Raw genomic sequence first — 102442 nt, 5'->3', positions numbered from 1 at the left:
GGAGCCTCGGCGGGGGCCTCGGCGGCGGCCGGGGCCGGGGCGGCGGCGGGGGCGCCGCTGCCGTCGTCGATCAGGGCCAGCTCGGCGCCGACCTCGACGGTCTCGTCCTCGGCGACCTTGATGGACGCCAGCACGCCGGAGACGGGCGAGGGGATCTCGGTGTCGACCTTGTCGGTCGAGACCTCGAGCAGCGGCTCGTCGGCCTCGACGCGTTCACCCTCGGCTTTCAGCCAGCGGGTGACGGTGCCCTCGGTGACGCTCTCACCGAGCGCCGGAAGGGTTACGGAAACCGCCATGGTTTCGGTTGCTCCTTACGAATTGCGGAAGTCTGTGTCGTCGCGCCCGTGACCGAGGGCTCAGTCGTGGGAGTGCAGCGGCTTGCCGGCCAGGGCCAGGTGGGCCTCGCCCATCGCCTCGTTCTGCGTCGGGTGGGCGTGGATGAGCTGGGCCACCTCGGCCGGCAGCGCCTCCCAGTTGTAGATCAGCTGGGCCTCGCCGACCTGCTCGCCCATGCGGTCGCCGACCATGTGGACGCCGACCACGGCACCGTCCTTCACCTGGACGAGCTTGATTTCGCCCGCGGTGTTCAGGATCTTGCTCTTGCCGTTGCCCGCCAGGTTGTACTTCAGAGCGACGACCTTGTCCGCACCGTAGATCTCCTTGGCCTTGGCCTCGGTGATGCCGACGGAGGCGACCTCGGGGTGGCAGTACGTCACCCGCGGGACACCGTCGTAGTCGATCGGGACGGTCTTCAGACCGGCCAGACGCTCCGCCACCAGGATGCCCTCGGCGAAGCCGACGTGCGCGAGCTGGAGAGTCGGGACCAGGTCGCCGACGGCGGAGATGGTCGGGACGTTGGTCCGCATGTACTCGTCGACCAGGACGTAGCCACGGTCCATGGCGACACCCTGCTCCTCGTAGCCGAGGCCCTGGGAGACCGGGCCGCGGCCGACGGCGACGAGGAGGACCTCGGCCTCGAACTCCTTGCCGTCGGCGAGGGTGACCTTGACGCCGTCCTGGGTGTACTCGGCCTTCTGGAAGAAGGTGCCGAGGTTGAACTTGATGCCGCGCTTGCGGAACGCGCGCTCAAGAAGCTTCGAGGAGTTCTCGTCCTCGACCGGCACGAGGTGCTTGAGGCCCTCGATCACGGTCACGTCGGAGCCGAAGGACTTCCACGCGGAGGCGAACTCGACGCCGATGACACCGCCGCCCAGGATGATCGCGGACTGGGGCACGCGGTCCAGGACGAGGGCGTGGTCGGAGGAGATGATCCGGTTGCCGTCGATCTCCAGGCCCGGCAGCGACTTCGGCACGGAGCCGGTCGCCAGCAGGACGTGGCGGCCCTGGACACGCTGGCCGTTCACATCGACGGAGGTGGGGGAGGACAGCCGGCCCTCGCCCTCGATGTACGTCACCTTGCGGGACGCGATCAGACCCTGGAGGCCCTTGTACAGACCGGCGATCACGCCGTCCTTGTACTTGTGGACGGCCGGGACGTCGATGCCCTCGAAGGTGGCCTTGACGCCGAACTGCTCGCTCTCGCGGGCCTGGTCGGCGATCTCGCCCGCGTGCAGCAGGGCCTTGGTGGGGATGCAGCCCCGGTGCAGGCAGGTGCCGCCGACCTTGTCCTTCTCGATCAGGGCGACGTCCAGGCCCAGCTGCGCCCCGCGCAGGGCCGCGGCGTAACCACCGCTACCACCGCCGAGGATCACTAGGTCGAAAACGGTGCTGGCGTCGTTCGCCACGTCACGTCCTCCATGCATGTGCGCCTTGCGCCGATCTCCGATGACCGGCGGGCGGCTGGTGTCCGGCCGCTTGATGCTTCGGCCCTTCGGTGGGGGCCCTGTCCTGCCGGGCTCCATCTTTGCACTTGTTGGAGGCGGACGAGACGCCGGGCTGGTGTGTGAGACGTCCCACTGCGAGCGCCGCGAGCGCGCCGCAGGGGCGTGCGGAACCGCGTGAGCGGCTCCCCACGCCCCTGCGGACGCGATACGGACCGTGCGGCCCGAGCTGTCGGGCGGGTGTCAGCCCAGCTCACCCGAGGCGGTCAGCTCGACGAGACGGACCAGCGTCCGCACCGCCGTGCCGGTGCCGCCCTTCGGCGTGTACCCGAAGGGCGCGCCCTCGTTGAAGGCCGGGCCCGCGATGTCGAGGTGTGCCCAGGTGATGCCGTCGCCCACGAACTCGCGCAGGAAGAGACCGGCCAGCAGCCCGCCGCCCCAGCGCTCGCCGACGTTGGTCATGTCGGCGACCTGGGACTCCAGGCCCTTGGTCAGGTGCTCCGGCATCGGCATCGGCCACGCCGGCTCGCCCATCTCCTCCGCCGCCTCGTACACCGAGGTGCGGAACGCGTCGTCGTTGGCGATGACGCCCATCGTCCGGCTGCCCAGCGCCACCATCATCGCGCCGGTCAGCGTCGCGACGTCCACGATCGCGTCCGGCTCCTCCAGCGACGCCGCCCACAGCGCGTCGCCGAGCACCAGCCGGCCCTCGGCGTCGGTGTTGAGCACCTCCACCGTCTTGCCGCTGTACATGCGCAGCACGTCACCCGGGCGCACCGCCGAGCCGGACGGCATGTTCTCGGCCAGCGCCAGCCAGCCGGTGACGTTCGCCTGGAGGCCGAGCCGGGCCGCGGCGACGACGGCCGCGAACACCGCCGCGGCACCCGCCATGTCGCACTTCATCGTCTCGTTGTGACCGGCCGGCTTCAGCGAGATGCCGCCCGAGTCGTAGGTGATGCCCTTGCCGACGAAGGCGAGGCTCCGCTCGGCCTTCGGATGCGTGTACGCGATCTTGACCAGGCGCGGGGCCGCCGCCGAGCCGCCGCCGACGCCGAGGATGCCGCCGTAGCCGCCCTTGGTCAGCGCCTTCTCGTCGAGCACCTGCACCTTGAGGCCGTGCTCCTTGGCCGCGGCCTGCACGATGCCCGCGAAGCTCTCCGGGGTGAGGTCGTTCGGCGGGAGGTTGACCAGGTCACGGGCGCGGTTCAGCTCCTCGCCGACCGCGAGGGCGCGGGCGAGGGCACCCTTGTGGGCGGCGTCGCGCGGCTTGCCGCCGAGCAGCACGGCCTCGCCCAGCGGGGCCTTGCCCTTCTTCGCGCGGGCGCCCTTCCCCTTGCCGTTGCCCTCCTTGTAGGAGTCGAAGGAGTACGCGCCGAGGAGCACGCCCTCGCCGATCGCCTCCAGGGCACCGGGGCCGTCCACGGGCAGCGCGAGCGCGGCCTTCTTGACGCCGGTGAGCGCCCGCGCCGCCGTACCCGCGGCCTTGCGCAGCGCCTCGGCGTCGAAACCGGCCTCGGCGTCCTTGGCGTCCGGCTCCGCGCCCAGGCCCACCGCCACCACGAGCGGGGCCTTGAAGCCCGCCGGGGCGGGCAGCTTCGTCAGCTCGCCCTCCGCGCCCGAGGCGCCGAGGGTCTCCAGGACGCCGGCCAGGCTGCCGTCGTACGCCTTGTCCACGGCCTCGGCGCCCGGCGCGACGACGGGTCCCTTGGCGCCCTTGGCGACACCGATCACGATCGCGTCGGCCCGCAGGCCGGGCGCCGCGGCGGTGCTGAGAGTCAGAGCAGTCACGGTGGTGAATTCTCGCTTCCGGTGTGAAGTTGCTTGGGGTGGGTCGACCGGGCCCGACAGCCGACCCTAGGTCCAGGTCCGGGGGCAGGTGGCAACCGGGGTCCCCGCCGTGTAGGCGAACACCCGGGACGAGAGTACGCGCGTGCCTCCCCGCGCTCACGCCCCCGGTGTTCACCCGCACGTGGCGCGGCGGTCTCCACCGCCCGCCGGGCCAGGCCCCGTGACCTTTCCTTTCATGGTCAAGTACCCCCTCGCGCGAGGAAGTTGCGGACCGCTCCGTCAGGGTCCAAAGGCCAGCACCACGAGGGACGCCGTCGCGGCCGTCTCCGCGAGCGCGCCGAACACGTCCCCGGTCACCCCGCCGAAGCGGCGCACACAGCGCCGCAGCAGGAGTTCGGCGGTGGCGAGCGCGAACAGCACGGCGGCCGCGGCGCGCAGGGCGCCGTACGGGCCGAACTCGGCTCCCCAGGCGGCCGCGCCCGCGGCGCCCAGCACGATGAGCGCGAGCGCGCCCGGCACCGGCACCACCCCGGCCACGGCCGCCCCGAGCCCAGTCACAATCTGGGGGGCGGCCGCGCGGCCGGCACCCCGGTGCGGGCGGCCAGGGTGAGCGCGAGCCGGGCGGTCACCGCGGAGGTCACCGCCGCCGCGGCGCCGCGCGCCCACGAGTCGTCGTACGACTGCGCCAGCACCGCCACCTGGGCCAGCAGCGCCAGGACCAGGGTGAGCACCCCGAACGGGCCGATGTCCGACCGCTTCATGACGCGCAGCGCCTCCTCGGCCGGTTTGCCGCTGCCCAGTCCGTCCGCGGTGTCGGCGAGCCCGTCCAGATGCAGTCCGCGGGTGAGGACGGCGGGTACGGCGACCGAGCCGACGGCGGCGAGCGGCGGCCCCGCGCCCAGCAGGAGCAGGAGCAGCGCGAGGGCGACCGAGAGGGCGCCGGCGACCAGGCCCACCAGGGCGGCGGCGAGCATGCCCCCGCGCGCGGCCCCGCGGTCCCAGCGGTGCACCCGTACGGGCAGCACGGTGAGCGTGCCGAAGGCGAACCGGAGACCGTCGAGGGGCGAGGACGCGCGCATCGGCGCAGGTTACCCGGCGGCCCGGGGCCCGCCGTCGGGCGGGCGCCGGGGATAAAGTGCGCACATGGGGCACTGGTGGGTGCGGAACATCGTCGAGCCGGGCAAGCTTCCGCTGCTGCTCGCCCTCACCGCCTTCGTGCTGACGTTCGCCGTCACCCGGGTGATCACCCGTCTGATCCGGGCGGGCAAGGGCCCGTTCCGCAATGTCAGCGCGGGCGGGCTGCACATCCACCATGTCGTCCCCGGGGTCGTGCTCACCGTCGTCGGCGGCTTCGGCGCGGTCGCCAGCGACCGGCACGGCACCGGCGGGGCACTGGCCGCCGTGGTGTTCGGGATCGGCGCGGGCCTGGTCCTGGACGAGTTCGCGCTGATCCTGCATCTGCAGGACGTCTACTGGACCGAGGAGGGCCGGCAGAGCGTCGAGGCCGTGGTGCTCACCGCCGCCCTGGTGGGGCTGCTGCTCGCCGGGTTCGCGCCGTTCGGCGTCAACGACCTGACCCAGGAGGAAGTCGCCGACCGCGGCACCGTCATCGCCAACATCGCCGCCAACTTCGTGCTCTCCCTGGTCGCCCTGAGCAAGGGCAAGACCCGCACCGCGGTGTTCGGCGCGATCGTGCCGCTGGTCGCGCTGGTCGGCGCGCTCCGCCTGGCCCGCCCCGACTCCTTCTGGGCCCGCCGCTTCTACGGCCGCCGCCCCCGCGCCCGCGCCCGGGCCACCCTGCGCGCCTACCGCCACGACCGCCGCTGGACCCCGCGCAGCCGCGCCGTTCAGGACTGGATCGGCGGCAGGCCCGACCCGGACCCGGCCCGGCTGCCCGGCGGCCGCCGCTGAAGCAGCCGGCAGGGGCGGTGCCGTACCGCCACCGCCAGACACAGCGAGCCCACCGCCATCAGTGCGGCCAGATGCTCCTTGCCCGCCAGGTTCTCCTTGAGGAGCACCTCCGCGACCATCGCCACGGTCACCGCGCCCGTCGTGGCGTACGCGCCGTGCCGCCAGGCCACGAACACCGCGAGACCCACCACGGCGGCCGACGGTCCGGTGTCCACCACCTGCGCGTCCGTCCACGGCAGCCCGAACGGGGCGTGCGCGCCGAGGGTGATGCCGAGGCGCGCGTACAGCGTCCCGGCGAGCGTGGCGAGATAGGCGATGACGAGCGTGCGCCACCAGCCCAGGCACCGCTCGGCGATCCCGAACACCAGCAGGATCTGTGCCAGCGCACCCCACACCGGCAGGTCGAGGGCGGGCACGAACAGCGACAGGGGGGTGCGCAGCAGGCTCAGCCACAGGGGGTCCTCGGCCCGGACCGCGCCGAGGCTCTGCACCAGCCGGAAGCCCCAGGGCCGGTTCTGCGCGAACTGGAGCAGCGCGGTCAGCAGCACCGCCGCGGTGGTCATCGGCATCGCCCAGGGGCGCGGTCCGAGCAGGGGCCCGCGCACGGTGCCGTACAGCGGTCCCCACTCGGCGCGGGCCCAGCGAGTGAGCGATCCCATGTGAAAATCCCTACCCCGGTACGGTCATCGGCGCGCCCCCAGCCGCCCCCGGTGCAGCCACTTGGGCAGCCCCGGGGCCTCCAGGAAGCCCTCCGCGCGGGCCGAGGCGAGGCCGATGCGCGGCAGGTCCGCGCTCTTCTCGAAGAGCAGGAACCGCGGCTCCCAGATGGGCCGGTACTTGGCGTTGGCGCGGTACAGCGACTCGATCTGCCACCAGCGGGAGAAGAAGCTGAGCAGCGAGCGCCACAGCCGCAGCACCGGTCCGGCACCGAGCCGCGCGCCACGTTCGAAGACCGAGCGGAACATCGCGAAGTTCAGCGACACCTGTGTGATCCCGATCTCCCCGGCGCGCCGCAGCAGTTCGATGACCATGAACTCCATCAGCCCGTTCTCACAGGCGCGGTCGCGCCGCATCAGGTCCAGCGACAGCCCGCTCGGGCCCCACGGCACGAAGGACAGCAGCGCCCGCGGCCGGCCCTCGGCGTCCATGCACTCCAGCATCACGCACCGGCCGTCCGCGGGGTCCCCGAGCCGCCCCAGCGCCATGCTGAACCCGCGCTCGGTCGCTCCGTCCCGCCAGTCGTCCGCGCGCTCGACCAGCAGCGCCATCTCGGCCGCCGGGATGTCCTCGTGACGCCGCACGCGCACCTCGTACCCGGCCCGCCGCACCCGGTTGTACGCCTGCCGCACGGTGCGCATCGCCCGCCCCTCCAGGGTGAAGTCGGCGACCTCGACGAGCGCCTCGTCCCCGAGCTCCAGGGCGTCCAGACCATGTCGGCGGTAGACGGTGCCCGCCTCCTCGCCCGCCCCCATCACCGCCGGGATCCAGCCGTGCGCCCGCGCCTCGTCCAGCCACGGCACGATCGCGCCCGGCCAGGCCTCGGGGTCGCCGAGCGGGTCCCCGGAGGCGAGGCTCACCCCGCCGACCACGCGGTAGGCGACGGCCGCCTTGCCGGTCGGCGACCACACCACGCTCTTCTCCCGGCGCAGCGCGAAGTAGCCGAGGGAGTCCCGCTCGCCGTGCCGCTCCAGCAGCGCCCGCAGCCGCGCCTCGTCGTCCGCGGTGAGCGGGTCGACGGCGCGCCGGGAGCGGAAGGCGGCGTAGAACACGGCGAGGACCAGGGCCGTACTGAGCACGTTGATGACGACGTTGGCCCAGGTGGGCGGGGCGATGCCGGGGAAGTGGTGCTCGTCGGCGGAGACCGAGACCAGGCGCAGGGTGCCGTAGTGCCAGCGCTCCCAGAACGTCGAACGGGCCGCGTCCGGCGCCTGGTTGGTGACCGTCACCAGCAGCCCGGCCAGCAGGCTGGCGGCCGGTCCGCCGCAGAGGGCGACGGTGGCTGCGAGCCGGGGGTTGGCGCGGTCGCCCTTCGCGTAGAACTCCCGCCGCCCCACCAGCAGCGCCCCGACGAACGCGGCCGTCAGCACCAGCGACACCCAGTTCTGCGCGTACCGGTGGATCTCCGGGAACGCCATGGCGAACGCGAACAGCGCGAGGAAGACGCCGCTGAGCACGAGGTTGAGGATCCACGCCGCGCGCTTGCGGCGCCGCATCGTGATCGCCAGGAACGCGGTGAACACACCGGAGGCGAAGCCGGCGGTCAGCAGGTACGGCGTGAAGAAGTCGTCCTGGTTGTGCCGCCGCACGTCCTGGTACAGCGAGACCCACACCGCGGTGAGGAAGTTGATGAACGCGACGACCCGCAGGTACCAGACGGCGAAAGCGGCGGCCTTGGGGGCCACCCCGCCCGACCGCTCCACTTCGACCGACCGCACCGCCTCGACACGCGGCGGGTCAGCAATTCGGGCATCTCCCATGGAGACGGATCATATGGGCGCCACCCTGGGCTACGGCTCTTATCCGGCCGAGGCGTACGGAGGTCTCACCACCACGGCACCGGCCGCTGGCACGGGCTGGGGCGGTGGTGCCGGGTGCCGTGGTGCCGTGCGCCGGGACGGGTTGCCGTGGGCCGGGACGATGGCGCTGCGGGCCGGGGCGGTGGTGGCGTGGGTCGGGTCCGGCGTCGGTGTGGGCCGGGACCGCGGTGGTGTGGGGCCGGGTTCGGCCGGGGGTAGGGGTCGACAGCGGTGGTGGCATGGGCCGGGACCGTGGTGGCAGGGGTCGGGAGTGGCGGTGGACGCCTGCCCCGGCCGCCGTGGTGCCGGGCTTCTACGGCGGCGGCGGACCGGCGGCGGCGTGGACCGGGTCCGGCGTCGGCGCGGACTGACCGCACCGCGCCGCTCGCGTTCTTCCCGCCGCGGCGGGACTTGGCCGGGACGGTGTGGTCCGGCGGTGCCGAACGGGTCGCCATCCGGTGGTGGCGCCTGGTCGGGACGGCATGGCCCGGCTGAGCCGAACCGGCCGTCACCCGGCGGGCGGTGCTCGGCCGGGACGGCGTGGCCTGGCGGTGTCGAACGGGTCGCCGTCCGGTGGTGGTGCCTGGCCGGGACGGCGTGGCCCGGCTGAGCCGAACCGGCCGCCGCCCGGCGACGGCGCTCGGCCGGGACGGCGTGGCGGTGCCGAACCGGCCGCCGCTCGACTACTCCGACTCCGACTCCGGCCCCGACTCCGGCCCCGACTCCGACTCCGGCCCCGATTCCGGTCCCGGCCCCGACTCCAGCTCCGGTTCCTTCTCGGGCTCCGGCTCAGGTTCAGGCTCCCGCTCCGGCATCTCCGCGGACAGGGCCGCCGCGGCCTGGACCAGGGGGAGGGCCAGCAGTGCGCCCGTGCCCTCGCCGACCTTCACGCCCTGCTGGAGCAGCGGCTCCAGGGCCATCCGGTCCAGTGCCTTCGCCTGTCCCGGCTCCCCGCTGTCGTGCGCGGCCAGCCACCAGTCCGGCGCCCGGAACGCGACCCGCTGCGCGACCAGCGCACACGCCGCGCTCACCACGCCGTCCAGGATCACCGGCAGCTTGCGCACCGCGCACTGGAGCAGGAACCCGGTCATCGCCGCGAGGTCCGCCCCGCCGACCGCGGCCAGCAGCTGCGCCTGGTCGCCGAGCACCGGCCGCGCCCGGCGCAACGCGTCCCGGATCGCCGCGCACTTGCGCATCCAGGTCAGGTCGTCGATCGCGACGCCGCCCCGCCCGGTCACCACCGACGCGTCGGTCCCGCACAGCGCCGCGATCAGCACCGCGGCCGCGGTGGTGCCGCCCACGCTGATGTCGCCGAGCACCACCAGGTCCGTACCGGAGTCGGCCTCCTCGTCGGCCACGGCGATACCGGCCCGCAGCGCGGCGTCCGTCTCCTCCTCGGTGAGCGCGTCCTCGATGTCGATACGACCGCTGCCGCGCCGCACCCGGTGCCGCCCGACGTCCTCGGGGAGGTCGCCCGGGTCGCAGTCCAGGGCCATGTCCACGACCCGGACCGGCACCTGGAGCCGGCGCGCCAGCACCGCGGCGGGGCTCGCGCCCTCCAGCACGTCCCGCACCAGCTCCCGCGCGCCGCCCGCGGGCCGCGCCGAGACATCCAGTTCGGCGATGCCGTGGTCGCCGGCGAAGAGGATCAGCCGCGGCCGTTCGACCGTCCGCACCGGTACGGCGCTCTGCGCGGCGGTCAGCCACTCGCCCAGCTCGTCCAGGCGCCCCAGCGCCCCGGGCGGCACGATCTGGCGCTCCCGCCGGGTCTCGGCGTCACGGCGCACGCCCCCGTCCGGGCGCTCGATCAGATCGGTGAAGTCGTCCAGATCAATCCTGCTCATTCGCCGAACAGTACCGCCAGCGGGCGAACGGCTCCGCGCCACATCGCCACCACGACCCGGCGATGTCATTGCGTCCAAGATCGGCATCCCATACGTTCCGTTTTGCAGCGAAATGTCGTACAGGGAGCCGCCGTCCATGCCGACCTCGCCCCGCGCGCTGGAGCCCCTCCTCCAACGCAGCTTCTACGAACACCACTTGGCCCGGATCCGACACCGGCTCACCGCCCGTGCGCTGTCCTCGCTCCCCGGGCTGCCCGAACCGGAGAGCTGGCTGGACGTGGGCACGGGGTACGGCCATTTCCCGGAGGCGGCGAAGCGGTACTTCCCCTACACGAGCTTCGACGGCGTCGACCCGACGGACCGAGTGGAACGGGCGCTCGCGAAGGAGCGGGTCGAGGAGGCGTACCGGGGGCGGCTGGCCGACGTGGCGCCGCGGCTGCGCGCCCGCTACGACGTGGTGAGCCTCTTCGGCCCGCCGGCCGACCCCGCCGAACTCCACCGCGCGCTCGCGGTCCTGCGCCCCGGCGGCCACCTCGTCCTGGGCGAGGGCTGGACAGCGGCCGATGCGGAGCTCCCGTCCTGCGCGATCCTGCCCGGCGTCCGCCGGATCCCCCTCCTGCACCAGCACCGGTTCGTGGCCCGCAAGGCCGTCGTCCGGCCGCGGGTCCCGCGCGGCTGAGCGCGCGGGACCCGCGTACCTCACGGGGCTACCCCCGCAGCACCGTCGCCTGTCCCGCCACGATCAGCAGCACCTGCTCGCACTCCGACGCGAACGCCGCGTTCAGGCGCCCCAGTTCGTCCCGGTACCGCCGTCCGGACACCGTCGCCGGGACGATCCCCGAGCCCACCTCGTTCGACACCGCCACCACCGTCCGCCGCGCGCCCCGCACCGCCTCCGTCAACTCCCGCACCCGCTCCCGCAGCGCCTTCTCACCCCCGCCCGCCCACTCCGCGTCGTCCCACGCCCCCACCTCGTCCATGACGTCCGTCAGCCACAGCGAAAGGCAGTCGATCAGCACCGGCGGCCCGTCCGCCGCGAGCACCGGCACCAGGTCCGTCGTCTCGGACGTCCGCCACGACCCCGGCCGCCGCTCCCGGTGCGCCGCCACCCGCACCGCCCACTCCGTGTCCCCGCCCCGCGTCCCGCCGGTCGCCACGTACAGCACCTCGGGGAAGGACTCCAGCCGCCGCTCCGCCTCGACCGACTTCCCCGAGCGCGCCCCGCCGAGCACCAGCGTGCGCCGGGGCACATCGGGCACGTCCTCGTACGCGCCGACCACCAGCGTCGTACCGTCAGGCACCGCCCGCGCCCCCGCCGCCGCGAGCCGTCGCCGCAGCTCACCGCCGGGCGGCACATCGTGGTCGAGATGGACCGCGAGCACATCCGTCGTCGGCCCCACCGAGCCGACCGCCCGCAGCCGGGCCAGCGCGTCCGGCCGGCCGACGACATCCGCGAGGACCATGTCGTACGACTCCGCCGTCGCCGTCTCCAGACCCGCGGGCGCCCCGCCCGGCGGCAGATACAGCAGCCGCCGCCCGTCCGGACCGGTCACCGCGTACCCGGTGCCGCCCGCGTCCATCGCCACCGCCCGCACCCGATGCCCCGTCAGCAGCGTCAGCTCCCGCCCGTCCGGCACCCGTACCGGCTGCGGCAGCCCGGCCGGCACCTCCACCGGCGGCCCGTCGTGCGGGTGGGACAGCAGCACCTGGCGCACCCCGCCCAGCGAGTGCCCGGCCCGTGCCGCCGCGAAGGCCGCGCCCGGGGTGAGGTCGAGCAGCAGCGCGCCGTCCACCAGCAGCGCGGTGGCCGCCCGCGCGTCCGGGCCCAGCGCCGTCGCGCAGGCGGCACAGGGGCAGTCGGGGCGGGGCAGGCCGGCGGGGGCACCGGTACCGAGCAGAGTCACTTCCACGGAACGATTTTCGCCTGTCCGATCGGGTATTGCGCTTCCGTCTACTCTTCCAGCAGGTGTCGGATCACTAGGAGGCCCACATGACGGCATGGACGTGGCGGTTCGAGAAGGCCGACGGGAGCGAGGTCCAGCCCGCGGTCCAGCCCGAGGAGTTCACCACCCAGGGGGACGCCGAGTCCTGGGTGGGGGAGCACTGGCGGGCGCTGATGGAGGGCGGCGCGGACCAGGTACGGCTGTTCGAGGAGACCACCGAGATCTACGGCCCGATGAGCCTGCACGCCGACGCCTCCTGACGCCGCGGTGAGGAGGGGCGCGCCCGGGGTCCGGGCACCCGGAAGGCCGCCCCCGCAAAGGCCGTACCCCTCCTCACCCGCACGGTCGTCCTCACTGCTCGCCCAGCGTCACCCGCGCCGTCCGCTCCGCCCCGTCGCGCTGGTACGTGACCGTCGTCCGCTGACCCGGCTCGTCCGCCGCCAGGGCCTCCTGGAGCGAGGTGATGGTGGTGATGGACTGGTCGCCGACCTTGGTGATGATGTCGCCGGTGCGCAGCCCCGCCTGTGCCGCGGGGCCCCCGCTGTGGACGGTCGCGACGGCGACCCCGGCGGGCTGGAGGCGGTCGTCGACCACGGTCCGCCCGGTGATGCCGAGCGCGGCCCGGCCCGAGTCCACGACCCGGCCCTCGCGCACGATCTGACCGGCGATGGTCCGCGCCATCGACGCGGGGATGGCGAAGCCGATCCCGGCCGCCGCGCTGCCCAGATTGGGGTCGGCCGCGGCCAGCGTCGGGATGCCGACGACCTGCCCGTCGAGGTTGACCAGGGCGCCGCCGCTGTTGCCCGGGTTGATGGCCGCCGAGGTCTGCACCATGTTCGCGATGGTGGCGCCGGTGCCCCCGTCGCTGCTGCCCTCGCTGACGGTCCGCCCGGTCGCCGAGACGATCCCCTGGGTCACACTGGAGGACAGCCCGAGCGGCGAGCCCATGGCCAGCACGATCTGGCCGACCTCCACCTTCTCGGAGTCCCCGAACACCGCGGGCTTCAGCCCGTCAGGCACCCGGTCCAGCTTGATCACGGCCAGGTCCTGCTGGGGGTAGGAGTAGACCAGGCTCGCGGTGAGCGGCTCCTCGTTGCCCGCCGTGGTCACCCGGAAGGTCTTCTCAGCGCCGACCACGTGCGCGTTGGTGACGATGTGCCCCCGGTCGTCGTACACGATCCCGGAGCCCAGATCACGGCTCGCCTCGATCTGCACGACCGAGGGCAGCGCCTGCCTGATCACCCGCTGGTAGGCGCTCTGGAGATCGTCCGCCGCCATCGGCACGGTCACCGGGCTCGCCGTCGCCGCGCCGGGCCGCCGCGCGCTCGCGGCGCCGGGACCCTCGCAGCCCGCGCCGCACACCGCGCAGCACAGCAGTACGACGGCGAGGAAGGCACGGCGGAAGGCACGGCACCGGACAGGGGTACGGGAAGCGGAGGCGTCCATGCACCGAGTCTGGCCGCGCGTCGATCAGCGGGCCCGCCGTGTTGCCCCGATCGGGCTCAGCCGCGTACTCCGCCCAGCCGCGGGCCGCGGGGGTTCAGCCCCGTACCCCGCACAGATGCAGCAGCGCCGCGACGCCCCGGTAGGGATCCGTGCGGCCCGCCCGCTCCTCGGCCGCGAGCAGCGTCGGAAGGTTCTCGGGCAGCGGCGCGTCGTCCCCCGCCAGATCCGTGAAGACCCGCACGCCGTACCAGGCGTGCAGCGGGGCGGCGATGCCCGCGAGGGTCGCGGTCAGCTCGGACAGCCGGTCGGCCCGCACCCGCAGACCGAGGCGGTTGGTGTACGCGGTGGTGTCGAAGGCGGCCAGCGCGCCCGCCGGGTCACCGGCGAGACCGGGCCGCATGGCGAGCGCGTCGCCGTTGCGCACCAGCAGGGAGAGCAGCCCGCCCGGCGCCAGCATCCGCGCCAGCCCCGCCACCAGCGGATCGGGCTCGGCGACGTACATCAGCACACCGTGGCAGAGCACCAGGTCGAAGCTGCCGGGCAGGAAGTGCACCCCGGTGTCCCGGCCGTCGCCCTGCACCAGCCGCACCCGCTCCCGGATGCCCTCCGGCTCCCGGGCCAGCGCCTCGCGCGCCGCCGCGACCATCACCGGATCCTGCTCGACCCCGGTCACCTGATGGCCGAGGCGGGCCAGGCGCAGGGCCTGGGTGCCCTGCCCGATCCCCACGTCGAGCACACGCAGCCGCCGCCCGACCGGGAACCGCCCGGCTATCTGCTCGTCCAGCTGCCGCGCCACCAGTTCCTGGCGTACGACATCCCGGAGCCCGCCCACCTTGTCCAGCCAGGAGTGCGCCGCACCCCCGGTGAAAGCGTCTGCGCTCAGGGCCGCTCTCCGCGCTTGACCTGCGGCTTCGGCAGCCGGAGCCGGCGCATCTGGAGCGAACGCATCAGGGCGTAGGGCACCGCGCCACGCGTGTTGCCGTCCGGGAAGCGCTCCTTGAGGCGCTTCTTCAGCCGGAAACCGCTGACGGCGGCGTCGACCACGATCAGGACGATCACCAGCGCCCACAGCAGCAGCGCGATGTTCTGGATCGCGGGCACCCGCACCACGCTGAGCACGAGGATCACGATGGCGAGCGGCAGGAAGAACTCCGCCACGTTGAACCGCGAGTCCACCCAGTCGCGGGCGAACCTGCGGACCGGGCCCTTGTCGCGGGCCGGCAGATAGCGCTCGTCACCGCCGGCCAGCGCCTCGCGCTGCTTCTGGAGCGCCTGGCGGCGATCCTCGCGCTGGCGCTTGGAGGCGTCCTTGCGCGTCGTCGGCGTATGGGCGACGCTGCGGCGCTGGGACTGGGCCTCACTGCGCTTGGGCGTGGGCCTGCCCTTCGGGGCCTGCGGGTCACGGGGCTGCTTGGAGAAGTTCACCGGCTTGTCGGCCTGGGACTTCTCTTCCTTGGCACGGCTACGGAACACAAAGACCAAGGGTAAGGGCATCCGAGGCATGGACCCCAGCCCGGCTGGGAACGATCCGGCAACACCGAGCGTCTGTACGACGCAGAGGGGGCGTTCCGGCGGCTCGGAGCGGGGTTCGAGTGGGGGTCCGTCTCCTCCCTGCGCCGGAGCGGTACCGTCCGCAGTCGTTCTTGGGGATGAGCGCATCACGCCCCGGACAGTGCGGTAATGGAGGCAAGGCCCGTACTGTGGGTCTTGTCGCAGGATCGGTGAGCTGGAGTCCGTCAGAAGGGGGCGCGCGAAGCCCATGAGCGGTGTCATGAAGCGTATGGGGATGATCTTCCGCGCGAAAGCGAACAAGGCCCTTGACCGGGCCGAGGACCCGCGCGAGACCCTCGATTACTCGTACCAGAAGCAGCTGGAGCTGCTCCAGAAGGTGCGCCGCGGGGTCGCCGACGTGGCGACCAGCCGCAAGCGCCTGGAGCTTCAGCTCAACCAGCTCCAGCAGCAGTCCGGGAAGCTGGAGGACCAGGGCCGCAAGGCGCTCGCGCTCGGCCGCGAGGACCTGGCCCGCGAGGCGCTGTCCCGGCGCGCCGCGCTCCAGCAGCAGGTGACCGACCTGGAGACCCAGCACGCCACCCTTCAGGGCGAGGAGGAGAAGCTCACCCTGGCGGCCCAGCGCCTTCAGGCCAAGGTGGACGCCTTCCGCACCAAGAAGGAGACCATCAAGGCCACCTACACCGCCGCCCAGGCCCAGACCCGGATCGGCGAGGCCTTCACCGGCATCTCCGAGGAGATGGGCGACGTCGGCCTCGCGATCCAGCGGGCCGAGGACAAGACGCAGCAGCTCCAGGCCCGCGCGGGCGCCATCGACGAACTGCTCGCCTCCGGTGCCCTGGACGACCCGACCGGCATGGCCAAGGACGACATCGCGGCCGAGCTGGACCGGCTCTCCGGTGGTAGTGATGTAGAGCTGGAGCTGCAGCGCATGAAGGCCGAACTGGCCGGCGGCAGCCAGCAGCAGGCCATCGAGGGCGGCGCCGGTCAGGGGCAGTCCGGGGCCCAGCAGCAGCCGCAGGACACCCCCCGCTTCGACAAGCAGTAGCGGGGCCGCAGCCGGGAGACGAGTCGAGGAGGCCGACGTGATCGTACGGATCATGGGGGAGGGCCAGGTCAGGCTGGACGACTCCCACTTCGCCGAGCTGAACAAGCTCGACGACGAGCTGCTGGCCGAGACGGAGAACGACGATGAGGAGGGCTTCCGGCGCACCCTGGGCGCCCTCCTCGACGCGGTCCGCCGGCTCGGCGCCCCCCTCGCGGACGACGAACTGGAACCCTCCGACCTGATCCTCCCGGCCCCGGACGCCTCCCTGGCGGAGGTCCGCCTGATGCTCAGCGAGGACGGCCTGATCCCGGACTGAGCGTCCACCCGGCCTGGTCCCGCCCGCTCGGTCCCGCCCGCCCGGCCCCCGTACCGCGAACGCCGCCCTCCGCCGGTGCCCGGACCGTACTGTTCCTTGTGTGACCACTCTCGAACGCGCCCGCTGCGAGCTGAAGGCCCACCCCCTCGCGCTCGACGCGGCCCTCGCCGCGGCCGTTCTCGTCTGCATGGTCGCCGGTTCCCTCGCCACCCCCAAGGACGGGCAGGGCGTCACCTGGGGCACCCACGTCCCCGCGCCCCTGAGCCTGCTGCTGATGCTGCTGGCCGCCCTCGCCCTGGTCTTCCGCCGCCGCGCCCCCCGTACCGTCCTCGCCGTCACCGGCACCCTCTCCGTCGTGGAGTGCGTCACCGGCGACCCCCGCGCGCCCGTCACGATGTCCGCCGTCATCGCCCTGTACACGGTCGCCGCCACCACCGACCGCACCACCACCTTCCGCGTCGGCCTGCTCACCATGACCGTGCTGACCGCCGCCGCGATGCTCGCCGGGCCCCTGCCCTGGTACGCGCAGGAGAACCTGGGCGTCCTCGCCTGGACCGGCATCGGCGCCACCGCGGGCGACGCGGTGCGCAGCCGCAGGGCCGTCGTCCAGGCCATCCGCGACCGCGCCGACCGCGCCGAGCGCACCCGGGAGGAGGAGGCCCGCCGCCGGGTCGCCGAGGAGCGCCTGCGCATCGCCCGCGACCTGCACGACGTGGTCGCCCACCACATCGCCCTGGTCAATGTGCAGGCGGGGGTCGCCGCCCATGTCATGGACAAGCGCCCCGACCAGGCCAAGGAGGCCCTCGCCCATGTCCGCGAGGCCAGCCGCAGCGCGCTCAACGAACTGCGCGCCACCGTCGGCCTGCTCCGCCAGTCCGGCGACCCGGAGGCCCCCACCGAACCGGCCCCCGGCCTCAGCCTCCTGGAGGAGCTGGCCGGCACCTTCCGCAGCGCGGGCCTGCCGGTGGAGGTCGCCCGCACCGACCAGGACACCCATCTGCCCGCGGCCGTGGACCTCGCGGCCTACCGGATCGTCCAGGAGGCCCTGACCAACGTCCGCAAGCACGCGGGCGCGGGCGCGCGGGCCGAGGTGAGCGTCGTACGCGTCGGACGGAACATCGAGATCACGGTCGTGGACGACGGCTCCGGCGAGACCCCCGGCAGCCACCCCGAGGGCGCCCCCGGCTCCGTCCCCGACAAGGGCGGCGGGCACGGCCTGCTCGGCATGCGCGAACGCGTCAGCGCCCTCGGCGGCACCCTCACCACCGGCCCCCGCTACGGCGGCGGTTTCCGCGTCCATGCGATCCTGCCGGTCAGCACCACCGACACCCGCATCGACGGCCGTACGACGGCACCGGGGGAGCCCGTATGACGATCCGTGTCCTGCTCGCCGACGATCAGGCCCTGCTGCGCAGCGCGTTCCGGGTGCTGGTCGACTCCGAGCCGGACATGGAGGTGGTGGGGGAGGCGTCCGACGGCGCGCAGGCGGTCCTGCTGGCCAGGGAGCGGCGCCCCGACGTCGTCCTCATGGACATCCGGATGCCCGGCACCGATGGCCTCGCCGCCACCCGCCTGATCAGCGAGGACGCCGAGCTCGCGGAGGTCCGCGTGGTCATCCTGACCACCTTCGAGGTGGACGACTACGTGGTGCAGTCGCTGCGCGCCGGCGCCTCCGGCTTCCTCGGCAAGGGCAGCGAACCGGAGGAACTGCTCAGCGCCATCCGGATCGCCGCGGGCGGCGACGCCCTGCTCTCCCCGGCCGCCACCAAGGGCCTGATCGCCCGCTTCCTCGCCCAGGGCGACGACGACGGCCGCGCCCCCCTTGGCGCCGAGCGGCTCGACGCGCTCACCGGACGCGAGCGCGAGGTGCTCGTCCAGGTCGCCGGCGGCCACTCCAACGACGAGATCGCCGAACGCCTCGCGGTCAGCCCGCTGACGGTGAAGACGCATGTCAACCGGGCCATGGCCAAACTCGGCGCGCGCGACCGGGCGCAGCTCGTGGTGATCGCCTACGAGTCCGGCCTCGTCCGGCCGCGGGTGGACTGACGGTGGACCGGTCTCCACCCGCCCGTACCCCGCCTTCTCCACCCGCGTGTACTGCGCGCGGAGTAGGAGACGGGTAAGGAAACGGGACCTGCGGCCTACGGTCCGGGCCTCCCGGATGGCCGAGGGTGGTGGGGTGTGGACGCTCCTGGGCGTCCGTCGCCGCTTTCCGCGCACCCCCTGGGTCCCTTGGGTCCCGTGTGTCCTCGGTGACCGGAAGCGCTTCTGCCGCTCACGGAAGAGAGACCCTCACTCATGTCCTGGCTGTCCAGATTCAGCCTCGCCCAACGGGCCCTCATCGGGCTGATCTCGATCGTCGCCCTGGTCTTCGGCGCGATCGCGATACCCCAGATCAAGCAGCAGCTGCTGCCCACCATCGACCTGCCCATGGTGTCGGTGATCGCGCCGTACCAGGGCGCCGCCCCCGATGCCGTCGAGAAGCAGGTGGTCGAGCCGATCGAGGACGGCCTCCAGGGCGTCGACGGCGTCACCTCGGTCACCTCCACCGCGGGCGAGGGCAACGCCGTGATCATGGCGTCCTTCGACTACGGCAACGACACCAAGCAGATCGTCGCCGATGTGCAGCAGGCCGTGAACCGGGCCCGCAACCAGCTGCCGTCCGAGGTCGACCCGCAGGTGATCTCCGGCTCCACCGACGACATGCCGACCGTCGTGCTCGCCGCCACCTCCGGCAAGGACCAGCAGGCGCTCGCCGACCAGCTCGACAAGACGGTCGTACCGGCCCTGAAGGACATCGACGGCGTCGGCCGCGTCCAGGTCACCGGCGTCCGCGACCTCCAGGTCGCCGTCACCCCCGCCGGCGCCGAGCTGGCGCGGGACGGCCTCACCCCCGCCGACCTCGCCCAGGCGCTCCAGGCGGGCGGCGCCAGTGTCCCGGCCGGCTCCTTCGACGAGAACGGCGCCAACCGCACCGTCCAGGTCGGCGGCGGCTTCACCACGCTGGACCAGATCAAGGACCTCACCGTCACCGGCGCGGGCGCCCACAAGGCCGTACGACTCGGCGATGTGGCCACCGTCAAGGAGCAGCCGGCCCCGGCCGACTCCCTCACCCGCACCGACGGCAGGCCCAGCCTCGCCGTCAACGTGACCATGGACCACGACGGCAGCGCGGTCACCATCTCCAACGCGGTCAAGGACAAGCTGCCCGGACTGCGCGCACAGCTCGGCGCCGACGCCAAGCTGACGGTCGTCAGCGATCAGGGCCCGGCCGTCTCCAAGTCCATCAAGGGCCTGACCACCGAGGGCGCGCTCGGCCTGCTCTTCGCGGTCCTGGTCATCCTGCTCTTCCTCGCCTCGCTGCGCTCCACGCTGGTCACCGCGGTCTCCATCCCGCTGTCCGTCGTCCTCGCGCTGATCGTGCTGTGGACCGACGGCCTGTCCCTGAACATGCTCACGCTCGGCGCGCTGACCATCGCCATCGGCCGGGTCGTGGACGACTCGATCGTGGTCCTGGAGAACATCAAGCGGCACCTCGGCTACGGCGAGGAGCGCCGCTCGGCGATCATCGAGGCGGTCCGTGAGGTGGCCGGCGCGGTCACCTCCTCCACCCTCACCACGGTCGCGGTGTTCCTGCCGATCGGCCTGGTCGGCGGCATGGTGGGCGCGCTGTTCGGCTCCTTCAGCATCACCGTCACGGCGGCCCTGCTGGCCTCCCTGCTGGTCTCGCTGACCGTCGTCCCGGTGCTCTCCTACTGGTTCCTGCGCGCCCCCAAGGGCACCCCCGAGGACGCGGCGGAGGCCCGCCGCAAGGCCGAGGAGAAGGAGGCGAACAGCCGCCTCCAGCGCGCCTACGTCCCGGTGCTGCGCTTCGCGACGCGCCGCCGCCTCACCAGCGTGCTGATCGCGATCGTCGTCCTGGTCGTCACGTTCGGCATGTCCGGACTGCTCAAGACCAACTTCTTCGACCAGGGCGAGCAGGAGGTCATCACGATCAAGCAGGAGCTGAAGCCCGGCACCAGCCTGGCCGCGACCGACGCGCAGGCGAAGAAGGTCGAGAAGCTCCTCGCCGCCACCGACGGCGTCAAGGACTACCAGGTCACCGTCGGCTCCTCCGGCTTCATGGCGGCCTTCGGCGGCGGCACGGACACCAACCAGGCGTCCTACCAGGTGATGCTGAAGGACTCGAAGTCGTACGACAGCGTGCAGAAGCACCTGGAGAGCGGCCTGAAGGACCTCAAGGGCATCGGTACGACCACGGTGTCGGCCGGTGACGGGTTCGGCAGCCAGAACCTCAGCGTCGTGGTGAAGTCCGCCGACCCCCAGGCGCTGCGGACGGCGGCCGAGCAGGTCCGCTCCACGGTGGCCGGTCTTGACGGCGTCACCGACGTCACCAGCGACCTGTCCACCAGCGTGCCGCGGATCTCGGTGACGGCCGACGCCAAGGCGGCCGCGGCCGGTTTCGACAACCAGAAGCTCGGCGCGGCGGTGGCCCAGGCGGTGCGCGGTACGACGGCGGCGAAGGCGACCCTCGACGACACCGAGCGCGATGTCGTCATCAAGTCGGCCGAGCCCGCGACGACCGTCGCCCAGCTGAAGAAGCTGCGCCTCGGCCCGGTCGAGCTCGGCGACATCGCCACGGTGAAGCTGGTGGACGGCCCGGTCTCGCTGACCCGGATCGACGGCCAGCGCGCCGCGACGATCACGGCCAAGCCGACCGGTGACAACACCGGCGCGGTCAGCACCCAGCTCCAGTCGAAGATCAAGGCCCTGAAGCTGCCCGCGGGCGCCGAGGCCCAGATCGGCGGTGTCACCTCCGATCAGAACGACGCCTTCAAGAACCTCGGCCTCGCCATGCTGGCCGCGATCGCGATCGTCTTCATGCTCCTGGTCGCGACCTTCCGCTCACTGGCCCAGCCGCTCATCCTGCTGGTCTCCATCCCGTTCGCGGCGACCGGCGCCCTCGGCCTGCTGATCATCACGGGCACCCCGATGGGCGTCCCCGCCATGATCGGCATGCTGATGCTGATCGGCATCGTGGTGACCAACGCGATCGTGCTGATCGATCTGATCAACCAGTACCGGGCGCAGGGCTACGGCGTGGTCGAGGCCGTGATCGAGGGCGGCCGGCACCGGCTGCGCCCCATCCTGATGACGGCCCTGGCCACGATCTTCGCCCTGCTCCCGATGGCCCTGGGCGTCACGGGCGAGGGCGGCTTCATCGCCCAGCCGCTCGCGGTCGTGGTGATCGGCGGCCTGATCACCTCCACCCTGCTGACCCTCCTCCTGGTCCCGACCCTCTACGCCATGCTGGAGCTCCGCAAGGAGCGCCGGGCGAGGAAGCGGGCGGCCGGCAAGGGTCTGCCGGGCGACCGGCCGACGCCCGCCGCGGAGGCACCGGAGCACGCAGGGGTGTAACCGGCGGCCCACGGACCGCTCCCCCCGGAGGTGGGGGGGGGGGGGGGGGGGGGGGGGGGGGGGGGGGGGGGGGGGGGGGGGGGGGGGGGGGGGGGGGGGGGGGGGGGGGGGGGGGGGGGGGGGGGGGGGGAAGAGGGGGGGGGGGGGGGGGGGGGGGGCGACCCCCCCCCCCCCCCACCTCCTCGTCTTTCGCCGGGCATACGGATCCTGGCCTCTCGGCGGAAGACACCCGCATTGCCGGTCGGTGATCCTTTAATCCGATCGTGCGGGCGAGATCCTGCCGCCTCCGGCGGTCGGCGACCGCCCGAAAACAGGAGGAAAGCGCTCCAGATGTCGCCCGACCCTTCCGCCGCGGAACTCTTCGACCCCATTTCTCCGGAATACACCGCGTGCCCTTACGCGGCATTCGCGCGTGCCCGAAAGGAACAGCCGGTCGCCCACCAGACCACGCTGGACGAATGGATCGTCACCGGACGCGCGGAAATCGAGGCCGTCCAGCGGGATCACGAGCATTTCACGAGCCGCTACAACCTTGACGGCTCCTACCCCTTCTGCCCGGAGGCGAAGGCGATCCTGGACGACTCCCTGTTCTTCCGGGTCGCCCTCTACAACGTGGACCCGCCCGCCCACACCCGGTTCCGGAATCTCATCAGCGAGTACTTCACCCCGCGCGCTCTGCGGCGCCGTGAGGCATCGATCCGAGCGATAGCCAAAAGACTCGCCACCGAGATCACGGCGAAGGACGGCTGCGACCTCCTCCAGGAATTCGCCTATCCGCTCCCGATGACGGTGATCTGCGACATCATCGGCATCCCGGAGGAGGACCGGGCCACGGTCAAGCAGTGGAACAACGAGTGGCTCGCCCTCCAGGTCGCCCCGCTGCCGCCGGAGCAGCAGGTGCACTGCGCCACCGACGTGGTGACGTACGAGAAGTACGTGCTCGGCCTGCTGGAGCGGCGCCGCCAGGAGCCCGCCGACGACCTGCTCACCGAACTGGTGCGGGCCGCCGACGCGGACGACCCGGTGTGCACGGTCGAGGACGCCGTCGTCGCCCTGCGCGTGATGATCGCCGCGGGCCACGAGACCACCACCAACCTGATCTCCAACGCGATGTACCAGCTGCTGCGCGACCGCGCGTTGTGGGAGCGGATCGTCAAGGACCCGGAGCTGGTCCCCGCCGCCGTGGAAGAGGCGCTGCGATATGACTCCTCGGTGCAGGGCGCGCCCCGCGTCGCCACCGAGGCGCTGCGGGTCGGCGACACCGAGATCCCCGAAGGGGCCCGGCTGCGCGTGATGTTCGCCGCCGCCGGACGCGACCCCGAGTGGGTCGAGGACCCCGAGACCTTCCGCCTCGACCGGCAGGGCCCGCCGCGCCACCTCGGCTTCGGCCACGGCATCCACTTCTGCGTGGGCGCCTCGCTCGCCCGCCTGGAGTCGCAGATCGCCCTGCGGACGCTGGTGGAGGCGCTGCCCGGACTGCGTCTCGCGGACGGCTTTGAACCCCGGTACCTGCCGGGCGGCTTCGTCTTCCGGGGCCTCGCCGAGCTGCCCGTCACCTGGTCGTGACCCGCGCCCGGCCGTCTGACATCCCCTCGCTGTAACCCCTTTTCCGTCCCACCCAAGGAGGCGAGAAGAACCATGGCCCTCGCGACCGCCGCACCGTCAGTTCCTCCGATGCCGGGGCGCATTCCGCTCGCGGGCCACGCCGTACAGATGTTCCGCAACCCGCTCAGGTTCTTCCAGAGCGTCAGCGAGCAGGGCGGCCTGGTACGTATCTGGCTCGGCACCAAGCAGGCATACGTGGTCAGCGACCACGACATGCTCTACGACATTCTCGTGCGCAAGTCCAAGTCCTTCGAAAAGGGGATGCAGTTCGACCAGGCGCGCCCGCTGCTCGGCAACGGAATCCTCTTGTCCGAGGGCGACTTCCATCGCCGGCAGCGCCTGCTCATGCAGCCGGCCTTCCACCACGAGAAGATCGCCACCTATGTCGACGTGATGCGTGAGTCGGCGACCGAGGTGTTCGACACCTGGCGGGACGGCCAACGCGTCGGCATGTACGACATGTTCTACGAACTCGCCGTACGCATCGTCATCAAGGCGCTGTTCTCCACCGAGATGGTGGAACAGGACGTGGCCGAGGTCCATAAGTCCATGCCGATCGTGATATCCGGTGTGGAGAAGCGCGCGGCCATTCCCCCGGGCCTGCTCGACCGCATTCCCAGCAAGTCCAGCAAGGAGTTCCACAGCGCGATCGGCCGGCTCTACTCGATGGGGCGGCGCATCATCGCCGACCACCGGGCCAAGGACAAGGGCCTCGGCGAGCGGCCGGACGACCTGATGAACCTCCTCTTCACCGCGCGTGACGAGGGCAACAAGTCCATGACGGACAAGCAGATCCAGGACGAGTTCATGACGCTCCTGACGGCGGGGTCCGAGACCACGCCGAGCGCCATGAGCTGGGCCTGCATGCTGCTCGGCCGCCACCCCGAGGTGCAGCGCCGGATGCAGGAGGAGGTCGACGAGGTCGTCGGCGACCGCCCGGTCGAGGCCGGCGACCTGCGCGCCCTGGACTACACCCGGCGCGTCATCCAGGAGGCGCTGCGGCTGTACCCGCCGGTGTGGGCGCTGGGCCGCAAGTGCGTGCAGGACACCGAACTCGGCGGTCACCTCATCCCGGCCGGCACCGAGGTCCTGTACTCCATCTACGCCGTCCACCACGATCCGAAGGTGTACGACAACCCGGAGGCGTTCGACCCCGACCGCTGGCTGCCCGAGCGGGCCAAGGCGGTGCCGCGCAGCGCGTTCATGCCGTTCGGCGCGGGGGTCCGCAACTGCATCGGCGAGTCCTTCTCCTGGTTCGAGACCCAGACCGTCCTCGCGACCCTGCTGCAGCGCTGGTCCGTGCAGCCCATCACCGGCGAGCCGGTGAAGCCGATCGCCATGGGCGCCCTCGTTCCCGGGGAACTGTCCATGAAGGTCGTCAGGCGCGACAAATGACCCTCACCGACGCGCTGACGGAGAGCGCGGCCGTCACGGCGCGGGTCGACCGGAGTCTCGACCACTTCCTCCAGCGGCGGATCGAAGGCGAGCCCGACCGGGCGGCCCGCCATCTGCTGGTGGTCCTGCGCGACTTCGTCCTGAACGGCGGCAAACGGATCCGCCCCCTGTTCTGCTACTGGGGGTGGCGGGGCGCCGGCGGTGCCGCGGACGACCCCGACCTCATCACGGTGGCCGCCGCGCTGGAGCTGTTCCACGCCGCGGCCCTGATCCACGACGACATCATCGACCACAGCGATCTGCGGCGCGGCAGGCCCACGGTCCATCTGTCGCTCGGCAAGTGGCACGCCGAACAGGACTGGCAGAGCGAGAGCGGGGCGTTCGGGCAGCACGCCGCGCTGCTCGCCGGGGACGCCTGCCTGGTCTGGTCGGAGGAGATGTACCACGACAGCCCCCTGGTGGCCCGGGACGAGCGCGCCCGGCGGCTGTTCGCCCGACTGCGCATCTCGGCGCTGTACGGCGAGTTCCTCGACCTCGTCGGGGAGGCACGGGGCGGCGAGCTCTCCGACGCGCTGAAGATCATCCGGCACAAGACGGCGAGCTACACCATCCGGTACCCCCTGCAGATCGGCGGGGCGCTGGCCGGCGCGGACGAGGCGCTGCTCGGGGCGTACGACACCTTCGGGCTGCTGCTGGGCGAGGCGTTCCAGCTGCGCGACGACGTGATCGGCCTGTTCGGCGCGCCCGAACTGACCGGCAAGGAGCCGCTGGACGACGCCCGCAAGGGCAAGCCGACCGCGCTCATCACGGTCGCCCGGAACATGGCGGCCCCCGCGCAGCGCGCCCGGCTCGACCTGCTCTACGGATCCGAGTGGCTCGGCGTCGACGACCTCGCCGAACTGCGGGACGTGGTCCGCGCGACCGGGGCGCCCGCCGTCATCGAGCGAATGATCGGCGAGCGGCACGCCGGAGCGGTCCAGGCCCTGCGCGGCGCCGGCCTCCGGCCCGTCGCGCTGGTCGAGCTGGAGTCGCTGGCGGCCGCCTGTGTCTATCGAGAAAGGTGAGTGACCGGATGTCGACCATACCGAAGCCGTTCTCGGACGGCACGGAGATCTATCTGCCAGAGTTCCCCTACCTCCTCCCCGCGTGCAGCCACCCGCAGACGCCGGACATCCGGCGGGAGTCGGACGCCTGGGTCCGCGACACCATGGGGTTCGCCCTGGACAGCGGCCGGGAGCTGGACCTCCTCCTGGAGGAGACCGCCTCCCTGTGGACCTGTCTGGTGCTGCCCACGGCCCGCGAGGACCGGCTGCGCCACCTGTGCAAGTACACCGAGTACCTCTCGGTGTTCGACAACGCGATGGTGGACCGGGACAAGCTCGGCAAGGACCCCGCCGCGGCCCAGGAACTCTTCGTCCTGCTGGCGGGCATCCTCGACGCGCAGGCCGACGGCACCGAGATGTGGGGCACGGTGCTCCAGGGGCTGTGGAAGGAGATGCGCGCGGGCATGCCGCCGGCCGTGTGGGACCGGTTCCTCGCGGAGGTGCGGCGCTTCCTCGCCGGATGCGTCCACGAGATCACCTCCCGCACCGAGGACCGGGTGTTCGACTACGACACCTACATCAAGGTCCGCAAGGACAGCGTCGGCATGGGCATGTACTTCGTGCTCGGCGAGTACGGGCTCGGCATCGACCTGACCGAGGACCTCGAACGGCACGCGGAACTGCGCGAGATCATCGACATCGCGCTGGTGCACATCATGCTGACGAACGACATGTTCTCCTTCCGGGCCGAGGCGATGATGGACGACTACGTCAACGCCCTCTCGGTGCTGCGGCTGAGCGAGGGGCTCGGCCTCCAGGAGGGCGTGGACCGCCTGTTCGCCCTCATCGACGGCAAGCGGGCCGAGTTCATGAAGGCCAGGGCGGCCATCGAGGCGAGCGAACTGGGCCGCCGCGACGACATCCGCGCCTACCTGGACGCGCTGTGGCACATGATGGCCGGCAACCTCCAGTGGTCGTACCTGACGTCCCGTTACAACGGGCCGGGGCACCGGTGGAACGGGGTCCGCTCCGGGATGCTCACCCTGCGTCTGAACCGCACCGTCTACAGCGACCGCGCCTACTGCCGGCTGGCCGCGCCGACCTCGGAGGCGCACACGTGAGCGTCACGTACACGACCGCCCCCGGCCGGGTGCCCGGACTCGGCCACGCGGTGGCGCTGATGCGCAGCCCGCTGGGCTTTCTGACCTCGTTGCGCGCCCACGGAGACCTGGTCCGGGTGGACCTGGGCACGATGCCCTCGCTGTTCGTGACCTCGCCGCCGCTGATCCACACCCTGCTCACGGACCGCAAGGACCTGCTGGACAAGGGCCGTTTCTACGACAAGGTCCGGCCGCTCACCGGCAACGGCGTGATCCACGCCTACGGTGCCGAGCACCGCCGCCAGCAGGCCATGATCAAGCCCTCGTTCCACCGCGACGAGATCACCCGGTACATCGAGGTGATGCGCGAGGTCACCGAGGAGAAGACCGCGCACTGGCGGGCCGGCGACGAGATCCCGGTGGACAAGGCCATGCGGGACATCACCTTCAACATCCTGGCCCGCACCATGTTCGGCTCGGTCGTGGACCGGGCCGCGCACGAGGAGCTGGCGGCGATCCTGCCCACCGTGCTCGAGGCCATCATGTGGCGCACGGTGTCGCCGGGCGATCTGCTGGAGAAGCTGCCGCTGCCCATGAACCGCCGCTTCGACGCGGCCTTCGCCCAGCTCCGCGACGCGATCAGCCGCGTCATGCTGGCCTACCGGCGGGGCACCGCCGAACCCGGCACGGCGGGAATGCTGTCCATGCTGCTGGAGGCCCGCGACCCGGAGACCGGCCGCGCGATGTCCGACGAGGAGCTGTGCAACCAGATCGTCTCGGTCACCATGGCCGGCTCGGAGACCGCCGCCACCGCCATGGCCTGGCTCTTCTACGAGCTGGCCCGGCACCCGGAGATGGAGGAGCGGGTGCGCACGGAGGTCCTGGAGGTCGTCGGCGAGCGGGACTTCGAGATGGCCGACGTCGGCGACCTGCCGTACAACCGGCGGGTTCTGCAGGAGCTGATGCGGGTCCGGCAGCCGATCCTCGTCATCTCCCGGCGCGCCGTACGGGACTTCCCGCTGGGCGGCGGCCATGTGAAGGCCGGCACCGAACTGTTCTACAGCCCGTACGCGGTGCACCGCGACCCCGACCTCTTCCCCGACCCGCTGCGCTTCGACCCGAACCGCTGGCTGGACCGGCCGGCCGCGACTCTCCCCAAGGGCGCGTACACCCCGTTCGGGGCGGGTCCCCGGCACTGCATCGGCGAACAGTTCGCCTGGGCGATGATGCATGTGGTGCTGGGCACGATCATCCGCCGCTGGCAGCTGACACTCGCCGACGGAGCCAAGGTCAAGGAGATGCCGTGGGCCACGGTCAACCCCAATCACATGCCGATGACGGTGTCGCCTGTCCGGCGCCGGGAGCCGGTGGCCTGTCCATGACCCTGCGCGTCACCGTCGACCAGGAACGCTGCTGCGGCTCGGGCATGTGCGCGCTGAGCGCGCCGGACATTTTCGACCAGCGGGAATCGGACGGCCGCGTGATCCTGCGCGGGCGTTCGGTGCCGCCCGGCCGAGAAGAATCAGTCAAGATTGCCTCAGATAATTGCCCATGCGAGGCGATTTCCGTGACGGAGGTGGTAGCGGGCAGGAGAGCGGGGGATAACGCATGAAAGTACGCATAGCCGCGACGGGGTCCGGCTGCGGGGGTTAATCCCTTGCCCGACGTACCGACGTTCGATTACCCTGCCTGAGGTTGACGGTACGAGGTAGGGGGAACCAATTGCCGGTCAGTCTCGCAGGTCATAGCAGGCATCATTCCATACGGAACCCGGTCGATGTCATGGTGTGCGACGGCCATCCGCACGCGCGATTCGGTTTGAAAATGCTTCTCGCCCGGGATCCGGGTATCTCCGTGGTCGCGGAAGCGGCGGACGAACGGCAGGCGGTGAAGCGGGTCGCCGAATACCGGCCCGATGTCATCCTGCTGGAGGCCGGGCTGACCGAACTGATCCAGGAACTGGACCGGAGCGTCCCCAGCCCCCCTGCCACCGTCGTCTACGGCATCGACGCGATGAGCCCCGAGCGACTGGCGGACCTGGTCAGGGGCAATGTCCGCGGAGTCGTCCACCGGGACGCGGCCAACGACGACGTCGTCCACGCCGTCCACGCCGTCGTGGACGACGGCGGCTTCGCCTCTCCCGAGCTCACCGCCTGCCTGTTGCAGGCGGTCCGGGCCGGCTGTACGCCCCTGGGGGTGGACCACCGCTTCCGGGAGCTGCTCACCGAGCGCGAGAACGGCGTCCTCGCCCTGCTCTGCCAGGGGCTGTCCAACAAGGCCATCGCGGCTGCCCTGTGCGTCACCGAGAAGACCGTGAAGTTCCACGTCTCCAACGTGCTCGGCAAGTCCGGCGTCAGCACGAGAGCCCAGCTCATCGCCGCCATGGGCTCCTTCACCACGCCCCACGGCCACTCCATCGGGGCCCGCGGCGCCTGACCTGCTCCCGGGGCGTTCGCGGCACTGGTCGATGGTCCAGGTACCGGATCGGCGAGCCCGGCCCGGAGGCGGGCTCGCGGACCTGGTTCTTGGGCTGAAGACACCTCGGGTGACGTCCGGAAATACTGAGGTCGAGCGTTCCGTAATTCCTGCCGAAGTAATTCGGGGCGCCGTCGAACAGTATTTCACCGGACGGATCCGATGGGAATGAGTGCTTGATGTCACGGCTGCGGTACCTGGATCCCAGCGAGGCTTATCACGCGTTTGTCGACTGGTCCGGTTCTTATTCGGTGGCCGCCGTCGGCGCAGTGGAGCCGAGCCGACTCGTCCAGGCGTTCAAAGCGCTGTGTCATGCGGTTCCACTGCTGACCGGAAATCTCGGCCGGGACGCGAGCGGCTATTTCTTCCGGATTCCGCCCGGCCGGCTGCCCGAGGTCACCCTGCGGGAGACCGACGGCACCCCCGAGGGCGAGGAGGCCGTCTACCTGGCCGAGATGGCACGGCCCCTGGACTCCGTCCAGGAGCTGTGCCGGCTGGTCCTCGTGCGTTCCGAGCACAGCGCGCGCATCATCCTCGTCCTGCATCACAGCATGATCGACGGGCGCGGCGGCGTCACCCTGCTGGAGAAGCTCTGCCGCAACTACACCGCGCTCACCGAGGGCCGTACGCCGCCCTACGCCACCCCCGCGGCTCCCGCCCAGCTGTCCGCCGAGACCCTGCTGGCGACCCGTCACACGGCCGGTGTCGTGGAGAGCACCGTGGACCGGGACGCGCTGTGCGCGGCCCTGGCCGCCGCCCCCTCCCCGGAGCCACTGCGGGTGGTGCCCCAGCGGCTGCGGCTCGGCGCCGAGGACACGGCCCTGCTGCGGGACGCGCTGCGCGCCGACTCCTTCTCGGTGCACGGCTTCGTGGCGGGCGCCGCGACCGTCGCCGTACGCGAGGGGCGCCCCGGCGCGGCCGCCCTCGACCTGGTCTGCGGCTGCCCGGTGGACCTGCGCAACCGGACCGAACCCGCGGTGACCGTCGAGGAGTCGACCAACTTCGTCAGCGGCGTCGAGACGGCCGTCTCCGTACCCCGCGGCGCCGATCCGACCGAGGTCGGCCGGGTCATCAAGGAGCGCCTCGACAAGGCGGTCGAGGACGGCGAGGCCGAGCGCGCGATCCTCCAGGCCGGCCAGTTCGCCGCCGCCGAACCCGTCTCCGTCGACCTCGTCGTCACCAATCTCGGCCCCATACCCGAGTTCACCGCACCGCGGGGCCTGCGCATCACGGACTTCCGCGGCTACACCACGACCACCATGCACGGCCTGCTGCTGTTCGTCGTCACCTCGTACGGCGGCCGGCTCAGCATCGAGATCACCTCGCCCGAGGGCCTGCTCCCCCCAGCGGAGCGCACGGCCCTCGCGGAGCGCACCGCGGAGCTGCTCCGCGCCCGCACCACCGACCAGGAGCGCGTATGACCCAGCAGGAAGCCACGCCACCCCGTATCCCCACGGCACGGGACCACCCGCTGGATCCCCCGCCGGAGTTGTCCGAGATGCGCGGGCGCTGCCCCGTGGCCCCGCTGACCTATGCCGACGGCCACGAGGGCTGGATCGTCACCGGCCACCAGCTGGCCCGGCGGGTGCTGTCCGACTCCCGGTTCAGCTCGGACCCGCGTCTGCGGCACTCCGCCGTGCACGACGTCCTGGGCGACGGCCAGCCGCCCGAGGAGGACGTGCCCGGCATGTTCGTCGGCATGGACCCGCCGGAGCACACCAAGTACCGGCGGCTGCTCACCGGCGAGCTGAGCACCCGCCGGATGCGGGAGATGGAACCGAAGATCGCCGCGGTCGCGAACGAGCTGATCGACCGGATGCAGGCGGACGGCGCGGACACCGCGGACCTCGTCACCGCGTTCGCCATGCCGCTGCCGTCCCGGGTCATCTGCGATCTCCTGGGAATTCGGTACGCCGACTGGCAGGACATCCAGCCCGTCTCCGAGAAGATGCTGCGTATCGACTCCTCCGCCGAAGAGGTGAAGGACTGCTACCGCATCATCTTCGAATTCCTGGCGAATGTCGTGACGCTCAAGCAGAAAGAGCCGGGCGATGATCTGCTGAGCGGACTCGTGCAGTCGGCGGAGCTTTCCGATGTGGAACTCACAAGTGTGGCGTTCCAGCTTTTCACGGCCGGTCATGAGACCACCGCGAACATGTTCTCGCTGGGCACCTACACACTGCTCACCCACCCGGAACAGCTCTCCGCGCTGCGCGCCGACGCCGGGCTGATGAGCGGCGCCGTCGAGGAGCTCCTGCGCTATCTGACCGTCATCCAGTTCGGCATCTCGCGCGGCGCGGCCGAGGACGTGGAGCTGGGCGGGCAGACCGTGCGGGCCGGGCAGACCGTCACCGTGTCGCTGCCCGCCGCCAACCGGGACCCCGAGCGCTTCACGGACCCGGACCGCTTCGACATCGCGCGCGTGCCCTCGGGCAACGTGGCCTTCGGCTTCGGCGTGCACCAGTGCGTGGCTCAGCAACTGGCCCGCGCCGAGCTGCGGATCGGCTTCCAGGTGCTGCTCGACCGGCTGCCCGAGCTGCGTCTGACGGTCCCGGCGGACCGCGTGCCGATGCGGGACGGCGCCATCGTCTACGGCTGCCAGGAACTGCCGGTCGCCTGGTAGCGGCACGGCGCGCGGGGCCGGCCGGTGCCTGCCCCGCGCCGGGCGAAACGGCCGGGCCGGCTCAGCGGGCCGGCAGCCGCAGACCGGCGTCGAGCCGGATCGTCTCGCCGTTGAGCATGGGGTTGCGGAGGATGTGGAGCACCAGCTCCGCGAACTCCTCCGCCTGCCCCCACCTGCGCGGATGAGGCACCAGCCCGGCCAGCTCGGCCTTCTTGCGGGCGGACAGCACATCGGCCGCCGGGGTGTCGAACAGCCCCGGGGCCACGGTGACCACCCGGATCAGCAACGGCCCGAGATCCCGGGCCAGCGGCAGGGTCATACCGGCCACCCCGGCCTTGGAGGCGGCGTAGGCGGCCTGCCCGATCTGGCCGTCGAACGCGGCGATGGAGGCGGTGTTGACGATGACTCCGCGCTCTCCGGAGACCGGCTCATTGGCCGCCATCGCATCGGCGGCCAGCCGGACGACGTTGAAGGTGCCGATCAGATTGGCCTCGACCACCTCGGCGAACTCCTTCAAGGAGTGCGGACCGGAGCGGCTCACCACGCGCGCCGCGTGCGCGCGGCCCGCGCAGTTCACCACCGCCCGCAGCGCCCCCTGCTCGACGGCGGCCCCGACGGCCCGCTCCACATCGCCCTCGACAGCGACGTCCCCGGGCACGAACACCGCCTCGCCACCCAGCCGCGAGACCGCCTCCGCACCCCGCTCCCGCGAGCGGCCGAGCAGCACCAGCCGCATGCCGTCGGCCAGCAGCCGCTGTGCGGTCGCGAGACCCAAACCCGAGGTTCCGCCGGTGACGAGAGTAACGGCATGAGACATGAGGGCCTTTCCTGGAAACGGAGCAGAAACGCGACAGGATTATTTAATCGTGAGTGACCGAGCAAGACAAGGTAAGTATTTCGGAAAGGGGTGTGCGGATGGTGTGGAATGCTGATCCGGTATCCGTGGGGATTCGGTCGGTAGGGCGTTTTGTGCCCGACCTCGAGATATCGAACGAAGACATCGTCGCCCGTTTCGACACCAGTGACGAATGGATTCGCACCAAGCTGGGAATCACCACGCGCCGGGTGGCCCGGCCCGGCCAGCTGACCTCCGACCTCGCGGTCGGGGCGCTCCAGGACGCCTGCGTCCGCGCGGGCGTCGCGCCCGAGACCATAGATCTCGTCATCTGCTGCACCGGCACCCCGGACCACATGCTGCCGGCCATGGCCGCGGCGGTGCTGCGCAAGGCGGGCCTCTTCGACATCAGGGGCTTCGACGTCAACGCGGGCGGCTGCGCGGGCGGCGTCTTCGCCCTCGACGTCGGCGTGAAGTACATCCGCTCCGGGGAGTACAACCGGGTCGCGGTCGTCATCGCCGACACGGTCGCCCAGTGCCTGGACCCCGAAGACCGCACCGGGCACGCCATCTTCGGCGACGGCGCGGGCTGCTACCTGCTGGAGGCGTGCCGGGACGGGCAGGGTGTCGGGCCCACGCTGATGCGCACCAAACCGGAGCTGTACTACACGGCCTTCACGGAGCGTCAGGACCCGCCCGAGGGCCTGCCCAACCGCTTCAGCGGGCCCAACTTCATGCGCATGGACGGCGGGGGAGTGCGCGACTTCGCGCTGAACGTCATCCCGGACTTCGTCGAACAGGTCGTCAAGGCGGCGGGGACCACGCTGGACGACATCGACCTGATCGTCTCCCACCAGGCCAATCCGACGCTGCTGCGCCGACTGGTCCGCGAACTCGGCCAACCGGAGAGCAAGGGCGTCGTGGTGGCGGACCGGCTCGGCAACACCAGCGGGTCCAGCGTGATCCTGGCCCTGTGGGAAGCCGTCGAGTCGGGCCGGCTGCACCCCGGCGCCGAGGTCCTGCTGGTCTCGTTCGGCTCGGGAATGAGCTACGGCGGCACGGTGCTGCGCTGGTGCGGGCCGGAGGACTTCGCCGCCGGGCGGAGGGATGCCGCGTGAGCGGACGTACGGGACCGGACGAGGTCACCCTCGTCACGGGCGCCTCACGAGGCATCGGGCGAGCCGTGGCGGTCACGCTCGCCCGGCGCGGGGGCCATGTGGTGATCAACTACAAGCAGGACGAGGAGGCCGCGCACAGCGCCCTGGAGGAGGTGGAGAAGGCGGGGGGAAGCGGCAGCCTGTGCCGGGCCGACGTGGAGGATCCCGAGCGGATCACGGAGCTGTTCGCCTTCGTCGAGGAGCGGTACGGCAGGCTGGACCACCTCGTCGCCAACGCGGCGGCGGGCCCCGCGAAGACCGTCGAGCAGGTGGAGTTGCGCCACCTCGCGCGCAGCCACGCCATGAACTCCCAGTCCTTCGTGGTCGCCGCCCAGCACGCCGTCCGGCTCATGGACCGCGGGGGACGGATCGTGGCCGTCTCGTCGCTGGCCGCCGGGCGCGCCATCCCCGGATACGCGGCCATCGGCGCGCAGAAGGCCGCCCTGGAGGCATGGGCCCGCTACTTCGCCGCCGAGCTGGCGCCCCAGGGCGTCAACGTCAACGTGGTGACCGGCGGGATGATCACGACGGACTCCCTGGGCCATTACCTGAGGGCCACCGGCCTGAGCGCCGACGACATCGTGCCGCACATCCCCAAGGGCCGCCCGGGCACCCCCCAGGAGATCGCGGACGCCGTCGACTTCCTGCTGTCGCCCGCCGCCGGGTACATCACCGGCCAGAACCTGGTGGTCGACGGAGGCCTGAGCATTTCGGCACCCTTCTGCGGGCACCCCTGACGACGACGCCCCGGGCCGGCCGGGAGACCGGCCCGGGGCGTCGTCGTGGACTTCCGGGGCCCTACGGCAACGCCAGCATCCGCTCCAGCGCCAGCTTCGCGAAGGTCTCCGTCTCCTCGTCGACCTGGATCTGGTTGACCAGGTTGCCCTCGGCGAGGGATTCCAGGGTCCAGACCAGGTGGGGGAGGTCGATGCGGTTCATGGTGGAGCAGAAGCAGACCGTGCGGTCGAGGAAGACGATCTCCTTGCCCTCCGGGGCGAAACGGTTCGCCAGGCGGCGGACCAGGTTCAGCTCCGTGCCGATGGCCCACTTGGAGCTGGCCGGGGCCGCTTCGAGGGCCTTGATGATGTACTCGGTCGAGCCGACCTGGTCCGCCGCGGCCACGACCTCGTGCTTGCACTCCGGGTGGACCAGGACGTTCACCCCGGGGATCCGGGCGCGCACATCGTTCACCGAGTCCAGGCTGAAGCGGCCGTGGACCGAGCAGTGGCCGCGCCACAGGATCATCTTCGCGGCGCGCAGCTCGTCCGCCGTCAGGCCGCCGTTCGGCTTGTGCGGGTTGTAGACGACGCAGTCCTCCAGGGACATCCCCATGTCCCGCACGGCGGTGTTGCGGCCGAGGTGCTGGTCGGGCAGGAAGAGCACCTTCTCGCCCTGCTCGAACGCCCAGTCCAGCGCGCGCTTGGCGTTGGAGGACGTGCAGATGGTGCCGCCGTGCCTGCCGGTGAACGCCTTGATGTCGGCCGAGGAGTTCATGTACGACACCGGGACGACCTGCTCGGATATCCCGGCCTCGGTCAGCACGTCCCAGCACTCCGCGACCTGCTCCGCCGTCGCCATGTCGGCCATGGAGCAGCCGGCCGCGAGGTCCGGCAGCACGACCTTCTGGTCGGCGGAGGTGAGGATGTCCGCCGACTCGGCCATGAAGTGCACACCGCAGAAGACGATGTACTCGGCCTCCGGACGCGCCGCCGCGTCCCGGGCCAGCTTGAAGGAGTCGCCCGTGACATCGGCGAACTGGATCACCTCGTCACGCTGGTAGTGGTGACCGAGCACGAACACCTTGTCGCCGAGCTTCTCCTTGGCGGCGCGGGCGCGCTCGACCAGGGCGGGGTCGGACGGCGAGGGCAGATCGCCGGGGCACTCGACACCCCGCTCGCTCTTCGGGTCGGCCTCGCGGCCGAGCAGCAACAGGGCGAGCGGAGTCGGCTGGACGTCGAGCTCCGGGGTCTGGGCGGTGGTCACGGCACGCACCCTTTCTATTTCTCGTCTATCTGACGCTATCTATCATAAACGCTTCACGTCAGTTTGACGATGCCCCTCGTGTCCATGTGACATGAATCCCGGCCCGGCCGCCCCGGATCCCCCCGCGGGCCGCTGTGCGCCCTCGCGCGCGTATGCGAGCATGAAGGGGCAGAAGGCAAAATCGCGACCACGTGACGCCCGGCCGGAATGAATCCGCGGAAGCGCCGGTTGCACTCGTCGGCAAGCAGTCTCCGTACAACCCGGGAGAGATGTAGATGTCCGTATCGGACGAGACCAAAACCGTCAGCGACGGCATCATCCTGACCGACGCCGCCGCGGCCAAGGTCAAGGCCCTGCTCGACCAGGAAGGCCGTGACGACCTCGCGCTGCGCGTCGCCGTTCAGCCCGGCGGCTGCTCGGGTCTGCGGTACCAGCTGTTCTTCGACGAGCGCGCCCTCGACGGCGACGTGGAGAAGGACTTCGACGGGGTCAAGGTCGTCACCGACCGCATGAGCGCCCCGTACCTGGGCGGCGCCACCGTCGACTTCGTGGACACGATCGAGAAGCAGGGCTTCACGATCGACAACCCGAACGCGACCGGCTCCTGCGCCTGCGGTGACTCCTTCAGCTAAGCCCTCGCCCTCGCGCGCGAAAGACGGCTGAAGACAGAGGCGGCGGCCCCGAACGGGGCTCGCCGCCTCTGTCGTACGGCCCCGGGGGCCGGGTTCCGTCAGGAAGCCGTCGCCGGGTGCGGGTCGCCGAGGTACGGGAACCGGTCCAGGGTGTCGGTGTGCGGGGACAGGCCGGTGGGCGGCGCCTCGTTCTTGGTGAGGAACGCGACGCGGATGTCGATGACGTCCTCCGTGAACGTCCGGCCGTTCGGGTACACGGCGGGCCTGGACGGGTCGAAGTGCAGCACGTCCGGTAGAATGCCGTGCTCGTCGAGCGCGGCGATCGCCTCCTCGCGCGAGTAACCGCCGGTGTGGCCCAGCAGATGGACGAACTGGTCCGTCCATCTGGCCCGGTCGCCCGCCGGCTCGCTCGCGTTGTACTCCTCCTTCGTGTCGTCGGTGTTGAAGAAGCTGCTGATCGACGGGTGGCCGGCCCGGTCCGCGTGGACGAGTTCGCCGTCCCGCAGGACGCTGCACCGGCCCCAGATGTGCAGCTCGGAGTGGGGCGCCAGCTCGGCCGTCGGCAGTTCGACGGCCATGGAGAAGACGTTGGCCGCGGTGTTGGAGTCGACGCCGGTCCACGGGGACTTCCCGCCCAGGTGCGGCGCGGTGAAATTCCGTTTGCCGCTGGTGTCGAACAGGTTCTTGATTCCGTCGAAGTCGAAGAAGAAGGCGTCGCTGCGGCTGCCGGCGGCCACCTGGTACTCGCCGAAGGTGACCACATTGGCCTGGGGGCCGAAGGAGACGGCGGCGTCCGAGACGATCTTCGTGCCGACCGCCTCCGGCCTCCGGGCCTCCGCGCCGGTCGCCATGAAGACGCTGTAGGTCTGCGAGCCGTCGGCCGCCGGCGGGCCGAAGACCCAGCTGAAGGCGACGTCGGTCAGCAGGTCGCCGTCATTGTCGATGTTCAGGCGGTACACGGCGTCGGGATGCAGGGCGTCCGCGTTGGGGTTGGCGTTGAGGATGAGCACGGTCCTGCTCGGATCGCCGGGTGCCGTGAAGGCGTAGAGGTCGCACAGATCGAGGCGTTGGTCGCCGAGTGGTGGTCCAAGACTGAGGCCGGTGAAGTGGTTGGACATGCCAGGCCCTTCGTTGCTCGCCTGCCGGGAAACCGCTGAAATGCCACGTTAACCGGCATATCGATCCGGCCGTCGAGGGCGAAGGTACGGTCATCGGACAACCGCTCGAACGGATCACCGGCGGCCGGGAGGCGATGGCCGCCCGGCCCGGGGGCGGGCCTTGGCGAGGGGGCTACGGCCGCAGCGCGCCCGGCTTCGCCTGGGGGATCCGCGCGCCGTCCGCGCCGACCACCGTCCTGCCGTCCACCGGCGCCTTCAGCCGGGCGGTCCGGGTGAACTCCTTGGCGATCATCGGGCAGATCTTGCCCTCCTGCCGGTGCTCGGTGACCGTGACCGTCACCCGGGTGGCGCTCTCCCGGGCCGCCACCGTGTAGTCGGCGCACAGGCCGCCGTAGAAGCTCACGGTGAGGTTCCGGTCGTCGGTGGTGTAGCCGGTGACCTTGACCGAGCCGCCGGGCTTGGTCGGTGACGCCGAGGGGGACGAGGAGGCCAGATAGCGGGGATCGATCGCGGGGTACGACACCGTCCCCGAGCCCCGCGTTTCGAACAGCCAGGAGGGCACCAGGGCCTGCCGGCCGCCGACCGGGTGCGCGGCCAGTGCGAACACCGCCCTGTCCACGGTGACCGTCCCGGCGGGCTCCGGGGACGCCTGCCCGCACGGCCCCTCCAGGCGCGTCGCGAACCGCCCCGGGCTCGCACAGCCCCCGGGCCCCATCCGGTGGTCGCCCTTCGGCGCCGCGTTCATCAGCGCGAGGGTCTTCGCCGCGTCCAGGACGGGATACGTCGCCCCCTTCACCGGCGTCGACAGCAGGCCGTGCCCGCCGACCACCTCGCCCTGCCCGCCGATCGTCAGCCCGGTCGCCCAGCCGGTGGTGGGCAGCCCGCCCACCACCGGGTCGGCCGTCACCACCCGCTGCTTGCCCATGACCTGGCCGGCGTCCGTCCTCGCGCCCTCCAGACCGGCCGCCCGCAGCACGGGCGCCGCCGCCCTCTCGGCCGCCGCCGCGCTCACCGGCGCCCCGGTCGGGCCCACCGGCCCGGTCGCGCACAGGGGACCCTTCTTGCAGTCGTCCGTGCCCGGCGCGTACCGGCTGAAGGTCCAGCTGCCCGGCGCGTCCCGGTCCACCTGGAGGGTCGGCCCCGAACCGTCCTTGCCGCCGATCCGCCAGCCGTGCCCCTCGGCCACCGGCGTCCCGCTCACCCCGAGCGCCTTCGCCAGCCGGAGCACCTGGTCCGCACGGACCTCGGCCCCCGCTCCGTACACCGCCGCCGAGCCTGGCCCCTCGGGCAGCGCCCCCTGGGCCACGTAGTGGGCGCCGTAGGGATCCGGTCCGGCGTCCAGAGCGAGCGGCGGGGGAGTGGTGGAGTCCGCCGCGGCGGGGGCCGGACGACCGCCCGGGCCGTCGCTCGCCGCGACATAGGCGCCACCGCCGCCGACCAGCAGGACGGCGGCCAGGGCGGAGAGGACGACGGCACGCGAGCGCCGCCGCCGGGGGCGCTCCGCCTCCCGCACGTCCGACACCTCGGGGACGTCCCCCGTGTTCTCAGGCCGCTCCGTGTTCACCGCATCGCTCCTCGCCGGTCGTGTCCCGCGTGCCCCGCCTGGGGGGACGACCATGGGACGAGGGAGGGGAGCGGGAGGTTCCCGGGCCTACGCCGTACGGGTGAGCGGGATCAGTCGCCGTAGTCGGACATGCCCTCCAGCAGCCGGACGGAGCGCTTCGAGACGGAGACCCGGTGGATGCGGGACGGCGACACCGGGCGGGACGCGGTGCGCGCGGGCGCCGGCCAGCGCCGGGCCATCCGGGCGCAGTCGCCGCGCAGGGTGTCGAGACCGCCCTCCAGATCGCCGGGGGCGGGGGAGACGGGTATGCCGGACGCGGCGGACGAGGAGCCCTTGAGGTTCGTCATGAGGGCACCGTAGGCACGGGTGAGCCTGCGAAGAAAGATCTACTATCGGGTAGTTTCGTCAGCTACAGCGCCGACCCCTGACCGGGTAGCGTGAACTGTCAATCCCGCCTCCCGCAGGAGAATCCCCGTCGTGCGCATCGCAGTCACCGGCTCCATCGCCACCGACCACCTCATGACCTTTCCCGGCCGGTTCGCCGACCAGCTCGTCGCGGACCAGCTGCACACGGTTTCGCTCTCCTTCCTCGTCGACAACCTCGACGTGCGCCGCGGCGGTGTCGCCGCGAACATCGCGTTCGGCATGGGCCAGCTGGGCACCCGGCCGATCCTGGCCGGCGCCGCCGGCTTCGACTTCGACGAGTACCGGGCCTGGCTCGACCGGCACGGCGTCGACACCGAGTCGGTCCGCATCTCCGACACCCTGCACACCGCGCGCTTCGTGTGCACCACCGACGCCGACCACAACCAGATCGGCTCCTTCTACACGGGCGCGATGAGCGAGGCCCGGCTGATCGAGCTCAAGACGGTCGCCGACCGGGTGGGCGGCCTCGACCTGGTGCTGATCGGCGCCGACGACCCGGAGGCGATGCTCCGCCACACGGAGGAGTGCCGGTCCCGGTCGATCCCGTTCGCCGCGGACTTCTCGCAGCAGATCGCCCGCATGGAGGGCGAGGAGATCCGGATCCTGCTGGAGGGCGCGACGTACCTCTTCTCGAACGAGTACGAGAAGGGCCTCATCCAGACCAAGACCGGACTCACCGACGAGGAGATCCTCGCCAAGGTCGGCCACCGGGTCACCACGCTCGGCTCCCGGGGCGTGCGCATCGAGCGGGCCGGCGCGGACCCGATCGAGGTCGGCTGCGCGGAGGAGGAGCGCAAGGCCGACCCCACCGGTGTCGGCGACGCCTTCCGCGCGGGCTTCCTGTCCGGCCTCGCCTGGGGCGTCTCGCTGGAGCGGGCGGCGCAGGTGGGCTGCATGCTCGCGACGCTGGTCATCGAGACCGTGGGCACGCAGGAGTACCAGCTGCGCCGCGGCCACTTCATGGAGCGCTTCGTGAAGGCGTACGGCGACGAGGCGGGCGAAGAGGTCCGCACGCACCTGCGCTGACGACTCCGGTCAGCCGAGCCGGCGGACCAGGTACGCCGTTCCGCCGTCCGCCGGTTCCTCGCCCACGTACTCCTGTCCCCGCATCTCGCACCACGCCGGGATGTCCAGGCGGGCCGCCTCGTCGTCCGACAGGACGCGGACGGTGCCGCCCACGGGGACGCCGGGGAACGCCTTGGCCAGTTCGATGACCGGGACGGGGCAGCGCTTGCCGAGGGCGTCCACGACCAGGGCGGACGGCTCGGCGGCCGGGGCGGCGGCGGCCGCGGGGGCGCCCAGCTTGTCCCGTACCCCGGCCACGACCCCCGGCAGCACGGTCAGGAAGCGCTCCACGTCCTCCTCCGCCGTGCCCGGCGGCAGCGACACCCGGACATTGCCCTCACTGAGCACGCCCATGGCCTTCAGCACATGGCTCGGGGTCAGGGTGCCGCTGGTGCAGGAGGAACCGGAGGAGACGGCGAAGCCCTCGCGGTCCAGCTCGTGCAGCAAGGTCTCCCCGTCGACATAGAGACACGAGAAGGTGACGATCCCCGGCAGCCGGCGCTCCGGGTCGCCCACCACCTCCACATCGGGCACCAGCCGCGGCACCCGCGCCCGGATCCGCTCCGTCAGCTCCCGCAGCCGTACCGACTCCCGGGCCGCCTCGGCCCGTACCGCGCGCAGCGACGCGACCGCCGCCACGACGGCCGGGATGTTCTCGAACCCCGGCGCGCGCCCCGACTCCCGTTCGTCCGCCGGTCCTTGGGCGGCGAACCGGGTCCCCTTGCGCACGACGAGCAGCCCCACCCCCGAAGGGCCGCCCCACTTGTGCGCGCTGGCCGCGAGCAGCGACCAGCCGCCCTCGACCGGCCCCCAGCCCAGCGACTGCGCCGCGTCCACCAGCAGCGGCACCCCGGCCGTCCGGCAGACCTCGGCCACCTCGGCCACCGGCTGGGCGGTGCCCACCTCGTGGTTGGCCGACTGGAGCACGGCGAGGGCGGTGTCGGAGCGGAGCGCGGCGGCGTAGCCCGAGGGGGCCACGGCACCCGTCCGGTGCACCGGCACCCGGGTCACCGAGCCGCCCTCCGCCTCGAACGCTTCCGCCGAATGGAGGACAGAGGAATGTTCGACCGCTGACACGATCAGGTGGCGTCCCGCCCGCCGCCTTCCGGCCAACGCCCCCGCGACACCCGTATGTACGGCCCGCGTCCCCGACGGGGTGAAGACCAGCTCGTCCGCCCGGCACCCGACCGCCTCGGCCGCCGCCTCGCGCGCCGCGTCCAGCAGCATCCGCGCCTTGCGCCCCTCCCGGTACAGCCGCGCGGGATCGGCCCACCCGTCGTCGAGGGCGGCCAACAGAGCCTGACGGGCGACGGGATGGAGGGGGGCGGCGGACGCCGCGTCGAAGTAAGGCACAGGTCAACGGTAAGACCAGGGCGAGCCGGGACAGGGGTGCGGCGAACCGCGCGACCAGCCACAACCCACCCGCGGCCGCCACCCAAACCCCCACAACCCGAGCTATTGGGCGCCCATCCACACCCCAACTGAGTGAGGCGCGACGCGTATGCCCCCCTCCCCGCGAACCCCCGGAGGGCGTCGGCTAGGGTTTGGTCCGCATAAACATCCAAACCCCTGCCCGACGCAGGGCGGCGACCGACCAGCGAGAAGGCCGCAGCCGACCGCGCGGGCGAGACTCTCGGGAAGGCGCTACGTGAGTCCCAACGGCTCCGACCGCTCGCCGCGGCGCCCGATGCGGCGGAAGCTGCTGCAGGCACTGACCGCGGGCCTGGTCCTGGCGACCGCAACCGGTTGCACATACAAGGACTTCCCCCGCCTTGGCATGCCCACCCCGACCACGGAAGAGGCTCCGCGGATCCTCTCCCTGTGGCAGGGCTCCTGGGCTGCCGCGCTCGCCGTCGGCGTGCTGGTGTGGGGCCTGATCCTGTGGAGCGCCATGTTCCACCGGCGCAGCCGCACCAAGGTCGAGGTACCTCCGCAGACTCGGTACAACATGCCGATCGAGGCCCTGTACACGGTGGTCCCGATCATCATCATCTCGGTGCTGTTCTACTTCACGGCCCGGGACGAGACGAAGCTCATGAGCCTCGACAAGAAGCCCGACGTCACGGTCAACGTGGTCGGCTTCCAGTGGAGCTGGGGCTTCAACTACATCGAGAACGTCCCCGGTGTCTCGGGCGACGCGAAGACGGACACCAACCTGTCCGCGATCCCCGACCGGTTCAAGACCGCCTTCCCGGCGAACGCCGGCGGCGTCTACGACGTCGGCACCCCGGGCACGCGCAACCCGCAGACCGGCAACCCTGGTCCGACGCTCTGGCTCCCCAAGGGCAAGACGGTCCGGTTCGTCCTGACCTCGCGTGACGTCATCCACTCCTTCTGGGTGGTGCCGTTCCTCATGAAGCAGGACGTCATCCCGGGCCACACCAATGCCTTCCAGGTGACCCCCAACAAGGAGGGCACCTTCCTCGGCAAGTGTGCCGAGCTCTGCGGCGTCGACCACTCCCGGATGCTGTTCAACGTGAAGGTCGTCTCCCCGGCGGCCTACGAGCAGCACCTCAAGGACCTCGCCAAGAAGGGGCAGACCGGTTACATTCCCGCCGGCATCGCGCAGACGAGCCACGAGAAGAACCGGGAGACGAACAACCTGTGAGCATCCTCAACGAACCCCAGGGTGCCGCGGCAGCTGAAGGCTCGCACGCCGATGAGCTGCCGGTCAGGCGCAAGCAGCCCGGCAACGTCGTGGTGAAGTGGCTGACGACCACCGATCACAAGACGATCGGGACGATGTACCTCACCACCGCGTTCGCGTTCTTCCTGATCGGCGGCGTCATGGCGCTGCTCATGCGCGCCGAGCTGGCCCGTCCGGGCCTGCAGATCATGACGAACGAGCAGTTCAACCAGGCGTTCACGATGCACGGCACGATCATGCTGCTGATGTTCGCGACGCCGCTGTTCGCGGGCTTCGCGAACTGGATCATGCCGCTGCAGATCGGCGCGCCCGACGTGGCGTTCCCGCGGCTGAACATGTTCGCCTACTGGCTGTACCTGTTCGGCTCGACGATCGCGGTGGGTGGTTTCCTCACCCCCGAGGGCGCGGCCGACTTCGGCTGGTTCGCCTACTCCCCGCTGTCGGACGCGGTCCGCTCGCCGGGCGCCGGCGCCGACATGTGGATCATGGGTCTGGCCATGTCCGGCTTCGGCACCATCCTCGGTGCGGTCAACTTCATCACGACGATCATCTGCATGCGCGCTCCGGGCATGACCATGTTCCGCATGCCGGTGTTCACGTGGAACGTGCTGCTGACCGGTGTCCTCGTCCTGCTGGCCTTCCCGGTCCTGGCCGCCGCGCTGTTCGCCCTGGAGGCGGATCGCAAGTTCGGCGCCCATGTCTTCGATCCGGCCAATGGCGGCGCCCTGCTGTGGCAGCACCTCTTCTGGTTCTTCGGCCATCCAGAGGTGTACATCATCGCGCTGCCGTTCTTCGGCATCGTCTCCGAGATCATTCCGGTGTTCTCCCGGAAGCCGATGTTCGGTTACATGAACCTGATCGCCGCGACGATCGCCATCGCCGGTCTGTCCGTGACCGTGTGGGCGCACCACATGTACGTCACCGGCGGTGTGCTGCTGCCGTTCTTCTCCTTCATGACCTTCCTGATCGCGGTGCCGACCGGTGTGAAGATCTTCAACTGGATCGCCACCATGTGGAAGGGCTCGCTGTCCTTCGAGACGCCGATGCTGTGGACCCTGGGCTTCCTGATCACCTTCACGTTCGGTGGTCTGACCGGTGTCATCCTGGCCTCGCCGCCGCTGGACTTCCACATCTCCGACTCGTACTTCGTGGTGGCCCACTTCCACTACGTGGTCTTCGGTACGGTCGTGTTCGCCATGTTCGCCGGCTTCCACTTCTGGTGGCCGAAGTTCACCGGCAAGATGCTGGACGAGCGCCTCGGCAAGATCACCTTCTGGACGCTGTTCATCGGCTTCCACAGCACGTTCCTCGTCCAGCACTGGCTGGGCGCCGAGGGCATGCCGCGTCGTTACGCCGACTACCTGGCGGCCGACGGCTTCACCGCGCTGAACACGGTGTCCACCATCGGTTCGTTCCTGCTGGGCCTGTCGATCCTGCCGTTCCTCTACAACGTCTGGAAGACGGCCAAGTACGGCAAGCCGGTCAACGTGGACGACCCGTGGGGCTACGGCCGTTCGCTCGAGTGGGCGACCTCCTGCCCGCCGCCGCGGCACAACTTCATCACCCTGCCGCGGATCCGCAGCGAATCCCCGGCGTTCGACCTGCACCACCCCGAGATCGCGGCGCTCGAGCAGCTTGAGTACGCCGGTCACGCGACCGCCGTCGCGGGCAGCAAGGAGGCCGGCAAGTGAAGATCCAGGGACGGATGTTCATCTGGCTGAGCGTCTTCATCCTGATCATGGCCATCGTGTATGGCGTGTGGTCGAAGGAGCCGGCCGGCACCACGGCGCTCTTCCTGGCCTTCGGCCTGTCGATCATGATCGGCTTCTACCTGGGCTTCACCGCCCGCCGGGTGGACGCCGGTGCGCAGGACGACAGGGAGGCCGATGTCGCGGACGGCGCGGGCGAGCTGGGCTTCTTCAGCCCGCACAGCTGGCAGCCGCTCATGCTGGGCTTCGGCGGTGCGATCGCCTTCCTCAGCATCGCGGTCGGCTGGTGGCTGATCTACTTCTCCGCGCCGTTCATCGTGATCGGCCTGTTCGGTTGGGTGTTCGAGTACTACCACGGTGAGAACCGCACCCAGTAAGACCCCGAGCACCACGCCGGGAGCCCGGACCCTCCGTCAAGAGGGTCCGGGCTCCCGGCTTTTTCGCGTTCCCATCGGATGTCCTTCGGATGCGGGAGTGTCGTTCCCTCGTATGGGTTACGTACCGCGCCAGTAAGGTCTCCATCTCATAGCGTGATCGTATGAACCACATTCCGCGGACCCGTACCGTCGTCAGCTGTGTCGTGCTGGTGACCGCCCTGGGCGCGGGCATCACCGCCTGCGGTTCGGACGGCGACCCCCTGTCCGCTACGCCGTATGACGCAGCGGGCCTGATCTCCTTCAACGCCCCCACCGAGGTGGGCAAGCGGGCCGACCCGGACAAGCCCCTGGAGATCAGCGTCAAGGACGAGGGGCGCATCACCGACGTGACCGCCCAGGACTCCACAGGACGCTTTGTGGCGGGCGAACTCACCGCCGACGGCAGTCGCTGGCACAGCACCTCCCCGCTGGCCGCGAGCGCCCACTACACGGTCACGGTGAGCACCGAGGACGACGACGGGGCGCCCGGCCGCAAGGTCCTCAGCTTCGACACCACCCAGCCGACCGCCAAGAAGCAGCTGGGCGTCACCTTCGGTCCTGACGCGGGCGAGTACGGCGTCGGGCAGATCATCACCGCCCAACTCAGCGAGGAGGTCAAGGACCCGGCGCAGCGGGCCGTGGTGGAGCGCGCGCTGCGGGTGGACTCCGTACCCGCCGTGTCCGGCTCCTGGTACTGGGTGAGCGGCAAGGAACTCCACTACCGGCCCAAGGACTACTGGCCCGCGCACGCCACGATCCTGGTGCACAGCAACCTGGACGGCGTGAAGATCGGCGACCGGCTGTGGGGCGGTAAGTCGAAGCCGGTGAAGCTCACCACGGGCGACCGGATCGAGGCGGTCACGGACGCCGCCGCGCACGAGCTGACGGTGTTCAAGAACGGCGCCGTGATCAATTCCATCCCGGTCACCACGGGCAAGCCCGGATTCGAGACCCGCAACGGCGTCAAGGTGGTCCTGCAGAAGCAGTACTTCGTACGCATGCGCGGCACCACCGTCGGCATCGCCGAGGGCAGCCGGGACAACTACGACCTGCCGGTGTACTACGCCACCCGCGTCACCTGGTCCGGTGAATATGTGCACGCGGCGCCCTGGTCGGTCGGCTCACAGGGCTACGCCAACGTCAGCCACGGCTGCACCGGCATGAGCACGGCCAACGCGCGGTGGTTCTTCGACACCGTCCACGAGGGCGACGTCGTCCGGGTCGTCAACTCCAACGGCCAGCCGATGGAACCGTTCGGCAACGGCTTCGGCGACTGGAACGTCACCTGGAAGAAGTGGCGTACGGGCTCCGCCCTGACGGGCACCCCGACCAACGGCCAGTCCTCCTCGGACACGGTCCGCCTCCAGCCAGCGGCCGTGTGAGCAGCGCCTCGACGGGGCGCGGGTCCGTGACGACACACGGCCCGCGCCCCGTCGCGCTAGGCGCTCACGAGCCGCTTCTGGCGCAGCAGGGCGGCCAGCGAGGCGGCGAACTCCACCGGATCCACCGGCAGCGTCACCGCGGCGTCCGCACGGCTCCACGTGGCCAGCCAGGCGTCCTGGGGCCGGCCGATGAGCAGCAGCACGGGCGGGCACCGGAACACCTCGTCCTTGATCTGCCGGCACACCCCCATGCCGCCCATCGGGACGGCCTCGCCGTCGAGGACGCACACATCGATGCCCCCGCGGTCCAGCTCGCGCAGCACCGCCGCGGGCGTGGCGCACTCCACGAACTCCACCGGGGGCACATCCGGGGCGGGACGCCGCCCGGTGGCCAGCCGTACTTGCTCGCGGGTGTTGGAGTCGTCGCTGTAGACCAGCACGGTGGCGGTCGGCTGCATTGTTCCTCCGGGTCGACGTCGGCGTCGTACGGACAGGACGGACGGGGCCGTTTGGGCGGATGTTACTCCCATGAACACCACGTCAACACCGGTTCGGAGGGCAGCAACACTCCGAACGGCACCCCCCGGAGTGAGGGCGAGATAAGCGACCGACATAATGTCGGTCGTGGCGACAGCAACGACAGTAGAAACCGGGCACGCGCACCCGTCGGTCAACCGGCCGAACCTCACCAGCGTCGGAACCATCATCTGGCTGAGTTCCGAGCTGATGTTCTTCGCGGCCCTCTTCGCGATGTACTTCACCCTCCGGTCGGTGACCGGACCGGCTCACTGGAAGCACATGGCTTCAAGCCTCAATGTGCCTTTCTCCGCGACGAACACCACGATCCTGGTGCTCTCGTCGCTCACCTGTCAGCTCGGCGTGTTCGCGGCCGAGCGGGGCGATGTGAAGAAGCTCCGTGGCTGGTTCATCCTCACCTTCATCATGGGTGCGATCTTCATCGGCGGTCAGATCTACGAGTACACGAGCCTGGTGAGGGAGGACGGCCTCTCGCTCTCCTCCGATCCGTACGGCTCGGTGTTCTACCTGACCACCGGCTTCCACGGCCTGCATGTGACGGGCGGTCTCATCGCCTTCCTGCTGGTCCTCGGCCGCACCTATATGGCCAAGAGGTTCACCCACGAGCAGGCGACGGCCGCCATCGTCGTGTCCTACTACTGGCACTTCGTCGATGTCGTCTGGATCGGCCTCTTCGCCACGATCTATTTGATCAAGTAGCCGGGACCGCTCCCGCTAAGTCCAGAAGCACCGACGCAGAAGATCCTGACACCGGGGTAATCCGTGAAAAAGCTCTCCGCACGACGACGCCATCCGCTGGCGGCGGTCGTCGTCCTACTCCTCGCGCTGGCGGCCACTGGGGGGCTGTACGCCGCGTTCGCGCCCGCGGGCAAGGCGCAGGCCGATGCAAGCTCCCAGTCCCTGACCGTCAAGGAGGGTAGGAAGCTCTTCGAGGTCGGCTGCGCCAGCTGCCACGGCACCGGTGGGCAGGGCTCCTCCGACGGGCCGAGCCTGGTCGGCGTGGGCGCCGCGGCCGTCGACTTCCAGGTCGGCACCGGCCGTATGCCGGCCGCCACCTCGCAGGGCGCCCAGGTCCCGCGCAAGAAGACCGTGTACAACCAGACCCAGATCGACCAGCTCGCCGCGTACATCGCGTCGCTGGGCGCCGGTCCGGTGGTGCCGACCAAGCAGCAGTACGGTCCGGGCGGCGCGGACATCGCCAAGGGTGGCGAGCTGTTCCGCACCAACTGCGCGCAGTGCCACAACTTCACCGGCAAGGGCGGTGCCCTCACCAAGGGCAAGTTCGCCCCCACGCTGGAGGGCGTCGACCCGAAGCACATCTACGAGGCCATGCAGACGGGCCCGCAGAACATGCCGTCCTTCCCGGACACCACGCTGTCCTCGCAGAACAAGAAGGACATCATCGCGTACCTGCACGCGGTCGACAGCAGCGAGACGACGAACCCGGGCGGTCTGGAGCTGGGCGGCCTCGGGCCGGTCAGTGAGGGCCTGTTCGCCTGGATCTTCGGTCTCGGCGCGCTGATCGCCGTCGCCGTCTGGGTCGCCGCTCGGACCGCAAAGGCCAAGAAGTCATGAGTAGCCAAGACATTCCAGAAGAGAACCTGCCCGCTGAGCAGGACCACGCGCACGGCGCGGTAGTCGTCGCGGACGAGGAGAACCCGTTCGCCGACCCGGGGCTGCCGCCCCACGAGCACCGCATCCAGGACATCGACGAGCGGGCCGCCCGGCGGTCCGAGCGTATGGTCGCCCTGCTGTTCACGATCTCGATGCTGGCCACCGTCGGCTTCATCGTGTCGTACGTGACGATCCCGCATGACAAGAACATCTTCGTGTTCCCGATCGGGCACGTCAGCGCGCTGAACTTCGCGCTGGGCCTGACCCTGGGCGTGGCGCTGTTCTGCATCGGCGCGGGCGCGGTCCACTGGGCCCGCACCCTGATGTCCGACGTCGAGGTCGCGGACGACCGGCACGCGATCGCGGCCGCTCCCGAGGTCCGGGCGAAGGTCCACGCGGACTTCCGCCAGGGCGCCAAGGAGTCGGCGCTCGGCCGCCGCAAGCTGATCCGCAACACGATGTTCGGTGCGCTGGCCCTGGTGCCGCTCTCCGGCGTCATGCTGCTGCGCGACCTCGGTCCGCTGCCCGGCACCTCGCTGCGGCACACCCTGTGGGCCAAGGGCAAGCGCCTGGTGAACATGAACACCAACCAGCCGCTGCGTCCCGAGGACATCGCCGTGGGCTCCCTCACCTTCGCCAAGCCGGACGGCTTGGAGGAGACGGACGAGGAGTTCCAGAACGAGCTGGGCAAGGCCGCGCTGATGATCGTCCGGCTCCAGCCGGACAACATCAAGGACAAGCGCGAGCTCGACTGGTCGCACGAGGGCGTCGTCGCGTTCTCCAAGATCTGCACCCACGTCGGGTGCCCGATCTCGCTGTACGAGCAGCAGACGCACCACGTGCTGTGCCCGTGCCACCAGTCCACCTTCGACCTCTCCGACGGCGCCCGAGTGATCTTCGGCCCCGCCGGCCACGCCCTGCCGCAGCTGCGCATCGGCGTGGACAGCGAGGGTTACCTCCAGGCGCTCGGCGACTTCGAGGAGCCCGTCGGTCCTGCATTCTGGGAGCGCGGATGAGTACTACGGCGAACGACACCTCCCGCGCACGCGGGAAGGCCCCGGCCGGCGAGCGCATCGCCGACTGGGCCGACGGCCGGCTCGGGATCTACTCCCTGGCCAAGGCCAACATGCGCAAGATCTTCCCCGACCACTGGTCGTTCATGTTGGGCGAAGTGTGCATGTACAGCTTCATCATCATCATCCTGACGGGTGTCTATCTGACACTGTTCTTCCACCCGTCGATGAACGAGGTCGTGTACCACGGCAGCTATGTCCCGCTCCAGGGGCAGATGATGTCGGAGGCGTTCAACTCGACCCTGCACATCTCCTTCGATGTGCGCGGTGGTCTGCTCGTCCGGCAGATCCACCACTGGGCCGCGCTGATCTTCCTGGCCGGCATGTTCGTGCACATGATGCGTGTGTTCTTCACCGGCGCGTTCCGCAAGCCGCGTGAGATCAACTGGCTGTTCGGCTTCCTGCTGTTCGTCCTCGGCATGTTCACCGGTTTCACCGGTTACTCGCTCCCGGACGACCTGCTCTCCGGCACCGGTGTGCGCTTCACCGAGGGTGCGATCCTGTCCATGCCGATCGTCGGCACGTACATCTCGTACTTCCTCTTCGGCGGTCAGTTCCCCGGCCACGACTTCGTCGCCCGGTTCTACTCGATCCACATCCTGCTGCTGCCGGGCATCATGCTCGGCCTGATGGTGGCGCACCTGATCCTGGTCTTCTACCACAAGCACACGCAGTTCGCGGGTCCGGGCAAGACCAACAACAACGTCGTCGGCATGCCGCTGCTGCCGGTCTACATGGCCAAGGCCGGAGGCTTCTTCTTCCTGGTCTTCGGTGTCATCGCGGCCATCGCCGCGGTCGCGCAGATCAACCCGATCTGGGCCATCGGCCCCTACCGGGTCGACCAGGTCTCCACCGGCGCCCAGCCCGACTGGTACATGGGCTTCGCCGAGGGGCTGATTCGCTTCATGCCGGGCTGGGAGATCAACTTCTGGGGCCACACGCTGGTCCTGGGCGTGTTCATCCCGCTGGTCCTCTTCGGTGTGGTGCTGGGCGCGATGGCCGCCTACCCGTTCATCGAGTCCTGGATCACCGGCGACAAGAGCGAGCACCACATCCTGGACCGCCCGCGCAACGCCCCGACCCGTACGGGCCTCGGTGTCGCCTGGGTGACGATGTACATGATCACGCTGGTCGGTGGTGGCAACGACCTGTGGGCCACCCACTTCCACCTGTCGATCAACGCCGTGACCTGGTTCGTGCGGATCTTCTTCTTCGTCGGTCCGGTCATCGCGTTCATCGCCACCAAGCGGATCTGCCTCGGTCTCCAGCGCCGCGACCGCGACAAGGTGCTGCACGGTCGCGAGACCGGCATCATCAAGCGGCTGCCGCACGGTGAGTTCATCGAGGTGCACGAGCCGCTCAGCCAGGAGCAGCTGCACACGCTCACCACGCACACGCAGTACGCGCCCGCCGAGATCGGCCCCGCGGTCGACGAGAACGGTGTCGAGCGCAAGGTGACGGCGTCCGAGAAGCTCCGGGCGAAGCTGTCCACCGCCTACTACGGCGAGGACAACCAGATCCCGAAGCCGACCTCCGAGGAGTACAAGGAGATCACGAGCGGCCACGGCCACCACTGATCCCCGCGTCGCCACGCCACAGAGGGGCCCCGTCCGCGAGCCGGACGGGGCCCTTCCCCGTGCCGGGGGCTCGATAAGGTGGGTACGGGTTCTCCCCACCGAGCACCACCGAACATGACTTTTCCCTAGGAGCGGCTGATGAGCGCTGTGACCCCCGCTGGAGGCGACACCGCGGCGGGCCGCTCCTGGCCCGTCCTGCTGAACGGCCTGCTGACCGGCCAGAACCTGTCCGCGGACGACACCGCCTGGGCGATGGACCTGATCATGCGGGGCGAGGCGACCGACGCCCAGATCGCCGGGTTCATGGTGGCGCTGCGCGCCAAGGGCGAGACCGTCGAGGAGATCTCCGGTCTCGTGCGCACCATGTACGAGCACGCGAACGTGATCGAGGTGCCCGGCCCGGCCGTGGACATCGTCGGCACCGGCGGGGACGGCGCCAAGACGGTGAACATCTCCACCATGTCCTCGATCGTGGTCGCGGGCACCGGCGCCAAGGTCGTCAAGCACGGCAACCGTGCCGCCTCCTCCGCCTCCGGCTCCTCCGACGTCCTGGAGAAGCTGGGCATCAACCTCCAGCTGACCCCGAGGCGGGTCGCCGAGGTCGCCGAGGAGGCCGGCATCACCATCTGCTTCGCGGTGAAGTTCCACCCCTCGCTGCGTCATGTCGCCGCCGCACGTGGCCAGTTGGGCATCCGTACGACCTTCAATGTGCTCGGCCCGCTGACCAACCCGGCGAAGGTGCGCGCCCAGGCGGTGGGCGTCGCCGACCCGCGGATGGCGCCGGTGGTGGCCGGGGTCTTCGCCGAGCGCGGCAACTCCGCGCTGGTCTTCCGCGGCGACGACGGCCTGGACGAGCTGACCGTCACCGCCACCTCCCGGGTCTGGGTGGTGCGCGACGGCAAGGTCTCCGAGGAGGTCTTCGACCCCCGGGACGTCGGCATCGAGCTGGTCCCCGTGGAGGCCCTGCGCGGCGCGGACGCGGCTTATAACGCGGAGGTCGCCCGCCGGGTGCTGGACGGCGAGCGGGGGGCCGTACGGGACGCGGTGCTGCTGAATTCGGCGGCGGCCCTGGTGGCCCTGGAGCCGACCGACGCCCCGCTCACCGAGCAGCTGCGCGAGCAGATGGTGAAGGCGGCCGAGTCCATCGACTCGGGCGCGGCCAAGCGCACGCTGGAGCGCTGGGTGGCCGCCAGCAACGCCTGACGGCCTGACGGCCTGACGGCCTGACGGCCCCAGGCCGGCGGCTGATCGTCCCGCGATCCGGACACGGGTTGCGGGACCTCGATCTTTTCGCGTACGTTCCCTGCCAGGTCATGAGTGACAGTCATGAGGCCCCGGCCGACTGTCCGGCAACCCTCCGTCCGTGGCGGGGTGCCCCGGGTGAGGACCAGGTCGTAGGCAGCGAGGTCTACGGCAAGCGCGGACCCCTCGGGCGCTGTTGACAGCGCCGGGCCAGGGGTCCTGGTCGGCCGAGGGAGCCTCCCGTGAGCAAGCGAATGCGCTAGGGCCGCTGAGCCCCGCCTCCGCGCACCCCTTTCACCTTTCTTCCGTACGCCTCCTTCGGCGTGCGTTCTCACGGGAGTTCCCCATGTCTGTCTCCACCGTCGCCGTCGACCCGTCGATTTCCACCCCGCTGCCCGTTCTGGGGCGAGATGTCACCGTGCCGCTCGTCACCGGCGGCACCATCACCTACGCGGCCCTCGACTACGCGGCCAGCGCCCCCGCCCTCCAGCGCGTCTGGGACGACGTCGCCGCCTACGCGCCGTACTACGGCAGCGTCCACCGGGGCGCCGGGTACCTCTCCCAGTTCTCCACCGACCTGTTCGAGAAGGCCCGCCGCACGGTCGCGGAGTTCCTCGGCTGCCGCGCCGACGACCAGGTGGTCTTCACCCGCTCGACCACGGACTCGCTGAACCTGCTGGCCCGGGTGGTCCCGGCCGACTGCCGGGTCTTCGTCTTCGAGACCGAGCACCACGCCTCGCTGCTGCCCTGGCGGGAGGACCAGGTCAGCTACCTGGACGCGCCGCGCAGCCCGGCGCAGGCCGTCGAGACGCTGGAGCGGGCCCTCGCCGACCGGGACCCGTACGGCCCGGCCCTGGTCTGTGTCACCGGCGCCTCCAATGTCACCGGCGAGCTGTGGCCGGTGCGTGAGCTGGCCGCCGCCGCGCACGCGCACGGCGCCCGGATCGTCCTGGACGCCGCCCAGCTGGCCCCGCACCACCCGGTCTCCCTCGCCGACCTGGACGTCGACTGGGTCGCGCTCTCCGGGCACAAGCTGTACGCCCCGTTCGGCGCGGGCGTGCTGGCCGGGCGCGCGGACTGGCTGCGGGACGCCGAGCCGTACCTCGCGGGCGGCGGCGCCAGCCGCAGCGTCGCCCGGCGCGCGGACGGAGGCGTGCAGGTGGAGTGGCACGAGAGCGCCGCCCGGCACGAGGCGGGCTCCCCGAACGTCATCGGCGCCTACGCCGTCGCCTCCGCCTGCCAGGCCCTCACCGAGGCCGGCTGGGACGCGCTGGTCGCCCGCGAGCAGTACCTGATCGACCGGGTGCGCGCGGGCCTCGCCGAGATCCCGCAGGTCAGGGTGTTGTCCCTGTTCGGGGACGACGCCCCGCGGGTCGGCGTGCTCTCCTTCGTGGTGGACGGCTGGAACAGCTCCCACTTCGCGGCCGCGCTCTCCGCCGAGTACGGCATCGGCGTCCGCGACGGCCTCTTCTGCGCCCACCCGCTGCTGCGCACCCTGCTGGGCTCGGCCCCGGAAACCCCCGCGGAGTGCGGCGCCCCGTCCCTGAACGCCCTTCGCGCGAGCTTCGGCGCGGGCACCCCGGACGAGCATGTGGACCGCTTCGTCACGGCCGTACGGCAGCTGGTGACCGAGGGCGCGAAGTGGACGTACCGCACGCAGGAGGGGCGCTGCGTGCCGGTGGCGTAGCGGGCTGAACGGGCCGACGAGGCGGCTTTCGGCGGACGGTCAGGAGTCCAGGCCGATCGCGAACGCCGCCTCCAGGTCGTGCTGGGAGTACGTCCGGAACGCCACATGCGTGTCCGTCGCCTCGACGCCCGGGATCTTGCTGATCCGGCCGGGGATCACATCGGCCAGGTCCTCGTGCTCCCGCACCCGCACCATGGCGATCAGGTCGTACGTACCGGTGACGGAGAAGACCTCGCTCACCGACTCCAGCGAGGCGATCTGCTCGGCGATCTCGGGAATCCGGTCCACGCTGGTCTTGATCAGGACGATCGCGGTGATCACGGCTGGTTCTCTCCCTCGGGGGCCGGTTCAGATGCGCATTTCACTCTATCCCCACGCCCGTGGCGCACCCACGCGTAGACGAACCCCGCCCCGAACCCCACCAGGTGCGCCAGATACGCCACCCCCGGCCCCTGCGCCGAGCGCCCCGCCGCCAGCCACTGGAGCGTCACCCAGAACGGCAGCACGACCCACGCGGGAAAGCGCAGCGGCAGGAAGAAGAGGAACGGCAGGAGACTGGTGACACGGGCCCGCGGGAACAGGAAGAGAAACGCCCCGAGCACCGCCGAGATCGCCCCCGACGCGCCCACCAGCGACTGCTCGGAGGTGTCGTTGGCGACCGCGTAGCCCAGCAGGGCCAGATAGCCGCAGCCGATGTAGAAGAGGGTGAACTCCACCCGGCCCATCCGCTCCTCGGTCAGCACGCCGAAGACGAGGAGGAAGAGCATGTTGCCGAGCAGATGCACCCAGTTGCCGTGCACGAACAGCGCCGTGACCGGGGTCAGCGCATGCGCCAGGGGCCCGGCGAACAGTTCGGCCGGGACCACCCCCCAGGTCCTGAAGTACACCCGCTGCGCGTCCTGGAGCACATACCCGGTGCCGTATCCGGGGACGATCCCGGAGGCCGGGCCCAGGACGAAGATCAGACAGCACAGGGCGATCAGGCCGTACGTCATCGGCGCGTCCCGAAGTGCCCTGGAAGTCCTGCCGGCCGCCGCGCTCCACTCGCTGATCATGAACACAGAGCATGACGTAACCGGACGCAAGCTGACAGACCGCCTCGCCGCCTTGGATGGACGGGCGGCGAGAGGCCGCCAGGCCGTAGGGTTACGAGCCACACGCGTCGGCCCGCCGGCGCGGTCCGACCGACCTGAGAAGGGCACGATGACGGTTCCCCAGCCGACCGCCACGACGCGATGGCGCTGCACCCTGTGCGGCAACCTCACCCGCTTCGACGTCACGCGCTCCTCGAAGGCCGTGGAGTATGTCCACCTCGACCTGGCGGGCGAGCCGACGGTGGAGGAGCGCCAGGTGGTCAGTGAGACCATCGAATCGGTGCGCTGCCGCTGGTGCAACGCGGTGGACCAGGTGGAACTCGTGGACAGGCCGGGCACCGACTCCTGACGGGGCCGGGCCCGAAGAGGCATTTCTTCGGCAAGACAGTGGGGTGTGACGGATGGTGGAGAGCGCAGGCGGGGGGCCGGGCGACGGCACCGCTGAGGTGCTTGACCGTCCGCTGTCCGACGGGGTGCGCCGCAGGGTCGTCGCGATCGTCTCCGAGTGCTTCGGCAAGCTGACGGTGGCGGAACTGCCCGCCCAGCTGCGACAGTACGCCCGGTTCGCCCCGAATCGTCGCGCGAAGTTCGCCGGGAACGCGATGGCCGCGGCGCTGGAGACCGACACGCTGTTCCGGCAGCGGATCGGCGAGAAGTTCCGCGCCGCGCAGCCGGAGCTGGCCGGTGCCCTGGAGGCCGGCTCCGTGCCCGCGGCCGTCGACCCGCTCGATGTGGCGGCGGCCGCCTGTGTGCTGCGCCCGGCGGGCTGGGTGAAGCTGGTCACCGCGGCCGGTGAGGAGGCCCAGCGCGCCGACGCCGAGCGGGCCGACGAGGAGAGCCGCGCCGAACTGGAGCGGCTGCGCGCCGAACTGGACCGCGCCCGCGAGCAGACCAGGACCGAGACCGAACGGCTGCGCGCGGAGCTGGAGTCGGCGAAGCGGGACCTGGAGTCGCTGAACCGCAAGCTGCGCTCCGCGCAGAGCGATGTGCGCCGGGGCGAGGCCGCGCTGCGCAAGGCGCAGGGCGAGATGGACGCAGTACGCGCCGAGGCGGGCGCCCGGGCGTCGGCCGCGGAGAGCGAGTCGCGGCGGCTCAAGGCGCGGCTCGGCGAGGCGGAGGCGGCCCTGGAGGCCACCCGCAAGGCCGCCCGCGAGGGGCGCAGCGTGGAGGACATGCGGGTACGGCTGCTCCTCGACACCCTGCTGGACGCCACCCAGGGCCTGCGGCGCGAACTGGCGCTGCCGCCGGTGTCCGTGCGCCCGGCCGAGACCGTCGACGCGGTGGAGCCCGGCCGGATGACGCCGAAGGACATCGCGACACGCGCCCTGTCCGAGCACGACCCGGCCATCCTCGACCAATTGCTCGCGCTGCCGCAGGCGCATCTGGTCGTCGACGGCTACAACGTGACCAAGACCGGCTATCCGCAGATGCCGCTGGAGAAGCAGCGGCTGCGGCTGCTCGGCCAGTTGTCCGCGCTCGCCGCGCAGACCGGCGCCGAGGTGACCTGTGTCTTCGACGGCGCCGAGCTGGCCGCGCCGGTGCTGCTCGCGCCGCCGCGCGGGGTGCGGGTGCTGTTCTCCAAGCCGGGCGTCACGGCCGACGAGCTGATCCGCCAGCTGGTGCGCGCGGAGCCGCCGGGCCGGCCGGTCATCGTCGCCTCCACCGACCGCGAGGTGGCCGACGGCGTGGCGCGGGCGGGTGCCCGGCCCGTGGCCTCTGCGGTACTTCTGAAGCGACTGTCCTGAAGGCCCAACGGGCGTAGGGAATGCCCGAATTGGCCGTCCCCTCACGCAACGTAGGGTCAATCGGCCATCACTGCTCGTGGATTGTGTGCAAAGAATGCATTGCGTGACGGGAATTTTTGCCGTGAGGATTTGAATGATCACAACATGGTCACTAGGGTCGGGGCTCGAACCTCCGAACGGGTGAACACTCACAAGAAGGAGTTCGTCCTCCGTGGCGTCCCACCGTCGACCCAAGCAGCAGAGCCGTGCACGCGTGACCGTGCTGACCACCGCAGCAGCCGCCGCCGTCGTGCTCAGCGCGAACGCCGCGAACGCCGCGCCGAGCGAGAAGCTCAGCAAGGACCAGGTCAAGTCCAAGGTCGACAAGCTGTACGAGCAGGCCGAGCAGGCCACCGAGAAGTACAACGGCGCCAAGGAGAAGCAGCAGAAGCTCCAGAAGGAGATCTCCACGATCCAGGACAACGTCGCGCGGGGTCAGGAAGACCTCAACAAGCTGCGCGACGGCCTGGGTTCGCTGGCCACGGCACAGTACCGCTCCGGCGGTATCGACCCCTCGGTCCAGCTCTTCCTCTCCTCCAACCCGGACGACTTCCTGGACAAGGCGTCCACCCTCGACCAGCTGAGCAGTCAGCAGGTCGACGCGCTGCGCAAGATCCAGAGCAAGCAGCGCGAGCTCGCCCAGGAGCGCTCCGAGGCCACCGAGAAGCTCAAGGACCTCGCGGACACCCGCACCGAACTGGGCAACAAGAAGAAGGACGTCCAGGGCAAGCTCGCCGCGGCCCAGAAGATCCTCAACAGCCTCACCGCCAAGGAGAAGGCCGACCTCGCCGCCCAGCAGCAGCGTGCCGACCGCTCCTCCAGCGAGCGGGTGAACCTCGGTGACGCCCCGCCCGCCTCCGGCAGGGCCGCGGCCGCCTTCGCCGCCGCCCAGGGCCAGATCGGCAAGCCGTACGTCTACGGCGCCACCGGCCCCTCCTCCTTCGACTGCTCGGGTCTGACCTCCTACGCCTACGCGCAGGCCGGTGTCTCCATCCCGCGCACCTCCGAGGAGCAGGCCAACATCGGCACCCGGATCTACAACCAGAGCGACCTCAAGGTCGGCGACCTGGTGTTCTTCTACGGCGACATCCACCACGTCGGTCTGTACGCGGGCGGCGGCCAGGTGCTGCACGCCCCGCACACCGGTGCCGTGGTGCGCTACGAGGCGATGGCCGACATGCCGTTCCAGTTCGGCGTCCGGGTTTAAACCCCCGACGCTCCCGGGGAGGGCGCCCGATCGGGCGAATCCGCGGGACGCAAACTGACTCCACGCCCCGCCGGTGACCTGCGTCAGCGGCGGGGCGTCACTCTTTGTTGCCGTCGCGGTCTTTGGCCGCGACCCTTCCGCACGGCTACTGTCTGCCGCGTTTCCCCGGCGCCGGGGCCTCCCCGTCCCCAGGCGCCGGGGAACGTCGTCCGTGTCAGCCAGTGGAAGGGGTTCGGCAACCCGTGGGGTCCCATCGCCGCCTTGCACCGTCCGGTCAGCGCCGCGCGCCGGGCGGATTCGACCGGGGCGCCGCCGCCCTGTGCGCCCTGTCGGCCGCCGCCGCGGCCCTCGGCGCAGTACCGGCGCACGCCGCGCCGCATCCCGACGCCCGCGCCGAGGTGGACCGGCTCTACACGGAGGCCGAGCAGGCGACCCAGGCCTACGACCGGGCCCAGGAGCGCACCGACGCGCTGCGCCGCGAGGTCGGCCGCACCCAGGACCGGGTCGCCCGCCGCCAGCAGGACGTCAACACGCTGCGCGAGGAGCTGGGTTCGCTGGCCGGGGCGCAGTACCGCTCGGGCGGCATCGACCCGGCCGTCGCGCTGCTGTTCTCCGACGACCCCGACGACTACCTCGACAAGGCCGCCACCCTCGACCGGATCAGCGCCCAGGAGGCGGGCCGGCTGCGGGAGTTGCGCTCCGCCCTGCGCGAGCTGGACCAGGAGCGGACGGAGGCGGCCGACGAGCTCGACGCGCTGGACCGCGGCCGCCGGGCGGTCGCCGCGCACAAGCGGACGGTGGAGGCCAAGCTCGCCCGGGCCCGGCAGCTGCTGAACTCGCTGTCCGCGGCCGACCGCGCCGCCTACGACCGGCCCTCCCGCTCGGCCGGCCCCGACCGGCTCGGCCTGCCCGATCTGACCGGCGTGGCCGGTGTCCCCGGCGCCCGTGCCGCCGCCGCCCTGGCCGCCGCCCGCTCCGCGCTCGGCCGCCCCTATGTGTGGGGCGCCAACGGGCCCTCCGGCTTCGACTGTTCGGGCCTGATGCAGTGGTCGTACGCGCACGCCGGAATCCAGCTGCCCCGCACCTCCCAGGAGCAGCGGTTCGCCGGACGGCGCATCCCGCTCTCCGAGGCCCGCCCCGGCGACCTGGTGGTCTACCGCTCCGACGCCAGCCATGTGGCGATGTACGTCGGCCACGGCCAGGTCATCCACGCGCCCCATCCGGGAGCCGCGGTGCGCTACGACCCGGTGGGGATGATGCCGATCTCCTCGGTGACCCGGCCCTGACGCCCCGGCGACGCGCCGTACGATCGTGTGATGGCCGGTGGCAGGCGGGTGAGAAGCGTCGGGGCGACGGCCCTGTGCCTGCTGCTGTCCCTGACCGGGTGCGCCGGGCGGACGGCCGCCGACTCCGCGAAGGGCGAGGTGCAGCACCTCCTCGACCTGCGCTCGGCGGCGCTCTTGCGGCATGACGCGGGGGCGTACGGCGCGACGGGCGCGAGCACCGAGTACACCAGGCTGCGCGCCCTTCCGCTGGCCTCCTGGGCGTACCGGATCACCACCTTGCGCCGCACCGCCGCGGGGGCCACCGCGGACGCCGACCTCACCTACCGGGTCGCCGGGTACGACCGGGCCCCCGTCGACACCCGGCGCACCCTCACCCTGGCCCGCACCGCCTCCGGCACCTGGTACGTCAGCGCCGACCGGCCCGCCGACAAGTCCGGGCAGCAGCTGTGGGACCAGGGCACGGTGACCGCCGTACCCGGCGCGCACAGCCTGGTGCTCGGCACCGGGCAGTCGGCGGCCGATCTGCGCGCGTACGCGCGGATGGCCGACGAGGCGGTACCGGCGGTGTCCAAGGAGTGGGGCACCGACTGGACGCGCCGGGTCGTCGTCCTGGTCCCCAAGTCCCTGACGGGCATGGCGGGTCTGCTCGGCTCGCCCGCCGCGAACTACCGGGGGATCGCCGCCGTGACCACCGGGGAGGCGGGCGGCGCGGGGCAGACGCCGGCCGACCGGGTGGTGATCAACCCGGACGCGTACGCCGTCCTCGGCGCGATGGGCAAACAGGTCGTCCTCACCCACGAGACCACCCATGTGGCCACCCGCGCCCACACCACCGCGGCCACCCCCCTCTGGCTCTCCGAGGGCTACGCCGACTGGATCGGCTACCTGGGCACCGACCGCACCCCGGCCCAGGCCGCCCCGGAACTGGCCCGCGCCGTCGGCGCCGGACGGCTGCCCGCCGCGCTCCCCACCGACAAGGACTTCGGCTTCACCAGCGACCCCACCGAGCTGGCCCGCGCCTACGAGAGCGGCTGGCTGGCCTGCCGCATGATCGCCGACCAGTGGGGCCCGGCCCGCCTCGCCGCCTTCTACCGCACCGTCGGCACCCACAGCACCCGCCCCGGCGCCGTCGACTCCGCCCTGAAACAGGTCCTCGGCCTGACCCCGGCCGCCTTCACCACCCGCTGGCAGAGGTACGTCAGGACGCAGCTGGGCTGAGCGCGCGCCCTCAAGGGGAGACCGGGGTCTCCCTGCCCGTGGGGAGCGGCTGGACGGGGGTGGTCGGTGGGGAGGCGGTGGTGCGCCACAGGCGGTGGGACGCGAGCAGGGTGGCGGTGGCCAGCAGGGCGTTGCGCAGGAGCAGGAGGGTGATTCCGTACCAGTCGCTGGTGACCACGTGGACGAAGCCGACGGGGAATTCCAGGACGGTCAGGAAGGAGGCGGCCAGGACGAGGAGCGCGGGCGCGGTCATGCGGCTCGCGCGGTGGGTGAGGCAGACGGCGGCCAGGCCGATCAGCCAGACCAGGTACTGGGGGCTGATCACCCGGCTCGTGGTGGTGAACAGGAGTACGGCGGTCAGCGCCGCGTCCGTCAGGGTGTGCGGGGGGAAGCGGCGGGCCTTCAGGCGCCACAGCAGCAGCCAGCCGAACGCGCCCGCCGTCAGGGCCAGCGCCGCCGCGCTCACCTCGGGCACGTACGGGCCCAGGAACTCGATCGAGCCGTAGTTCAGCAGCACCTGCCCGCTCCAGCCGAAGTGCCGGGCCACATGGAAGACCAGGGCGCCCAGCGACTCCACCTCCGTGCCCCGCTCCCCCTGGAAGGTCAGGAAGGCGAACGCGCCCGGCATCCACAGCGCGAACGCCGCCGTGAGCCCCGCCCCGGTCACCGCCGCCGACACCCACGCCCGGCGCCGCACCGCACCGGCCAGCAGCAGCGCAGGCCACACCTTCAGCAGCGCCCCGAAGGCCGCCAGCGCGCCCATCACCCGGGGATGCCGGGCCCCCGCGAGCAGCGCGGCCACGGCCACCGCGGTCACCATCACGTCGTAGCGCGCGTACACCGTCGGCCCGAGCAGCGGGGCGCCCGCCACCCACACCCAGACCCCGCGCCGCGACCGGCCGGGCCCCCGGGCCGAGCGCAGCAGCAGCGCCAGGATCACCAGATCGGCGAGGAACGCCAGCGCGAAGAAGGCGTGCGGGTAGGAGAGGAACGGCAGCAGGGCGGGCGCGAGGATCGCCAGCGCGGCGGCCGGCGGGTACTGCCAGGTGACGTCGTCCAGCGGGAACGTGCCCTGGCGCAGCACCTCGTACCAGTTGCGGTAGATCACCGACACGTCCGTGGTGACGTCCGGGCCGGGGAAGACGTACACCCCGAGGACGAGGAGCAGCAGCACCGCACGGGTGACGCACCAGGTCGCGAGCAGGTACGCCGGCGACCGCCGGGCGTCCTTGGTCTCCACGTGTGTTCCCCTGCCGTTCGATTCCGCTTCGAGTCCCGTGCCGCGGGACCATGATGTCCCGAGCGCCCCGGGCCGTGCCAACGCACCGGCCGCCGCCCGGCGCCGGACGGCCGGTTCGGTAGGGTCGGCGGCGATGCACAAGACCCTGATCGTGACCAACGACTTCCCGCCCCGGCCGGGCGGCATCCAGGCGTTCCTGCACAACATGGCGCTGCGCCTGGACCCCGAGCGGCTGGTCGTCTACGCCTCCACCTGGAAGCGGAGCCGGGAGGGCGTCGAGGCGACCGCCGCCTTCGACGCCGAGCAGCCCTTCACCGTCGTACGCGACCGTACGACCATGCTGCTGCCGACCCCCGGGGCGACCCGGCGCGCGGCCGGGCTGCTGCGCGAGCACGGCTGCACCGCGGTGTGGTTCGGGGCCGCGGCACCGCTCGGGCTGATGGCGCCCGCGCTGCGCCGGGCCGGTGCCGAGCGCCTGGTGGCCACCACCCACGGGCACGAGGCCGGGTGGGCCCAGCTGCCCGCGGCCCGGCAGCTGCTGCGCCGGATCGGCGAGGAGACGGACACGATCACCTACCTGGGCGAGTACACCCGCTCCCGGATCGCCGGCGCGCTCACCCCCCAGGCGGCGGCGCGGATGGTGCAACTGCCGCCCGGTGTCGACGAGAAGACCTTCCACCCGGCCTCCGGCGGCGCCGAGGTGCGCGCCCGGCTCGGCCTCACCGACCGCCCGGTCGTCGTCTGTGTCTCCCGGCTGGTGCCGCGCAAGGGCCAGGACACGCTGATCCAAGCCATGCCGCGGATCCTCGCCGCCGAGCCGGACGCCGTGCTGCTGATCGTCGGCGGCGGCCCCTACGAACAGGATCTGCGCCGCCTCGCCCGGGAGACCGGCGTCGCCGCCTCGGTCCGCTTCACCGGCGCCGTCCCCTGGTCCGAGCTGCCCGCCCACTACGGCGCGGGCGATGTCTTCGCCATGCCCTGCCGCACCCGCCGCGGCGGTCTCGACGTCGAGGGCCTCGGCATCGTCTACCTGGAGGCGTCCGCGACCGGTCTGCCGGTCATCGCGGGCGACTCCGGCGGCGCACCCGACGCCGTCCTCGACGGGGAGAGCGGCTGGGTGGTCCCCGGCGGCGCACCCCGCGACGCCGCCGACCGCATCGTCACGCTGCTCGGCGACCCCGAACTGCGCCGCAGGATGGGGGAGCGGGGCCGCCGCTGGGTGGCGGAGAAGTGGCGCTGGGACCTGCTGGCGGAGCGCCTGAAGGAGCTGCTCTGACGGGGCGTCAGGGGCGGTCGGCCTACTTCGCGTAGATCGCCTCGATGTCGTCCGCGTAGTCCTTGGCCACCACGTTCCGCTTGAGCTTCAGCGACGGGGTGAGGTGGCCCGAGTCCTCCGTGAACTGGGACGCGAGGATGCGGAACTTGCGCACCGACTCGGCCTTGGACACCGCCGCGTTGCCGTCGTTCACGGCCTCCTGGATCGCGGCGTTCAGATCCGGGTCGTCGCGCAGGGACGCCGCGGTGGCACCCGCCGGCTTGCCGTGCTCGGCGGCCCAGCGCGCGAGGAACTCCTCGTCCAGGGTGATCAGCGCGCCGACGAACGGCCGCCCGTCACCGACCACCATGCACTCCGCGACCAGCGCGTGCGCGCGAATACGGTCCTCGATCACCGCGGGGGCCACGTTCTTGCCGCCCGCCGTGACGATGATCTCCTTCTTGCGGCCGGTGATCCGCAGATAACCGTCCTCGTCCAGGGTGCCGATGTCCCCGGTGTGGAACCACCCGTCGGCCAGCGCCTCCGCCGTCGCGCCCGGGTTGTTCCAGTACTCCTTGAACAGGTGCTCGCCGTGCAGCAGCACCTCGCCGTCGTCCGCTATCCGCACCACGGAGCCGGGCAGCGGCTGACCCACGGTGCCGATCTTCTGCCGGTCCCACGGGTTGAACGCGGTCGCCGCGCAGGACTCGGTCAGGCCGTACCCCTCCAGCACCGTGAAGCCGATGCCCCGGAAGAAGTGGCCGAGCCGCTCGCCCAGCGGGGCGCCGCCGGAGATGGCGTACTCGCCCCGGCCGCCGAGGACCGCGCGCAGCTTGCCGTAGACCAGCTTGTCGAAGACCTTGTGCTTGATCTTCAGCCCCAACGACGGCCCGGACGCGGTGTCCAGGGCCTTGCTGTACGCGATCGCGGCGTCGGCCGCCTTGTCGAAGACGCCACCCTTGCCGTCCGCCTGCGCCTTGGCGCGCGCGGAGTTGTAGACCTTCTCGAAGACCCGCGGCACACCGAGGATCAACGTCGGCCGGAACGCGGCCAGTTCATCGGTGAGGTGCTTGATGTCCGGGACGCAGCCCAGCTTGATGGGCGCCATCATCGGCGCGATCTGCACCAGCCGGCCGAAGACATGGGCCAGCGGCAGGAAGAGCAGCACCGAGCACTCGCCGGTGCGGAACAGCGGACGCAGCCGCTCCACGATGTTGCCGCACTCCGCGAAGAAGCTGCGGTGGGTGAGCACACAGCCCTTGGGGCGGCCGGTGGTGCCGCTGGTGTAGACGATGGTGGCCGGGTCGTCGGCGCAGGCGAGCGAGGAGCGCTCGTCCACCGTCTCCTCCGACACGTCCTGGCCGAGCCGCTCCAGCTCCTCGATCGCGCCGGCCTCGATCTGCCAGACGTTCTTCAGCGCGGGCAGCGTCTCGCGCACGGCCTCCACGGCGGCCGCGTGCGCGTCCAGTTCCACGACGCAGGCGGTCGCGCCCGAGTCGGAGAGGATCCACTGCACCTGCTCGGGCGAGCTGGTCTCGTACACCGGCACGGTCACCGCGCCCGCGCTCCAGATGGCGAAGTCGAGGAGCGTCCACTCGTAGCGCGTCCGGGACATCAGGCCCACCCGGTCGCCCGGCTGCACCCCGGCGGCGATGAGTCCCTTGGCCGCGGTGTGCACCTCGGCGAGGAACTGCCGGGCCGTCACGTCCTGCCAGGTGCCGCCGGACTTGCGGGCGATCACGGCGACGTCGGGATGCTGCGCGGCGTTTCTGCGGACGATGTCGGTCAGGTTTCCGTCCGCAGGGACCTCGTACAAGGCCGGAAGGCTGAACTCGCGCAAGACTGCTGCTCCTCATAGGGCGCCGGCGCCACGACGTTGTGTGATGCGACGGTGCGGTCCAAGGCTCGGGCTGGTGCTCGGGGCTACCGGTGGCTGAAACCCAGAGCACGACTGGACTGCCCGGACGTTACCCGTCGGTATGCGGTTCCCGACAGGGGGTCCCGGCCAGATGTTCGCTGCGTCACACACGATGGCGTTCCTTCGCGCACAGTAGTCCACGGCCTCTCCGACCGGCGAGTAACCGCAGGCCACGAGCGGGACTGTTCACCTGCGGCACACACGCCTACGCTTGATCGCCATGGCATCCACACCCCCTCGAAGCAGCCGCCACCGCGTCCATGTGGTCAGCGATGTGCACGGCAACGCCCGGGACCTGGCGCGGGCCGGCGAGGGTGCCGATGCCCTGATCTGCCTGGGTGACCTGGTGCTCTTCCTCGACTACGCCGACCACTCGCGCGGCATCTTCCCCGACCTGTTCGGGAAGGAGAACGCCGACCGCATCGTGGAGCTGCGCACCGCCCGGCGCTTCGAGGAGGCCCGGGCCTTCGGCGCCGAGCTGTGGGGCGGGATCGAGGGCGACCGCTTCACCGCCATCGAGAAGGCGGTGCGCAAGCAGTACGCCGAACTCTTCGCCGCGTTCCCCACCCCGACGTACGCCACCTACGGCAATGTCGACATGCCGCAGCTGTGGCCGGAATACGCCGGTCCCGGCGTCACCGTCCTGGACGCGCGGCGGGTGGAGATCGGCGGCTGGACGTTCGGCTTCGTCGGCGGCGGGCTGCGCACGCCCATGCGGACGCCGTACGAGATCTCCGACGAGGAGTACGCCGCGAAGATCGAGGCGGTCGGCGAGGTCGACGTGCTGTGCACACACATCCCGCCGGAGGTGCCGGAGTTGGTGTACGACACCGTCGCGCGCCGTTTCGAGCGGGGGAGCCGGGCGCTGCTGGACGCCATCCGGCGCACCCGGCCCCGGTATTCGCTCTTCGGGCATGTCCACCAGCCGCTGGCGCGCAGGATGCGGATCGGGGCGACGGAGTGTGTGAACGTGGGGCACTTCGCGAGCAGCGGGCGGCCGTGGGCCCTTCAGTGGTGACGGGGCGCGGGCGGGGCCGAGGCGGGCGCACGGTAGCCTTCACGCTGCACACACGTGCGCAGCAGCGCACGGCAAGAGTCTCTTCGGTCCGCATCTGGAGGAGCCACGGCGATGGCGGAACACACCAGTTCGAGCATCACGATCGAGGCGGCTCCGGCCGACGTCATGGCGGTGATCGCCGACTTCGCCCGCTACCCGGACTGGACCGGTGAGGTGAAGGAGGCGGAGGTCCTCAAGACCGACGAGCGGGGGCGTGCCCAGGAGGTACGGCTCGTCATGGACGCCGGCGCGATCAAGGACGACCAGACGCTGGCGTACACCTGGGCCGGTGACAACGAGGTCTCCTGGACGCTGGTCAAGTCCCAGATGCTGCGCTCCCTCGACGGGTCCTACCTGCTGGCACCGGCGGGTCGGAGCGGCACGGAGGTCACGTACCGGCTCACCGTCGACGTCAAGATCCCCATGCTCGGCATGATCAAGCGCAAGGCGGAGAAGGTCATCATCGACCGCGCCCTCGCGGGCCTGAAGAAGCGCGTCGAGACCCCCTGACGCAGGTCCCCTCACCGCGACACCCCCCACGGGGTGTCCGTTACCGTTCGGACTCATGCGGACCATCCTGATCACGGGGCCCGGTGGCGGCGGGCGGACGACCGTCGCCGCCGCCACCGCGCTGCGCGCCGCCCGCGAGGGCAGCCGGACCTTGTTGCTGAGCGCGGAGCGCCCGGACACCCCCGGCGCCGCGCTGGGGACGCCGACCGCCCGGCGCCGCGCTGGGGACGCCGACCGGGGCCCGGCCCGTGGAGATCGCGCCCCGGCTCACCGCCTGGCGCCCCGACGCCGCCGCCGGGTTCCGCCGGGACCTCGCCGAGTTCCAGCAGCGCGCCGCCGGTGTCCTCGATCTGCTCGGCGCCTCCCGCCTGGACGCCGAGGAGGTCACCCCGCTGCCCGGCGCCGAGGAACTGACGTTCCTGCGCGCACTGCGCGACGCCGCGCTCTCCGAGCGGTACGACCTTCTCGTCGTGGACCTGCCGCCCCTGCCGGGGGCCCTCGCGCTGCTCGCCCTCCCCGAGGAACTGCGCCGCTACCTGCGCCGCCTGCTGCCCCCCGAGCGCCAGGCCGCCCGCGCCCTGCGTCCCGTGCTCGGCAGGCTCGCCGGTGTCCCCATGCCCGCCGACTGGCTGTACGAGACGGCAGGCCGCTGGGACGTGGAGCTGGCCGCCGTGGAGGCCGTGCTCACCGACCGCGACACCGCCGTACGCCTCGTCGCCGAACCCACCCCCGCCGCCGTGGACGCCCTGCGCACCGCCCGGCTCGGCCTCGCCCTGCGCGGGCTGCGCACCGAGGCCCTCGTCGCCAACCGCGTCCTGCCCGACACCACCCCCGACACCTGGCTCGCGGGCCTGGTCGCCCAGCAGCGCAAGGCGCTCCGGGAGTGGCAGGGCGAGGAGGGGTGCGAGGTGCACACCGTGCCGCACCTCGGCCGCGACCCCGGCTCCCCGGAGGACCTCGCCGCCCTCGCCGTACCCGCCGTCACCGGCACGGACCGCCCCGTCGAGTGGCCCGTCGCCGACCGGATCGCCGAGGACGGGGTGCTGGTCTGGCACATCCCGCTGCCCGGCGCCATACGGGAGGAACTCGATCTGATCCGGCGCGGCGACGAACTCGTGATCACCGCGAGCGCCTTCCGGCGGATCGTCTCCCTGCCCTCCGCGCTGCGCCGCTGCACCGTCTCCGGCGCCGGGCTGCGCGAGGGCGAGCTGCGGGTGCGCTTCGCCCCGGACCCCGGCCTGTGGCCCGCCGCCGCACGGTGAACGGGCCACGGCTGTTCGGGTAACGTCGTATACGTAAGGGCGTACCGCAGTCAGGAGTCCGCCATGAGCGAAGAGCGCCCCGCCGAACCGCACGAGGAGCCGCGGGTGAGTGACGCCGACGCCGATGCCTGGGCCACGGCCTGCGCCGAGGACCTGGAGGCCGAGAAGGCCCGCCGCCGCACCACCTACGGGCCGCCCCCCGGTTCCGCCGCCGAAGAACTGAAGAAGCTCGTGGACTCGGTGGCCGAGAAGCTGTCCGGCCTCCAGTCCCCCCTCGGTGCCCTCGCCGGACCCGCCGCCCAGCAGATGGTCAAGCAGGTCGTCCAGCAGGCGAAGGCCGCCGTCGAACCCGTCATGGAGCGCAACCCCGGCGTCTTCGACCACCTCGCCGCCGCCGGCGGTGAACTGCTCGCCGCCTACCGCTCCGCCGTCCAGTCCCAGGAACGGCGCTGGACCGCCGGTCCGGACGACGTCGCGGACGAGTGGCGCAAGGAGCGCCCGGACGAGCGCGCGGACGACGGCGGCAAGGGCCGCGACCGGGGCGAGGGCACCGGCTCCGGAGAGCGCATCGACCTGGACTGAAGCCCTCGCCCGCAAGGGCCTCGGGTACGGTTGGCCGTAGCGGGGCTCGACCGAACTGAGGGATTCATGGGACTCACCATCGGCGTCGACATCGGCGGCACAAAGATCGCGGCCGGCGTGGTCGACGAGGAAGGCAACATCCTCTCGACCTTCAAGGTGCCGACCCCCACCACGCCCGAGGCCATCGTGGACGCCATCGCCTCCGCGGTGGAGGGCGCGCGTGCCGGGCACGAGATCGTCGGCGTGGGCATCGGTGCGGCCGGTTACGTCAACCGGCAGCGCTCCACCGTCTACTTCGCCCCCAACATCGACTGGCGCAACGAGCCGCTCAAGGAAAAGGTCGAGGCCCGCACCGGCCTCCCCGTCGTGGTCGAGAACGACGCCAACGCCGCCGCCTGGGGCGAGTACAAGTTCGGCGCGGGCAAGGGCCACCGCAACGTCATCTGCATCACCCTCGGCACCGGCCTCGGCGGCGGCATCATCATCGGCAACAAGCTGCGCCGCGGCCACTTCGGCGTGGCCGCCGAGTTCGGCCACATCCGGATGGTGCCGGACGGCCTGCTGTGCGGCTGCGGCTCGCAGGGCTGCTGGGAGCAGTACGCCTCCGGGCGCGCCCTGGTCCGGTACGCCAAGCAGCGCGCCAACGCCACCCCCGAGAACGCGGAGGTGCTGCTCTCGCTCGGCGACGGCACCCCGGACGGCATCGAGGGCAAGCACATCTCCATGGCCGCCCGGCAGGGCGACCCGGTGGCCGTCGACTCCTACCGCGAGCTGGCCCGCTGGGCCGGCGCCGGACTCGCCGACCTGGCCTCCCTCTTCGACCCGTCCGCCTTCATCGTCGGCGGCGGCCTCTCCGACGAGGGCGAGCTGGTCCTCGACCCGATCCGCAAGTCGTACAAGCGGTGGCTGGTGGGCGGGAACTGGCGTCCCGTCGCCGATGTGATCGCGGCGCAGCTCGGCAACAAGGCGGGCATGGTCGGCGCGGCGGACCTGGCCCGTGAGCCCGACCCGATCATGTAGCGATCACCTGTGAGGGGAGCGGCCGCGCCCGTCTCGGGGCGCGGCGGCCACCGTGAACCGGCTGCCGCGCACCCGCACCTCTGGGCGTACATTGATCCACATGGCGCCGCTCCCCAACTCCCACACGGAACCCGATGGTTCAGCCGTCGTCCGCGTGCTGAGCTACAACATCCGCTCCCTGCGCGACGACACCGACGCCCTCGCCCGGGTGATCACCGCCTGCGCGCCCGACCTGGTCCTCATCCAGGAGGCGCCCCGGTTCTTCCGCTGGCGCAAGAAGCTCGCGCGGCTCGCCGGGGCCAGTGGCCTCGTCGTCCTCACCGGCGGCGGCACCACCGCGGGCCCCGCGATCCTGTGCTCGCTGCGCGCCACCGTGGAGCGCGCCGAGGACATCCTGCTGCCGCTCACCCCCGGTCTGCACCGGCGCGGTCTCGCCACCGCGGTGGTCCGCTTCGGCGCGGCGAGGCTCGGGGTGATCAGCTGTCATCTCAGCCTCGACGGCACCGAGCGGTACGCCCAGGGCGGGCTGCTGCTCGACCGGCTCGACGGACTCGGTGCGGAGCACGCCCTGGTGGGCGGCGATCTGAACGAGGGCCCCGACGGCCGCACCTTCGCCCTGCTCGCCGGTGCCCTTCAGGACTGCCGGGCGGTGGCTCCCTGGGGCGGCGAGGAGACCTGGACGCGGAGCGCACCGGCGCGGCGTATCGACGCGGTGTTCGCCACCAAGGGCATCGAGGTCCTCGGCTGCGGGGTCCCCGAGGACCTGCCGGGCGTCACCCGCGCCGACCTGGCCGCCGCCACGGACCACCTCCCGGTCCTGGCCGCCCTGCGCATCCCGGCCACCGAACAGGAGCCCGGGCCCGGTCAAGCCCGTTAGCCCCGGTCAAGCTCTCTGGCCCCGGTCAAGCCCCTTGGCCCCGGTCAAACCCTCTGGCCCCGGCCCCGATCAGACCCGGGCTTCGGCTAGACCACGGCCCCCCGGCCCGGATCGTCGTCCTCGTCCTCGTCCGTCCGCATCCGCGCCACCAGCGTCGCGAAGCCGCCGAGGAAGCCGCCGATGCCGAGGGTCGTCAGCCACCAGGTCATGTCCCAGCCGAGCAGCACCGCCAGCAGCAGCAGGATCGGCCCGCCGACCACGCCGAGCCAGGCGAACTTGGACGTGGTGTCGCCGGTGTCCAGCGGCGGCGGCTCGGGCGGCACGAAGTGGCCCTCGTCGTCCTCGTCGAAGTCGTCCTCGGACGGCTCCGGCGCACGGTGGTCGCGGGGGCCGACGCCGGGCGCGAAGGAGACGGAGCTGCCCAGCGGCCGGGCGGGCCGCGGCTCCTCCCCCTCCTTCTTCTTGCCGTCGTCCTTCTTGCCGTCCTCGCCCTCGTGCGCCGCGGCGTCCTTCTCCAACTGCTCCAGCAGCGCGTCCTTCTCCAGCAGCGCGAGGTCCTCGACCGGCTTGAAGGGCTTGCTGCCCGGCGGGTCCGGCGGCTCCTCGCCGTATCCGGCCACGATGGCCCGCCAGGCGGCGTCCTCGTCGAAACGCAGCCCGTTCTCCTCCGGCTCCCGGTCCTCCCGGTCCTCTCGGCCCTCGGGACCCGGGTCGTGCTCAGCCAACTGCGGCCGTCCCTTCCTTGCCCGGAATCGGTGCGAGCCGGCCGATGAAACCGAGGCTCTCCTCGAAGATCCGGTCCGCTTCCACATCCAACGTCGCGACGTGGTAGCTGTGTTCCAGCACGATCTCCCGGACCTCGGCGGACGAGATCCGCTCCAGCACCCGGGCCGAGTCGACGGCCGGTACGACATGGTCCTGGGCGCTGCGCAGCAGCAGCAGCGGCTGGCCGATCCGGGGCAGCTCGCCGTCAAGCCGGCGCAGGAACCGGCGCAGCGAGTGCGCCGCGTGCAGCGGCACCCGGTCGTAACCCGTCTCGGCCACGCCGTCCTTGGCGATGTCGCTGGCGATGCCCTTGGTGGACCGCACCAGGTGCCGGGCCACCGGCAGGGCGTACGCGGACAGGCCATGGACCTTGTTCGCCGGGTTGACGACGACCACGCCGCTGATCCGCTCGCCGTGCAGGGCGGCCAGCCGCAGCGCGAGAGCGCCGCCCATCGACAGGCCCGCGACGAACACCTGGGAACAGCGCTCGGACAGCAGCCGCAGCTCGCGGTCCACCTCCGCGTACCAGTCCTGCCAGCCCGTGAGCTGCATGTCCTCCCAGCGCGTGCCGTGCCCAGGCAGCAGGGGCAGCGACACCGTCAGGCCGTGCGCGGCGTGGTGCTCCGCCCAGGGGCGCAGTGACTGCGGAGAGCCGGTGAAGCCGTGACAGAAGAGGACGCCCACCTCGCCGCCGGAGTGGCGGTACGGCTCGGCTCCAGGGAGAACCGGCACCTTCGACGCTCCTGTTCCTGGGGGAAGGGCCCCGCCGCCGTCCGGCCGGGGCGTGGAGAGAACACGCGGATGTGCTTCACCGTACGCGACCGCACGGACACCGACCAGGGCCGTCGGGTGCTTTGACGGTCCAGGGGGTTAAGGTCTGTTCGACGGAAACGGGAGGCACACGGGTGTTGTACGGCACGATGAAGGTCGCCATCGGAGGGCCGCTGAAGCTCGCCTTCAGGCCCTGGGTGGAGGGCCTGGAGAACATTCCGGCCGAGGGGGCGGCCATCCTGGCCAGCAACCACCTGTCCTTCTCGGACTCGTTCTTCCTGCCGACGATGCTCGACCGCAAGGTCACCTTCATCGCGAAGGCCGAGTACTTCACCACGCCTGGGGTGAAGGGCCGGCTCACCGCCGCCTTCTTCAAGGGCGTCGGCCAGCTCCCGGTGGACCGCTCCGGGGCGCGCGGCGCCGGTGAGGCCGCGATCAAGAGCGGAATCGAGGTGCTGGAGCGCGGCGAGCTGTTCGGCATCTACCCGGAGGGCACCCGCTCGCCCGACGGCCGGCTCTACCGGGGCAAGCCCGGGGGCCTTGCCCGGGTGGCGCTCGCGACCGGTGCCCCGGTGATCCCGGTGGCGATGATCGACACCGAGAAGATCCAGCCGCCCGGCAAGGTGATGCCGAAGCTGATGCGGCCCGGCATCCGCATCGGCAAGCCCCTCGACTTCAGCCGCTACCAGGGCATGGAGCACGACCGCTTCGTCCTGCGCGCGCTGACCGACGAGGTCATGTACGAGATCATGAAGCTCTCCGGCCAGGAGTACGTCGACATGTACGCGACCGCCGCCAAGCGGCAGCTCGCGGAGGCGGCGAAGGCGGCCAAGGAAGCCGACAAGGCGGAGAAGGAAGCGGAGAAGGAAGCGGAGAGGGCGGAAAAGGCCAAGGAGGCCGAGAAGGCCAAGGAAGCGGAGAGCAAGTAGCCGCACGCAGTTCACGGGTTTTACGGGGGGGCGCGGGGGATGGCCGGGCGCGAGCGCGTGCTGAGGATGTCGGTGGAGCTGCCGCTGTGGCGCGCGCTCGCCGGGTACCGCGTGCTGACCATGCTGTACGCGCTCGGCCTGTGCGTCACCTCGTACGACCAGTTCACCCGTCCGTGGATCGCGATCGGCTACGACGCCGTGCTCGCCGTCTGGACCCTCGCCACCCTGCCCCGGGTGCGCGGCGCGGCCAGCTGCACCAAGGGCTTCCTCGCCGCCGACCTGACCATCGCCCTCGCCGGTGTCCTGCTCACCGCGTTCGCCGACAGCCATCAGCGGATCGCGGGCGGCCCCACCCTGCCGACGATATGGACCGGCGGCGCCGTCCTCGCCTTCGCGGTCAAGGGCGGTTGGCGCTGGGCCGCCGTCGCCTCCACGGTGGTGGCCGCCGCCAACCTGGTCGAGCGCGGCCAGCTCGCGCGGGACACCCTGCACAGCCTGATCCTCGTCTGGGTGGCCTCCATCGGCATCGGCTACGTCGTGGAGGTGGCCCGCGCCTCCGAACGCACCCTCGCCCGCGCCCTGGAGATCCAGGCCGCGACCCGGGAACGGGAGCGGCTGGCCCGGGACATCCACGACAGCGTGCTCCAGGTCCTCGCGATGGTGAAGCGGCGCGGCACCGCCCTCGGCGGCGAGGCGGCCGAACTGGGCAGGCTGGCCGGGGAGCAGGAGGTGGCCCTGCGCACCCTGGTCGCCGGCGGCCTGCTCCCGGTCGCCCGGACCGCCGGGGACACCGCCGTACCCGACGCGCGCACAACGACCCCGGCGTACGGCGAGAACCCGGACGGCGAAAACCCGGACGGCGACGGCCCGGACGACGGCGGCCCGGTCGATCTGCGCGTCCTCCTCGCGCCGTTCGCCCGCGACGGGGTGAGCCTGGCCGAGCCCGGCGCCCCGGTGCCGCTGCCGCCGGCCGCCGCCCGCCCGGCGCCCCGGTGCCGCTGCCGCCGGCCGCCGCCCGGGAGCTGGCCGCAGCCGTCGGCGCCGCCCTGGACAATGTGCGCGGGCACGCCGGTGCGGGCGCGCGGGCCTGGATCCTGGTCGAGGACGAACCGGCGGACATCCTCGTCACCGTCCGGGACGACGGACCCGGCATCCCCGAGGGACGGCTCGCCGAGGCCGAGGGCGAGGGGCGGCTCGGCGTCGCCCAGTCCATCCGGGGCAGACTGCGCGACCTCGGCGGCAGCGCCGAGCTGATCTCGGTGCCCGGCCAGGGCACGGAGGTCGAACTGAAGGTACCGAAGGGCGCCCTGGCGGCGCGGGGGAAGAAGGCGGGGCGGCGATGACACAGCGGCAGGATCCGATCAGGGTCATGGTGGTGGACGATCACCCCATGTGGCGCGACGCGGTCGCCCGGGACCTGGCCGAGTCCGGCTTCGAGGTGGTCGCCACCGCGGGCGACGGCGAACAGGCCGTGCGCCGCGCCAAGGCCGCCGATCCCGAGGTGCTGGTCCTGGACCTCAACCTGCCCGCCAAGCCCGGCGTCCAGGTGTGCAAGGAACTGGTCGCGCACAACCCGGCGTTGCGTGTCCTGGTGCTGTCCGCGAGCGGGGAGCACGCCGATGTCCTGGAGGCGGTGAAGTCCGGCGCGACCGGCTATCTGCTGAAGTCCGCGTCCACCGGCGAACTGCTGGACGCGGTGCGCCGTACGGCCGTCGGCGACGCGGTGTTCACGCCGGGCCTCGCCGGACTGGTCCTCGGCGAGTACCGGCGCCTGGCCGCCGAACCGGTGCCCGCGCCCGACGCCGGCGCCCCGGGCGCGCCCCGGCTGACCGAGCGGGAGACGGAGGTGCTGCGGCTGGTCGCCAAGGGCCTGAGCTACAAGCAGATCGCCGAACGCCTCGTCATCTCCCACCGCACGGTGCAGAACCATGTGCAGAACACCCTCGGCAAGCTCCAACTCCACAACCGTGTCGAGCTGGTGAGGTACGCGATCGAACGCGGCCTCGACGAGGAGTAGCGCCCGGCACATCCGCCGCACCGGCCCCGACTCCCGCGGGCGTGCCCCGACTGCCATGGAAATCCCCCCGATTCACCCGTACCGCCTCTCCCGATGTGACACGCATCACCATTAGCGTGACAAAGCGTCAGGCACTGCGGGTGAAGGGACATTTCCATGCGGGTCGGAGTACTGACCGGAGGCGGCGACTGCCCCGGGCTCAACGCCGTCATCCGAGGCATCGTGCGCAAGGGCGTGCAGAGTTACGACTACGAGTTCATCGGGTTCCGGGACGGCTGGCGGGGCCCCCTCGAAGGCCGCTCCGTCCGCCTCGACATCCCCGCCGTGCGCGGCATCCTGCCCCGCGGCGGCACCATCCTCGGCTCCTCCAGGACCAACCCCCTCAAGATCGAGGGCGGCATTCGCCGGATCAAGGACAACCTCGCCAAGCAGGAGGTCGAGGCGCTGATCGCGATCGGCGGCGAGGACACCCTCGGGGTGGCCGCCCGGCTGTCCGACGAGTACGGCGTGCCGTGCGTCGGCGTGCCCAAGACCATCGACAACGACCTGTCCGCCACCGACTACACCTTCGGCTTCGACACCGCCGTCAACATCGCGACCGAGGCCATCGACCGGCTGCACACCACCGCCGAGTCCCATATGCGGGTCCTGGTCTGCGAGGTGATGGGCCGGCACGCCGGCTGGATCGCCCTGCACTCGGGCCTCGCCGGCGGCGCCAACGTCATCCTCATCCCCGAGCAGCGCTTCGACCTCGACCAGGTGTGCGCCTGGATCACCTCGCGCTTCAAGGCGTCGTACGCCCCGATCGTGGTGGTCGCCGAGGGCGCGATGCCCAAGGACGGCGAGATGGTGCTCAAGGACCAGTCGCTGGACTCCTTCGGGCATGTGCGGCTGTCCGGGGTCGGCGAGTGGCTGGCCAAGGAGATCGAGAAGCGCACCGGCAACGAGGCCCGCACCACCGTCCTCGGGCACATCCAGCGCGGCGGCACCCCCAGCGCCTTCGACCGCTGGCTCGCCACCCGCTTCGGGCTGCACGCCGTGGACTGCGTGCGCGACGGCGACTTCGGCAAGATGGTCGCCCTGCGCGGCACCGACGTCGTGCGCGTGCCCCTCGCCGAGGCGACCGCCAAGCTGAAGACGGTCGACCCGAAGCTGTACGAGGAGGTCGGGGTGTTCTTCGGCTGAGACCGGGCGAGCGCACCGGGCTGTGGGCCGGACACCCGGCCCACAGCCCGGTGGCTTCAGAACGCGTCGGCGCCGCGCAGCCGGCCCAGCAACTCCCCGACGATCGCCGCCCCGTCGAGCGTCAGCACCGACTCCGGGTGGAACTGCACGCCCGCGAACCCGGGCCCCCGTACGGCATGCACCTCGCCGTTCGCCGCCCGGCTCACCTCGATCCCGTGCGCCGCCAGCTCCCGCGCCGCCTCCTCGTCGCAGCGGGCGGTGAAGCTGTTGTAGAAGCCGACGGTCTCGGGGCGCCCGAACAGCTCGATCTCCGTCTGCGCCCCCTGGTACGGCACTTCCTTGCGGACGATCTCCAACCCCAGCTCCGCCGCGAGCAGTTCATGGCCCAGGCACACGCCCAGCACCCCGTGCCGGTGCCCCCGCAGCACGGTCCGGGCCAGCTCCCGCAGGAACCGCATCTTCGGATCGGCCAGGTCCGAGGGGTCCCCGGGGCCGGGGCCGAGCACCACCGGGCCCTCGTGCGCGAGCACCGCGGCCCGCAGCCCCGGCTCGTCGTAGCGCCGTACCGTCACCGCCAGGCCCGTCGCGCGCAGCAGATGGGCCAGCATCGCGGTGAAGGTGTCCTCGCCGTCGACCACCAGGGCGTGTCCGCTCATCTCGGCGGCCGGCTGCTGCATCCGCAGCCAGAACGGGGCGAGAGCGGCCCGCCGCCCGTCCAGCGCGGCCCGCACCCGGGGGTCGTCGGCCAGCCGGGGCAGCTCCCGCTCCGCGCGCGGCCGCCCGGGCCCTGCCCCCGCGTGGCGGACCTCTCACCCCGGGCGGCGGCCCCTGTGGGGTGCGCCACGTCTCGGCGACCTCGCCCGCCGGCTCCGAGCCGCGCACCAGCGTGGCCCCGACCGGCACCCGCAGCCGCCCGTCCGCGCCGATGTCGGCGGTGCGGATCAGGATGGGGGAGTCCAGGGTCTGCGCGCCGCCCGGGTCCCGCCCGAGCAGGGCCAGCGCACCGGCGTAGTACCCGCGCCCCCCGACCTCGTGCCGCTCGATCACCCGGCACGCGTTCTGCACCGGCGACCCGGTGACCGTCGCCGCGAACAGGGTCTGGCGCAGCACCTCCCGGGCGTCCAGGGAGGACCTGCCGCGCAGCTCGTACTCGGTGTGCGCGAGGTGCGCCATCTCCTTCAGCCGCGGCCCGACGACGACCCCGCCCATGTCGCCGACGGTGCACATCATCTTCAGCTCCTCGTCGACCACCATCGACAGCTCCTCGATCTCCTTGCCGTCGGCGAGGAAGTCCAGCAGGTGCTCAGGCGTCGGCCCCTCGGCGGGATAGCGGTAGGTCCCGCTGATCGGGTTCATCACGACCGTGCCGCCCGACATCCGCACATGCACCTCGGGGCTCGCGCCGACCAGCGTGCGCTCCCCGGTGTGCACCACGAACGTCCAGTACGCCCCCCGCTCGCCCTCCAGCAGCCGCCGGAACAGCGCCAGCGCGTCCGCCCGGCGAAACCCCGGGATCTCGCCCTCGTACGTCCGCCGGATCACGAAGTTCGCGCCCTCGCCCCCGCCGATCTCCTCTTCCAGGACCCGGCCGACGATCCCCGCGTACTCCTCGTCACCGACGTCGAAGCCGCCGCCCTCTACCCGGACCTCGTGCGCCGGAAGCCGCCGCAGCGCCTCGTCCAGCGGGATCTCGTACGACTCCTCGGGCGTCAGCACCAGGAGCGGGGTGCCGTCGTCGCGGACGTCGAAGCCGCGCTCGCGGATCTGCCGGAACGGCACCAGGGCCAGGCCCTCGTCCGGCAGCTCGGCGAGCCGGTCGCGGCCGGCGACCGGGCCGATCAGCACCTCCACCGGGTGCTCGGCGCGGCCGGGCACCCGGCGGCGCAGCAGGGCGAAGGGGCGGGGGTCGGACAACAGGTCCTCAAGGTCCACGGGTCGGTCTCCTACTCGATCAGGAAGGAGAGGAACGACCCCGGAAAACACCGAAGGCCGCCCCTCGGGCGGCCTTCGCGAAATCTGGGTGCGCGCGATTCAGTGGGCCGCCGAAGGAGCGGTCCACCACCAGTTCTGGTTGGAAAGCGCGAACATGCTGCGCAGCGTACCCCATGTCCGGCCGGTCCCCGGGGCCCGATGCACCTGGTCCCCGCAGACGCGGGGGTCGACGAGGTGGGGCGGTCGCCCCGCTCCGTCTCATTTTGTGAGCTGAGGCCGGTGGGTCGGACGTGAGGCCGTAACCTGGGGCTGTGACCGTGAACGCTGATTCCCAAGCCGCCGCCGCTCAAGCGACGTGGCGAGACCTGCCCGCGGCGCAGCAGCCCGAGTACCCCGACCCCGTGGCGCTGCGCGAAGTCGTCGCGGAGTTGGAGACATATCCGCCGCTCGTCTTCGCGGGCGAGTGCGACCAGCTGCGCGCCCGGATGGCGGCCGTCGCCAAGGGAGAGGCGTTCCTCCTCCAGGGCGGCGACTGCGCCGAGGCATTCGACGCGGTGTCCGCCGACCAGATCCGGCAGAAGCTCAAGACGCTGCTCCAGATGGGCGCCGTCCTCACCTACGCGGCCTCCGTGCCCGTGGTGAAGGTCGGCCGCATCGCCGGCCAGTACTCCAAGCCGCGCTCCAAGCCGACCGAGACCCGTGACGGGGTGACGCTGCCGACCTACCGGGGCGACTCCGTCAACGGCTTCGACTTCACCGAGGCCGCCCGCATCCCGGACCCCGAGCGGCTCAAGCGGATGTACAACGCCTCCGCGTCCACGCTGAACCTGGTGCGCGCCTTCACCACCGGCGGGTACGCCGACCTGCGCCAGGTGCACGCCTGGAACCAGGACTTCGTGAAGACCTCCCCCTCCGGCCAGCGCTACGAGCAGCTGGCCCGGGAGATCGACAACGCGCTGAACTTCATGCGGGCCTGCGGCACCGACCCGGAGGAGTTCAAGACCGTCGAGTTCTTCTCCTCGCACGAGGCGCTGCTGCTGGACTACGAGTCCGCCCTGACCCGGGTCGACTCCCGCACCGGCAAGCTGTACGACGTCTCCGGGCACATGGTGTGGATCGGCGAGCGCACCCGCCAGCTGGACCACGCGCACATCGAGTTCGCCTCGAAGATCAACAACCCGATCGGCATCAAGCTCGGCCCGAGCACCACGGCCGAGGAGGCGCTGAGGTACATCGACCGCCTCGACCCCGACCGGGAGCCGGGCCGGCTGACCTTCATCGTCCGGATGGGCGCCGACAAGATCCGCGACCATCTGCCCGAGCTGGTCGAGAAGGTCACGGCGTCCGGCGCCACGGTGGCCTGGGTGACCGACCCGATGCACGGCAACACCTTCGAGGCGGCCTCCGGGCACAAGACCCGCCGCTTCGACGACGTGCTCGACGAGGTCAAGGGCTTCTTCGAGGTGCACAAGGGCCTCGGCACCCACCCGGGCGGCATCCATGTGGAGCTGACCGGCGACGACGTCACCGAGTGCGTGGGCGGCGGCGACGAGATCTTCGTGGACGACCTGCACCAGCGCTACGAGACGGCCTGCGACCCGCGGCTCAACCGCAGCCAGTCCCTCGACCTGGCGTTCCTGGTCGCGGAGATGTACCGGGACCAGTAGGCGGTCCCTTCGTCAGAAGGCGGGCTGGGGCGCGGATCACAGGGGATCCGCGCCCCTCGCCCTTTTGCGGTCGCGAAGCGGCGGGTAAGGTTAGGTTTGCCTCACCGGGAACGGGACGGCAGAGTTACGGTGATCCCGTCGGGAGGTGAGTCCGCGTGTACGTGTGCAGCTGCTTCGGCATCACCGAGGCCCAGGTCCAGCAGCACGCCGAGGACGGCGCCGCCACCCCGCGCCAGATCGCCTCCGCGTGCAAGGCCGGCACGGACTGCGGCCGCTGTGTACGACGCATCCAGGCCCTGCTCGGCCGGGGCGCCTGCCCCCGCCGCGAGCTGATCGAACAGCGCGCCCCGGCGACCCTCGACCGACTGGACGACGCCGCCTGAGGCGCCACCGCTAGAAGCTGCCGGTGCCCGGCCCCGAGGGGTCCGGCTGGTTCTGCTCGATCACCGTCGAGATGTACAGCGCCTCGCCCAGCTTGTCGACCAGTTCCAGCTGGGTGTCCAGGTAGTCGATGTGGTGCTCCTCGTCGGCCAGGATCGCCTCGAAGATGTTCGCCGACGTGATGTCGTCCTTGTCGCGCATGATCTGCACGCCCCGGCGCAGCCGGTCGATCGCCTCGACCTCGATCTGCCGGTCGGCCCGGAACATCTCGGTCACCGTCTGCCCCACCTCGATGTGGGAGAGCCGCTGGTAGTTCGGCAGCCCGTCGAGCAGCAGGATGCGGTCGGTCAGGATCTCCGCGTGCCGCATCTCGTCGAACGACTCGCGCCGGGTGTACTCCGCCAGCTTGGACCACCCCCGGTGGTCCTGGATCTTGGAGTGCAGGAAGTACTGGTTGATCGCCGTCAGCTCGGCGGTCAGCTGCTCGTTGAGCAGTTCGATGACGTCGGGGTCGCCCTGCATCGCAGCGGCTCCTTCCACACGGATGTCTCCCGCACGGATGTCGGGGGAGGTGTGGGCCGCATGATTGCACCGGACGCGAAGATCGTCCAGTAAGTGCGGACTTAGTAAGTGTGCCGAGGTTTGATGGCGTTTGCCCGTTTCAAGGAGGGGCGGTCAAGGACACTGCCCGAGGTCTGCCAGGATGGTTACATGGGTCATCCGGTGGAGCGAGAGTCTGGAGCGGCGGCAGGGTCCGAGCTTCCGCCGGGGCAGCGACTCCAGCGCGGCTGGCCGGTCACGCACTACGGCCCCGTCCCCAAGTTCCGGCCCGAGCGCTGGGACTTCCGGGTCTTCGGCGCCACCGCCGACGGCGACAAGCACGGCTGGAACCACGAGGAGTTCACGGCCCTGCCGTACGCCACCGTGGTGGCCGATCTGCACTGCGTGACCAAGTTCAGCATGCTGGGCGCGGAGTGGGGCGGGGTCCCGGCGGCCACGATCGTGGACCTGGCACCGCCGGCTCCGGACGTCACCCATGTGATGGTCTGGGCGGAGTACGGCTTCAGCTCCAATCTGCGCCTCGCGGACTTCCTCTCCGACCGCGCCCTCTTCGCCACCCACAAGGACGGCGAGCTGCTGACCGCCGAGCACGGCTTCCCGGTCCGCCTGATCGTGCCCCATCTGTACGCCTGGAAAGGGCCCAAGTGGGTGCGGGGCGTGGAGTACATGACGGCCGACCGGCGCGGTTTCTGGGAGGAGCGCGGGTACCACAACGTGGGTGATCCCTGGAAGGAGCAGCGCTACTCCTACCAGGAGGAGCCGGGGGAGGGGCCGGAGCTGTGACGGCCCTGGCGGCGGTCCCCGAGGCTCGCGGGCCGGTGGTGCCGAAGGCTCGCCTCAGCCGTCCCTGAGGCGCTTGAGCCGGGCCACGTCCGCCGCGTGGCCCTCCTTGCCGCCGGGGGTCTCGATGACCAGCGGGACGCCCGCGGTCGCCGGGTGGTTCATCAGGGCGCGGAAGGGCTCTTCGCCGATATGGCCGGAGCCGATGTTCTCATGCCGGTCCTTGTGCGCGCCGACCACGTCCTTGGAGTCATTGGCGTGGATCAGCTTCAGCCGCCCCTCGCCGACGGTCTCCACCAGCAGGTCGAGCGTCTGGTTCATGCCGGCCGGGCCGGTCAGATCGTGCCCGGCGGCGAAGATGTGGCAGGTGTCCAGGCACACGCCCAGCTTGGGGTGGGCGTCCAGCGCCTCGAAGTACGGCCCGAAGTCCCAGGTCCGCGAGCACAGCGAGGCACCCTGGCCCGCGGTGGACTCCAGCAGCAGGAACGGGTCGTCGTCCTGGGTCAGCTCGTCCAGCAGCGGAAGCATGTGCTCCCGCACCTGCTTCAGGGCCACCTCGCGGGCCCGTCCGCCGGTCGCGCTGCCGGTGTGCACCACCACGCCGAGCGCGCCGATCTCCCGGCCGCGCCGCAGCGAGTGCCGCAGCGACTCCACCGACTTCTCCACGGTCGCCTCGGTGTGCGAGCCGAAGTTGATCAGATAGGGGGCGTGGACGTACGCCGGGACCGACTCCTCGGCGCAGGCCGCGCGAAAGGCCTCGTCCTGCTTCGGGTTCCCGGCGGGGGTGGCCCAGCCGCGCGGGTTGGCCACGAAGACCTGGACGGTCTCCGCCTTCAGCTCATGGGCGTACGACAGCCCCACGGAGTGCAGACCGCCGGCCACGGGCACATGGCCGCCGACGGGATTGCGCGGGAGGGACCGGGGGAGGGGCGAGGAAACGGAACTCACCCGTTCAGGGTGTCATGTCCGCGGGCGCGGGCGGACCGGCACCGGGGGTGAACCCGGTCACCGGCTCGTCGTCCGCGCGGCTCACCTGATGGTGATCGTGATCGTGGACCCCTTGGGCGCGGTCTTCCCGCCCTCCACGGACTGCTTCTGCACGGTGTCGCCGAACAGCCCGAGGATCCCGCGGTCCTCGCTGACCTTGAACCCGGCGTCCTCGAGCGCCTGGTGGGCGTCGTCCACGCTGTCGCCGGTCACGTCCGGGACCTCGATCATCTGCGGGCCCTTGGACAGGGTGAGCGTCACCGTGTCGCCCGCGGCGGCCTGCTTGCCGTCGCCGGGGCTCTGCCGGGCCACCTTGCCCTTGTCGTACGCGGAGTTGACCTGCTCGCTCGCGATCCTCACCTTGAGTCCGGCGCTCGTCAGCTCCTGCCGCGCGTCGGCGGGGTCGTCGCCGGTGACGTCCGGCACGTCGATCGGGCTGCCCTTGCTGACGGTCAGCGCGATCGCCGAGCCCGTGTGCCGCTCGGTGCCCGCCTTGGGGGCCGTGGAGATCACCGCGCCCGCGTCGATGTCGTCGCTGAACTCCCGGGTGACCATGCCCGGCTCCAGACCGGCGCCCTTGAGCTTCTGCCGGGCCTTCGCGAGCGGCAGGTTGGCCAGGTCCGGGACCTTGACCGTCTCCGGGCCGAGCGAGACGGTCAGCGTCACCGCGTCATGGTCCCGGATCCGGGCCCCGGGCCCCGGGTCGGTGCTGATCACGGCGCCGCGCTCGACGGTGTCGTCGTAGGCCCGCTTCACCTTCCCGACGTCCAGCCCGGCGTCCTTGAGCCGGTCCCGCGCCTGTGCCTCGGTCTTCGTCAGCAGCGGCGGGACCTTGGTGAACTGGCCGGAGTTGATGTACCAGACCCCGGTGCCGGCGCCGAGCACCAGGAGCACCGCGACGGCGAGGGTGAGCATGAGCCGCCGGGACCGGCGCGGGGGCACGGCGGGCGGGGTCTGGAAGCGGGTGGTGCGGCTGACGCCGTCGCCGTCCTCGTCGACGGGGAGCGGCCGGGGCACGGTGAGCGCGCGGGGGATCACGCTCGTACGGTTCTCCGCGTTCTCGTGCTCCACCGCCCTGGCCCCCGGCGGTACGGCGTCCAGCTGCTCCCCGGTCAGCGCCGCGCGGGTCTCCCGGGCCTCGGCGAGCAGCGCGACCGCGTCGTACGCGCGCGCCTCGGGGTTGCGGGCGGTGGCCGAGGCGACCAGTTCGTCCAGCCGCGGGGCCAGCCCCGGCACCAGCGCGGAGGGCGGCGGCACGTCCTCGTTGATGTGCCGGTAGAGCACCTGCGCGGGGGAGTCCCCGGAGTGCGGCTTGGCGCCGGTCAGCATCTCGTAGAGCACGACACCGCAGGCGTACACGTCGACGCGGGGGTCGGCGGCGCCCTGGTCGATCTGCTCGGGGGCGAGGTAGGCGACGGTGCCGAGCACGGAGCCGGTCGTACTGGTCACCGTGTCCACGGAGCGGACCAGGCCGAAGTCGGCGACCTTGACCCGTCCGTCGTCGCCTATCAGCACGTTCTCGGGCTTCATGTCGCGGTGCACGAAACCGGCCCGGTGGGCGGCGCCGAGCGCGGCGAGCACCGGCTCCAGGATGTCCAGCGCGGCCCGCGGCCGCAGCGCGCCGCGCTCGCGCAGCACGTCACGCAGGGTGCACCCGGCGACGTACTCCATCGCCATGTACACATACGAGCCGTCGGTGCCCTGGTCGAAGACCTGCACCACATTCGGATGGTCGAGCCGGGCCGCGGACTTCGCCTCGCGGATGAACCGCTCCACGAAGACGCCGTCGGCCGCCAGCGCGGGATGCATCACCTTCAGCGCGAGCACCCGGTCCAGGCGCATGTCCAGTGCCCGGTACACCGTCGCCATCCCGCCGGCCGCGATCCGCGCGTCCACGCGATACCGACCGTCGAGCACGTGCCCGACGAGGGCGTCCTGAAGGGTCATATCCACACGCCGAGTCTACGAGCCCCCACGGACATCCCCCGCCCCTCCGCCTCTCCCACCTGGGCACTGCAGCGGACCTGTGACGCTTCTTACGCGGGGACGCGATGTTCCGCGGGCGCAGAGCCGCCGACGGTGATCGCGCGCCGCACACGGAGACACCGGCTCAGAACGCGGGACGCTCCGGATCGAGCACGGCCAGGCCCGCCGCGGGAGACGACGCCTCCGCCCAGTACCGGCGAGGTATCCGCCCCGCCAGCCGCGCCAGCCGCCCCCCGGTCACCGCGTGCCGCATCGCCGCCGCCATCAGCTCCGGCTCCCGCGCCCGCGTCACCGCCGACGCCAGCATCACCCCCGCACACCCCAGCTCCATCGCCAGCGCCACGTCCGACGCCGTCCCCGCCCCCGCGTCCAGGATCACCGGCACCCCCGCCCGCTCCACGATCAACTGGAAGTTGTGCGGGTTGCGGATCCCGAGCCCCGACCCGATCGGCGAGCCCAGCGGCATCACCGCCGCGCACCCCACGTCCTCCAGCTTCCGCGCGAGCACGGGATCGTCATTGGTGTACGGCAGCACCGTGAACCCGTCGTCCACCAGCGTCTCCGCCGCCTCCAGCAGCTCCACCGGATCCGGCAGCAGCGTCCGCTCGTCGGCGATGACCTCCAGCTTCACCAGCGAGGTCCCCAGCGCCTCCCGCGCGAGCCGCGCCGTGAGCACGGCCTCCCCGGCGGTGAAGCACCCCGCCGTGTTCGGCAGCACCCGGATGCCGAGCTTCTCCAGCACGGACAGCACCGAGCCGTGCACGGACGGATCGACCCGCCGCATCGCGACCGTCGTCAGCTCCGTGCCCGAAGCCACCAGCGCCCGCTCCAGCACATCGAGGCTGGGCGCCCCGCCGGTACCCATGATCAACCGTGACCCGAAGGCCGTACCCCCGATGACCAGGCGATCGTCGGTCATGGCTCAGCCTCCCTGCACCGCGGTGAGCACCTCGACCCGGTCGCCCTCGGCGAGCGCGGTCCCGGCCCACTGCGCCCGCGGTACAACCGTCTCGTTGACGGCGGCCGCGACCCCGGCGGGGGCCCGCACGAGGGACCGTACGACGGCGTCGAGCGCGGTGCCCGGCGCGATCTCCCGGCGCTCCCCGTTGACGGAGACGGTGATGGTGGACGACACGGCGCTCATACGGTCTGCTCCAGCTGCTGGGTGCGCGGCGCGCCGAAGCGCTCCGGCGTGAACGGACGGGCTTCCTCGGGCAGCGGGCCTCCCGCCAGCAACTGCCCCATCACATCCCCGGTGACCGGCGTGAGCAGCACCCCGTTGCGGTGGTGCCCGGTCGCCAGCAGCAGCCCGTCGAGCCCGGACGGCCCGAGCAGCGGCGCGTTGTCGGGGGACCCGGGCCGCAGCCCGGCCCGGGTCTCGGTGAGCGGCAGCTCGGTGATGCCCGGCACCAGCTCGTGCGCGTCCCGCAGCAGCTCGTACACCCCGCCCGCCGTGACCGTCGTGTCCCAGCCCAGCTCCTCGCTGGTGGCGCCCACGACCAGCTCGCCGTCCTCCCGGGGCACCAGGTACAGCTGCCCGCCCCGGACCACGGCCCGCACCGTGCGGCTGAGGAACGGCGCGTACCGCTTCGGCACCGCCAGCCGCAGCACCTGCCCCTTCACCGGCCGCACCGGCGGCAGCACCTCCTGTGGCACGCCCGCGAGCCGCCCGCTGAGGCTGCCGCCCGCGAGCACCACCTGCCCGGCGGCGAGCGGCGCCCCGTCCGCCGTGGTGACCCCGACGGCCCGGTCGCCCGCGACGTCCAGCCGCTGCGCCCACACCCGGTGGAACACCACCCCGGCCCGCTCGCACGCGGTCACCAGCGCCGCGGCCAGCCGCCGCGGATCGATCTGGTGGTCGCCGTCGACCCGCAGCCCGCCGCGCACCCCGGGCGCCAGCATCGGCTCCAGGCGGCGGCACTCCCGGCCCGACAGCCACTCCGCTTCCAGGCCGCAGCGCCGCTGGAGGGCGTGCAGTTCGCGCAACTGGGCGCGGTCGTCGGCGTCCAGCGCGACCGCGAGCGTCCCGCAGCGCCGGTAGCCGAGGTCCCGGCCGCTCGCCTCGGTCAGCTCGGCCACGAAGCCGGGGTAGCGGCGCGCCGACTCCAGATTGAGGGCGAGCAGCGTCTCCTCGCCGTAGTGCAGTTCGGTGACCGCGGCCAGCATCCCGGCCGCCACCTGCGCGGCCCCGCCGCCCGGCGCCGGATCCACCAGGGCCGTCGCGAGCCCCCGGCGCGCCGCGCGCCAGGCCGTGACCAGCCCGATGATCCCGCCCCCGACGACCAGGACGTCAGAACTGCCCGAGGATTCGGGCGTACGTGTGGACATGGGCGTCCAGCCCCTCCCTTCGCCGGCATGACCCGGATCAGGTTCGTACGGTCGGAGGCCGTCAGCCTCCCTCTCAGCCCGGTGCGTCCGGGCTCCCGCGAGTGCTTGTACGGTGGCCACCCTAGCCCGCCCCCCTCGTCACCCGTAAGGGAGCCCTTGGTCATGGCCCCGTCGCTTGACGGCCTGGTCCTCGCCCCCGTGGCCGACCAGTCCGCAGGTCAGGTCGGTACCCGGACCCGCTTCGCCTACCACGAGCGGGACGGCGCGATCTGGGCCGAGTACCGGGGCGGCGACATCGTCCGCGGCCATCTGGTCGGCACCCGCGCGGGCGACCGCCTGGACTTCCGGTACGTGCAGCTGCGCACCGACGGCGGCACGGCCTGCGGCCACTGCGTGTCCACGGTGGTGGAACTGCCCGACGGCCGGGTGCGCCTGGAGGAGACCTGGGAATGGGAGTCGGGGCCCGGCTCCGGCACGAGCGTCGTGGAACAGGTCACCGCGCACGCCACCTGACTGACTGATCGTCATCTGTCTATGGTGATCGGGTGAGCGAGCAGACAGCCCAGGAGGGCACGGCAGGGATCCGGCGCGTGGTCGTCGTCGGCGCGGGCATGGCCGGGGTGCAGACCGCGGTCGCCCTGCGGGAGCGGGGTTTCGCGGGCGAGGTGACCGTCATCGGCGCCGAACCGCACCAGCCGTACGACCGGCCGCCGCTGTCCAAGGCCGTCCTGCTCGGCAAGGCCGAGGGCTCCGCCTTCGACCTCGACTTCGACGCGCTCGGCGTGCGCCTCAGGCTCGGCTGCGAGGTCCTCGGGGCCCGCCCCGCCGACCATGAACTGGACACCGAGGCGGGCCCGGTGCCGTACGACGTCCTGGTGCTCGCCACCGGCGCCGAACCGGTCACCCTGCCCGGCACCGAGGGCGTCCCCGGCGTGCATCTGCTGCGCACCCTGGACGACGCCGAACGGCTGCGGCCCGTGCTCGCCCGGCAGCACGACATCGTGGTCGTCGGCGCCGGGTGGATCGGCGCCGAGTTCGCCACGGCCGCCCGGGAGGCAGGCTGCGCGGTGACCGTCGTCGAGGCCGCCGACCGGCCGCTCGCCGGGGTGCTGCCCGCCGAGGTCGCCGCCCCCATGGCCCGCTGGTACGCCGACAGCGGCGCCGAACTGCGCACCGTCCGGCGCGGTGGTGCTGGCCGACGGCACCCGGCTGCCCGCGGGCGCGGTCGTCGTCGGCATCGGCGCCCGCCCCGCCACCGGCTGGCTGACCGGCTCCGGCATCGAGCTGGGCGCGTCCGGCGAGGTCGTCACCGACGCCCGGCTGCGCGCCTCCGCGCCCGATGTGTACGCCGTCGGCGACTGCGCCTCCTTCCCCTCGGCCCGCTACGGCGAACGTCTCCTCGTGCACCACTGGGACAACGCCCTTCAGGGGCCGCGCACCGTCGCCGCCGGCATCCTCGGCGAGACCACCGCCGGCTACGACCCGGTGCCGTACTTCTGGTCCGAGCAGTTCGGCCGCTTCGTCCAGTACGCCGGTCACCACGCCGCCGCCGACCGGCTGGTGTGGCGCGGCGACCCCGCGGGCCCGGCCTGGACGGTGTGCTGGCTGCGCGCGGACCGCCTGGTCGCCCTGCTGGCCGTGGGCCGGCCGCGCGATCTCGCCCAGGGCCGCAAGCTGATCGAGGCGGGCCGCCCGCTGGACGCGGGGGCGCTGGCGGACCCGGGCAGGCCGCTGAAGGACGCCACGACCGGCTGAAGCCGCCACCCGGCCACCGGCATCGAGCACCACACCCGGCCGAACGCCTACGCTAGTACCCGTGACCGAGATTGACACGAAGATCGACGCTCTCGTCCCCGCCTGGCTCACCCTCCCCGACATCGCCGAACAGTTCGGCATCGAGGTGACGCGTGTGCGGCAGCTGGTCAAGGACGGCCAGCTCATCGCCGTACGCCGAGGTGAGAACCGCGCCCTGTACGTCCCCGCCGCCTTCATCGACGGGGACAAGATCGTCAAGGGCCTGACCGGGACCCTGACGCTCCTGCGGGACGACGGCTTCACGGCCGAAGAGATGATCGAATGGCTCTTCACCCCCGACCCGACCCTGCCCGGCACCCCCGCGCAGGCCCTCAGCGAGAATCGCGGCACGGAGGTGAAGCGCCGCGCCCAGGCGCTCGCCGTCTGAGCCCGACCACCTGAGGGGGTGGCGTACGACGCCCCGCGCGCCGTGCGCCACCGCCCACCCAGCACACACACCGACCCCCGGGGGGCCCACGCATGTCCGACACCGCCCGCGCCGAGCTCGCCGACGCCCGGCTGTACCTGTGCACGGACGCCCGCAGGCGCCAGGGCGACCTGCCCGAGTTCCTGGACGCGGTGCTGGCCGGCGGTGTCGACATCGTGCAGCTGCGCGACAAGGGCATGGAGGCCGCCGAGGAACTGGCCTGCCTGGAGGTCTTCGCCGAGGCCTGCGCCCGGCACGGCCGGCTCCTCGCGGTCAACGACCGGGCCGACGTCGCCCACGCGGCCGGCGCCGATGTGCTCCACCTCGGCCAGGGCGACCTGCCGGTCCCCGCGGCCCGCGCGATCCTCGGCGAGGACGTGCTGATCGGCCGTTCCACCCACGCCGAGGACGAGGCCGCCGCTGCCGCCGTCCAGGAGGGCGTGGACTACTTCTGCACCGGGCCCTGCTGGCCCACTCCCACCAAGCCCGGCCGCCCCGCCCCGGGCCTCGACCTGGTCCGGTACACCGCCGCGCTCGGCACCGAGCGCCCCTGGTTCGCCATCGGCGGCATCGACCTCGGCAACCTGGACGAGGTCCTGGCGGCCGGGGCCCGCCGGGTGGTCGTGGTGCGCGCGCTCACCGAGGCCGACGACCCGGGTGCCGCGGCGGCCGAGTTCGCCCGGCGGCTGCGGCGGTCCTGAGCGGCCCGGCTCGGGGCTCGACTCGGGGTCCGGTTCGGGGCTCGACTCGGGGCCCGTCTCGGGAACGCGTCCCAAGGGGTGGACAGTAAGTCGACAATTCGGGCAAATTTCCGGAGTTCGGTTGGGGGACCGCCGTCCCCTGGCTAACCTGCGGGTATGGCCCTCGGAACCGCATCGACCAGGACTGATCGCGCACGGACCGTGCGGGACATGCTCGCCGACGGCAAGACCACGTACTCCTTCGAGTTCTCGGCGCCGAAGACCCCCAAGGGCGAGCGGAACCTGTGGACCGCGCTGCGCAGGGTCGAGGCGGTCGCCCCCGACTTCGTCTCCGTGACCTACGGCGCCGGCGGTTCGACCCGCGCGGGCACCGTCAGGGAGACGCAGCAGATCGTCGCCGACACCACGCTCACCCCCGTCGCCCACCTCACCGCGGTCGACCACTCCATCGCCGAACTGCGCAACATCATCGGCCAGTACGCCGACGCCGGGATCCGCAACATGCTCGCCGTGCGCGGCGATCCGCCCGGCGACCCCATGGGCGCGTGGGTGGCGCACCCCAGGGGCCTGACCTACGCGGCCGAACTGGTGCGCCTCATCAAGGAGTCGGGTGACTTCTGCGTGGGCGTCGCCGCCTTCCCGGAGATGCACCCCCGCTCCGCGGACTGGGACACCGATGTCGCGCACTTCGTGGACAAGTGCCGAGCGGGCGCCGACTACGCCATCACCCAGATGTTCTTCCAGCCCGAGTCCTATCTGCGGCTGCGCGACCGGGTGGTGGGGGCGGGTTGCGACACCCCGGTCATCCCGGAGATCCTGCCGGTCACGAGCGTGCGCATGCTGGAGCGGCTGCCCAAGCTCAGCAACGCTCAGTTCCCGGACGCCCTGAAAGAGCGGATCCTCGCAGCGAAGGACGATCCGGCGGCGGTACGCTCCATCGGTATCGACTTCGCCACGGAGTTCTGCGCGCGACTGCTGTCCGAAGGCGTGCCCGGACTGCACTTCATCACGCTCAACAGCTCCACGGCGACCCTGGAGATCTACGAGAACCTGGGCCTGCACCACCCCCCGCAGGCCTAGACCTGCCGCGTGGTGTTGAGACACACTGCGTAACGGCCACTGGGAGAGGGGCGTACATGGGCTGGACGGTCCTCTACATCGCATTCGGCGGCGTCGCGCTGTGGTTGCTCGGCGAGGTGCTGCTGCAGTACAAGGCGCGCCTGCGCTGGCGGCTGCTCGCCTTCGCGGGCTTCCTCGGGGTGGTGGTCGGCGTCATGATGCCGTCCGTCCTCGTGATCGGCGCGGGCGCGATCGCCTTCGCCGTCGGGCAGACCCTGGTCACGCTCTCCTTCCGCCGCGGTTTCGTGGCCGGTTGGGCGGTCCGGCGGCCCGAGGCCGATGCCGCGGAGACCGGCGGCAGCAAGCGGCGCCGCGGCCGCGGCGACCGCAAGGCCCAGGCCGCGCAGGCCCCCGCGCCCGCTCCCACCGGCACGGACGACGACGATCCGGCCCCCGGTCAGGACCCCTACGCCCCGGACCCCTACGCCCCGGACGGCTCCGTCCCGGACGCCTACGACGACTACGACCGCGACGACGTCTTCTCGCCCGCGCGTCCCCCCTCCGCCGAGCCCGCCTCCGTCTACGAGCCGCTGCCGCTGCCCGAGGACACCGGCAACTACGGCGTCTACGGCGACACCGCCACCCACGCCGTCCAGCAGCAGGGCCAGTCCTACGACTACTCCGGCTACGGACAGCAACAGGGGTACGGCTACGACGCCGCCTCCCAGCAGGGCTACGCCAACTACTCGGACCCCTACATCGGCAGCCAGTCCTACCCCGGCGACGGCTACGACCCCGGCTACGGCCAGCAGTACGGCGGCCAGCAGGGCTACCCCCAGGAGCCGTACGCCACCGGCGGCTACGGGGAGACCCCGGCCGGCGGGGTGTGGGTGCCGCAGCAGCGCACCGACGAGGGCCAGGGCGGCGAACTCCCGCAGGAGCAGCCGTACCCCTACCAGGGTCACGGCCGGCAGCAGCCGGGCGCCGGGTACGACGAGCAGCAGTACCGCTACTGAGACCCGGGCGTCGGCCGGAGTGAGACCCGGGCCCCGGTCGGGGCCCGGCCCGGCTCACGCGTGGGTCACTGCGAGCCCCGGAAGTCCGGACCCTCCACGATCAGCCCGGACACCAGCGCGCCCGACATGCCCGCGTGCGGCAGCCCGCCACCCGGATGGGACCAGCCGCCGACCGCGAACAGGCCCGGTATCGCCGTGGAGTTGGCCGGGTGCAGCGCGCCCCGCGGCGCGGCCAGCGCGGGCGGCGGGACCGCGCCCCCGGTGGCGCCCGTCTCCCGGGCGGTGTCCAGGGGGGTGCGCACCTCGCGCCACAGGATCCGCTCCCGCAGCCCGGGCACCGCGCGCTCGGCGGCGGTGATCATGCGCTCGGCGAACGCGTCGGCGACACCCGGCGCGCCCCAGTCGTACCGCGTCGCCGCCGGGACCGTCGCCGTCAGCACCATCGACTCGTGCGCCTCGTCGGGGCGCAGCGCGGGGTCGTCGGGGCGGTCGACGCGGACCGTCGGCAGGCCCGGCGGGGTGCCGTGCCGGAACAGGTCCAGCTCGCCCTCGGGGTCGGCCGAGTGCACCACCGTGCGATGCGCGGCACCGGGCTCGCGCGCCCCGCGCAGGGCCAGGCAGACCACCATCCGCCCCGGGAACCGGTCCTCCGGCTCCGGCGCGACCGCCCCCGGTCCGTACGGCGTCCCCGCCACCAGGCCGCCCAGCCGCCAGGGCTCCGCCCCGACCACGAAGTCCGCCTCGGCCACGGTCCCGTCGGCCAGCTCGACCCCGGCGGCCCGGCCGTCCTCGGTCAGGACCCGGGTGATCTCGGCGCCGAAGACGAACTCCACCCGCCGGGCCAGGCAGCGCTCGTACACCGCGCGCGCCAACTCCCGGATCCCGCCGCGCACATACCAGGTGCCGAAGGCGTGCTCCATGTACGGCAGCACGGCCGCGCTCGCCGGGGCGGTGGCCGGGTCGACGCCGTGGGCCAGCGCGTACCCGGCGAGCAGGGCCGACAGCCGGGGGTCGCGCAGCTCCCAGGCGCCGATCTCGGCCAGGGTGCTCGCGCGCCGGGTGCGCAGCAGCCGCTTGTGCGGGACCGCCGGATACGGCTCCTTGTCCCGCAGCACCTGCCAGTCGGGCCACAGGGGCTCCTCCAGCAGCGGCCGGCGGGTGCGGTCCCAGGCCTCGCGGGCCCGCACCAGGAAGTCACCCCAGCGCCCGCCCGCGCCGCCGCCCAGCGCCGCGTCCAGCGCCGCGACGACGCCCGCGCGCGACGCGTTCGGCAGGACGGCCTCGGTGCCGTCCGCGAAGAGGTGCCGCGCGGACGGGTCGACCTGGACCAGCCCGACCCGGTCCTCCAGCGGCTCCTTGCCGGTCTTGACGAACAGGTCGCGGTAGACGGCGGGCAGCGTCAGCAGCCCCGGGCCGGTGTCGAAGCCGAACCCCTCCCGCTCCAAGCGGCGCACCGCACCGCCGTAGGTGTCCGTGCGCTCGTACACCACCACCCGGTGGCCCGCGACGGCCAGCCGGGCGGCGGCCGCCATCGCGCCCGTACCGGCGCCCATCACCGCGATCCGTGCCATGTCTGCGACTCTAGCGACCACCACTGACAACGCGATCTCGGGGCGGGCTCCGCGCAGCTCAGGGCACCCGTGAGGCCGGCTCAGGGCACCCGTGAGGCCAGTCGGCGCTCCTCGCGGCGCTGGGCGCGGCGGCGCAGGAAGCGCCGGATGCGGGAGACCAGGAAGAACAGCGCGGCCAGCCCCGCGACCAGCAGCACCGCCGCGATGACCGCCGCCGCCTCGGGATGGAACATCGCGAAGGAGACCAGCGCGCCGACGCCCAGGTCCTCGCCGATGCTCAGCGCGATATTGCTGAACGGCTCCGGCGAGGCGTTGACCGCCATCCGCGTCCCGGCCTTGACCGAGTGGCTGGCCAGCGCCGTCGAACCGCCGATCAGCGCGGCCGCCACCTCCGAGTACGAACCGCTGTGCCCGGCGAGCAGCGCGCCCACCCAGGCGCCCGCGGCGGGCCGGATCACGGTGTGCACGGAGTCCCATACCGAGTCGACGTACGGCACCTTGTCGGCCGCCGCCTCGCACAGGAACAGCACGCCCGCGATGATCAGCACCTCGGGCCGCTGGAGGGCCCCGGGGACGTCGTCGCTCACCCCGGTCACGCCGAACAGGCCGAGCAGGAGCACCACCGCGTAGGCGTTGATGCCGCTGGCCCAGCCACTGGTGAAGACGAGCGGGAGTACGGACACGCAGGCGATCGTAGCGAGGCCCGGGGGCGCCCGTCCTGGGCAGGTGCGCGCAGGTCTGAGTATCCGTACCTAGGCCGCCGGATGAGTAGGCGCACGGATGGGCCGGAGGGGCTCGGGACGGAAGAGTGGAGCTCGGCAAGGGGGCGCGGCCCGGTACCGCCGGCACGGGGCTGCGGAACGGTGCCCGCCGCCTGGCCATGACCCAGGGGGAGTACGGGGGAAAGGTACGGGGGAGCGCGAAGGCGCCGGTCCAGCGGTGGACCGGCGCCTTCCGTGCCGTGCGGCGGTGTGCGGCCGCCCCGGTGGCTCAGACCCTGCCGCTGACCCGGCCCTGGAGCAGCCGGGACAGGGCCGCGTGCACATCGTCCAGGGAGCGCTGCGGCTGGAAGGACTTCCAGTCGAGCGCGGCCACCAGGACCATGCCGACCAGGGCCGCCGCCGTCAGCTGGACGTCGATCTCCTCGCTGAACTCGCCGCCCGCCACGCCCTCGCGCAGCACGCCCTCGACCACGGCGACGGCCTCCTGGCGCACCACCATCAGCGTGGACTGCCAGGCCCGGTTGGTGCGCCACAGCTCGGCCACGTACAGCTGGGTGAAGGCCGGGTAGCGGTCGATGAAGACCAGCCCTGCGCGGACCATCGCGTCCAGCGCGTCCACCCTGCTGCCGCCCTCGTGCGCGGTCTGTTCCGCGGCCTCCTTCAGGGAGGCGGTGAGCAGGCTGACCCCGTGCCGCAGCAGCTCCTCGAAGAGGACCGACTTGCTCGCGAAGTTGTAGTAGACGGTGCCCTTGGCGACCCCCGCCCGCTCGGCGATCTCGTCCACGGTGGTCGCGGAGAAGCCCTGCTCGGCGATGAGTGTGACGGCCGCCTCGTAGAGCTTCTGCCGGGTCGCCTCCCGGCGCGTGCTGCCGCCGGACCTGGCGCTGCTGCTTTCCATGGCACCGATTCTCACAGGTACCCGGGCCGGCCGGGCCGGTCCGGGGCTCACAGGGTCAGCTCCGGGTGCAGCCGGTCCAGCGTCCACACCTGCCGCTTGCGGGCCGCGAGCGCGGTCAGCGCGAGGGCGCCCACGGTGAACGCGGTCAGCACCGCGCACGCCTGCCACACCGGGCCGAGCCCGCCGCCGGTGATCAGCCTGCGCAGCGCCGACACGACGTAACTCATCGGCAGATACGGGTGGATCATGTTGAAGAAGCCCGGACTCGTCTGCACCGGATAGGTGCCGCCCGCCGAGGTCAGCTGGAGCATCAGCAGGGCGAGGACCAGGATCCGGCCGGCCGCGCCGAAGCGGGCGTTGAGCCACTGCACGATCGCCGCGAAGCACGCGGTGACCAGGAACAGGAAGCCGATCGTGCCGGCCGCCCGCAGCATCTGGAGCCCGATCGCCCAGTGCAGTACGGCCATCAGCGCGCCCACCTGGAGCACGCCCAGCGCGACCACCGGCAGCCATCCGGCGAGCGCGATCCGCCACGCCGGTGAACCGGCCGCCAGGGCACGCCGGTTGAGCGGCGCGATCAGCATGTAGGCCACCATCGCGCCCACCCACAGGGACAGCGGGATGAAGTACGGGGCGAACCCGGTGCCGTAGTTGGGCGCCTTGTGCAGATCGTGGGAGGCCAGCTGGACCGGGTCGGCCATCACGCCGGTGCGCCGGTCGCGGTCGTGCTTGTCGTAGTCGGGGATCTTCTTGGCGCCGTCGTGCAGCCCCCCGGCGAGCTTCCCGGAGCCGTCGGTCAGCTTGTACAGGCCGCCGTCGAGGGTCTGGGCGCCGGTCTTGGCGGTGCCGATGCCCGCGTCCAGGGTGGTGGCGCCCGTCTCGGCGGTGGCCAGACCGGTGTGCAGCTTCTTGGCACCTGCGGCGACCTGCTGCGCGCCCGCGTTCAGCTTGTCGATCTTCTTGACGGCGTCGCTGACGTCCTCGGAGAGGTGGGGGGCGCTCTTCTGGAGGGCGGTCGCCTGCTTCTGGAGGGTGCCCAGGTTGTCCCGCATGGTCGTCAGGTCGCCGTTCTGGTCGGCGATCAGGGTGTTCAGGTCGTCGGCGACGCCGGACACGTCCTCGGCGGCCTGCTTCGCCTTCTTGAGCTGCGGGCAGAAGGAGTCCGGGACGGTGGCGCCCTCGCAGCGGTCCTTGTAGACGTCCGCGAGGACGGCGGCGGACAGCCGCGCGCCCTTCGCGGCCTGGGGCGCGTGTTTCACCAGGACGTCGAGGTTGTCCTGGACCGCCCTGGCCGAGTCGGCGACCAGGCCCGCGGTGTCCCCGATGGTCTTCTCGTTGTCCTTCAGGAACGGGCCCGCCTGGGCGTAGACGCCGTCCACCTTGTCGGCGAGCGCCTGGGTGCCGTCGGCGACCTGCCGGGAGCCCTCCTGGAGGTCTCCGGAGCCCGTGTGCAGCTTCTTGATGCCCTTGGCGAGCTTTCCGCTGCCGCTCTTGGCATCCACGAGCCCGTCGGCGAGGTCCTTGGACCCCTTCTCGGCCTTCCCCAGGCCGGTGTTCAGCTTGTCGGCGCCCTTGGCGGCCGTGACCGTCTTGTCGTGGATGCCGGAGAACGAGATGAAGATCTTGTCCAGGAAGGACCGCGACGCCTTGCTGGACGCGGCCGAGCGCACCTCGTTGAAGACCGTGCGGGAGATCTGTCCGACGATGTAGTTGTTCGCGTCGTTGGTGCGCACCCGGAGGGCGCCGGTCTCCGGGTCGGCGCCGGAACTGGAGGCGATGCGCTCGCTGAAGTCCGTCGGCATGGTGAGCGACAGGTAGTACGTGCCGTTCTCCACGCCCTTGCGGGCCTCGGCGTCGCCGACCTCGTGCCAGTCGAAGGTCTTGCTGTCGCGCAGCCCGGACACGAGGTCGTCGCCCGCGGTGATCTTCTTGCCGCCCGCCGTGGCGCCCTTGTCGTCGTTGACCAGCGCCACGGGGATGCGGTCCAGGCGGCCGTACGGGTTCCAGAAGGACCACAGGTACAGGCCGCCGTAGAGCAGCGGCAGCACGAGCAGGGCGACGAGGGCGGCGCGCGGGAGCCTGCCGCGTCCGAAGCGCCGCAGTTCGAGGGCGGCGAGCCTAGGCGAGCGCATCGGCGTCCTCCTCGGTGCGGCTCCCGGCCCGTCGGCTCGGGGCGTCCTCGTCGGTGCGGACCGTGGACACGGTGACGCAGTCCTCGGGGGCGGTACGGCACACCGCCAGGACCGTCGTGCCCGCGCGCGCCAGGGAGCGCAACAGGTCCCACATCTCGGCGCGTTCGGCCTCCGACAGCTTGGTGTCGAGGTCGTCCACGCCCAGCAGCCGGGGCCGGCCGATGAGCGCCAGGGCGACGGACAGGCGCAGCTCCTGCACCCGCTCCAGGTCGCGTACGGCCGTCCGGGAGCCCTTGGGCAGCGTCTCCAGGTCGAGCCCGGCCGCGGCGAGCGCCTCGTCCACGCGCAGCCGCGCCTCGTGCGAGCGTCCGGCCCGCGGGTGCAGCAGCTCGCGCAGGGAGTCGCCGAACCGGTGCTGGAGCAGGGCGCGTTCGCGCAGGTGCTCGCCGACGGTCAGGGCGGGTTCCAGATCCGTCACCCCGGCCACACCGGCGAGCGCGCTGAAGCGGCGCAGGGCCGCCAGGTGCCGGGGAAGTGTGGATCCGCCGACGGTGGCTACTCCCTCGGTGCACTTCATCCGGCCGGTGAGCGCGAGCAGCAGGGATGTACGGCCGGAGCCGGACGGTCCCTCGATCGCGATCAGCGAGCCGGGTGCCGCGTCGAGGGTGACGCCCCGAAAGGCCCACCCCCGCGGTCCCTTGAGCCCGAGGCCCTCGGCCGTGACGTGCGCGCCGTCCACAAGCCCCCCTGCGGTTCGGTATTTTTGAACTGACTGGTCAGTACAAAACTATGCCCGTCTTTCCCTTGAAGCAAAAGCCCAGGTCGGATCGGATTGTCAGTGGCATACCTCACGATGGGCACTACGGCACTCGTGCCGTGACCCAGACGACAGGAGGTTCGTCATGGCCCACCCGTCCGCCGCCGCACCCCGGCGCCGCGCCCTCGGCCCTGCCCCCTCACTGAACCGCGCCGTCCCCTCCGCGAGCGGCCCGGCGAGCGATGTGCACCCCGTGCTGCGGCGGGCCACGGCCCCGCCCGCCGCCCTCGACCTGCTCGCCCAGGCCCGCGCCGGCCTGTCGGAGGCGATCGCCCTTCAAACGCCGAACGAGCGCTATGCGACGGCCCACCTCGCCGCCCTGCGCACCGCCGCCGCCGTGCTCGCCGCCCGCGGCCGCCCCGAGACCTCCCGGACAGCCCGACGACATCGCGCATACCGCCTCCTTCCCGCCGTGCTCGCCGCCCGCGGCCGCCCCGAGACCTCCCCGCGCCGCCGCGCCCGGATCCGCAGCGCCTGGGAGGTCCTGCCCGAGATCGCCCCCGAACTGACCGAGTGGAGCGCCCTCTTCGCCTCCGGCGCCGCCCGCCGGGCCCGCGCCGAAGCCGGCATCCGGGGCGCCGCGACCCGGCGGGACGCCGACGACCTGATCCGGGACGCGGCGATGTTCCTGCGCCTCGTGGAGCGGATGCTCGTCCTCCAGCCGGTCCTGCCCCGGCCCCGCCCGGACGCCGAGGAGCCCGGCGGTCCGGGGGCCCGCGGTGACGTACGGCATGCGGGCTGACCACGGGTGGTGCGCCCGGCGTCCGCCGAGCGAGACGGACACGGCCGCGCCCCCCGCGATGACCAGGCGGAGCGCCGAAGGCCATAGGGTGGAGACGCCTGAAAGACGTCCAGCCCTGCCAGCCCTGCCGAGGAGCCAACTGCCGTGTCGGACCCGATGCGCCCGCCCGTCTCCCCTCACCACCCGCATACGGCCTCGCTGCGCTCCGACCGTTCCGGCACCCGCGCCTCGCTGCGTACCGCCGTGGTCTCGGAGGTCCTCCAGGACGCCCTCGACCGGCGGGTCAAGGCGACGGGTCGGGACGCGCTGGACGTCCTCGACACCGGGGGCGGCAGCGGCAACTTCGCGGTGCCCCTCGCCCGGGCCGGCCACCGGGTGACCGTGGTCGATCCCAGCCCCAACGCGCTGTTCGCGCTGGAGCGCCGCGCCGCCGAGGCCGGGGTCGCCGACCGGGTCAAGGGCGTCCAGGGCGACGCCCACGGCCTGTTCGACGTGGTCGAGCGCGGCGGCTACGACGCGGTGCTGTGCCACGGCGTCCTGGAGTACGTGGACGACCCGGCGGAGGGCATGCGCAACGCGGTCGCGGCCCTGCGTCCCGAGGGCGTCCTCAGCGTGCTGGCCGCGGGCCTCGGCGGCGCCGTGCTCGCCCGCGCCCTCGCCGGCCACTTCACCGACGCCCGGCAGGCCCTCCAGGACCCCGACGGCCGCTGGGGCGCCGGCGACCCGATGCCGCGCCGCTTCACCGCCGAGCAGCTGACCGCGCTGGTCGAGGGCGCGGGCCTGCGGGCCTGTGCGGTGCACGGTGTGCGGGTCTTCGCCGACCTGGTGCCCGGTGTCCTGGTGGACACCGAGCCCGCCGCGCTGGACGCGCTGCTGCGGCTGGAGGCGGCCGCGGCCGAGCTACCCGCGTTCCACTCCGTGGCCACGCAGCTGCACGTGCTCGGCGAGACGCCGGGCGCCACCGAGGTCTGAGCACGCGGCCGACCCGCCGCTGATCAGGGCATCGGCGGCGGATGGAGTACAGCACAAGCCCCCCGATCGTGGGGTTTGCGCCGTATGATCGAGGTACACCACCCGGCATGACGGGTCGGCCGCCGGGGAATGGAAGCATCGGCGAGCCGGGACGGCCATGGCGGGACCCCGGTTGGTCAATTGGCGCAGAGGGGCGGGTTTCACGGGGGCGATTCCCTGCCTATCCTGAAGGGACCCCCCGGGTCGCCCCGGCGACCGCACGATGAGGAGGACTCCGTGCCGCTCTCGGAGCACGAGCAGCGCATGCTCGAGCAAATGGAGCGAGCGCTGTACGCCGAAGATCCCAAGTTCGCGTCAGCGCTTGAGGGAAGCGGGCTGCGTACGTACACCCGGCGGCGGGTCTACCAGGCGGTCGCGGGCTTTCTCGTCGGTATCGCGCTCCTCATGGCCGGAATGGTCGCCCAGCTGATCTGGATCAGCGTCGTGGGTTTCCTCGTGATGCTCGGCTGCGCGGTGCTCGCGGTCACGGGCTGGCGCAAGGCGCCCAAGCCGGGGGAACAACCCGCGGGCGCGGTACGGCGCCCGGCGCGGGCCAAGCGGTCCATGATGGATCGCATCGAGGAGCGGTGGCAAAGACGGCGGGACGAACAGGGACGGTAGCGCTCCGCTGGTTCGGCCGTTCTTGATCTGAGCTTTTCCGAGGGGTGACCACCGGGACCGGTGGTCACCCCTCGGGCTTTGTCTCCGGTTTTGCCTCCGGCTTTGCCGCCGCCTCGCCGTCGTCGGCTGCCGCGCCGTGGTGGCTGGTCGCGCCGTTCCCCGCGCCCCTTGCGGGGCGCGGGGCGTGCGTCAGACAGGCCCTATCGCTCCGATGGACGCGGGCGTCGTATCGACGGCCGGGCCGCCGTCGCCCGGGTGCGCAGCGCCGACCAGCGGGCCGAGAGCGCCCACAGGACACGGACCGCCGAGCGGGGCAGGAAGCGGGCCCGCAGGCGGGCCGTGCGGGGAGCCGTGCCGTGGAGGGCGGCCGCGACCTGGCGTACGTCGTCGGCCACTCCCGGGGCGGGGCGCGGCCGAGGGGCGTACAGGACCTGTTCCAGGGCGTCGGCGACGCGGTGGACCGCGGCGCCGGACGGCCCGTCGAGGCGGCCCAGGCGGATGATCCGGTCGGCCGCGCCCCGCGGGGTCAGCGACCCGTCCGGCAGGATCCCCAGGTCCCACGCGCTGTCGGTCAGCTCCTGCCACGCGGCCAGTGCCCGCGCCGCGGCCCCCGCGTCGGTGCGGGCATGCCCACCGAGCCGTACCGACCGCATCCGGGTCCGCCACAGCAGCGGTGAGAGCGGAACGGCCAGTACCACCAGCACGGCCAGCGCGATCAGCGCGAACCACCACGGGCCAGGACCACTGCCGCCCCCGGCCGGGACCGCCGCCGCCGACGGTGTGTCGCACGCCCCCGGGCCGCCCGCGCAGTCCGCACCGGCCGACGGGGCCGCCGACGGCTTCGAGGAGCCGCTCTTGGACGGCAGCGACGGGTCCGGCTGCGAGGTGCCGGGCGCCACCGACTGGGTGTACGACGGCACCACGCCCCGCGTCGGCGTCGGCTCGAACCGGGTCCAGCCCACGCCCTGGAAGTACAGCTCGGGCCAGGCGTGCGCGTCCTTCAGGCTCACCGCCACCGAACCGTCCGCCTGCGGGGTGCCGGGCGCGAAGCCCACCGCGACCCGGGCCGGGATGCCGAGGGTGCGGGCCATCGCCGCCATCGCGAAGGAGAAGTGGACGCAGAACCCCTGCTTCTTCTTCAGGAAGTTCGCGATGGCGTCCGGGCCGCTGCCGACCGCCACCTGGGTGTCGTACTGGAAGCCGCCGTCGGTGGAGAACCAGTCCTGGAGCCGCACGGCCTCCTCGTAGTGGTTCTTCGCGCCCGCCGTGACCTCCCGGGCGGTCCGCGCCACCACCTTCGGCAGCGTGCCCGGCACCGTCGTGTACGCGCGCCGCAGCGCGGCCGGCGGCTCCGGCGCGGTCGCCAGCTGCCCCGCGGTCGGCCGCACGTCCAGGCTGGTCACCTGGTACGTCTTGCCGCGCGTGGTCTGGCCGTGGTCGCCCACCAGCGTCATGCCGACCGGTTCGTACCGCCAGCTGCCGCCGATCCGCACCTTGCTCGGCGGATAGGGCATCGGCAGCCAGTCCTGCGCGTACCAGTCCGCCGCCGTGACGGTGGTCCGCAGGGTGTCCCGCTGGACGTCCGGACTCAGCCCGGACGGCGCCGGGAACGTGTTCGGCACGCTCACGATGTGCCGCTGCGCCGGCTTCCAGGTGGTGCCGTCGAAGTCGTCCAGGGAGACGATGCGCAGATACAGGTCCGAGAGGTCGGGGCCGCTGGTGCGCACGGACAGCACCGTGCGGTCGTCGGTGGTGTTCAGGCTGTCGCGCAGCGACACCAGCGGGTTGACCGCGGCGATGGTGCCGCCGCGGCCGGGGCCCGCGCCGACCCCGGCGCCGTCCGCGGCCAGCAGGCCGCCCTGCATCGCGGGCAGCACCAGCGGCACCAGCAGGGCCACCCCGAGGGC

92 protein-coding genes, 5 pseudogenes and 2 riboswitches are annotated in these 102442 nt (G+C 72.0%); of the genes and pseudogenes, 59 read left to right on the top strand and 38 right to left on the bottom strand.

All coding sequences use genetic code 11. The features are described from left to right. The 4 genes and pseudogenes from ACLF5H_RS19415 to ACLF5H_RS19400 form a co-directional block, all read right to left on the bottom strand. A partial coding sequence (locus ACLF5H_RS19415; RefSeq protein ID WP_421677269.1) for a biotin/lipoyl-containing protein occupies nt 1–296 on the bottom strand: 296 nt, incomplete at its 3' end. Between the two features lie 60 nt (nt 297–356). Next, nucleotides 357–1745: a dihydrolipoyl dehydrogenase gene (gene lpdA / locus ACLF5H_RS19410; RefSeq protein ID WP_421677268.1), complete on the bottom strand. Its 1389-nt coding sequence runs from the start codon at nt 1743–1745 to the stop codon at nt 357–359. Nucleotides 1746–2024: 279 nt separating this feature from the next. Beyond that, the gene (locus ACLF5H_RS19405; protein ID WP_421677267.1) at nt 2025–3569 is read right to left on the bottom strand and encodes a leucyl aminopeptidase; all 1545 of its coding nucleotides are present in this window, start codon (nt 3567–3569) and stop codon (nt 2025–2027) included. Nucleotides 3570–3848: 279 nt separating this feature from the next. Further along, a pseudogene (locus ACLF5H_RS19400) lies at nt 3849–4648 on the bottom strand (adenosylcobinamide-GDP ribazoletransferase). A gap of 64 nt (nt 4649–4712) precedes the next feature. Between ACLF5H_RS19400 and ACLF5H_RS19395 the strand changes: the two are divergent. Continuing rightward, the gene (locus ACLF5H_RS19395; RefSeq protein ID WP_421677266.1) at nt 4713–5480 is read left to right on the top strand and encodes a hypothetical protein; all 768 of its coding nucleotides are present in this window, start codon (nt 4713–4715) and stop codon (nt 5478–5480) included. Here the strand turns inward: ACLF5H_RS19395 and ACLF5H_RS19390 are convergent. The 3 genes from ACLF5H_RS19390 to cobT form a co-directional block, all read right to left on the bottom strand. Then, nucleotides 5417–6139 carry a hypothetical protein gene (locus tag ACLF5H_RS19390; RefSeq protein ID WP_421677265.1) on the bottom strand — a complete coding sequence of 241 codons (723 nt, stop codon included), beginning with the start codon at nt 6137–6139 and terminating at the stop codon, nt 5417–5419. The genes ACLF5H_RS19395 and ACLF5H_RS19390 overlap by 64 nt on opposite strands. Before the next feature lie 24 nt (nt 6140–6163). Continuing rightward, nucleotides 6164–7957, bottom strand: coding sequence for a phosphatidylglycerol lysyltransferase domain-containing protein (locus tag ACLF5H_RS19385; RefSeq protein ID WP_421677264.1), 1794 nt, complete (start codon nt 7955–7957; stop codon nt 6164–6166). 722 nt (nt 7958–8679) lie between these two features. Next, nucleotides 8680–9840, bottom strand: a complete 1161-nt coding sequence (gene cobT, locus ACLF5H_RS19380) for a nicotinate-nucleotide--dimethylbenzimidazole phosphoribosyltransferase (protein ID WP_421677263.1) — start codon at nt 9838–9840, stop codon at nt 8680–8682. 136 nt (nt 9841–9976) lie between these two features. Between cobT and ACLF5H_RS19375 the strand changes: the two genes are divergently transcribed. Beyond that, the gene (locus tag ACLF5H_RS19375; protein ID WP_421677262.1) at nt 9977–10519 is read left to right on the top strand and encodes a methyltransferase domain-containing protein; all 543 of its coding nucleotides are present in this window, start codon (nt 9977–9979) and stop codon (nt 10517–10519) included. A gap of 28 nt (nt 10520–10547) precedes the next feature. On the opposite strand, the gene ACLF5H_RS19370 is transcribed toward ACLF5H_RS19375, so the two are convergent. Beyond that, the gene (locus ACLF5H_RS19370) at nt 10548–11750 is read right to left on the bottom strand and encodes a bifunctional adenosylcobinamide kinase/adenosylcobinamide-phosphate guanylyltransferase (RefSeq protein ID WP_421677261.1); all 1203 of its coding nucleotides are present in this window, start codon (nt 11748–11750) and stop codon (nt 10548–10550) included. A gap of 80 nt (nt 11751–11830) precedes the next feature. On the opposite strand from ACLF5H_RS19370, the gene ACLF5H_RS19365 reads away from it, so the two are divergent. Then, entirely contained in the window at nt 11831–12043 is a 213-nt protein-coding gene (locus tag ACLF5H_RS19365; RefSeq protein WP_037652930.1) for a hypothetical protein, read from the top strand. Nucleotides 12044–12134: 91 nt separating this feature from the next. Here ACLF5H_RS19365 and ACLF5H_RS19360 read toward each other — a convergent pair whose 3' ends face one another. The 3 genes from ACLF5H_RS19360 to ACLF5H_RS19350 form a co-directional block, all read right to left on the bottom strand. After that, nucleotides 12135–13229 carry a S1C family serine protease gene (locus ACLF5H_RS19360; protein WP_421677260.1) on the bottom strand — a complete coding sequence of 365 codons (1095 nt, stop codon included), beginning with the start codon at nt 13227–13229 and terminating at the stop codon, nt 12135–12137. A 94-nt stretch (nt 13230–13323) separates the two neighbouring features. Continuing rightward, nucleotides 13324–14025 (bottom strand): class I SAM-dependent methyltransferase, encoded by a 702-nt coding sequence (locus ACLF5H_RS19355; protein ID WP_421677272.1) that lies wholly within the window; start codon nt 14023–14025, stop codon nt 13324–13326. Nucleotides 14026–14108: 83 nt separating this feature from the next. Beyond that, the gene (locus ACLF5H_RS19350) at nt 14109–14732 is read right to left on the bottom strand and encodes a DUF3043 domain-containing protein (RefSeq protein WP_421677259.1); all 624 of its coding nucleotides are present in this window, start codon (nt 14730–14732) and stop codon (nt 14109–14111) included. A gap of 256 nt (nt 14733–14988) precedes the next feature. On the opposite strand from ACLF5H_RS19350, the gene ACLF5H_RS19345 reads away from it, so the two are divergent. The 14 genes from ACLF5H_RS19345 (at nt 14989) to ACLF5H_RS19280 (ending at nt 31761) form a co-directional block, all read left to right on the top strand. Then, complete coding sequence (locus tag ACLF5H_RS19345; RefSeq protein ID WP_421677258.1) at nt 14989–15786, top strand: PspA/IM30 family protein; 798 nt, start codon at nt 14989–14991, stop codon at nt 15784–15786. 37 nt (nt 15787–15823) lie between these two features. Continuing rightward, the gene (gene pspAA, locus ACLF5H_RS19340) at nt 15824–16102 is read left to right on the top strand and encodes a PspA-associated protein PspAA (RefSeq protein WP_365194119.1); all 279 of its coding nucleotides are present in this window, start codon (nt 15824–15826) and stop codon (nt 16100–16102) included. 100 nt (nt 16103–16202) lie between these two features. Further along, entirely contained in the window at nt 16203–17474 is a 1272-nt protein-coding gene (locus ACLF5H_RS19335) for a sensor histidine kinase (RefSeq protein ID WP_421677257.1), read from the top strand. After that, a complete protein-coding gene (locus ACLF5H_RS19330; protein WP_421677256.1) occupies nt 17471–18148 on the top strand; it encodes a response regulator in 678 nt (225 codons plus the stop codon). The genes ACLF5H_RS19335 and ACLF5H_RS19330 overlap by 4 nt, the downstream gene beginning before the upstream one ends. A 252-nt stretch (nt 18149–18400) precedes the next feature. Continuing rightward, nucleotides 18401–21520, top strand: a complete 3120-nt coding sequence (locus ACLF5H_RS19325; RefSeq protein ID WP_421677255.1) for an efflux RND transporter permease subunit — start codon at nt 18401–18403, stop codon at nt 21518–21520. Between the two features lie 330 nt (nt 21521–21850). After that, on the top strand, nt 21851–23086 hold the full coding sequence (locus ACLF5H_RS19320) for a cytochrome P450 (protein WP_421677254.1): 1236 nt from the start codon (nt 21851–21853) through the stop codon (nt 23084–23086). A 108-nt stretch (nt 23087–23194) separates the two neighbouring features. Further along, entirely contained in the window at nt 23195–24520 is a 1326-nt protein-coding gene (locus ACLF5H_RS19315; protein WP_421677253.1) for a cytochrome P450, read from the top strand. After that, entirely contained in the window at nt 24517–25584 is a 1068-nt protein-coding gene (locus ACLF5H_RS19310; protein WP_421677252.1) for a polyprenyl synthetase family protein, read from the top strand. The genes ACLF5H_RS19315 and ACLF5H_RS19310 overlap by 4 nt, the downstream gene beginning before the upstream one ends. An 8-nt stretch (nt 25585–25592) precedes the next feature. Then, complete coding sequence (locus ACLF5H_RS19305; RefSeq protein ID WP_421677251.1) at nt 25593–26684, top strand: terpene synthase family protein; 1092 nt, start codon at nt 25593–25595, stop codon at nt 26682–26684. Then, nucleotides 26681–28045 carry a cytochrome P450 gene (locus tag ACLF5H_RS19300; protein WP_421677250.1) on the top strand — a complete coding sequence of 455 codons (1365 nt, stop codon included), beginning with the start codon at nt 26681–26683 and terminating at the stop codon, nt 28043–28045. The genes ACLF5H_RS19305 and ACLF5H_RS19300 overlap by 4 nt, the downstream gene beginning before the upstream one ends. After that, nucleotides 28042–28275 carry a ferredoxin gene (locus tag ACLF5H_RS19295; RefSeq protein WP_421677249.1) on the top strand — a complete coding sequence of 78 codons (234 nt, stop codon included), beginning with the start codon at nt 28042–28044 and terminating at the stop codon, nt 28273–28275. Before ACLF5H_RS19300 ends, ACLF5H_RS19295 begins: the two co-directional genes overlap by 4 nt. A gap of 212 nt (nt 28276–28487) precedes the next feature. Further along, entirely contained in the window at nt 28488–29099 is a 612-nt protein-coding gene (locus tag ACLF5H_RS19290) for a response regulator transcription factor (RefSeq protein WP_421677248.1), read from the top strand. A 218-nt stretch (nt 29100–29317) separates the two neighbouring features. Continuing rightward, entirely contained in the window at nt 29318–30559 is a 1242-nt protein-coding gene (locus ACLF5H_RS19285; protein ID WP_421677247.1) for a phthiocerol/phthiodiolone dimycocerosyl transferase family protein, read from the top strand. Then, complete coding sequence (locus ACLF5H_RS19280) at nt 30556–31761, top strand: cytochrome P450 (protein WP_421677246.1); 1206 nt, start codon at nt 30556–30558, stop codon at nt 31759–31761. The genes ACLF5H_RS19285 and ACLF5H_RS19280 overlap by 4 nt, the downstream gene beginning before the upstream one ends. 61 nt (nt 31762–31822) lie before the next feature. Here ACLF5H_RS19280 and ACLF5H_RS19275 read toward each other — a convergent pair whose 3' ends face one another. Next, complete coding sequence (locus tag ACLF5H_RS19275; protein WP_421677245.1) at nt 31823–32578, bottom strand: SDR family NAD(P)-dependent oxidoreductase; 756 nt, start codon at nt 32576–32578, stop codon at nt 31823–31825. Between the two features lie 98 nt (nt 32579–32676). Between ACLF5H_RS19275 and ACLF5H_RS19270 the strand changes: the two genes are divergently transcribed. Both ACLF5H_RS19270 and ACLF5H_RS19265 read left to right on the top strand, forming a co-directional pair. Continuing rightward, entirely contained in the window at nt 32677–33714 is a 1038-nt protein-coding gene (locus tag ACLF5H_RS19270) for a 3-oxoacyl-ACP synthase III family protein (protein WP_421677244.1), read from the top strand. Further along, nucleotides 33711–34490, top strand: a complete 780-nt coding sequence (locus ACLF5H_RS19265; protein ID WP_421677243.1) for an SDR family oxidoreductase — start codon at nt 33711–33713, stop codon at nt 34488–34490. Before ACLF5H_RS19270 ends, ACLF5H_RS19265 begins: the two co-directional genes overlap by 4 nt. 61 nt (nt 34491–34551) lie before the next feature. Here ACLF5H_RS19265 and nadA read toward each other — a convergent pair whose 3' ends face one another. Next, nucleotides 34552–35736, bottom strand: a complete 1185-nt coding sequence (gene nadA / locus ACLF5H_RS19260) for a quinolinate synthase NadA (protein ID WP_421677242.1) — start codon at nt 35734–35736, stop codon at nt 34552–34554. 275 nt (nt 35737–36011) lie between these two features. Between nadA and erpA the strand changes: the two genes are divergently transcribed. Further along, nucleotides 36012–36368, top strand: coding sequence for an iron-sulfur cluster insertion protein ErpA (gene erpA, locus ACLF5H_RS19255; RefSeq protein ID WP_421677241.1), 357 nt, complete (start codon nt 36012–36014; stop codon nt 36366–36368). A gap of 98 nt (nt 36369–36466) precedes the next feature. Here erpA and ACLF5H_RS19250 read toward each other — a convergent pair whose 3' ends face one another. The 3 genes from ACLF5H_RS19250 to ACLF5H_RS19240 all read right to left on the bottom strand — a co-directional run bounded on the left by ACLF5H_RS19250 (nt 36467) and on the right by ACLF5H_RS19240 (nt 39397). Then, complete coding sequence (locus ACLF5H_RS19250; RefSeq protein ID WP_421677240.1) at nt 36467–37486, bottom strand: DUF4331 family protein; 1020 nt, start codon at nt 37484–37486, stop codon at nt 36467–36469. Between the two features lie 172 nt (nt 37487–37658). Further along, entirely contained in the window at nt 37659–39050 is a 1392-nt protein-coding gene (locus tag ACLF5H_RS19245; RefSeq protein WP_421677239.1) for a hypothetical protein, read from the bottom strand. Nucleotides 39051–39160: 110 nt separating this feature from the next. Further along, nucleotides 39161–39397 (bottom strand): hypothetical protein, encoded by a 237-nt coding sequence (locus ACLF5H_RS19240; RefSeq protein WP_421677238.1) that lies wholly within the window; start codon nt 39395–39397, stop codon nt 39161–39163. Nucleotides 39398–39527: 130 nt separating this feature from the next. Between ACLF5H_RS19240 and ACLF5H_RS19235 the strand changes: the two genes are divergently transcribed. Continuing rightward, nucleotides 39528–40502: a carbohydrate kinase family protein gene (locus tag ACLF5H_RS19235; protein ID WP_421677237.1), complete on the top strand. Its 975-nt coding sequence runs from the start codon at nt 39528–39530 to the stop codon at nt 40500–40502. A gap of 9 nt (nt 40503–40511) precedes the next feature. On the opposite strand, the gene ACLF5H_RS19230 is transcribed toward ACLF5H_RS19235, so the two are convergent. Beyond that, entirely contained in the window at nt 40512–41894 is a 1383-nt protein-coding gene (locus ACLF5H_RS19230) for a cysteine desulfurase/sulfurtransferase TusA family protein (RefSeq protein WP_421677236.1), read from the bottom strand. Nucleotides 41895–42189: 295 nt separating this feature from the next. Between ACLF5H_RS19230 and coxB the strand changes: the two genes are divergently transcribed. From coxB to ACLF5H_RS19210, 4 genes are all read left to right on the top strand, one after another. Further along, nucleotides 42190–43149, top strand: coding sequence for a cytochrome c oxidase subunit II (coxB, locus tag ACLF5H_RS19225; RefSeq protein ID WP_421677235.1), 960 nt, complete (start codon nt 42190–42192; stop codon nt 43147–43149). Then, a complete protein-coding gene (gene ctaD / locus ACLF5H_RS19220; RefSeq protein WP_421677234.1) occupies nt 43146–44879 on the top strand; it encodes a cytochrome c oxidase subunit I in 1734 nt (577 codons plus the stop codon). The genes coxB and ctaD overlap by 4 nt, the downstream gene beginning before the upstream one ends. Further along, on the top strand, nt 44876–45274 hold the full coding sequence (locus tag ACLF5H_RS19215; protein WP_421677233.1) for a cytochrome c oxidase subunit 4: 399 nt from the start codon (nt 44876–44878) through the stop codon (nt 45272–45274). Before ctaD ends, ACLF5H_RS19215 begins: the two co-directional genes overlap by 4 nt. Nucleotides 45275–45435: 161 nt before the next feature. Further along, nucleotides 45436–46695 carry an Ig-like domain-containing protein gene (locus tag ACLF5H_RS19210; RefSeq protein WP_421677232.1) on the top strand — a complete coding sequence of 420 codons (1260 nt, stop codon included), beginning with the start codon at nt 45436–45438 and terminating at the stop codon, nt 46693–46695. Between the two features lie 56 nt (nt 46696–46751). Here the strand turns inward: ACLF5H_RS19210 and ACLF5H_RS19205 are convergent, their stop codons facing one another. Continuing rightward, nucleotides 46752–47153 (bottom strand): response regulator, encoded by a 402-nt coding sequence (locus ACLF5H_RS19205; RefSeq protein ID WP_421677231.1) that lies wholly within the window; start codon nt 47151–47153, stop codon nt 46752–46754. Between the two features lie 157 nt (nt 47154–47310). Between ACLF5H_RS19205 and ACLF5H_RS19200 the strand changes: the two genes are divergently transcribed. From ACLF5H_RS19200 to ACLF5H_RS19175, 6 genes are all read left to right on the top strand, one after another. After that, a complete protein-coding gene (locus tag ACLF5H_RS19200) occupies nt 47311–47931 on the top strand; it encodes a cytochrome c oxidase subunit 3 (protein ID WP_037652968.1) in 621 nt (206 codons plus the stop codon). Nucleotides 47932–47994: 63 nt separating this feature from the next. Further along, entirely contained in the window at nt 47995–48807 is an 813-nt protein-coding gene (locus tag ACLF5H_RS19195) for a c-type cytochrome (RefSeq protein WP_421677230.1), read from the top strand. Further along, nucleotides 48804–49862, top strand: a complete 1059-nt coding sequence (locus ACLF5H_RS19190; RefSeq protein WP_421677229.1) for a Rieske 2Fe-2S domain-containing protein — start codon at nt 48804–48806, stop codon at nt 49860–49862. Before ACLF5H_RS19195 ends, ACLF5H_RS19190 begins: the two co-directional genes overlap by 4 nt. Then, entirely contained in the window at nt 49859–51496 is a 1638-nt protein-coding gene (locus ACLF5H_RS19185) for a cytochrome b (protein WP_421677228.1), read from the top strand. The genes ACLF5H_RS19190 and ACLF5H_RS19185 overlap by 4 nt, the downstream gene beginning before the upstream one ends. A gap of 138 nt (nt 51497–51634) precedes the next feature. Then, nucleotides 51635–52699 carry an anthranilate phosphoribosyltransferase gene (trpD, locus tag ACLF5H_RS19180; RefSeq protein ID WP_421677227.1) on the top strand — a complete coding sequence of 355 codons (1065 nt, stop codon included), beginning with the start codon at nt 51635–51637 and terminating at the stop codon, nt 52697–52699. A 106-nt stretch (nt 52700–52805) separates the two neighbouring features. Further along, nucleotides 52806–52922, top strand: a riboswitch (SAM riboswitch). A 162-nt stretch (nt 52923–53084) separates the two neighbouring features. Beyond that, nucleotides 53085–54425 (top strand): aminotransferase class V-fold PLP-dependent enzyme, encoded by a 1341-nt coding sequence (locus ACLF5H_RS19175; RefSeq protein WP_421677226.1) that lies wholly within the window; start codon nt 53085–53087, stop codon nt 54423–54425. Nucleotides 54426–54464: 39 nt separating this feature from the next. Here ACLF5H_RS19175 and ACLF5H_RS19170 read toward each other — a convergent pair whose 3' ends face one another. Further along, a complete protein-coding gene (locus ACLF5H_RS19170) occupies nt 54465–54746 on the bottom strand; it encodes an Lrp/AsnC family transcriptional regulator (RefSeq protein WP_037652980.1) in 282 nt (93 codons plus the stop codon). Then, nucleotides 54743–55480: a rhomboid family intramembrane serine protease gene (locus ACLF5H_RS19165; RefSeq protein ID WP_421677225.1), complete on the bottom strand. Its 738-nt coding sequence runs from the start codon at nt 55478–55480 to the stop codon at nt 54743–54745. Before ACLF5H_RS19165 ends, ACLF5H_RS19170 begins: the two co-directional genes overlap by 4 nt. A gap of 148 nt (nt 55481–55628) precedes the next feature. Here ACLF5H_RS19165 and ACLF5H_RS19160 point away from each other — a divergent pair, with 148 nt between their 5' ends. From ACLF5H_RS19160 to ACLF5H_RS19140, 5 genes are all read left to right on the top strand, one after another. Continuing rightward, nucleotides 55629–55868, top strand: coding sequence for a hypothetical protein (locus ACLF5H_RS19160; protein WP_403442073.1), 240 nt, complete (start codon nt 55629–55631; stop codon nt 55866–55868). A 52-nt stretch (nt 55869–55920) separates the two neighbouring features. After that, nucleotides 55921–57264: an NYN domain-containing protein gene (locus ACLF5H_RS19155; protein ID WP_421677224.1), complete on the top strand. Its 1344-nt coding sequence runs from the start codon at nt 55921–55923 to the stop codon at nt 57262–57264. Nucleotides 57265–57475: 211 nt separating this feature from the next. Next, a complete protein-coding gene (locus tag ACLF5H_RS19150) occupies nt 57476–58510 on the top strand; it encodes an NlpC/P60 family protein (RefSeq protein ID WP_421677223.1) in 1035 nt (344 codons plus the stop codon). Between the two features lie 242 nt (nt 58511–58752). Then, nucleotides 58753–59796: an NlpC/P60 family protein gene (locus ACLF5H_RS19145; RefSeq protein ID WP_421677222.1), complete on the top strand. Its 1044-nt coding sequence runs from the start codon at nt 58753–58755 to the stop codon at nt 59794–59796. 30 nt (nt 59797–59826) lie between these two features. After that, nucleotides 59827–61014 carry a hypothetical protein gene (locus ACLF5H_RS19140; RefSeq protein WP_421677221.1) on the top strand — a complete coding sequence of 396 codons (1188 nt, stop codon included), beginning with the start codon at nt 59827–59829 and terminating at the stop codon, nt 61012–61014. 10 nt (nt 61015–61024) lie between these two features. On the opposite strand, the gene ACLF5H_RS19135 is transcribed toward ACLF5H_RS19140, so the two are convergent. After that, nucleotides 61025–62254, bottom strand: coding sequence for a glycosyltransferase 87 family protein (locus ACLF5H_RS19135; protein ID WP_421677220.1), 1230 nt, complete (start codon nt 62252–62254; stop codon nt 61025–61027). 133 nt (nt 62255–62387) lie between these two features. On the opposite strand from ACLF5H_RS19135, the gene ACLF5H_RS19130 reads away from it, so the two are divergent. Beyond that, entirely contained in the window at nt 62388–63530 is a 1143-nt protein-coding gene (locus ACLF5H_RS19130) for a glycosyltransferase family 4 protein (protein ID WP_421677219.1), read from the top strand. Between the two features lie 22 nt (nt 63531–63552). On the opposite strand, the gene ACLF5H_RS19125 is transcribed toward ACLF5H_RS19130, so the two are convergent. Then, nucleotides 63553–65349: an AMP-dependent synthetase/ligase gene (locus ACLF5H_RS19125; protein WP_421677218.1), complete on the bottom strand. Its 1797-nt coding sequence runs from the start codon at nt 65347–65349 to the stop codon at nt 63553–63555. 298 nt (nt 65350–65647) lie between these two features. On the opposite strand from ACLF5H_RS19125, the gene ACLF5H_RS19120 reads away from it, so the two are divergent. From ACLF5H_RS19120 to ACLF5H_RS19095, 6 genes and pseudogenes are all read left to right on the top strand, one after another. Then, nucleotides 65648–66445 carry a metallophosphoesterase family protein gene (locus tag ACLF5H_RS19120; protein ID WP_421677217.1) on the top strand — a complete coding sequence of 266 codons (798 nt, stop codon included), beginning with the start codon at nt 65648–65650 and terminating at the stop codon, nt 66443–66445. Nucleotides 66446–66556: 111 nt separating this feature from the next. After that, a complete protein-coding gene (locus tag ACLF5H_RS19115) occupies nt 66557–66994 on the top strand; it encodes an SRPBCC family protein (protein ID WP_421677216.1) in 438 nt (145 codons plus the stop codon). A 55-nt stretch (nt 66995–67049) separates the two neighbouring features. Next, a pseudogene (locus ACLF5H_RS19110) lies at nt 67050–68256 on the top strand (ArsA family ATPase). A 63-nt stretch (nt 68257–68319) separates the two neighbouring features. Then, entirely contained in the window at nt 68320–68838 is a 519-nt protein-coding gene (locus ACLF5H_RS19105; RefSeq protein ID WP_421677215.1) for a DUF5304 domain-containing protein, read from the top strand. 66 nt (nt 68839–68904) lie between these two features. Then, the gene (locus ACLF5H_RS19100; protein ID WP_037653011.1) at nt 68905–69858 is read left to right on the top strand and encodes an ROK family glucokinase; all 954 of its coding nucleotides are present in this window, start codon (nt 68905–68907) and stop codon (nt 69856–69858) included. A gap of 100 nt (nt 69859–69958) precedes the next feature. Next, nucleotides 69959–70735, top strand: a complete 777-nt coding sequence (locus ACLF5H_RS19095; RefSeq protein ID WP_421677214.1) for an endonuclease/exonuclease/phosphatase family protein — start codon at nt 69959–69961, stop codon at nt 70733–70735. Nucleotides 70736–70821: 86 nt separating this feature from the next. Here the strand turns inward: ACLF5H_RS19095 and ACLF5H_RS19090 are convergent, their stop codons facing one another. Continuing rightward, nucleotides 70822–71460 carry a hypothetical protein gene (locus ACLF5H_RS19090; protein ID WP_421677213.1) on the bottom strand — a complete coding sequence of 213 codons (639 nt, stop codon included), beginning with the start codon at nt 71458–71460 and terminating at the stop codon, nt 70822–70824. Next, a complete protein-coding gene (locus tag ACLF5H_RS19085; protein ID WP_421677212.1) occupies nt 71453–72232 on the bottom strand; it encodes an alpha/beta hydrolase in 780 nt (259 codons plus the stop codon). The genes ACLF5H_RS19090 and ACLF5H_RS19085 overlap by 8 nt, the downstream gene beginning before the upstream one ends. A gap of 188 nt (nt 72233–72420) precedes the next feature. Here ACLF5H_RS19085 and ACLF5H_RS19080 point away from each other — a divergent pair, with 188 nt between their 5' ends. The 4 genes and pseudogenes from ACLF5H_RS19080 to ACLF5H_RS19065 all read left to right on the top strand — a co-directional run bounded on the left by ACLF5H_RS19080 (nt 72421) and on the right by ACLF5H_RS19065 (nt 76402). Beyond that, nucleotides 72421–73200: a lysophospholipid acyltransferase family protein gene (locus tag ACLF5H_RS19080; RefSeq protein WP_421677271.1), complete on the top strand. Its 780-nt coding sequence runs from the start codon at nt 72421–72423 to the stop codon at nt 73198–73200. A 39-nt stretch (nt 73201–73239) separates the two neighbouring features. Continuing rightward, nucleotides 73240–74543, top strand: a pseudogene (macS, locus tag ACLF5H_RS19075) (MacS family sensor histidine kinase). Then, entirely contained in the window at nt 74540–75217 is a 678-nt protein-coding gene (locus ACLF5H_RS19070; RefSeq protein WP_421677211.1) for a response regulator, read from the top strand. The pseudogene macS and the gene ACLF5H_RS19070 overlap by 4 nt, the downstream one beginning before the upstream one ends. Nucleotides 75218–75373: 156 nt before the next feature. Next, on the top strand, nt 75374–76402 hold the full coding sequence (locus ACLF5H_RS19065; RefSeq protein ID WP_421677210.1) for a 6-phosphofructokinase: 1029 nt from the start codon (nt 75374–75376) through the stop codon (nt 76400–76402). Between the two features lie 56 nt (nt 76403–76458). On the opposite strand, the pseudogene ACLF5H_RS19060 reads toward ACLF5H_RS19065, so the two are convergent. Beyond that, nucleotides 76459–78334 (bottom strand): annotated as a pseudogene (locus tag ACLF5H_RS19060) (anthranilate synthase family protein). Between the two features lie 99 nt (nt 78335–78433). Beyond that, entirely contained in the window at nt 78434–78490 is a 57-nt protein-coding gene (locus ACLF5H_RS19055) for a trp operon leader peptide (RefSeq protein ID WP_421677270.1), read from the bottom strand. A 155-nt stretch (nt 78491–78645) separates the two neighbouring features. On the opposite strand from ACLF5H_RS19055, the gene ACLF5H_RS19050 reads away from it, so the two are divergent. Together ACLF5H_RS19050 and ACLF5H_RS19045 are read left to right on the top strand one after the other, a co-directional pair. After that, on the top strand, nt 78646–80001 hold the full coding sequence (locus ACLF5H_RS19050) for a class II 3-deoxy-7-phosphoheptulonate synthase (RefSeq protein WP_421677209.1): 1356 nt from the start codon (nt 78646–78648) through the stop codon (nt 79999–80001). A 155-nt stretch (nt 80002–80156) separates the two neighbouring features. Then, nucleotides 80157–80384 (top strand): (2Fe-2S)-binding protein, encoded by a 228-nt coding sequence (locus ACLF5H_RS19045; RefSeq protein WP_085564331.1) that lies wholly within the window; start codon nt 80157–80159, stop codon nt 80382–80384. A gap of 10 nt (nt 80385–80394) precedes the next feature. Here the strand turns inward: ACLF5H_RS19045 and bfr are convergent, their stop codons facing one another. Then, nucleotides 80395–80904, bottom strand: a complete 510-nt coding sequence (gene bfr, locus ACLF5H_RS19040; RefSeq protein WP_145484926.1) for a bacterioferritin — start codon at nt 80902–80904, stop codon at nt 80395–80397. 189 nt (nt 80905–81093) lie between these two features. Between bfr and ACLF5H_RS19035 the strand changes: the two genes are divergently transcribed. After that, nucleotides 81094–81726, top strand: a complete 633-nt coding sequence (locus tag ACLF5H_RS19035) for a sulfite oxidase-like oxidoreductase (RefSeq protein WP_421677208.1) — start codon at nt 81094–81096, stop codon at nt 81724–81726. 54 nt (nt 81727–81780) lie between these two features. Here the strand turns inward: ACLF5H_RS19035 and ACLF5H_RS19030 are convergent, their stop codons facing one another. The 5 genes from ACLF5H_RS19030 to thiO all read right to left on the bottom strand — a co-directional run bounded on the left by ACLF5H_RS19030 (nt 81781) and on the right by thiO (nt 87024). Continuing rightward, nucleotides 81781–82671 carry a deoxyribonuclease IV gene (locus tag ACLF5H_RS19030; RefSeq protein ID WP_421677207.1) on the bottom strand — a complete coding sequence of 297 codons (891 nt, stop codon included), beginning with the start codon at nt 82669–82671 and terminating at the stop codon, nt 81781–81783. 81 nt (nt 82672–82752) lie between these two features. Then, nucleotides 82753–84663 (bottom strand): Stk1 family PASTA domain-containing Ser/Thr kinase, encoded by a 1911-nt coding sequence (gene pknB / locus ACLF5H_RS19025; protein WP_421677206.1) that lies wholly within the window; start codon nt 84661–84663, stop codon nt 82753–82755. Nucleotides 84664–84820: 157 nt separating this feature from the next. Next, nucleotides 84821–85615 (bottom strand): thiazole synthase, encoded by a 795-nt coding sequence (locus ACLF5H_RS19020; RefSeq protein ID WP_421677205.1) that lies wholly within the window; start codon nt 85613–85615, stop codon nt 84821–84823. A gap of 3 nt (nt 85616–85618) precedes the next feature. Continuing rightward, the gene (gene thiS / locus ACLF5H_RS19015) at nt 85619–85840 is read right to left on the bottom strand and encodes a sulfur carrier protein ThiS (protein ID WP_086806233.1); all 222 of its coding nucleotides are present in this window, start codon (nt 85838–85840) and stop codon (nt 85619–85621) included. Beyond that, nucleotides 85837–87024: a glycine oxidase ThiO gene (gene thiO, locus ACLF5H_RS19010; protein WP_421677204.1), complete on the bottom strand. Its 1188-nt coding sequence runs from the start codon at nt 87022–87024 to the stop codon at nt 85837–85839. Before thiO ends, thiS begins: the two co-directional genes overlap by 4 nt. Further along, nucleotides 87022–87133: riboswitch (TPP riboswitch) on the bottom strand. Its footprint overlaps the gene before it by 3 nt. Nucleotides 87134–87186: 53 nt before the next feature. On the opposite strand from thiO, the gene ACLF5H_RS19005 reads away from it, so the two are divergent. The 6 genes and pseudogenes from ACLF5H_RS19005 (at nt 87187) to ACLF5H_RS18980 (ending at nt 92021) form a co-directional block, all read left to right on the top strand. Continuing rightward, a complete protein-coding gene (locus ACLF5H_RS19005) occupies nt 87187–87537 on the top strand; it encodes a hypothetical protein (RefSeq protein ID WP_421677203.1) in 351 nt (116 codons plus the stop codon). 32 nt (nt 87538–87569) lie between these two features. Next, nucleotides 87570–88779: pseudogene (locus tag ACLF5H_RS19000) on the top strand (NAD(P)/FAD-dependent oxidoreductase). Nucleotides 88780–88840: 61 nt separating this feature from the next. Next, on the top strand, nt 88841–89206 hold the full coding sequence (locus ACLF5H_RS18995; protein WP_421677202.1) for an Rv2175c family DNA-binding protein: 366 nt from the start codon (nt 88841–88843) through the stop codon (nt 89204–89206). 92 nt (nt 89207–89298) lie between these two features. Next, nucleotides 89299–89946 carry a thiamine phosphate synthase gene (gene thiE, locus ACLF5H_RS18990; protein WP_421677201.1) on the top strand — a complete coding sequence of 216 codons (648 nt, stop codon included), beginning with the start codon at nt 89299–89301 and terminating at the stop codon, nt 89944–89946. Between the two features lie 156 nt (nt 89947–90102). Then, entirely contained in the window at nt 90103–91026 is a 924-nt protein-coding gene (gene metF, locus ACLF5H_RS18985) for a methylenetetrahydrofolate reductase [NAD(P)H] (protein ID WP_421677200.1), read from the top strand. A 56-nt stretch (nt 91027–91082) separates the two neighbouring features. Then, nucleotides 91083–92021, top strand: coding sequence for a hypothetical protein (locus ACLF5H_RS18980; protein WP_421677199.1), 939 nt, complete (start codon nt 91083–91085; stop codon nt 92019–92021). A gap of 65 nt (nt 92022–92086) precedes the next feature. On the opposite strand, the gene ACLF5H_RS18975 is transcribed toward ACLF5H_RS18980, so the two are convergent. From ACLF5H_RS18975 to ACLF5H_RS18955, 5 genes are all read right to left on the bottom strand, one after another. Then, nucleotides 92087–93592 (bottom strand): phytoene desaturase family protein, encoded by a 1506-nt coding sequence (locus ACLF5H_RS18975; protein ID WP_421677198.1) that lies wholly within the window; start codon nt 93590–93592, stop codon nt 92087–92089. An 80-nt stretch (nt 93593–93672) separates the two neighbouring features. After that, nucleotides 93673–94275 carry a DUF4126 domain-containing protein gene (locus ACLF5H_RS18970; protein WP_421677197.1) on the bottom strand — a complete coding sequence of 201 codons (603 nt, stop codon included), beginning with the start codon at nt 94273–94275 and terminating at the stop codon, nt 93673–93675. A gap of 307 nt (nt 94276–94582) precedes the next feature. Further along, a complete protein-coding gene (locus ACLF5H_RS18965; RefSeq protein ID WP_093679037.1) occupies nt 94583–95212 on the bottom strand; it encodes a TetR/AcrR family transcriptional regulator in 630 nt (209 codons plus the stop codon). Nucleotides 95213–95259: 47 nt separating this feature from the next. Beyond that, entirely contained in the window at nt 95260–97344 is a 2085-nt protein-coding gene (locus ACLF5H_RS18960) for a YhgE/Pip family protein (protein WP_421677196.1), read from the bottom strand. Further along, nucleotides 97331–98083, bottom strand: a complete 753-nt coding sequence (locus ACLF5H_RS18955) for an ATP-binding cassette domain-containing protein (protein WP_421677195.1) — start codon at nt 98081–98083, stop codon at nt 97331–97333. The genes ACLF5H_RS18960 and ACLF5H_RS18955 overlap by 14 nt, the downstream gene beginning before the upstream one ends. A 163-nt stretch (nt 98084–98246) precedes the next feature. Here ACLF5H_RS18955 and ACLF5H_RS18950 point away from each other — a divergent pair, with 163 nt between their 5' ends. The 3 genes from ACLF5H_RS18950 to ACLF5H_RS18940 all read left to right on the top strand — a co-directional run bounded on the left by ACLF5H_RS18950 (nt 98247) and on the right by ACLF5H_RS18940 (nt 100535). After that, entirely contained in the window at nt 98247–98903 is a 657-nt protein-coding gene (locus ACLF5H_RS18950) for an SAV_6107 family HEPN domain-containing protein (RefSeq protein ID WP_421677194.1), read from the top strand. 144 nt (nt 98904–99047) lie between these two features. Beyond that, entirely contained in the window at nt 99048–99875 is an 828-nt protein-coding gene (locus ACLF5H_RS18945) for a class I SAM-dependent methyltransferase (protein WP_421677193.1), read from the top strand. Between the two features lie 276 nt (nt 99876–100151). Beyond that, complete coding sequence (locus tag ACLF5H_RS18940) at nt 100152–100535, top strand: DUF3040 domain-containing protein (RefSeq protein WP_421677192.1); 384 nt, start codon at nt 100152–100154, stop codon at nt 100533–100535. 200 nt (nt 100536–100735) lie between these two features. Here ACLF5H_RS18940 and ACLF5H_RS18935 read toward each other — a convergent pair. Further along, nucleotides 100736–102442 (bottom strand): transglutaminase TgpA family protein (locus ACLF5H_RS18935; protein ID WP_421677191.1); only part of this gene is annotated, 1707 nt, incomplete at its 5' end.

The organism is Streptomyces sp. LaBMicrA B280, assembly GCF_049222185.1.
Classification (GTDB): Bacteria; Actinomycetota; Actinomycetes; order Streptomycetales; family Streptomycetaceae; genus Streptomyces; species Streptomyces murinus.
This window is presented reverse-complemented; position numbering and strand designations above follow the sequence as displayed.

What these genes read in the sequence shown, in the direction of transcription:
- ACLF5H_RS19250 (WP_421677240.1), bottom strand. Translation starts at nt 37,486, where the DNA reads ATGTCCAACCACTTCACCGGCCTCAGTCTTGGACCACCACTCGGCGAC.
- thiE (WP_421677201.1), top strand. Translation starts at nt 89,299, where the DNA reads ATGTCCGACACCGCCCGCGCCGAGCTCGCCGACGCCCGGCTGTACCTG.
- trpD (WP_421677227.1), top strand. Translation starts at nt 51,635, where the DNA reads ATGAGCGCTGTGACCCCCGCTGGAGGCGACACCGCGGCGGGCCGCTCC.
- ACLF5H_RS19130 (WP_421677219.1), top strand. Translation starts at nt 62,388, where the DNA reads ATGCACAAGACCCTGATCGTGACCAACGACTTCCCGCCCCGGCCGGGC.
- ACLF5H_RS19320 (WP_421677254.1), top strand. Translation starts at nt 21,851, where the DNA reads ATGTCGCCCGACCCTTCCGCCGCGGAACTCTTCGACCCCATTTCTCCG.
- ACLF5H_RS19200 (WP_037652968.1), top strand. Translation starts at nt 47,311, where the DNA reads ATGTCGGTCGTGGCGACAGCAACGACAGTAGAAACCGGGCACGCGCAC.
- ACLF5H_RS19310 (WP_421677252.1), top strand. Translation starts at nt 24,517, where the DNA reads ATGACCCTCACCGACGCGCTGACGGAGAGCGCGGCCGTCACGGCGCGG.
- ACLF5H_RS19080 (WP_421677271.1), top strand. Translation starts at nt 72,421, where the DNA reads ATGAAGGTCGCCATCGGAGGGCCGCTGAAGCTCGCCTTCAGGCCCTGG.
- ACLF5H_RS19155 (WP_421677224.1), top strand. Translation starts at nt 55,921, where the DNA reads ATGGTGGAGAGCGCAGGCGGGGGGCCGGGCGACGGCACCGCTGAGGTG.
- ACLF5H_RS19290 (WP_421677248.1), top strand. Translation starts at nt 28,488, where the DNA reads ATGCTTCTCGCCCGGGATCCGGGTATCTCCGTGGTCGCGGAAGCGGCG.
- ACLF5H_RS19175 (WP_421677226.1), top strand. Translation starts at nt 53,085, where the DNA reads ATGTCTGTCTCCACCGTCGCCGTCGACCCGTCGATTTCCACCCCGCTG.
- ACLF5H_RS19035 (WP_421677208.1), top strand. Translation starts at nt 81,094, where the DNA reads ATGGGTCATCCGGTGGAGCGAGAGTCTGGAGCGGCGGCAGGGTCCGAG.
- ACLF5H_RS19185 (WP_421677228.1), top strand. Translation starts at nt 49,859, where the DNA reads ATGAGTACTACGGCGAACGACACCTCCCGCGCACGCGGGAAGGCCCCG.
- thiS (WP_086806233.1), bottom strand. Translation starts at nt 85,840, where the DNA reads ATGAGCGCCGTGTCGTCCACCATCACCGTCTCCGTCAACGGGGAGCGC.
- ACLF5H_RS19105 (WP_421677215.1), top strand. Translation starts at nt 68,320, where the DNA reads ATGAGCGAAGAGCGCCCCGCCGAACCGCACGAGGAGCCGCGGGTGAGT.
- ACLF5H_RS19285 (WP_421677247.1), top strand. Translation starts at nt 29,318, where the DNA reads ATGTCACGGCTGCGGTACCTGGATCCCAGCGAGGCTTATCACGCGTTT.
- ACLF5H_RS19095 (WP_421677214.1), top strand. Translation starts at nt 69,959, where the DNA reads ATGGCGCCGCTCCCCAACTCCCACACGGAACCCGATGGTTCAGCCGTC.
- ACLF5H_RS19165 (WP_421677225.1), bottom strand. Translation starts at nt 55,480, where the DNA reads ATGATCAGCGAGTGGAGCGCGGCGGCCGGCAGGACTTCCAGGGCACTT.
- ACLF5H_RS19270 (WP_421677244.1), top strand. Translation starts at nt 32,677, where the DNA reads ATGGTGTGGAATGCTGATCCGGTATCCGTGGGGATTCGGTCGGTAGGG.
- ACLF5H_RS19330 (WP_421677256.1), top strand. Translation starts at nt 17,471, where the DNA reads ATGACGATCCGTGTCCTGCTCGCCGACGATCAGGCCCTGCTGCGCAGC.
- ACLF5H_RS19140 (WP_421677221.1), top strand. Translation starts at nt 59,827, where the DNA reads ATGGCCGGTGGCAGGCGGGTGAGAAGCGTCGGGGCGACGGCCCTGTGC.
- ACLF5H_RS19360 (WP_421677260.1), bottom strand. Translation starts at nt 13,229, where the DNA reads ATGGACGCCTCCGCTTCCCGTACCCCTGTCCGGTGCCGTGCCTTCCGC.
- ACLF5H_RS19210 (WP_421677232.1), top strand. Translation starts at nt 45,436, where the DNA reads ATGAACCACATTCCGCGGACCCGTACCGTCGTCAGCTGTGTCGTGCTG.
- ACLF5H_RS19375 (WP_421677262.1), top strand. Translation starts at nt 9,977, where the DNA reads ATGCCGACCTCGCCCCGCGCGCTGGAGCCCCTCCTCCAACGCAGCTTC.
- ACLF5H_RS18975 (WP_421677198.1), bottom strand. Translation starts at nt 93,592, where the DNA reads ATGGCACGGATCGCGGTGATGGGCGCCGGTACGGGCGCGATGGCGGCC.
- ACLF5H_RS19120 (WP_421677217.1), top strand. Translation starts at nt 65,648, where the DNA reads ATGGCATCCACACCCCCTCGAAGCAGCCGCCACCGCGTCCATGTGGTC.
- ACLF5H_RS18980 (WP_421677199.1), top strand. Translation starts at nt 91,083, where the DNA reads ATGGGCTGGACGGTCCTCTACATCGCATTCGGCGGCGTCGCGCTGTGG.
- ACLF5H_RS19280 (WP_421677246.1), top strand. Translation starts at nt 30,556, where the DNA reads ATGACCCAGCAGGAAGCCACGCCACCCCGTATCCCCACGGCACGGGAC.
- ACLF5H_RS18950 (WP_421677194.1), top strand. Translation starts at nt 98,247, where the DNA reads ATGGCCCACCCGTCCGCCGCCGCACCCCGGCGCCGCGCCCTCGGCCCT.
- erpA (WP_421677241.1), top strand. Translation starts at nt 36,012, where the DNA reads ATGTCCGTATCGGACGAGACCAAAACCGTCAGCGACGGCATCATCCTG.
- ACLF5H_RS19350 (WP_421677259.1), bottom strand. Translation starts at nt 14,732, where the DNA reads ATGCCTCGGATGCCCTTACCCTTGGTCTTTGTGTTCCGTAGCCGTGCC.
- ACLF5H_RS19020 (WP_421677205.1), bottom strand. Translation starts at nt 85,615, where the DNA reads ATGACCGACGATCGCCTGGTCATCGGGGGTACGGCCTTCGGGTCACGG.
- ACLF5H_RS18965 (WP_093679037.1), bottom strand. Translation starts at nt 95,212, where the DNA reads ATGGAAAGCAGCAGCGCCAGGTCCGGCGGCAGCACGCGCCGGGAGGCG.
- ACLF5H_RS19100 (WP_037653011.1), top strand. Translation starts at nt 68,905, where the DNA reads ATGGGACTCACCATCGGCGTCGACATCGGCGGCACAAAGATCGCGGCC.
- thiO (WP_421677204.1), bottom strand. Translation starts at nt 87,024, where the DNA reads ATGTCCACACGTACGCCCGAATCCTCGGGCAGTTCTGACGTCCTGGTC.
- ACLF5H_RS19295 (WP_421677249.1), top strand. Translation starts at nt 28,042, where the DNA reads ATGACCCTGCGCGTCACCGTCGACCAGGAACGCTGCTGCGGCTCGGGC.
- ACLF5H_RS19345 (WP_421677258.1), top strand. Translation starts at nt 14,989, where the DNA reads ATGAGCGGTGTCATGAAGCGTATGGGGATGATCTTCCGCGCGAAAGCG.
- ACLF5H_RS19115 (WP_421677216.1), top strand. Translation starts at nt 66,557, where the DNA reads ATGGCGGAACACACCAGTTCGAGCATCACGATCGAGGCGGCTCCGGCC.
- ACLF5H_RS19305 (WP_421677251.1), top strand. Translation starts at nt 25,593, where the DNA reads ATGTCGACCATACCGAAGCCGTTCTCGGACGGCACGGAGATCTATCTG.
- ACLF5H_RS19385 (WP_421677264.1), bottom strand. Translation starts at nt 7,957, where the DNA reads ATGGGAGATGCCCGAATTGCTGACCCGCCGCGTGTCGAGGCGGTGCGG.
- bfr (WP_145484926.1), bottom strand. Translation starts at nt 80,904, where the DNA reads ATGCAGGGCGACCCCGACGTCATCGAACTGCTCAACGAGCAGCTGACC.
- ACLF5H_RS19395 (WP_421677266.1), top strand. Translation starts at nt 4,713, where the DNA reads ATGGGGCACTGGTGGGTGCGGAACATCGTCGAGCCGGGCAAGCTTCCG.
- cobT (WP_421677263.1), bottom strand. Translation starts at nt 9,840, where the DNA reads ATGAGCAGGATTGATCTGGACGACTTCACCGATCTGATCGAGCGCCCG.
- ACLF5H_RS19065 (WP_421677210.1), top strand. Translation starts at nt 75,374, where the DNA reads ATGCGGGTCGGAGTACTGACCGGAGGCGGCGACTGCCCCGGGCTCAAC.
- ACLF5H_RS19315 (WP_421677253.1), top strand. Translation starts at nt 23,195, where the DNA reads ATGCCGGGGCGCATTCCGCTCGCGGGCCACGCCGTACAGATGTTCCGC.
- ACLF5H_RS19205 (WP_421677231.1), bottom strand. Translation starts at nt 47,153, where the DNA reads ATGCAGCCGACCGCCACCGTGCTGGTCTACAGCGACGACTCCAACACC.
- ACLF5H_RS18960 (WP_421677196.1), bottom strand. Translation starts at nt 97,344, where the DNA reads ATGCGCTCGCCTAGGCTCGCCGCCCTCGAACTGCGGCGCTTCGGACGC.
- ACLF5H_RS19275 (WP_421677245.1), bottom strand. Translation starts at nt 32,578, where the DNA reads ATGTCTCATGCCGTTACTCTCGTCACCGGCGGAACCTCGGGTTTGGGT.
- ACLF5H_RS19390 (WP_421677265.1), bottom strand. Translation starts at nt 6,139, where the DNA reads ATGGGATCGCTCACTCGCTGGGCCCGCGCCGAGTGGGGACCGCTGTAC.
- ACLF5H_RS19160 (WP_403442073.1), top strand. Translation starts at nt 55,629, where the DNA reads ATGACGGTTCCCCAGCCGACCGCCACGACGCGATGGCGCTGCACCCTG.
- ACLF5H_RS19005 (WP_421677203.1), top strand. Translation starts at nt 87,187, where the DNA reads ATGGCCCCGTCGCTTGACGGCCTGGTCCTCGCCCCCGTGGCCGACCAG.
- ACLF5H_RS19365 (WP_037652930.1), top strand. Translation starts at nt 11,831, where the DNA reads ATGACGGCATGGACGTGGCGGTTCGAGAAGGCCGACGGGAGCGAGGTC.
- ACLF5H_RS19240 (WP_421677238.1), bottom strand. Translation starts at nt 39,397, where the DNA reads ATGACGAACCTCAAGGGCTCCTCGTCCGCCGCGTCCGGCATACCCGTC.
- ACLF5H_RS19325 (WP_421677255.1), top strand. Translation starts at nt 18,401, where the DNA reads ATGTCCTGGCTGTCCAGATTCAGCCTCGCCCAACGGGCCCTCATCGGG.
- ACLF5H_RS19070 (WP_421677211.1), top strand. Translation starts at nt 74,540, where the DNA reads ATGACACAGCGGCAGGATCCGATCAGGGTCATGGTGGTGGACGATCAC.
- metF (WP_421677200.1), top strand. Translation starts at nt 90,103, where the DNA reads ATGGCCCTCGGAACCGCATCGACCAGGACTGATCGCGCACGGACCGTG.
- ACLF5H_RS19190 (WP_421677229.1), top strand. Translation starts at nt 48,804, where the DNA reads ATGAGTAGCCAAGACATTCCAGAAGAGAACCTGCCCGCTGAGCAGGAC.